Annotated in this window: 118 protein-coding genes, 4 pseudogenes and 1 riboswitch (1 of these 123 running past the window's edge); of the genes and pseudogenes, 42 read left to right on the forward strand and 80 right to left on the reverse strand. The window is 48.8% G+C overall.

Annotation, left to right across the window (positions count from 1 at the left end; genetic code table 11):
* Positions 1-94 precede the first annotated feature (94 nt).
* From cpsB to wza, 14 genes are all read right to left on the reverse strand, one after another.
* Positions 95-1,531: a mannose-1-phosphate guanyltransferase gene (gene cpsB, locus A31E_RS12465; RefSeq protein WP_016248894.1), complete on the reverse strand. Its 1,437-nt coding sequence runs from the start codon at positions 1,529-1,531 to the stop codon at positions 95-97.
* Positions 1,532-1,533: 2 nt separating this feature from the next.
* Positions 1,534-2,757 carry a colanic acid biosynthesis fucosyltransferase WcaI gene (gene wcaI / locus A31E_RS12460; RefSeq protein WP_000699674.1) on the reverse strand — a complete coding sequence of 408 codons (1,224 nt, stop codon included), beginning with the start codon at positions 2,755-2,757 and terminating at the stop codon, positions 1,534-1,536.
* Positions 2,754-3,233, reverse strand: coding sequence for a GDP-mannose mannosyl hydrolase (gene gmm, locus A31E_RS12455; RefSeq protein WP_000479830.1), 480 nt, complete (start codon positions 3,231-3,233; stop codon positions 2,754-2,756). Before gmm ends, wcaI begins: the two co-directional genes overlap by 4 nt.
* Before the next feature lie 2 nt (positions 3,234-3,235).
* Positions 3,236-4,201, reverse strand: coding sequence for a GDP-L-fucose synthase (gene fcl, locus A31E_RS12450; RefSeq protein WP_016248895.1), 966 nt, complete (start codon positions 4,199-4,201; stop codon positions 3,236-3,238).
* Between the two features lie 2 nt (positions 4,202-4,203).
* Complete coding sequence (gene gmd / locus A31E_RS12445; RefSeq protein WP_000048206.1) at positions 4,204-5,325, reverse strand: GDP-mannose 4,6-dehydratase; 1,122 nt, start codon at positions 5,323-5,325, stop codon at positions 4,204-4,206.
* A gap of 26 nt (positions 5,326-5,351) precedes the next feature.
* Positions 5,352-5,900, reverse strand: coding sequence for a colanic acid biosynthesis acetyltransferase WcaF (gene wcaF, locus A31E_RS12440; RefSeq protein ID WP_001516634.1), 549 nt, complete (start codon positions 5,898-5,900; stop codon positions 5,352-5,354).
* Positions 5,901-5,915: 15 nt separating this feature from the next.
* Entirely contained in the window at positions 5,916-6,662 is a 747-nt protein-coding gene (wcaE, locus tag A31E_RS12435) for a colanic acid biosynthesis glycosyltransferase WcaE (RefSeq protein WP_016248896.1), read from the reverse strand.
* Positions 6,663-6,787: 125 nt separating this feature from the next.
* Complete coding sequence (gene wcaD / locus A31E_RS12430) at positions 6,788-8,008, reverse strand: colanic acid polymerase WcaD (protein ID WP_000099000.1); 1,221 nt, start codon at positions 8,006-8,008, stop codon at positions 6,788-6,790.
* Entirely contained in the window at positions 7,983-9,200 is a 1,218-nt protein-coding gene (gene wcaC / locus A31E_RS12425; protein WP_016248897.1) for a colanic acid biosynthesis glycosyltransferase WcaC, read from the reverse strand. The genes wcaD and wcaC overlap by 26 nt, the downstream gene beginning before the upstream one ends.
* Positions 9,197-9,685, reverse strand: a complete 489-nt coding sequence (gene wcaB / locus A31E_RS12420; protein ID WP_000888754.1) for a colanic acid biosynthesis acetyltransferase WcaB — start codon at positions 9,683-9,685, stop codon at positions 9,197-9,199. The genes wcaC and wcaB overlap by 4 nt, the downstream gene beginning before the upstream one ends.
* Positions 9,686-9,687: 2 nt before the next feature.
* On the reverse strand, positions 9,688-10,527 hold the full coding sequence (gene wcaA / locus A31E_RS12415; RefSeq protein ID WP_016248898.1) for a colanic acid biosynthesis glycosyltransferase WcaA: 840 nt from the start codon (positions 10,525-10,527) through the stop codon (positions 9,688-9,690).
* A gap of 106 nt (positions 10,528-10,633) precedes the next feature.
* Positions 10,634-12,796, reverse strand: coding sequence for a tyrosine-protein kinase Wzc (gene wzc / locus A31E_RS12410; protein WP_016248899.1), 2,163 nt, complete (start codon positions 12,794-12,796; stop codon positions 10,634-10,636).
* Positions 12,797-12,798: 2 nt separating this feature from the next.
* Positions 12,799-13,242: a low molecular weight protein-tyrosine-phosphatase Wzb gene (gene wzb, locus A31E_RS12405; RefSeq protein ID WP_016248900.1), complete on the reverse strand. Its 444-nt coding sequence runs from the start codon at positions 13,240-13,242 to the stop codon at positions 12,799-12,801.
* A gap of 5 nt (positions 13,243-13,247) precedes the next feature.
* On the reverse strand, positions 13,248-14,387 hold the full coding sequence (gene wza / locus A31E_RS12400) for a polysaccharide export protein Wza (protein ID WP_016248901.1): 1,140 nt from the start codon (positions 14,385-14,387) through the stop codon (positions 13,248-13,250).
* Between the two features lie 670 nt (positions 14,388-15,057).
* On the opposite strand from wza, the gene A31E_RS12395 reads away from it, so the two are divergent.
* A complete protein-coding gene (locus A31E_RS12395) occupies positions 15,058-16,641 on the forward strand; it encodes a TerC family protein (protein ID WP_000454698.1) in 1,584 nt (527 codons plus the stop codon).
* Positions 16,642-17,100: 459 nt separating this feature from the next.
* Here the strand turns inward: A31E_RS12395 and asmA are convergent, their stop codons facing one another.
* From asmA to udk, 3 genes are all read right to left on the reverse strand, one after another.
* Positions 17,101-18,954, reverse strand: coding sequence for an outer membrane assembly protein AsmA (asmA, locus tag A31E_RS12390; protein WP_016248902.1), 1,854 nt, complete (start codon positions 18,952-18,954; stop codon positions 17,101-17,103).
* Between the two features lie 21 nt (positions 18,955-18,975).
* Complete coding sequence (dcd, locus tag A31E_RS12385; protein ID WP_016248903.1) at positions 18,976-19,557, reverse strand: dCTP deaminase; 582 nt, start codon at positions 19,555-19,557, stop codon at positions 18,976-18,978.
* 91 nt (positions 19,558-19,648) lie between these two features.
* Entirely contained in the window at positions 19,649-20,290 is a 642-nt protein-coding gene (udk, locus tag A31E_RS12380) for a uridine kinase (protein WP_000132077.1), read from the reverse strand.
* Positions 20,291-20,608: 318 nt separating this feature from the next.
* On the opposite strand from udk, the gene A31E_RS12375 reads away from it, so the two are divergent.
* On the forward strand, positions 20,609-23,926 hold the full coding sequence (locus A31E_RS12375) for a diguanylate cyclase (protein ID WP_016248904.1): 3,318 nt from the start codon (positions 20,609-20,611) through the stop codon (positions 23,924-23,926).
* Between the two features lie 70 nt (positions 23,927-23,996).
* On the opposite strand, the gene alkA is transcribed toward A31E_RS12375, so the two are convergent.
* Positions 23,997-24,845 (reverse strand): DNA-3-methyladenine glycosylase 2, encoded by an 849-nt coding sequence (alkA, locus tag A31E_RS12370; protein ID WP_000288421.1) that lies wholly within the window; start codon positions 24,843-24,845, stop codon positions 23,997-23,999.
* Between the two features lie 133 nt (positions 24,846-24,978).
* Here alkA and yegD point away from each other — a divergent pair, with 133 nt between their 5' ends.
* Positions 24,979-26,331, forward strand: a complete 1,353-nt coding sequence (yegD, locus tag A31E_RS12365) for a molecular chaperone (RefSeq protein WP_000469721.1) — start codon at positions 24,979-24,981, stop codon at positions 26,329-26,331.
* 12 nt (positions 26,332-26,343) lie between these two features.
* Here the strand turns inward: yegD and A31E_RS12360 are convergent, their stop codons facing one another.
* The 4 genes from A31E_RS12360 to A31E_RS26080 form a co-directional block, all read right to left on the reverse strand.
* A complete protein-coding gene (locus tag A31E_RS12360) occupies positions 26,344-28,284 on the reverse strand; it encodes a helix-hairpin-helix domain-containing protein (RefSeq protein ID WP_016248905.1) in 1,941 nt (646 codons plus the stop codon).
* Positions 28,281-29,042, reverse strand: a complete 762-nt coding sequence (locus tag A31E_RS12355) for a PP2C family serine/threonine-protein phosphatase (protein ID WP_071990836.1) — start codon at positions 29,040-29,042, stop codon at positions 28,281-28,283. The genes A31E_RS12360 and A31E_RS12355 overlap by 4 nt, the downstream gene beginning before the upstream one ends.
* On the reverse strand, positions 29,039-29,698 hold the full coding sequence (locus A31E_RS12350) for a vWA domain-containing protein (RefSeq protein ID WP_016248907.1): 660 nt from the start codon (positions 29,696-29,698) through the stop codon (positions 29,039-29,041). The genes A31E_RS12355 and A31E_RS12350 overlap by 4 nt, the downstream gene beginning before the upstream one ends.
* Before the next feature lie 217 nt (positions 29,699-29,915).
* On the reverse strand, positions 29,916-29,972 hold the full coding sequence (locus A31E_RS26080) for a type I toxin-antitoxin system Ibs family toxin (protein ID WP_106907789.1): 57 nt from the start codon (positions 29,970-29,972) through the stop codon (positions 29,916-29,918).
* A 229-nt stretch (positions 29,973-30,201) separates the two neighbouring features.
* Here A31E_RS26080 and A31E_RS26445 point away from each other — a divergent pair.
* The 4 genes and pseudogenes from A31E_RS26445 to A31E_RS12340 all read left to right on the forward strand — a co-directional run.
* Positions 30,202-30,303, forward strand: a pseudogene (locus A31E_RS26445) (hypothetical protein); the annotation flags it as partial.
* Between the two features lie 131 nt (positions 30,304-30,434).
* On the forward strand, positions 30,435-30,797 hold the full coding sequence (locus A31E_RS0122705; protein WP_024193597.1) for a GtrA family protein: 363 nt from the start codon (positions 30,435-30,437) through the stop codon (positions 30,795-30,797).
* Positions 30,794-31,720, forward strand: coding sequence for a glycosyltransferase family 2 protein (locus tag A31E_RS12345; protein ID WP_016248908.1), 927 nt, complete (start codon positions 30,794-30,796; stop codon positions 31,718-31,720). The genes A31E_RS0122705 and A31E_RS12345 overlap by 4 nt, the downstream gene beginning before the upstream one ends.
* A complete protein-coding gene (locus A31E_RS12340) occupies positions 31,710-33,182 on the forward strand; it encodes a glucosyltransferase domain-containing protein (protein WP_016248909.1) in 1,473 nt (490 codons plus the stop codon). The genes A31E_RS12345 and A31E_RS12340 overlap by 11 nt, the downstream gene beginning before the upstream one ends.
* 83 nt (positions 33,183-33,265) lie before the next feature.
* Here A31E_RS12340 and A31E_RS12335 read toward each other — a convergent pair whose 3' ends face one another.
* The 42 genes and pseudogenes from A31E_RS12335 to A31E_RS12150 form a co-directional block, all read right to left on the reverse strand.
* The gene (locus A31E_RS12335; RefSeq protein WP_016248910.1) at positions 33,266-34,375 is read right to left on the reverse strand and encodes an acyltransferase family protein; all 1,110 of its coding nucleotides are present in this window, start codon (positions 34,373-34,375) and stop codon (positions 33,266-33,268) included.
* Positions 34,376-34,445: 70 nt separating this feature from the next.
* Positions 34,446-36,242 carry a phage head-binding domain-containing protein gene (locus tag A31E_RS26450; protein ID WP_016248911.1) on the reverse strand — a complete coding sequence of 599 codons (1,797 nt, stop codon included), beginning with the start codon at positions 36,240-36,242 and terminating at the stop codon, positions 34,446-34,448.
* 187 nt (positions 36,243-36,429) lie between these two features.
* On the reverse strand, positions 36,430-38,556 hold the full coding sequence (locus A31E_RS12325; protein WP_016248912.1) for a hypothetical protein: 2,127 nt from the start codon (positions 38,554-38,556) through the stop codon (positions 36,430-36,432).
* Positions 38,556-39,887: a DNA transfer protein gene (locus A31E_RS12320; RefSeq protein ID WP_016248913.1), complete on the reverse strand. Its 1,332-nt coding sequence runs from the start codon at positions 39,885-39,887 to the stop codon at positions 38,556-38,558. The genes A31E_RS12325 and A31E_RS12320 overlap by 1 nt, the downstream gene beginning before the upstream one ends.
* A gap of 10 nt (positions 39,888-39,897) precedes the next feature.
* Positions 39,898-40,590, reverse strand: a complete 693-nt coding sequence (locus A31E_RS12315) for a DNA transfer protein (RefSeq protein ID WP_000964868.1) — start codon at positions 40,588-40,590, stop codon at positions 39,898-39,900.
* Between the two features lie 2 nt (positions 40,591-40,592).
* Positions 40,593-41,048 (reverse strand): DUF2824 family protein, encoded by a 456-nt coding sequence (locus tag A31E_RS12310; protein ID WP_016248914.1) that lies wholly within the window; start codon positions 41,046-41,048, stop codon positions 40,593-40,595.
* The gene (locus A31E_RS12305) at positions 41,048-41,896 is read right to left on the reverse strand and encodes a tail needle knob protein (protein ID WP_016248915.1); all 849 of its coding nucleotides are present in this window, start codon (positions 41,894-41,896) and stop codon (positions 41,048-41,050) included. Before A31E_RS12305 ends, A31E_RS12310 begins: the two co-directional genes overlap by 1 nt.
* On the reverse strand, positions 41,896-43,314 hold the full coding sequence (locus A31E_RS12300) for a packaged DNA stabilization protein gp10 (protein ID WP_016248916.1): 1,419 nt from the start codon (positions 43,312-43,314) through the stop codon (positions 41,896-41,898). Before A31E_RS12300 ends, A31E_RS12305 begins: the two co-directional genes overlap by 1 nt.
* Before the next feature lie 9 nt (positions 43,315-43,323).
* Positions 43,324-43,785, reverse strand: a complete 462-nt coding sequence (locus A31E_RS12295) for a packaged DNA stabilization gp4 family protein (RefSeq protein ID WP_016248917.1) — start codon at positions 43,783-43,785, stop codon at positions 43,324-43,326.
* Positions 43,766-43,954: a hypothetical protein gene (locus tag A31E_RS12290; RefSeq protein ID WP_001389518.1), complete on the reverse strand. Its 189-nt coding sequence runs from the start codon at positions 43,952-43,954 to the stop codon at positions 43,766-43,768. Before A31E_RS12290 ends, A31E_RS12295 begins: the two co-directional genes overlap by 20 nt.
* A gap of 41 nt (positions 43,955-43,995) precedes the next feature.
* On the reverse strand, positions 43,996-45,249 hold the full coding sequence (locus A31E_RS12285; protein WP_016248918.1) for a P22 phage major capsid protein family protein: 1,254 nt from the start codon (positions 45,247-45,249) through the stop codon (positions 43,996-43,998).
* Positions 45,250-45,267: 18 nt separating this feature from the next.
* A complete protein-coding gene (locus tag A31E_RS12280; RefSeq protein WP_016248919.1) occupies positions 45,268-46,161 on the reverse strand; it encodes a phage scaffold protein in 894 nt (297 codons plus the stop codon).
* A gap of 90 nt (positions 46,162-46,251) precedes the next feature.
* Positions 46,252-48,450 (reverse strand): portal protein, encoded by a 2,199-nt coding sequence (locus tag A31E_RS12275; protein WP_016248920.1) that lies wholly within the window; start codon positions 48,448-48,450, stop codon positions 46,252-46,254.
* Between the two features lies 1 nt (position 48,451).
* On the reverse strand, positions 48,452-49,867 hold the full coding sequence (locus A31E_RS12270; RefSeq protein ID WP_000200779.1) for a PBSX family phage terminase large subunit: 1,416 nt from the start codon (positions 49,865-49,867) through the stop codon (positions 48,452-48,454).
* Entirely contained in the window at positions 49,864-50,286 is a 423-nt protein-coding gene (locus A31E_RS12265) for a terminase small subunit-like protein (protein WP_000190002.1), read from the reverse strand. The genes A31E_RS12270 and A31E_RS12265 overlap by 4 nt, the downstream gene beginning before the upstream one ends.
* Positions 50,287-50,309: 23 nt before the next feature.
* Complete coding sequence (locus A31E_RS12260) at positions 50,310-50,489, reverse strand: hypothetical protein (RefSeq protein WP_016248921.1); 180 nt, start codon at positions 50,487-50,489, stop codon at positions 50,310-50,312.
* Between the two features lies 1 nt (position 50,490).
* Positions 50,491-50,733 (reverse strand): DUF2560 family protein, encoded by a 243-nt coding sequence (locus A31E_RS12255; RefSeq protein WP_000807780.1) that lies wholly within the window; start codon positions 50,731-50,733, stop codon positions 50,491-50,493.
* Between the two features lie 103 nt (positions 50,734-50,836).
* Positions 50,837-51,193: a Gp49 family protein gene (locus A31E_RS12250; protein WP_001535929.1), complete on the reverse strand. Its 357-nt coding sequence runs from the start codon at positions 51,191-51,193 to the stop codon at positions 50,837-50,839.
* 178 nt (positions 51,194-51,371) lie between these two features.
* A complete protein-coding gene (locus A31E_RS12245) occupies positions 51,372-51,857 on the reverse strand; it encodes a GIY-YIG nuclease family protein (RefSeq protein WP_001058931.1) in 486 nt (161 codons plus the stop codon).
* Positions 51,858-52,060: 203 nt separating this feature from the next.
* Complete coding sequence (locus tag A31E_RS12240) at positions 52,061-52,213, reverse strand: hypothetical protein (RefSeq protein WP_001139680.1); 153 nt, start codon at positions 52,211-52,213, stop codon at positions 52,061-52,063.
* Complete coding sequence (locus tag A31E_RS12235) at positions 52,201-52,668, reverse strand: lysis protein (protein ID WP_001341210.1); 468 nt, start codon at positions 52,666-52,668, stop codon at positions 52,201-52,203. The genes A31E_RS12240 and A31E_RS12235 overlap by 13 nt, the downstream gene beginning before the upstream one ends.
* Entirely contained in the window at positions 52,665-53,141 is a 477-nt protein-coding gene (locus A31E_RS12230; protein ID WP_000229398.1) for a glycoside hydrolase family 24 protein, read from the reverse strand. The genes A31E_RS12235 and A31E_RS12230 overlap by 4 nt, the downstream gene beginning before the upstream one ends.
* A complete protein-coding gene (locus A31E_RS12225; RefSeq protein ID WP_000783734.1) occupies positions 53,125-53,448 on the reverse strand; it encodes a phage holin, lambda family in 324 nt (107 codons plus the stop codon). The genes A31E_RS12230 and A31E_RS12225 overlap by 17 nt, the downstream gene beginning before the upstream one ends.
* Before the next feature lie 432 nt (positions 53,449-53,880).
* Positions 53,881-54,504, reverse strand: a complete 624-nt coding sequence (locus tag A31E_RS12220) for an antitermination protein (protein WP_016248922.1) — start codon at positions 54,502-54,504, stop codon at positions 53,881-53,883.
* Positions 54,501-54,689: a protein ninH gene (locus tag A31E_RS12215; protein WP_000994515.1), complete on the reverse strand. Its 189-nt coding sequence runs from the start codon at positions 54,687-54,689 to the stop codon at positions 54,501-54,503. The genes A31E_RS12220 and A31E_RS12215 overlap by 4 nt, the downstream gene beginning before the upstream one ends.
* The gene (locus A31E_RS12210) at positions 54,686-55,048 is read right to left on the reverse strand and encodes a RusA family crossover junction endodeoxyribonuclease (RefSeq protein ID WP_016248923.1); all 363 of its coding nucleotides are present in this window, start codon (positions 55,046-55,048) and stop codon (positions 54,686-54,688) included. The genes A31E_RS12215 and A31E_RS12210 overlap by 4 nt, the downstream gene beginning before the upstream one ends.
* Entirely contained in the window at positions 55,049-55,573 is a 525-nt protein-coding gene (locus A31E_RS12205; RefSeq protein WP_001535922.1) for an HNH endonuclease signature motif containing protein, read from the reverse strand.
* Positions 55,570-55,860, reverse strand: a complete 291-nt coding sequence (locus A31E_RS12200) for a DUF1364 domain-containing protein (RefSeq protein ID WP_016248924.1) — start codon at positions 55,858-55,860, stop codon at positions 55,570-55,572. Before A31E_RS12200 ends, A31E_RS12205 begins: the two co-directional genes overlap by 4 nt.
* Positions 55,860-56,583: pseudogene (locus tag A31E_RS23535) on the reverse strand (phage antirepressor KilAC domain-containing protein). The gene A31E_RS12200 and the pseudogene A31E_RS23535 overlap by 1 nt, the downstream one beginning before the upstream one ends.
* Positions 56,576-56,752 carry a protein NinF gene (locus tag A31E_RS12195; RefSeq protein WP_000950943.1) on the reverse strand — a complete coding sequence of 59 codons (177 nt, stop codon included), beginning with the start codon at positions 56,750-56,752 and terminating at the stop codon, positions 56,576-56,578. The pseudogene A31E_RS23535 and the gene A31E_RS12195 overlap by 8 nt, the downstream one beginning before the upstream one ends.
* Complete coding sequence (locus A31E_RS12190) at positions 56,745-57,092, reverse strand: phage protein NinX family protein (RefSeq protein ID WP_016248927.1); 348 nt, start codon at positions 57,090-57,092, stop codon at positions 56,745-56,747. The genes A31E_RS12195 and A31E_RS12190 overlap by 8 nt, the downstream gene beginning before the upstream one ends.
* 2 nt (positions 57,093-57,094) lie before the next feature.
* Entirely contained in the window at positions 57,095-57,271 is a 177-nt protein-coding gene (locus A31E_RS0122725) for a NinE family protein (protein ID WP_001254223.1), read from the reverse strand.
* Positions 57,268-57,794, reverse strand: a pseudogene (locus tag A31E_RS0122730) (phage N-6-adenine-methyltransferase). The gene A31E_RS0122725 and the pseudogene A31E_RS0122730 overlap by 4 nt, the downstream one beginning before the upstream one ends.
* The gene (locus A31E_RS12185) at positions 57,791-58,231 is read right to left on the reverse strand and encodes a recombination protein NinB (RefSeq protein ID WP_016238076.1); all 441 of its coding nucleotides are present in this window, start codon (positions 58,229-58,231) and stop codon (positions 57,791-57,793) included. The pseudogene A31E_RS0122730 and the gene A31E_RS12185 overlap by 4 nt, the downstream one beginning before the upstream one ends.
* Positions 58,212-58,466, reverse strand: a complete 255-nt coding sequence (locus A31E_RS12180; protein WP_015973885.1) for a hypothetical protein — start codon at positions 58,464-58,466, stop codon at positions 58,212-58,214. Before A31E_RS12180 ends, A31E_RS12185 begins: the two co-directional genes overlap by 20 nt.
* Before the next feature lie 4 nt (positions 58,467-58,470).
* Positions 58,471-58,749, reverse strand: a complete 279-nt coding sequence (locus tag A31E_RS12175; protein WP_016248929.1) for a phiTE_015 family protein — start codon at positions 58,747-58,749, stop codon at positions 58,471-58,473.
* A 17-nt stretch (positions 58,750-58,766) separates the two neighbouring features.
* On the reverse strand, positions 58,767-58,973 hold the full coding sequence (locus tag A31E_RS12170; protein WP_000807329.1) for a hypothetical protein: 207 nt from the start codon (positions 58,971-58,973) through the stop codon (positions 58,767-58,769).
* A gap of 72 nt (positions 58,974-59,045) precedes the next feature.
* Positions 59,046-60,422 carry a replicative DNA helicase gene (locus tag A31E_RS12165; protein ID WP_001248388.1) on the reverse strand — a complete coding sequence of 459 codons (1,377 nt, stop codon included), beginning with the start codon at positions 60,420-60,422 and terminating at the stop codon, positions 59,046-59,048.
* Positions 60,419-61,240, reverse strand: a complete 822-nt coding sequence (locus A31E_RS12160) for a replication protein (RefSeq protein WP_001608293.1) — start codon at positions 61,238-61,240, stop codon at positions 60,419-60,421. Before A31E_RS12160 ends, A31E_RS12165 begins: the two co-directional genes overlap by 4 nt.
* The gene (locus A31E_RS26085) at positions 61,227-61,388 is read right to left on the reverse strand and encodes a hypothetical protein (RefSeq protein ID WP_000166961.1); all 162 of its coding nucleotides are present in this window, start codon (positions 61,386-61,388) and stop codon (positions 61,227-61,229) included. The genes A31E_RS12160 and A31E_RS26085 overlap by 14 nt, the downstream gene beginning before the upstream one ends.
* 34 nt (positions 61,389-61,422) lie before the next feature.
* A complete protein-coding gene (locus tag A31E_RS12155; RefSeq protein WP_001177653.1) occupies positions 61,423-61,701 on the reverse strand; it encodes a CII family transcriptional regulator in 279 nt (92 codons plus the stop codon).
* Between the two features lie 108 nt (positions 61,702-61,809).
* On the reverse strand, positions 61,810-62,004 hold the full coding sequence (locus tag A31E_RS12150) for a Cro/CI family transcriptional regulator (RefSeq protein WP_000620665.1): 195 nt from the start codon (positions 62,002-62,004) through the stop codon (positions 61,810-61,812).
* Positions 62,005-62,110: 106 nt separating this feature from the next.
* Here A31E_RS12150 and A31E_RS12145 point away from each other — a divergent pair, with 106 nt between their 5' ends.
* The 28 genes from A31E_RS12145 (at position 62,111) to yegS (ending at position 85,390) form a co-directional block, all read left to right on the forward strand.
* Positions 62,111-62,827, forward strand: a complete 717-nt coding sequence (locus A31E_RS12145) for a LexA family protein (RefSeq protein ID WP_000428318.1) — start codon at positions 62,111-62,113, stop codon at positions 62,825-62,827.
* 17 nt (positions 62,828-62,844) lie between these two features.
* Positions 62,845-63,213 (forward strand): hypothetical protein, encoded by a 369-nt coding sequence (locus A31E_RS12140; protein WP_000233126.1) that lies wholly within the window; start codon positions 62,845-62,847, stop codon positions 63,211-63,213.
* 367 nt (positions 63,214-63,580) lie between these two features.
* Positions 63,581-63,844, forward strand: a complete 264-nt coding sequence (locus A31E_RS24290; RefSeq protein ID WP_016063037.1) for a transcriptional antitermination N peptide — start codon at positions 63,581-63,583, stop codon at positions 63,842-63,844.
* 413 nt (positions 63,845-64,257) lie between these two features.
* Positions 64,258-64,302 carry a hypothetical protein gene (locus A31E_RS26455; protein ID WP_135494149.1) on the forward strand — a complete coding sequence of 15 codons (45 nt, stop codon included), beginning with the start codon at positions 64,258-64,260 and terminating at the stop codon, positions 64,300-64,302.
* A gap of 175 nt (positions 64,303-64,477) precedes the next feature.
* Positions 64,478-64,789, forward strand: a complete 312-nt coding sequence (locus tag A31E_RS12125) for a superinfection exclusion protein (protein WP_000776961.1) — start codon at positions 64,478-64,480, stop codon at positions 64,787-64,789.
* Between the two features lie 75 nt (positions 64,790-64,864).
* Positions 64,865-64,999: a regulatory protein CIII gene (locus tag A31E_RS25785; RefSeq protein WP_016248931.1), complete on the forward strand. Its 135-nt coding sequence runs from the start codon at positions 64,865-64,867 to the stop codon at positions 64,997-64,999.
* Positions 64,984-65,136: a host cell division inhibitory peptide Kil gene (gene kil, locus A31E_RS12115; protein WP_016248932.1), complete on the forward strand. Its 153-nt coding sequence runs from the start codon at positions 64,984-64,986 to the stop codon at positions 65,134-65,136. The genes A31E_RS25785 and kil overlap by 16 nt, the downstream gene beginning before the upstream one ends.
* A gap of 75 nt (positions 65,137-65,211) precedes the next feature.
* Positions 65,212-65,382, forward strand: coding sequence for a hypothetical protein (locus A31E_RS26090; protein WP_016248933.1), 171 nt, complete (start codon positions 65,212-65,214; stop codon positions 65,380-65,382).
* 8 nt (positions 65,383-65,390) lie between these two features.
* Positions 65,391-66,098 carry a Rad52/Rad22 family DNA repair protein gene (locus A31E_RS12110; RefSeq protein ID WP_016248934.1) on the forward strand — a complete coding sequence of 236 codons (708 nt, stop codon included), beginning with the start codon at positions 65,391-65,393 and terminating at the stop codon, positions 66,096-66,098.
* Complete coding sequence (gene ssb, locus A31E_RS12105; protein ID WP_000168274.1) at positions 66,099-66,605, forward strand: single-stranded DNA-binding protein; 507 nt, start codon at positions 66,099-66,101, stop codon at positions 66,603-66,605. It begins immediately after the preceding gene.
* Positions 66,606-66,613: 8 nt separating this feature from the next.
* Positions 66,614-67,162 carry a 3'-5' exonuclease gene (locus A31E_RS12100; RefSeq protein ID WP_016248935.1) on the forward strand — a complete coding sequence of 183 codons (549 nt, stop codon included), beginning with the start codon at positions 66,614-66,616 and terminating at the stop codon, positions 67,160-67,162.
* A 16-nt stretch (positions 67,163-67,178) separates the two neighbouring features.
* Positions 67,179-67,475: a phage anti-RecBCD protein gene (locus A31E_RS12095; RefSeq protein ID WP_001111275.1), complete on the forward strand. Its 297-nt coding sequence runs from the start codon at positions 67,179-67,181 to the stop codon at positions 67,473-67,475.
* 10 nt (positions 67,476-67,485) lie between these two features.
* Positions 67,486-67,650: a DUF2737 family protein gene (locus A31E_RS0122745; RefSeq protein ID WP_001214456.1), complete on the forward strand. Its 165-nt coding sequence runs from the start codon at positions 67,486-67,488 to the stop codon at positions 67,648-67,650.
* On the forward strand, positions 67,647-68,198 hold the full coding sequence (locus tag A31E_RS12090; RefSeq protein WP_016248936.1) for a hypothetical protein: 552 nt from the start codon (positions 67,647-67,649) through the stop codon (positions 68,196-68,198). The genes A31E_RS0122745 and A31E_RS12090 overlap by 4 nt, the downstream gene beginning before the upstream one ends.
* Positions 68,195-68,836, forward strand: a complete 642-nt coding sequence (locus A31E_RS12085) for an ead/Ea22-like family protein (RefSeq protein ID WP_016248937.1) — start codon at positions 68,195-68,197, stop codon at positions 68,834-68,836. Before A31E_RS12090 ends, A31E_RS12085 begins: the two co-directional genes overlap by 4 nt.
* Positions 68,829-69,113 (forward strand): ASCH domain-containing protein, encoded by a 285-nt coding sequence (locus tag A31E_RS12080; RefSeq protein WP_016248938.1) that lies wholly within the window; start codon positions 68,829-68,831, stop codon positions 69,111-69,113. Before A31E_RS12085 ends, A31E_RS12080 begins: the two co-directional genes overlap by 8 nt.
* 72 nt (positions 69,114-69,185) lie before the next feature.
* Positions 69,186-69,353: a hypothetical protein gene (locus A31E_RS12075; protein ID WP_000545728.1), complete on the forward strand. Its 168-nt coding sequence runs from the start codon at positions 69,186-69,188 to the stop codon at positions 69,351-69,353.
* A gap of 39 nt (positions 69,354-69,392) precedes the next feature.
* Complete coding sequence (locus tag A31E_RS0122750) at positions 69,393-69,611, forward strand: excisionase (protein ID WP_001303849.1); 219 nt, start codon at positions 69,393-69,395, stop codon at positions 69,609-69,611.
* Positions 69,589-70,662 (forward strand): tyrosine-type recombinase/integrase, encoded by a 1,074-nt coding sequence (locus A31E_RS12070; protein WP_016248939.1) that lies wholly within the window; start codon positions 69,589-69,591, stop codon positions 70,660-70,662. Before A31E_RS0122750 ends, A31E_RS12070 begins: the two co-directional genes overlap by 23 nt.
* Positions 70,663-71,006: 344 nt before the next feature.
* The gene (mdtA, locus tag A31E_RS12065) at positions 71,007-72,254 is read left to right on the forward strand and encodes a multidrug efflux RND transporter subunit MdtA (RefSeq protein WP_000679018.1); all 1,248 of its coding nucleotides are present in this window, start codon (positions 71,007-71,009) and stop codon (positions 72,252-72,254) included.
* On the forward strand, positions 72,254-75,376 hold the full coding sequence (gene mdtB, locus A31E_RS12060; protein ID WP_001516645.1) for a multidrug efflux RND transporter permease subunit MdtB: 3,123 nt from the start codon (positions 72,254-72,256) through the stop codon (positions 75,374-75,376). Before mdtA ends, mdtB begins: the two co-directional genes overlap by 1 nt.
* A complete protein-coding gene (mdtC, locus tag A31E_RS12055; RefSeq protein ID WP_000667491.1) occupies positions 75,377-78,454 on the forward strand; it encodes a multidrug efflux RND transporter permease subunit MdtC in 3,078 nt (1,025 codons plus the stop codon).
* Complete coding sequence (locus A31E_RS12050) at positions 78,455-79,870, forward strand: MFS transporter (RefSeq protein ID WP_000130868.1); 1,416 nt, start codon at positions 78,455-78,457, stop codon at positions 79,868-79,870.
* A complete protein-coding gene (gene baeS / locus A31E_RS12045) occupies positions 79,867-81,270 on the forward strand; it encodes an envelope stress sensor histidine kinase BaeS (protein ID WP_000675181.1) in 1,404 nt (467 codons plus the stop codon). The genes A31E_RS12050 and baeS overlap by 4 nt, the downstream gene beginning before the upstream one ends.
* Positions 81,267-81,989: an envelope stress response regulator BaeR gene (gene baeR / locus A31E_RS12040; RefSeq protein ID WP_000137876.1), complete on the forward strand. Its 723-nt coding sequence runs from the start codon at positions 81,267-81,269 to the stop codon at positions 81,987-81,989. Before baeS ends, baeR begins: the two co-directional genes overlap by 4 nt.
* 207 nt (positions 81,990-82,196) lie before the next feature.
* Positions 82,197-82,529 carry a YegP family protein gene (locus A31E_RS12035; RefSeq protein ID WP_001516646.1) on the forward strand — a complete coding sequence of 111 codons (333 nt, stop codon included), beginning with the start codon at positions 82,197-82,199 and terminating at the stop codon, positions 82,527-82,529.
* Positions 82,530-82,872: 343 nt separating this feature from the next.
* The gene (gene yegQ / locus A31E_RS12030; protein ID WP_000476033.1) at positions 82,873-84,234 is read left to right on the forward strand and encodes a prephenate-dependent tRNA uridine(34) hydroxylase TrhP; all 1,362 of its coding nucleotides are present in this window, start codon (positions 82,873-82,875) and stop codon (positions 84,232-84,234) included.
* Positions 84,235-84,490: 256 nt separating this feature from the next.
* Complete coding sequence (yegS, locus tag A31E_RS12025; protein WP_000753102.1) at positions 84,491-85,390, forward strand: lipid kinase YegS; 900 nt, start codon at positions 84,491-84,493, stop codon at positions 85,388-85,390.
* Positions 85,391-85,505: 115 nt separating this feature from the next.
* Here yegS and fbaB read toward each other — a convergent pair whose 3' ends face one another.
* A complete protein-coding gene (fbaB, locus tag A31E_RS12020; protein ID WP_000129564.1) occupies positions 85,506-86,558 on the reverse strand; it encodes a class I fructose-bisphosphate aldolase in 1,053 nt (350 codons plus the stop codon).
* A gap of 256 nt (positions 86,559-86,814) precedes the next feature.
* Between fbaB and A31E_RS12015 the strand changes: the two genes are divergently transcribed.
* The 3 genes from A31E_RS12015 to A31E_RS12005 are packed head-to-tail and all read left to right on the forward strand — an operon-like array spanning position 86,815 to position 90,055.
* Positions 86,815-88,092, forward strand: a complete 1,278-nt coding sequence (locus A31E_RS12015) for a nucleoside permease (RefSeq protein WP_001516671.1) — start codon at positions 86,815-86,817, stop codon at positions 88,090-88,092.
* On the forward strand, positions 88,089-89,093 hold the full coding sequence (locus tag A31E_RS12010; protein WP_000846195.1) for an ADP-ribosylglycohydrolase family protein: 1,005 nt from the start codon (positions 88,089-88,091) through the stop codon (positions 89,091-89,093). The genes A31E_RS12015 and A31E_RS12010 overlap by 4 nt, the downstream gene beginning before the upstream one ends.
* Complete coding sequence (locus A31E_RS12005; RefSeq protein WP_000017152.1) at positions 89,090-90,055, forward strand: carbohydrate kinase family protein; 966 nt, start codon at positions 89,090-89,092, stop codon at positions 90,053-90,055. The genes A31E_RS12010 and A31E_RS12005 overlap by 4 nt, the downstream gene beginning before the upstream one ends.
* Here the strand turns inward: A31E_RS12005 and A31E_RS12000 are convergent.
* The 9 genes from A31E_RS12000 to rcnR form a co-directional block, all read right to left on the reverse strand.
* The gene (locus tag A31E_RS12000) at positions 90,029-90,775 is read right to left on the reverse strand and encodes a GntR family transcriptional regulator (protein ID WP_016248940.1); all 747 of its coding nucleotides are present in this window, start codon (positions 90,773-90,775) and stop codon (positions 90,029-90,031) included. The genes A31E_RS12005 and A31E_RS12000 overlap by 27 nt on opposite strands.
* Positions 90,776-90,820: 45 nt before the next feature.
* The gene (locus A31E_RS11995) at positions 90,821-92,164 is read right to left on the reverse strand and encodes an SWIM zinc finger family protein (RefSeq protein WP_016248941.1); all 1,344 of its coding nucleotides are present in this window, start codon (positions 92,162-92,164) and stop codon (positions 90,821-90,823) included.
* Positions 92,165-94,849: a DUF6493 family protein gene (locus A31E_RS11990; RefSeq protein ID WP_016248942.1), complete on the reverse strand. Its 2,685-nt coding sequence runs from the start codon at positions 94,847-94,849 to the stop codon at positions 92,165-92,167.
* Between the two features lie 39 nt (positions 94,850-94,888).
* Positions 94,889-97,546: a DUF6493 family protein gene (locus A31E_RS11985; RefSeq protein ID WP_016248943.1), complete on the reverse strand. Its 2,658-nt coding sequence runs from the start codon at positions 97,544-97,546 to the stop codon at positions 94,889-94,891.
* Positions 97,543-100,116: a DUF6493 family protein gene (locus tag A31E_RS11980; RefSeq protein ID WP_016248944.1), complete on the reverse strand. Its 2,574-nt coding sequence runs from the start codon at positions 100,114-100,116 to the stop codon at positions 97,543-97,545. The genes A31E_RS11985 and A31E_RS11980 overlap by 4 nt, the downstream gene beginning before the upstream one ends.
* Positions 100,117-100,201: 85 nt before the next feature.
* Entirely contained in the window at positions 100,202-101,017 is an 816-nt protein-coding gene (locus tag A31E_RS11975) for a glycoside hydrolase family 25 protein (RefSeq protein ID WP_016248945.1), read from the reverse strand.
* Between the two features lie 65 nt (positions 101,018-101,082).
* Positions 101,083-101,883 (reverse strand): bifunctional hydroxymethylpyrimidine kinase/phosphomethylpyrimidine kinase, encoded by an 801-nt coding sequence (gene thiD, locus A31E_RS11970; RefSeq protein ID WP_016248946.1) that lies wholly within the window; start codon positions 101,881-101,883, stop codon positions 101,083-101,085.
* Positions 101,880-102,668, reverse strand: coding sequence for a hydroxyethylthiazole kinase (gene thiM, locus A31E_RS11965; protein ID WP_001195641.1), 789 nt, complete (start codon positions 102,666-102,668; stop codon positions 101,880-101,882). The genes thiD and thiM overlap by 4 nt, the downstream gene beginning before the upstream one ends.
* Positions 102,669-102,702: 34 nt before the next feature.
* A riboswitch (TPP riboswitch) is annotated at positions 102,703-102,799 on the reverse strand.
* Between the two features lie 91 nt (positions 102,800-102,890).
* On the reverse strand, positions 102,891-103,163 hold the full coding sequence (gene rcnR / locus A31E_RS11960) for a Ni(II)/Co(II)-binding transcriptional repressor RcnR (protein ID WP_000019944.1): 273 nt from the start codon (positions 103,161-103,163) through the stop codon (positions 102,891-102,893).
* A gap of 120 nt (positions 103,164-103,283) precedes the next feature.
* Between rcnR and rcnA the strand changes: the two genes are divergently transcribed.
* Together rcnA and rcnB are read left to right on the forward strand one after the other, a co-directional pair.
* The gene (gene rcnA / locus A31E_RS11955) at positions 103,284-104,111 is read left to right on the forward strand and encodes a nickel/cobalt efflux protein RcnA (RefSeq protein ID WP_016248947.1); all 828 of its coding nucleotides are present in this window, start codon (positions 103,284-103,286) and stop codon (positions 104,109-104,111) included.
* Positions 104,112-104,328: 217 nt separating this feature from the next.
* Positions 104,329-104,667: a Ni(II)/Co(II) efflux transporter accessory subunit RcnB gene (gene rcnB, locus A31E_RS11950; protein ID WP_000153060.1), complete on the forward strand. Its 339-nt coding sequence runs from the start codon at positions 104,329-104,331 to the stop codon at positions 104,665-104,667.
* Between the two features lie 81 nt (positions 104,668-104,748).
* Here the strand turns inward: rcnB and A31E_RS11945 are convergent, their stop codons facing one another.
* The 6 genes from A31E_RS11945 to apbC form a co-directional block, all read right to left on the reverse strand.
* The gene (locus A31E_RS11945; protein ID WP_001516675.1) at positions 104,749-105,783 is read right to left on the reverse strand and encodes a fimbrial protein; all 1,035 of its coding nucleotides are present in this window, start codon (positions 105,781-105,783) and stop codon (positions 104,749-104,751) included.
* A gap of 10 nt (positions 105,784-105,793) precedes the next feature.
* Positions 105,794-108,274 carry a fimbrial biogenesis outer membrane usher protein gene (locus A31E_RS11940; RefSeq protein WP_016248948.1) on the reverse strand — a complete coding sequence of 827 codons (2,481 nt, stop codon included), beginning with the start codon at positions 108,272-108,274 and terminating at the stop codon, positions 105,794-105,796.
* Between the two features lie 15 nt (positions 108,275-108,289).
* Positions 108,290-108,964 (reverse strand): fimbria/pilus periplasmic chaperone, encoded by a 675-nt coding sequence (locus A31E_RS11935; RefSeq protein WP_000677379.1) that lies wholly within the window; start codon positions 108,962-108,964, stop codon positions 108,290-108,292.
* An 85-nt stretch (positions 108,965-109,049) separates the two neighbouring features.
* On the reverse strand, positions 109,050-109,592 hold the full coding sequence (locus A31E_RS11930; protein ID WP_016248949.1) for a fimbrial protein: 543 nt from the start codon (positions 109,590-109,592) through the stop codon (positions 109,050-109,052).
* 293 nt (positions 109,593-109,885) lie between these two features.
* A complete protein-coding gene (locus A31E_RS0122760) occupies positions 109,886-110,167 on the reverse strand; it encodes a DUF2574 family protein (protein WP_032240673.1) in 282 nt (93 codons plus the stop codon).
* 263 nt (positions 110,168-110,430) lie between these two features.
* A complete protein-coding gene (gene apbC, locus A31E_RS11925; protein ID WP_001005460.1) occupies positions 110,431-111,540 on the reverse strand; it encodes an iron-sulfur cluster carrier protein ApbC in 1,110 nt (369 codons plus the stop codon).
* A gap of 132 nt (positions 111,541-111,672) precedes the next feature.
* Here apbC and metG point away from each other — a divergent pair, with 132 nt between their 5' ends.
* Positions 111,673-113,706 carry a methionine--tRNA ligase gene (gene metG / locus A31E_RS11920; protein ID WP_016248950.1) on the forward strand — a complete coding sequence of 678 codons (2,034 nt, stop codon included), beginning with the start codon at positions 111,673-111,675 and terminating at the stop codon, positions 113,704-113,706.
* Positions 113,707-113,846: 140 nt separating this feature from the next.
* A pseudogene (locus A31E_RS0122765) lies at positions 113,847-115,343 on the forward strand (WGR and DUF4132 domain-containing protein) (it continues 2,310 nt past the right edge of the window).

Here is a 115,343-nt window from a genome sequence, read left to right on the forward strand (position 1 = left end):
TTATTTACATCGCGATTCGGCATTCATTGCCTGATGCGACGCTACCGCGCCTTATCAGGCCTACAAAACCCGAACCACAGGTCGGATAAGGCGTTTACACCCGTCCGTAGCGATCCGAAAAACGCACCACATCATCCTCTTCGAGATAAGAGCCGGAGCGCACTTCAATTAAATCGAGCGGAATTTTCCCCGGATTTTCCAGGCAATGCGTCGCCCCCAGCGGAATATAAATGGACTCGTTTTCACCAAGCAGTTTGATATCACCGTCAATGGTGACTTTTGCCGTTCCCGCCACCACCACCCAGTGTTCTGCCCGGTGATGGTGCATCTGTACCGACAACCCCTCGCCCGGTTTCACGGTGATGCGTTTCACCTGGTAGCGGTCGCCTGCGTCGATAGAGTCATATTTGCCCCACGGGCGGTACACTTCGCGATGCACCCGATGCTCATGACGACCATCAGCTTTGATCTGCTCGACCACTTTTTTCACATCCTGCACCGCGTTCCGATCGGCAATCAACACCGCGTCTTTGGTCTGCACCACGACCAGATCTTTCACCCCAACGGTGGTCACCAGGCCAGATTCGGCATACACATAGCTGTTTTCGGTTTTGTGATTAATCACGTCGCCGTGGCAAACATTGCCCTCGGCGGTGTGTGCGCTGATCTCCCATAATGAGGACCAGGAACCGACATCGCTCCAGCCCGCATCCATCGGCACCACAACGGCATCTGCCGTGCGTTCCATGACCGCGTAATCCACCGACTCTTCCGGGCAGGCGAGAAACGCTTCTTCATCCACACGAATAAAATCGAGATCCGGATCGATGGCGCTCATCGCTTTTTCACAGGCGTCGAGAATATCCGGACGATATTTTTTCAGTTCTTCGAGATAGCGTCCGGCGCGGAACAGGAACATGCCGCTGTTCCAGTAATAATCACCGTTTGCCACATAGCCCTGCGCGGTTTCCAGATTCGGTTTTTCGACAAACTGCGCCACTTCAAAGGCCACCGTATCTTGCTCGCCGGGGGAAACGTCGCCGCGACGAATATAGCCATAACCGGTTTCAGGTAGATCCGGCACAATGCCGAAGGTCACCAGCTTGCCCGCTTCGGCATACGGCATAGCATTACGCACGGCGCTGCGAAAAGCGTCCTCATCGGCAATCACATGATCCGCCGCCAGCACCAGCATTAACGGGTCGCTCTCGGGGCTATGGCGTTTTGTCGCCAGTGCCGCCAGCGCAATGGCGGGCGCGGTGTTGCGCCCTACCGGTTCGAGAATAATGTTCTCGGTGAGTTTGTTTAGTTGACGCAATTGCTCCGCGACAATAAAACGATGTTGCTCATTGCAAATCACCACCGGGCTTTCGCACTCCACGCCGTTCAGGCGGCAGATGGTGGTTTGCAGCATGGTGAGATCACCTTTCAGGCATAAAAACTGCTTGGGGTAAAGTACGCGGGAAAGCGGCCATAAGCGGCTACCGGAGCCACCTGCCATCACCACAGGATAGAGTTTCGACTGCGCCATAATTATCCCCGAATATCATTTATAAATTGACGTAACACGTTCTCTTTATCGAGCGTGCGTTCGGCATATTCACGTGCCACCGTGTTGTGTCTGGGCAGCAGGAGCGCCTGGCGGATCCCCGCCACCAGCGCCTCTACCGATTCCGGTTCTACGCAAACTGCAATACCTGGAAAGGTGGCGCAAAGCTGCCCCAGTTCTGTGTGGGCTTCTGCGGTAATCACCGCGTTACCGCCTGCCGCCAGAATATTGGTCAGTTTCGACGGCAATACGGCATCTGCCGCGCCGCGTTTTTGCACTACCAGATGGCAATCGCCCATCTTCAGCAGTGCGGGCAAGGCTTTATACGATTGCAGCGGGAAAAATTGCATGTTGCGCAGCCCACGCTGCTGCGCCATTTTTTCCAGCCGCGCTTTGCCGCCGCCCTGCCCGACAATGGCAAAAATCAACGGTTCATCGCGCAGGCGATCGGCGGCTTCAATAACGTTTTCCAGCCCCTGCTTTTCGCCAATATTGCCGGAGTAAAGAATGATTTTTTTGTTATCCGGCAGACCAAGCTGGTTACGAAGGGCGTCGACATCGGCCTGTGCAACGTGCTGAAAACGAGCGATTTCCGACCAGTTGGGGAAGAAGATGACTTTTTCCGCCGCCACGCCTTTTTCGATGGCTTTATTCATCATCGAGCGTGAAATCGTGGAGACATTATCAACGTTGTGCAGCCCGCTACGTTCGAACGCTGTTGCCAGGCGGGCCACTTTGCCGCCGTTGCCTTTTCCGGCAAGACCCAACCCCAGCATGGCGTCCACTTCGTAATCCTGAATATGCAGCACGGTACGCGCGCCAGAGAGTTTTGCCAGCAGGCGCATTCCCGGCGTGCAAAACAGCGTTGGCACCACGCCGATAATGCGATCCGGCCTCCAGCGGCGTTGCGCCATCAGCGGGAAGAAACTGCTGACGGCAAAACTGCCAAGATGCAAAAGGCGTTTCAGGGTACTGGGCTGTTCTGGCACATACAGCGGGCAGCGCCACACCGTGGCTGCGCCCTCTTCCCGTTTGTACCGCCAGGCGGAATAGTTCTCGCCCACCTGCCACTGCGGATAGTAAGGCGGCGCGGTAATGACCCGCACTTCATGACCTTGTGCTGCCAGCCATTCCACCATCTCGCCAGTGTATTTGCCGATACCGGTTAGCTCTGGCGAGTAGTTAATGCCGTAGACCAGAATTTTCATAAGCCAGGCACTCCGGCACGCTTCTCAGCGAGAAAATAGGCGCGGCTGTTCGCATGAACATCGTCACTGGCCAGCAGCGCGTCCGCCGTCAACCAGCGGTAATCGTCATGCTGTTCGTCCGGCAGCAACAGCTCTTCTTCCGCTACCCTGAAGCGAAAACCGAGCACCACATAGTGGGTGGTGAAATCTGTACCGGAGAAGTTATCGTCATAAAAATGCTGCCAGACGCCGTAAAACTGGCCTGCTTTCATCGGCAGTCGCAGCCCCAGTTCCGCCAGCGTCAGCCGCTCAAATGCGGCTTCCAGCGTTTCATCCTTCTGCACGCGCCCTCCCGGCACAAACCAGTAACCCTGCGCCGGGCGGTTGGTTCTTTTGCCAAGCAGGAACTCGCCGCGGCTGTTCTCGACAATAAAGTCGAGAGAGACAAGCGGGGTCGAGCGCACTACTGTGGCAAAGTCTTCCTGACGTAAAAACATCATTACCCCCGAAAACGCTCTTGATTCTCAAGAAACCACTGGTAGGTGCTGGCAAGCCCCGCCTCCAGTGAGATTTCGTGATACCAGCCAAGTTGATGCAGGCGTGTCACATCCAACAGTTTGCGCGGCGTGCCGTCCGGTTTGCTGGCGTCGAAAACTACCCGACCTTTGTAGCCCACCACTTTAGCGATAGTTTGCGCCAGCTCGCGGATGGTGCAGTCAACGCCGGTGCCGACATTAATGTGCGACAGCATCGGCTGGGTGTTCTCCAACCAGACTTCGTGCGCCAGCTCCATCACATGAATGCTCGCCGCCGCCATATCATCGACATGCAGAAATTCGCGCATCGGTGTGCCGCTGCCCCACACCACCACGTCCGGCGCATTCTGTGCTGTCGCCTCGTGGAAGCGGCGCAGCAATGCAGGGATCACGTGCGAGTGACTCGGGTGGAAGTTGTCATGTGGCCCGTACAGGTTGGTCGGCATGACCGAGCGGTAATCGCGTCCATATTGGCGGTTGTATGATTCGCACAGTTTGATCCCGGCGATTTTGGCAATCGCGTAGGGTTCATTGGTCGGCTCCAGCGTCCCCTGTAACAACTCGCTTTCTGCCATCGGCTGTTTTGCCAGTTTTGGGTAGATGCAGGACGAACCGAGAAAGAGCAGTTTGTTCACGTCGTTCTGATGCGCGGCGTGAATGATGTTGCTCTCAATCATCATGTTCTGGTAGATGAAATCTGCCGGATAAGTATTGTTGGCAACAATGCCGCCCACTTTCGCCGCCGCCAGATACACCTGGTCAATGCGCTCACTGGCAAAGAAATCATCCACCGCGCGGCTGTCCAGCAGGTTCAGTTCGTCGCGGGTACGCAATACCAGTTCCACATCGCCGCGCTGTTCGAGCTGGCGCTTGATGGCGGAACCGACCATCCCGCGATGGCCAGCGATAAAAATACGTTGTTTACTCATGCTTAAGACTCCAGCGCGATCGCCACGTCGTAGCCGTGAGATTTCAGCAGAGAGTGTTTTTTCGCTGCCTCAAGGTCGTTAGCCACCATTTCAGAGACCATCTCTTTGAGAGTGATTTCCGGTTTCCAGCCCAGTTTTTCGTGCGCTTTGGTCGGATCACCGAGCAGCGTTTCAACTTCAGCCGGACGGAAGTAACGTGGGTCAACGGCGATAATTACATCACCCGGTTTTACGCCTGGTGCGTCATGCCCGGTGACGGAAACCACTATGCCCTTCTCTTCAACGCCCGTGCCTTCAAAGCGCAGTTTGATACCCAGTTGTGCCGCCGCCATTTCCACAAACTGGCGCACGGAGTACTGAACGCCGGTAGCGATAACGAAATCTTCTGGCTGTTCCTGTTGCAGCATCATCCACTGCATTTTTACGTAATCTTTGGCATGACCCCAGTCACGCAGGGAATCCATATTGCCGAGGTACAGGCAGGACTCCAGCCCCTGAGCGATGTTGGCGATTGCGCGGGTAATTTTGCGGGTGACGAAGGTTTCGCCACGGCGCGGCGATTCATGATTAAACAGAATGCCGTTGCAGGCGTACATGCCATAGGATTCGCGGTAGTTGACGGTTATCCAGTAGGCGTACAGTTTGGCGACCGCATACGGAGAGCGCGGGTAGAACGGCGTAGTCTCTTTCTGTGGAATTTCCTGCACCAGACCGTACAGTTCAGAGGTGGAAGCCTGATAGAAACGGGTTTTCTTTTCCAGACCGAGGAAGCGGATCGCCTCCAACAGACGCAGCGTGCCCATCGCGTCAACGTCTGCGGTATATTCCGGTGATTCAAAAGAAACCGCAACGTGGCTCATCGCCCCCAGGTTGTACACTTCATCCGGCTGTACTTCACGCAAAATGCGCGTCAGGTTGGAGGTATCACTCAGGTCGCCATAATGCAGATGGAATTTCGGATTGCAGGTGTGTGGATCCTGATAAATATGATCCACGCGCTCGGTATTGAATGACGATGCGCGGCGCTTAATACCATGCACCTCGTAACCTTTCTCCAGCAGCAGTTCTGCCAGGTAAGAACCATCTTGTCCGGTTACGCCGGTGATGAGAGCGACTTTTGACATGTCTTATTCCTCTGTATTTTTTGAATTTATTCAGTTTCAACGCGTTTGCGTATCACCACTGCGGGGTTCCCCCGGCAAACCACATTTGCCGGAAGCGATTTAAAAACACTGCTTCGCGCACCTACGACGGTGCCGTCGGCAATAGTGACGCCGGGCGCGACAAAAACATCCGTCGCCAGCCAGCATTTCTCGCCAATCACAATTGGCAAGGCGTTAATAGTGAAATAGTCACTTGCGTGATCATGACTGCCGGTACACAAATAACTTTTTTGTGAAATTACCGAATGAGCGCCAATGGTAATTTCGCCAAGGGTATATAAATTAACCTCATCACCGATCCACGCGTAATCACCTAAAGTTAATTTCCATGGATAAGTAATTTTTACTGACGGGCGAATAACTACGTTTTTTCCTATTTTTGCGCCAAATAAACGTAACAAAAATGCCCGCCAGCGATACAATACTTGCGGTGACCAGGCAAATAATGTTGCCTGTACCGTCCACCATAATTGCACTTTAATCGCGTTGCCGCCCCGGAACCCTTTCGGCACTGAAAACCCACTTAAATCCTGCATCGTTTTCCCTTATATTCAGCTTTTGTTATATAAGGCTTTCGTCTTTGAGGTAGTACGCTGGCGTAAATGCCAGGATAATTCAGCCCAGAAGCCAGGCACATGTAATATTTGTCGTTGTACTTTTTTGGCGTCTGCACACAATTCCATATTATTGGTGGTGGAAATTCCACCCATGGAAAATTCAGACACCAGGCCATTGAGTTTTTTAAATGCGTAACCGGCCTTATACATTTTGGCCGCCAGCGCGTAATCGGAAGAAACTTTATATTCCAGATCATAACGCCATTTTTTCAGACCAGAAACCGGGAAAAATATCGCCTGATGACTGGCGGGCAGACTGTGATAAATATACCAGCCAGGTTTGGCGCTACGTTTAATTTTATGGCCATCGCCAAAATCCAGCAGCGCATCGCCAGTGACCATCACGTTATCTTGTTGTGTTTTTAACTTACGCACAAAATTCGCGGCATTCGGGTGAAAGATATCGCCCGAGTTGAGAAACAAAGCAAATTTGCCTTGCGCCATCGCAATGCCTTTGTTCATGGCGTCGTAGATGCCGTTATCTGGCTCACTGACAAAGCGTAAGTTATGAACACCATTCAGATTTTCCAGATACTCACGGCTGCCGTCGTTCGAACCGCCATCGACAACAATCCATTCGAAGCTGATATCCTCCGCCTGCGCCAGATGCGTCAGGGAGGCGTATGTTTTAACTATCCCTTCGAGATTACGAAACGCGACGGTGATTATGCTAAGCAACATGTTCTTACCTCGTAATACCCGTCATACTTCAAGCTGCATGTGCGTTGGTTTTCCTCGCTCCCCCCAGTCACGTACTCGTGTACGCTCCTGGGATTCGCTGTGTCACCAACTTCCTGCAACTCGAATTATTTAGGGTGTATATTTAACGCTTTTCGCAAAATAAACGGACAGACGATTAAAAATGCATATTCCGGGCTAAATATTGAACCGGTAAAAAACAGCGACACCGGAGTAAAAAGATATAATTGCACGCGAAAATTGCGGTTATCACCAAAAGCGTTGAGCATCATTTTTATCACTTTCCCCATGTACCACAGCGATAAAAACACCGCGAACCAGGAAAAATAAATAATCAGCAGATATAAACCATTGTCTATGGTTTTTCCGACATCCGCACCGTTAAATATTCCGAATGATGCGACATATTCATAAAGTGAGCCAAATCTGACCACACCGTCAATATGGGTCAAAGAATAACCGACCATCACCAGCGGACCAACAATACGATAATACGATGACGATCCTTCCGTACCTAAATCTCCCAGACGGGTGGAAATATAAGGAAACGCAATGACCACACCAACCAGGAATACAGCCAAAGAAATCAATGCCAGCGGTAATTTTTTCTTAATCGCCTCTTTATTCAGATACTGAAATGCCCACTCCAGCAAATAAAACAGGATAAAGGTCATAACCCCTGAAAACGATCCGGATAATATTATCCCTGCGAGAATCATAGCATCGGTTTTAGGGGTTTTGATACCAAACTGTTTGATACTGAGCCAAATTGAGATTAATGCCAGAGCGAAAAATGCCGGTTCGAAATAAAGTGCCGTGGTACGCTTGCCACCGAATTTAATGAAATTCAGTACATAGCTGTTACTGTAAATCAGGTATTTCGAAATCGACTCCATAATACTGCTGCCGCCAGTAAGGATAATTTGCGCCATCTCCACCGCCGCCAGCGCCACCACCAGCCCAACCACCAAATAAAAGAAGCGTAATATCTTGCGGTGGTTGTGTGGCGAAATGGTTTTAAAGCGAATGCTCCACACCATGCCAATAATGATCACGATATAGACAAACAGCATCGTCGAGGTAACGTATTTGCTGGCATCCAAAGACTGACCAAACAGGTAGTTAAACGCCGTGAGTCCCGCACCAATCCCTAACGCTATCATCAATTTTTTAACGCTGATGCGCTCTAAAAACAGCAACAACAAGACAGGCAAAAAGGTGACGATGGTGATGGGAAAACTTTCGCCAAGCTGGGCGATTTTGACGTTAACCAGCAGGTAAATCAGCGGCAACAGCAGGTAGCTACAGATTCTGATAGAACTTGACATACTCCTCCAGCATCTGTTGTCCACTGTAGGCGGTGCGACTGCGCTGGCTGAACCCGGTAAGTGTGGTGCCAAATATCGCCTGCGCGATTTCTGGTTTACTTAACTGCACCAGTTGCAGCACTTCTTCTTCGCTGACGGTTTTACCGCCAGACTTTTGCAGCACTTCCCACGCCGCGTCGCTGTGAGTGGCAATCACCGGCACACCAATGGATAACGCTTCACACAAAATCAGCGGGTAGTTATCGACGCGAGAGCTAAATACCAGCGCATCCATTTGATTAAGCGCACTCATCAGCTTACGTTTGTCGGTTTCAAAACCGTGATTGACCACGTTGCCTGCGCTAAACGGCGAGAACTTACCGAAGGTATGAAGTTCGATTTTATCGCCCAGCGCCATCATTTCGCGTACCAGTCGCTGGTTAGTTTTGCCGTCATAACGCAGGTCATGCGCCACCACAGCGATTTTCGGCTTGCCCTGGGTTTCGCGCACCGGTGGCAGTTCCGCCAGAATTGCCTCGGTTGCCACGTCAATCCCGTTATTGATAATCCGGCAACGCCCAGGCCCGTACAGACTATTGAAAGCGTCAGCCACATGCTGGCTGGGGGAAATAAACTGACAGCCCAGCGCCAGCATCTCACGGAACAACTGGCGTTTGCCTGTAACTCGCTGGTGCGCGCGATCAACCTTCACCGGCGGATAGTTATTTAGAGTCGGGCATTTCTGACAGCCCGTTTTCCAGCCTTCACAACCGTCGGTAAAGGCGCAGCGTCCGGTGACACTCCAGTGGTCGTGCAGCGTCCAGAGCAGAGTGACATCTGGCTTGTGGTTTTTCACTTTTTCGCAAAATCTCACCACGTTGTTGAGATTCAACCAGTAACTGTGCAGGACATGAAAATGCAGCACCACTGGCCCCTGCGTGCGGGTAATGGTGCGATATAACGCATTAAAATTGCCGAACACGTCGCGGTTAAACAGTGGAAACAGTGCGATATTCGCCATCGCCGTCAGGCGTGGGGTGTGTTTAATCACCTGCGGATAGTTTTGATGGCTGACACTCTCTTTGCCGCCCTTGCCGTAGCCGTAGACAAAATGTGACGCCAGCCCCTGTTGCAGTGCGCGCTGGTGGAGATCTAACGCCACGCCTGCCGCCCCGCCCTCCGCCAGCCGCACATTAAATTGCAAAATATTCATTTAATTACCTTCACTCGCGCTTTTTCTCCCACCACCAGCGCGTTGTCCGGGACAGCATCGAGCACCACGCTGCCCGCGCCGACAGTCACGTTGTGACCAATGGTGATATCGCCAAGAATAATGACATTGGCACCGAGTTCGACGCCGTTGCCAATTTGGGGGCACGCCATGTTGTCGGCTCCTCGATTGCCAATAGTGACGCCGTGGCGAATGGTGAAATCATCCCCCGCCACCACGTTTTTATTGATCACCACCGCGTAGCCGTGATGGATGGTAAAACGACGTCCGATGGTCGCGGCAGCCTGGATTTCATAACCGAAAAAGCATTCAGTGATAATGCGATACAGCACCAGCAGCGGAACCGCCCACAGATTGTTGAGGACGTTCTTTTTGCGCCACACCGAGCAAAAATGGGCAACGCGATAGGCGAGAACCATGCAGCACGGGCGGAGACTCCAGCTATTGGCGCGCAGATCTTCCAGCATCCTTAGCGCCCCCGCAGCCCGTCCGCCAGACGTTTACCATTGCGCACTGACAACAGTGTCAGCAAAGTGCGCCAGGTCATGTGCTTATTGCGGATTTGATAGAGGGTAAACAGTTGATACTTTTTGCTGGCGCGGTCGAATTTGTCTTTGTGCTTGCGGTAAAAATGGAAGTATCCGGAGAATTTTTTCGGTGACGAGGTGATCTGCATTTCGCCGTGATTGATATGCAGGATCTGCGTCGCCTCTTCCACTTTCCACGGTTCGCCATACTCCACCACCATCCGCAGGAAGATGTCGTAATCCTGTGCCGCTTTCAGTTCGGTATCGAACAAGCACTCTTTGAAACGCCACGCCCAGGTAAAAACCTGGTTGCCGATGATGTTGCGCTTGTAGAACAGGCGGCGTGAATACGGCGATTTGGGATACAGCGGCAGGCTTGCCGGTTGGGAATAGACTTCGCCCTGGCAAACGTAGTCGTTAGCGTACAAAAAGGCGTGAGTGACCAGTTGCTGTTTATGGGCGAGGAAGACACTCAGGCGGTTGGGTGTCCACTCGTCATCGTCATCGATCCCGGTGATGTATTCCCCTTGAGCCAGCATAATCGCCTGGTTGCGTACCGCGCAGGCTCCACTGTTAATATCGTTGTGAATGTAGGTGATGCGTGGGTCATTGAGGGCTGTGACGTATTGTTGCAACTGTTCCCAGGACGTAGAGCAATCATCAACGATGAGCATCTCCCAGTTGCTGTAGTCCTGGCGCAGGACCGATTTGATCGCCCGAATCGCCAGTTGTTGGCGGTTCCAGGTCGGCATATAGATTGAGATCAGCGGATTTTCTTTCATAGTTTGTTCTCCCGGCTTATGAGCTGGTTTGCTTGCCGGATGCGGCGTGAACGCCTTATCCGGCCTACGGGGCGGTGCGAATGCAGGTATCGGGAAACCGACCTCGTTATTTTGCATCCGACTTATATTCATATTCGTAGTAGCCATAATCCTGATACGCACTGGCGCGGCGGAAGATGGAGTTCAGAATCACCCCTTTCACCGTAATCCCGTTCTGCTCAAAACGGCTGAGGCTGGTTTCCACTTCTTTCAAGGTGTTGACCGCATAACGCGCCACCATCAAGGTGGTTCCGGCATGACGCCCGACAATTGCCGCATCGGTCACCGCCAGAATCGGCGGCGTATCAATCAACACCAGGTCGTAGTTTTTACTCGCCCAGCTCACCAGTTCGGCAAAGCGTTCGCTCATCAGAAGTTCAGACGGATTCGGCGGCACCTGACCGCGCGGGATCAGGTCAAAATTAGGAATCGAAGTGGGTTTGGCACTGGCCGCAATATCACCCTTGCCAATCAGTAGCTCCGACAGGCCATTGACGTTATTGGTGCCGAGTAACTCGTGGGTATAGCCTTTGCGCATATCGCAGTCGATCAACAACACCCGTTTATTGGTCTGACTGATCACCGCGGCAAGGTTGGCACAGACAAAGGTTTTACCAATTGACGGGCTAACCCCGGTCAGCATCAGCACATTATTTTGCGCCTGCATCATCGCGAAGTGCAGGCTGGTACGCAGACTGCGGACGGCTTCAATCGCCAGATCGGTTGGATTCCCCACCGCCAACAACTGGCTCTGTTTGTAGCGTTTAATACCTTTAATCGTTTTGACACTATCGCGTGCTTTCTGCCATTCCGACAGTGGAATGCTGGCGTAAACGCTGATGCCATGTTCTTCCAGCACCTGCGGGCTTTCAATACCGCGATTAAACAGTGAGCGCAGCAACACGCCAACAATGGAGAGCATCAGGCCGAGGATAATCGCACCAAGAATAATCAACCCTTTCTTCGGTTTCAGTACACCAGGCTGGGTGATTGCCGGGTCAACAATACGTACATCACCGACGGTACTGGCTTCAGTAATTTTCAGCTCCTGCTCTTTATTCAGCAGTTGCATATAGACCTGTTGACCAGATTCCACATCGCGGGTCAGGCGCACAATCTCTTGCTGAGTTTTCGGCATCGCCGTCACCCGGCCGTTAAGTTTGGCTTTTTCGTCTTCCAGTGCCTGACGTTTCTCCAGCAAGGTACGGTAGGCCGGGTGGACTTTGGTATACAGTTTGGAGATTTCCGCCTCTTTAAAGGTCAGTTCGTTAAGCTGTGCGTCGATGTTGACCATCGAATCGAGCACTGCTTTTGCTTCCAGCGGTAAATCGACGGAATCTTTATCCTGACGGAAGGCATTCAGTTTGTTTTCAGCGACATCAAGGCGGCTGCGCACTTCCGGCAACTGCTGTGCGAGGAAGGCGAGGCTTTTCGACGCTTCTGCCGACTTACGTTCAATATTTTGTTCCTGATAGTTACGGGCGATGCTGTTAAGAATGTCGCGGATCTGTTCGCGATCTTCACCGGTATAAGTCAGGCTAAGTACACCAGCGTCTTTGCCGTTCTCCGTTACCGTCAGGCTATTTTGCAGTTGATTAATCATCCCGAGCGTGGAGTATTTCGTAACCGTAAACGCACTGCCCGGACTGGCGTGAATGGCTTCGACCATCAGCGCGACGCCCTCTTTTTTCAGCATCTGACCTGCTTGCCCACGGGCGCTAAAGCCACCATCACTGATCAGGGTGTAGTTTTTGTTGTCCAGAACGTTAAGCGTAAACACCTGATCCGCCATCTCTTTTGGACGGTTAAAGGTGGTCACTTTCACCGTCTCGTTCTGGCGTCCCATCAGACGATCCCAACCCGCACCGAAAATCGGGAACGTGTTTTTGCTCACCGCAATATCAAGGTCGAGATCGTCAACCGTTTTGCCAAGCACCAGACGCGATCGAATCAACTGGATCTCGGCGTCCGATGCTGGCGGTTTGTTGGCTAACGCCGAACCGATGTCCTGCACCAGCGAATTACCGCCACTTTGTTCGATTTGAACCAGTGCATCGGCGCTGTAAATCGGTGTGGCGAAGAAGGTGTAAATCACGGCACAGAGGGCGAATACGGCAGTGATGCCAAGCACCCACCAGCGCGCTTCAATGACGGTGCCGACCAGACGACCAATATCGATTTCATCACTGCCCGTTACCGGAGCGGCATGTTGTTTTACTTTTTCTGTCATTCTTATACCTGCTCTGCGTTCAATGCCTGCGCCCACTGGCGGGCAGACCGTTCAAGTAATGTGTACACCGCTGCAAACGTTTCCCGACTTTTGCGATAGGGGTCGGGGATTTCACATTCGTTATCCCAGTGACCAAACAGCATCACTTTGCCGCGCATCTCCGGCGCCATCTCGCATAAACGGGCGATATGGCGCTTTTCCATGGTCAAAATCAGGTCGTAGTTGCGACACAGGCGGCGGCTGATTTGCCGGGCGCAGTGACCTTCCAGAGACAGTTGATGTTCTGCGGCGACGCTGATGGCGGTAGGATCAGCGCCTTTACCTACCAACGCACCGAGCCCAGCGGACTCCACTTTCAGCTCAGGGTGATAACGTTGCAGTAAGCGCTCCGCCGTCGGGGAGCGGCAAATATTGCCGACGCAGACAACTAAGATGTTGTTAAACATGACGATTACCAGTTATGAATGTCGCTGGCTGTATCCGTCATGTAACGGACACCGCTAATAGTTGGCAGCAACTGATTGATCAGGCGGTTCCAGCGGGAAACCGGGGCGGTGGTGACATACACCACGTCGTAAGGCTGGAGGCGGAATTCCGTCGCCATCACCAGCGAAGTGGCATCGGACATATCCAACTGGTAGATATTGGCAATCTTGCCGCCGCGCCCGCCCTCGCCTTTCAGCGGACGAATGACAAAGATGCCGCTGGCGTTAGAGGTGGTCATATCAATACCTTCGGCATTGCCCAGGGCTTCAGTCAGGGTCATGCCGCTAAAGTCCATTTTCAGGGTGCTCTGTTTCTTCACTTCGCCCATCACGAACACTTTCAGATCGTCATTACGCGGCACGTAAAGAATATCGCCCGGATAAAGCAGTCGGTTCTGGTTGAGATCGCCGTTTTGCATCAGCGCCTGCAAAGAAATACGTTCTTCGCGGCCATTGTGTGTCAGAACGACGTTGCGCCAGTCGGCGGTGTCGGTCAGGCCACCAGCGGCGTTAATGGCATCGAGAATGGTCAGCGGCACGTTGGTAATGGCCTGCTGACCGGATTTATTCACCTGACCGGAGATATAGGCTTTTTGCGAACGGAAGGCGGCGATATTAACGTCCACCTGCGGGTCAGCGATGTATGTCGCTAAGCGGCGGGTAATATCACTGCGAATTTCAGCGAGAGTTTTGCCCACCACGTGAACCTTGCCAATATACGGATAGAACATGGTGCCGTCAGGCTGTACCCAGTTACCGGCATCGCTGGAGCTGCGGTACTGACCGGCAGGCGTGGTGAGTTCAGGGTGATCCCAGACAGTGACGTTAAGAACATCGCCGGGTCCAACACGATACTGGTAATTAGCAACCTCACTTTCCAGCGTCATATTAGGGCGCGCCACGTTGGGGCGTGGGCGTAATTGATCAACCAGACGCGGGGTAAGCGGATAAACATTCACCATTTTGTCGAGATCGAAATCAGCGTCCTGCTGTTTGATGACGTCTTTACCCATCGTAGACATATTGCTGCCCGGAAGTATTGTGCAACCGCTTATCAAGGTTACTGACACCAATAATGGCATCAATTTCATTTTGGATTTCATCATTGTTTATTTATCACTTTGGCAGAGTCATTATCCTGTGCATTATTCGTCGCAATATCACTATGCACATTTACCTTGCAGTTAATTGAATAAAAATTTAACTGGCATCAGTCCTAAAAAAATTGATTTCATCCGCAGGCTATTGACAGAATAATTCAGACTCATCGTTCAGGCATCCAGACACGCTACCGCCCCTGGCTTTTTAGCTACCAATACACTGATTTGGTTCAAATTTTCTAACCCTTTCACCATGCAACAGTCTATGTGAAAGCATTATTCCGGAAATTATTTTCCCCGACTATAAGATAGCATTATGGTAATTAAATATTTGCTCTCCAATAATTCAGGAAGAAGTGTTACAGCTAAAGGAATAGCAGGCAAGGTAACAAATCGGTAATTGACTATTTTTAAGAATTATATGAAGGCTATTTTTTGTATCTTTTAGGAGTTTCTTTATGTTGACAATATTTAATATACCACCTCCATATGCGATATTTCTTAAATATATTTGCGGTAAGAGAGTTATTTTCAACACAAAATAAAGGGGATTGATTACCGGATTCATTGTGAATAAAAATCTGATAAGTCATGCCTGAGCATTGCAATTTGGCGCATCATTATCCATGATCGAATTGTGACATTTGTCATACAACGAATAGGTATTGCACTTACTATGGAATGGATTGCCGATCCGTCTATCTGGGCCGGGTTAATCACGCTGATAGTGATCGAACTGGTCCTCGGTATTGATAACCTGGTCTTTATTGCCATCCTCGCAGAAAAACTACCGCCGAAGCAGCGCGACCGCGCACGAGTTACCGGACTACTGCTGGCAATGTTAATGCGCCTGTTACTGCTGGCGTCAATCTCCTGGCTGGTCACTCTGACCCAACCGCTGTTTAGCTTCCGCTCGTTTACCTTTAGCGCCCGCGACTTAATCATGCTGTTCGGTGGTTTCTTCCTGCTGTTCAAAGCTACGATGGAGCTGAACGAGCGGCTGGAAGGGAAAGACAGCAATAACCCCACACAACGCAAAGGAGCGAAGTTCTGGGGCGTGGTGACGCAGATAGTCGTGCTGGACGCCATCTTCTCTCTCGACTCGGTGATTACCGCCGTTGGGATGGTCGATCATTTACTGGTAATGATGGCCGCCGTCGTTATCGCTATCAGTCTGATGCTGATGGCCAGCAAGCCGTTAACTCAGTTCGTTAATAGCCACCCAACCATCGTTATACTGTGCTTAAGTTTCCTGTTGATGATTGGCTTTAGCCTGGTCGCGGAAGGTTTCGGATTCGCCATTCCGAAGGGGTATTTGTACGCTGCTATTGGTTTCTCAGTGATGATCGAGGCGCTCAACCAGTTAGCCATCTTTAACCGACGCCGTTTTCTTTCCGCCAATCAGACGCTGCGTCAGCGCACAACCGAAGCAGTGATGCGCCTGTTAAGCGGGCAAAAAGAAGATGCAGAACTGGATGCCGAAACCGCGTCAATGCTGGTGGATCATGATAATCAGCAAATCTTTAATCCGCAGGAGCGGCGGATGATCGAGCGGGTACTCAATCTGAACCAGCGTACCGTCAGCAGCATTATGACCTCGCGTCACGATATTGAGCATATTGATCTCAACGCCCCGGAAGAAGAGATCCGCCGGTTACTGGAGCGAAATCAGCACACGCGTCTGGTCGTTACCGACGGTGACGACGCCGAAGATTTGCTCGGTGTTGTTCACGTTATCGACCTGCTGCAACAGTCGCTGCGCGGTGAACCGCTCAACCTGCGGGTGTTAATTCGCCAGCCGCTGGTATTTCCGGAAACCTTGCCATTGTTACCTGCCCTCGAGCAGTTCCGTAACGCTCGCACGCACTTTGCTTTTGTGGTGGATGAGTTTGGCTCAGTGGAAGGGATTGTGACATTAAGTGACGTCACCGAAACCATCGCCGGGAACCTGCCGAACGAAGTGGAAGAGATCGACGCCCGTCATGATATTCAGAAAAACGCCGACGGCTCCTGGACGGCGAATGGCCATATGCCGCTGGAAGATCTGGTGCAATATGTGCCGTTGCCGCTGGACGAGAAGCGTGAATATCACACCATTGCCGGGCTGCTGATGGAATATTTGCAGCGCATTCCACAACCTGGCGAAGAAGTACAGGTAGGGGATTATTTGCTCAAAACGTTGCAGGTGGAGAGCCATCGCGTACAGAAGGTGCAGATTATTCCGCTGCATAAGGAAGATAATTTGGAGTATGAGGTGTGAGGGCATGTAGGCCTGATAAGACGCGTAAAGCGTCGCATCAGGCGTTTCATTCAACCGGGAGAGTATGTGACATTGAAGGCTGTTCCGTTCACTTTATGTTCCTCGCTACTTTGGAACGCTCAAGCCGGTGAACGTGCCAGGGTGGCTCAATCGCCACCACCCTGGCAACCCGGGCTCCCGGCGGTAAATCGCCGCTGGCGCGGTCCCCTCATCTTATTCCTTTCGGCTATCGGGTACGGGCGCGAGGTAACATCCCTGTAAAACGCGCCCTCAGCCCACATCCATGTGGGCTGCCCCGGCCTACAGGAAACGATTCGGCGATTTACAGCCGGACCAACACCCTCGCTGAAATACCTTACTTTTACTGATGATTCATCTTTGCTGAAAGTAATCTACGTGATTGCCTGATGCGACGCTTTACGCGTCTTATCAGGCCTACAAATTATGTCATCTGGAAACTTACATCTTCTCCAGCAACTTCTTCACATCTTTACCATTGCGGGAGTCTTTATTGCGCTCAGCCCAGTCGTTCAGGCGACGTTTGGCTTCGTCCTGTAACTGTTTACGCAGCAACTGATCCACTTGCAGACTGTAATTGAGTTGCTGCCAGTTGCCATAAACCCGCAGCGGAACCGGTGTTTCTTTGAAGAATTCAACCAGCTTGCTTTCTCCGTTCCAGCCGCCAACGACACGAATATCAAACAGGGTGTCACAGGTTTGCTCTGCCAGATTCAACGTACCAGCCCCTGTCAGCGCCAGCACTGGCGATTCACCCTGCATGTCGTTTAACGTCACGACGCCATTATTTAGCGTCAAATCCGTCGTAAAACGGTCAAGCCGTGTCACATTATCGAAGTTTTCAGCAGCCTTCACATCACCGCCGTTACGTTCTACCGCCTGCTGGATCATCTGCTGGAAGTTCATCCCTTCCATGCGCGTGTCGGCCATTTCAACATGCGCCTTCCCTTGCCAATTATGGCGGAAATCTTCCGCATCAATGTCAGCACCGGAGAAATCACCGGCCAGCGACATTTTGCCGGTCAACGAAATCGGATAGTTAAACGCCTTCAGAATAGTGCCAATCTCAACGTTTTCCAGCCGGGGTTGAAAGGATATCCGCGGATTTTTTACCGTCGAGTCCAGCGTGCCCGGCAGCGAAACTTGCCCACCGTTGAGTTTGCCTTGCAGTTGGATAATCTCCAACAAGCCCGACTTGTTGGTCATTTGCGTGGCGACGTCGGTAAAATTCATTCCGCGCCAACGCACGTTATCAGCCTGCAACAATATATCGGCGGCAAAACCTTTTAACCCCTGGTAGGCTGGCTCATCAATACGCGAGGAAATAACGGGACGTGGTAACGTTGGTTGATTCTGCCCCTGCTGCGCAGCACCGATTTCACCGTTAACTGTTTCATTAAGCGGGATTAAGTTATCGAGATTAAGCTGCGGGAATTGCAGTCTTAACAACCATTCCGGCTTCTCTGTCAGCGTGACCTGCGCTTGCCCACTGAGCGTACTGTCGTTAGCGGTCAAATTGATTTGATGAAATGACAGACGTTTATGTGGCTCTTGCCACTGGGCCTGGAAACTCCCCTGCCCCTGAATACCTTGTTTTGGCAAGTCTGCGCCCTGCAACTGCCAGTTAATTTGTTCAATAGCCGCCGTTAAATCTTGCGGATAATCAGAGGCATCCACCGTGCCTTTGAGAGATAACGTGAGATCGCGCTGGTCGCGATTAACCCGCCCGGAGAACTCAAACGAGCCACGATGTTGGGGATCTTGCTCCATTTGCAGACGGATATTGCGAATCGTCACCTGCTCGTCATTTTCATGCTGGAACACCAGCACACTGTCAGCTACCTTCAGGCTGGAGATATCAAACGACCAGCCGCGATCTTCTGACAGCTCCGGCAACGTATTATCGCGCGGCGCAACGGGGGCATCTTCACTCCGCACCGCTTCTGTCTGCGGCGTCAGTTGAATGACTGCGCCTTTCAGCATCACCTGCTTAACGCTCAGTTGATGGCTCAGTAGCGGTAAAAGCGCCACATCAAGGCGCATATTATCGGCTCGTACCAGCGGCTGGCTGGCACCCTGGGCGGTAAGGGACATGCGCCCGGAGAGAATACTAAGTTGCGGCCAGACGTGCCAACGCAGTGGCCCGTCCAACTGCAATTGATAGCCGCTACGCGCAGCAACCTGCTTGACCATATAGTCGCGGAAATCATTCGGATTCACCAGCAACACTAGCGCAGATAACCCGGCCACCAGCACGACCAGGAGTATCATCAGCGTCGTCAGAAATCGTCTCATGGAATCCTCAATGGGCCTGAATTAGTCTTTATCGATTCGACTGGCGACCGCGCCCTGCTGGTTGCGATATTTCGCATCTTCACGGCGGTTGTATGGACGCGCTGCCGGGCCGGAAAGCGGCTCAAAGCTCAGCGCGCCAATTAACATCCCCGGGCGCAGCGCCAACGGCAGTTTACCGGAGTTGTAAAACTCCAGCACAATGCAGCCAGCCCAGCCCGGATCGATACGGTGTGCGGTGACGTGCACCATCAGCCCTAAACGCGCCAGTGAAGAACGCCCGTCCAGCCAGCCCACCAAATCAGCAGGCAAGGTTACCGACTCCAGCGTCACCGCCAGCGCCAGCTCACCTGGATGAAGAAAAAACGCCTCGTTTTCATCGAGCACGATCTCATCGCTCATCACGCGATCAAGGGCCGCGCTCACTTCGTCTTTAGGACCGCTCAGATCGATAAACGCTGCCGTGTGGCCCCGGAAGGTACGAAATTTATTGCCCAGGCGCACATCCACCGTCGCGCCATTAATACGCTCCACCGGCGGACGTGGGTTGATCGACAAACGGCCTTCATCAAGCCAGGCTTCAATATCTCGGTCACACAGACGCATGGCATTTTCTCCTTTCGCGCATCACTCCCTTAACGCCTTTTACGTCAAGGGCATACCAGGTTATCACTGAACGGTACACAATTTACCAGGCTTATTCAAAGAACTGACTTATTTTCGCTTTCAATATATCGATCGCGATGCGGTTTTTACCGCCGCGCGGCACGATAATGTCGGCATATTGTTTGGAAGGTTCAATGAATTGCAGGAACATTGGGCGCACGGTTTTTTGATATTGCGCCATCACCGAATCCATCGAACGCCCGCGCTCGTTAACATCGCGCTTGATGCGGCGCATCAGGCAGATATCCAGCGGGGTATCAACAAAAATGGAGAAGTTGAGTTCGTCACGTAAACGCGCATCCGTCAGCAGCAAAATGCCTTCGAGAATGATGACTTTCTTCGGTTCAACCTTCACCGTTTCTTTCATACGCGTATGTTCAACATAGCTGTAAACCGGCAGGTCAATAGCCGAACCACGTTTCAGCGCTTGTAAATGCTCAAGCAGCAGACTGTGATCCATCGCACTCGGATGGTCGTAGTTGGTCTTAACGCGTTCTTCCATCGACAGATGGCTTTGATCTTTGTAGTAGCAGTCTTCCGGAATAACGCCGATGTGTTCATCACCCACTTGTTCACGTAATTCACGATAAAGGGTACTGGCAATGAGACTCTTGCCGGAAGCCGATGCGCCAGCGATACCGATAATGACGCACTGATGAGACTGATCAGTCATAAATTTAGCGACCTGATTAACCTGGATGTTAGGAAGGGGGTGCCGAAGCACCAAACGCGGCAATTATAGGGATTTCATCCGCCTGATACCAGTCGAATAGCGTTGCCGCACATTTAGAGTTAATTGTTGACGATCCATTCCCTGACGCAAATTTAATTGTTTGCTTTTAACGCAATGTGAAAAATGTTATGTCCGGTTGTGCAAATTGCCGCCAATTACGTCACTTTATGAACAAACCGCATATAAAATGTAAAACTTTTGTACTAGCATAAACACAGATACTAATGCTGGCGACCTGGCCATATGGATAGAGCGGTAATGAGTAAACGATCACAACGTGTTTTAATTACCCTGCCTCATCCACTGCTTCACCTCGTCAGTTTAGGTTTAGTCTCGTTTATCTTTACCCTCTTCTCACTTGAACTTTCGCAGTTTGGTAGCCAGCTTGCGCCGCTGTGGTTTCCGACGTCCATTATGATGGTGGCGTTTTACCGCCATGCCGGGCGGATGTGGCCGGGAATCGCATTGGCCTGCTCGCTGGGAAATGTCGCCGCATCTGTACTGCTTTTTTCTACCAGTTCGCTCAATATGACCTGGACGACCATCAACATTATTGAGGCCGTCGTGGGCGCAATGCTGCTGCGTAAATTATTACCGTGGTATAACCCACTACAAAATCTGGCTGACTGGCTACGTCTGGCATTTGGCAGCGCTATCGTGCCACCTGTATTGGGCGGCGTGCTGGTTGTCTTGCTGGTTCCAGACGACGATCCACTTAAAGCATTTCTGATCTGGGTGCTTTCCGAATCAATCGGCGCACTGGCGCTAGTCCCGCTGGGATTGTTGTTTAAGCCACACTATCTATTGCGCCATCGCGACCCGCGGTTGCTGTTTGAGACGCTGTTAACGTTATCCATCACGCTGGCGTTAAGCTGGCTCTCGATGCGGTATCTGCCGTGGCCTTTTACTTTCATTATTGTGCTGCTGATGTGGAGCGCCGTGCGTTTGCCACGGATGGAAGCCTTTTTGATTTTTCTTGCCACGGTGATGATGGTGTCGCTGATGTTGGCAGCCGATCCGGCTTTACTCGCCACGCCGCGAACCTACCTGATGAGCCATATGCCGTGGCTGCCATTTTTGCTGATCCTGCTGCCCGCCAACATCATGACCATGGTGATGTATGCCTTTCGCGCTGAACGCAAGCATATTTCCGAAAGCGAAACCCGCTTTCGGAATGCGATGGAGTATTCCGCCATCGGCATGGCGTTAGTGGGTATCGAAGGGCAATGGCTGCAATCCAACAAATCGCTATGCCAGTTTCTTGGTTACAGCCAGGAAGAGCTGCGTGCCATTACCTTTCAACAACTTACCTGGCCGGAAGATCTCAATAAAGATCTGCAACACGTTGAGAAGTTGATCAGCGGTGAAATAAACACCTATTCAATGGAAAAACGCTACTACAACCGTAATGGCGACGTTGTCTGGGCGTTGCTTGCCGTCTCACTGGTACGCCACACCGATGGCACACCACTCTATTTTATTGCCCAGATTGAAGACATAAACGATCTCAAACGCACCGAACAGATCAACAAACGTCTGATGGAGCGGATAACGCTGGCTAACGAAGCCGGTGGCATTGGCATCTGGGAGTGGGAGCTGAAGCCTAACATCTTCAGTTGGGATAAGCGGATGTTCGAGCTGTATGAAATTCCGTCACATGTCAAACCGAACTGGCAGGTGTGGTACGACTGTGTGCTGCCAGAAGATCGCGGGCACGCCGAGAAAGTGATTCGCGATTCATTGCAGGCTCGTTTGCCTTTTAAACTGGAATTTCGCATTACCGTAAAAGATGGCATCCGCCATATTCGCGCCCTCGCCAATCGTGTGCTGAATAAAGAGGGCGAAGTCGAGCGCCTGCTCGGCATTAATATTGATATGACCGAAGTGAAACAGCTCAATGAGGCGCTGTTTCAGGAAAAAGAGCGCCTGCACATTACGCTGGATTCCATCGGTGAAGCCGTGGTCTGTATTGATATGGCGATGAAAATCACCTTTATGAATCCGGTTGCCGAGAAGATGAGCGGCTGGACGCAAGAAGAGGCGTTGGGTGTTCCGCTACTCACGGTGTTGCAAATTACATTTGGTGATAATGGTCCCTTAATGGAGAACATTTACAGTGCCGACACGTCGCGTTCCGCTATCGAACAAGATGTCGTTCTCCACTGCCGTAGCGGCGGCAGCTACGACGTCCATTACAGCATTACGCCGCTAAGTACCCTTGATGGCAGCAATATTGGTTCGGTGCTGGTAATTCAGGACGTCACCGAATCACGCAAAATGCTGCGCCAGCTTAGCTACAGCGCCTCCCATGATACCCTGACACATCTCGCCAACCGTGCCAGTTTTGAGAAGCAGTTGCGGATACTTTTGCAGACGGTAAGCAGTACGCATCAACGACATGCTCTGGTGTTTATCGATCTTGATCGCTTTAAAGCCGTAAATGACAGCGCCGGGCACGCGGCAGGTGATGCCCTGCTGCGAGAACTGGCATCGCTGATGTTAAACCTGTTGCGCTCCAGTGACGTGCTGGCGCGGCTCGGCGGTGATGAATTTGGTCTTTTACTACCTGACTGTAATGTTGAAAGTGCCCGCTTTATCGCGACACGCATTATCAGCGCGATTAATGACTACCACTTTATGTGGGAAGGCCGTGTGCATCGGGTTGGAGCCAGCGCAGGAATTACACTGTTCGATAACAGCAATCATCAGGCGGCAGATGTGATGTCGCAGGCCGATATCGCCTGTTATGCTTCAAAAAATGCGGGCCGCGGCCAGGTGACGGTTTACGAACCACAGCAAGTTACCGCACATAGCGCACAGGCAGCGATGTCACTCGATGATCCGTGGATGATGATTAAAGAGAATCATCTGCTGCTGATCGCCCACGGCGTCGCTTCTCCGCGAATTCCGGAAACGCGTAATCTGTGGCTGATTTCGCTTAAGCTCTGGAGTCGTAACGGCGAGGTTATTAACGAACTGACATTTCGCCGTAGCTTCAGTGATCCGATGCTCAATCTCGCCCTTGATCGCCGGGTATTGCATGAATTTTTCCAACAGGCAGCAAACGCAGTTGCCAGTAAAGGCTTAAGCATCGCCCTTCCCCTTTCCGTTACCGGTTTAAGCAACACCACGCTGGTGGATGAACTGCTTGAACAACTGGAAAATAGCCCACTACAACCACGGTTATTACATCTGATTATTCCGGCAGAAACCATTTTCGACCACGCAGAAAATATGCACAAACTGCGGCTGGCGGGCTGCCGGATCGTGCTCAGTCAGGTGGGACGCGACCTGCAAATCTTCAACGCACTGAACGCGAATATGGCAGATTATCTGCTACTCGACGACGAGTTATGCGCCAGCGTACAAGGCAATTTGATGGATGAAATGCTGATTTCGCTCATTCAGGGTCACGCCCGGCGGCTGGGATTGAAAACCATCGCCGGGCCAGTAACGCTGCCGCTGGTAATGGATACGCTTTCTGGCATCGGCGTCGATCTGATTTATGGCGAGGTGATTGCCGATGCCCAACCGCTGGATTTGCTGGTTAATAGCAGTTATTTCGCAATTAACTGAGTATTTTGCCGCCCCCATCGCCTGATGCGTCTACAATTCATCCATTTCGTCGGCCGCCTGGCGACCAGCATCATGCTTCATCTGGTTGCCAGCCTTCCGTATACCAGATATGCAACAGCGCATAAGAACGCCAGGGTTTCCAGCGTTCGGCATAACGGCGGATTTGTGCCGGTGTCATTCCCGGAAATCGCTGTTTAATTAAATAATCATCCGGTAGAAAAACATCTTTCGCTTGCCAGCCGCGCAAGGCGAAATAATTCGCCGTCCAGCGCCCGATTCCAGGAAAGGTTTGCAGCGTTTTCATCGCCTGCTCAACATCACCGGGCATTGTTATCGGTAAGGAGCCATCCAGTACCGCATTTGCCAGATGGATCAACGCCTCTGCACGTTTCAGCGGCATCCCCAACGCTTTTAGCGCCTGCGAGTCGGCTGCTGCCAGCCGTTGAGGCGTGGGAAAGCAGATATAATCCGGGAAATCATCCAGACGTTCGCCATAAAGCTGCACCACTTTGGCGGTCAATTTCGCCGCCATCGCCACGCTCACCAGTTGGCCTAAAATGGCGCGCACGCCCTGTTCAAAAGCATCAACACAGCCAGGTAAACGCAATCCCGGCCGCGCCGCGCCTAACTCACCTAACGCCCCATTAACAATCTGCGGATTACATTGCAGATCAAACAGGCGGCTTATTTTCGCCAGGCACTCGGTCGCCACCGGTTCTAATCCCGAACTTAAGTTCACTTGCAACGTATTATTTTCGACATCAGGAACCACCGTTATCATGCCCCGATGTTCGCCCACTGCCAGACTGCGGGCATAATAATTGTCAGCGACCGTTTCCACACCGCTCACCGCACGAGTGGCAAGAAATCCCAACATCCACGACCAGTCATACGGCGGTTGCCAGTTCAGGGTATACATCGCATCTCCTTTTTTATCCGCTTTCAGCATAAACGTTATTCAGACGCAGCGCTTTGCTTTCATATTCCGGTTGTCGCGGCGACAACATTTCGCTAAAGTCACGCCCCTTCTTCACCGGCATGGGGATTATTTCGTGTTTATTGGTTTTGATTACGGTACAGCAAACTGTTCAGTAGCGGTGATGCGTGACGGTAAACCACAGTTGCTGAAAATGGAAAATGACAGCTCGCTGCTGCCTTCAATGCTTTGTGCACCAACGCGTGAAGCTGTAAGCGAATGGCTGTACCGCCATCATGATGTTCCGGCAAACGACGATGAAACGCAGGCGCTGCTGCGTCGGGCGATTCGTTACAACCGCGAAGAAGATATCGATGTTACGGCGAAAAGCGTGCAGTTCGGTCTTTCCTCACTGGCGCAGTACATTGATGATCCGGAAGAAGTGTGGTTTGTGAAATCACCGAAATCGTTCCTCGGAGCCAGCGGTTTAAAACCGCAGCAGGTGGCGCTGTTTGAAGATCTGGTCTGCGCAATGATGTTACACATTCGCCAACAGGCACAAGCGCAGTTACCTGAAGCGATTACCCAAGCGGTGATTGGCCGTCCGATTAACTTCCAGGGGCTGGGTGGCGATGAAGCTAACGCCCAGGCGCAGGGGATCCTCGAACGTGCGGCGAAGCGTGCCGGGTTCAAGGATGTGGTATTCCAGTACGAACCGGTGGCGGCCGGGCTGGATTACGAAGCGACCTTGCAGGAAGAAAAACGTGTACTGGTGGTGGATATCGGTGGCGGTACGACTGACTGTTCATTGTTGCTTATGGGCCCCCAGTGGCGTTCGCGCCTGGATCGTGAAGCCAGTCTGCTTGGTCACAGTGGCTGCCGTATTGGCGGTAACGATCTGGATATCGCACTGGCGTTTAAACACCTGATGCCACTGCTGGGCATGGGTGGCGATACAGAAAAAGGTATCGCCCTGCCGATTCTGCCGTGGTGGAATGCGGTCGCCATCAACGACGTACCTGCGCAAAGCGATTTCTACAGTAGCGCCAATGGTCGTCTGCTTAATGATTTAGTACGAGATGCCCGCGAACCGGAAAAAGTTGCCCTGTTGCAGAAAGTCTGGCGGCAACGTTTAAGTTATCGCCTGGTACGCTGCGCAGAAGAGAGCAAAATTGCGCTTTCCAGTGAAGTTGAAACTCGCGCGTCGCTGCCATTTATCCGCGACGAACTGGCTACGCTGATTAGCCAGCAAGGGTTGGAGAGCGCCCTCAACCAGCCGTTGGCGCGGATTCTGGAACAGGTGCAACTGGCGCTGGATAACGCCCAGGAAAAACCGGACGTCATCTATCTGACTGGTGGTAGCGCCCGCTCGCCGCTGATTAAAAAGGCACTGGCGGAACAGTTGCCGGGGATTCCGATTGCTGGCGGCGATGACTTTGGCTCCGTCACCGCCGGACTGGCACGCTGGGCGGAAGTGGTATTTCGTTAAATGAAGGATGGCTCAGCAACGGCTTAAATCTGCCTGCACCTGAGCCAGTTTCTCCGCCGCCTGACGTAACGGTTCCAGCAACGGCATAGTCCGTGCAGAAGCATGAAGACGGAAACGCTGCAACTCTGTCGCGCCGACAGTCAACGCCGATTCCAGTCGATGTCGTTTGGCGGCAATTTTCGCCATTACCGCCTGCCTGTCTGCTGGCGTTACCGCTTCATTCGGCCTGAACACAAATCGGCGTTCGCAGCTCGCTTTCCAGTCAATGACAGCCTGGGTCAGATGGTCGCCAAACCCTTTCACTTGCTTAACGCCGCGTCGGGTAACATCCGCCGCCGTTTCAATACCAAAGGAACGTAACGCCGCTTTACGAGCCGTGCCAACGCCTGGAATCGACGCGGTATCAATAAAAAATCCTTCGAGGAATTTGTGCTTCTGGCGTTCCCGTGCTGTGTCATGGAGTGCTGCCAACGCTTGCGTTTCTTCTTCCGGCAGACCGAGAAGCTCGCTCTTCATTTTTTCGAGCATCGTCCGTTTAGCGATAAAACCCTCCAGCCCACCTGCCTGCTGGATCTGGTTAACTAAATGGTCATAGTCCATTTTTGCGCTATTAAACGCCTCACGGCGTCGTTGGACTTCTGCTTTGTACGCTTTGCTTGCCAGACTGCCAATAATCCAGATAGCCGCCAGCACGGGAACCAAAATGATATAGCGCGGTTCCGCCTGAAGACCGCAAAGTAACAGCGATAACGCTGACAACGCGATCTCAATCAGAATGATGTATTTACTCCTTAGTACCCCAACAGGAAGCAGCCTGCCAGTAAGTTGGAAATGTCCCGGTAATGGTAACTGTAATGCTGGCGGTGGCACTGACGCCATTACCATCGCCCAGACTTTCGCCAGCACAAAATTTCCGCCGGTGGTAATGACCTCTTCACCGGGATCAATAAAATAGATAACGCCTTGATTATCGAGCGCACACCACGGGCAGTCAGTTAAATGATCCGGGTAAATATGCATTGCTGAAACGGTACATTTCTTTAACTGTTGGCGTAGAGAATCAAGTGCCGCTACCCATGTTTTTGCCGTCGGACGCGCGGTTGCCACGCCACTTTCGGTGAACGCCTGCTGAAACAGCGCTTCAATATGGGTTGGTAGAATCGATAACGGAATAGATCGTGGCGGCGGTTTTAATCCTCGTTGCTGACTGTCCGACGCGTAGGCATAACGGAAATGGGCAATATCCGTCTCCAGCGCATTACCCGCTTCAGGTATAAGCGGCACACCGGAATAAGGATGACGCCCACCAAATAAGACGTGAAAAATCAGCAACGCAAGGCCAAAATTATCGTGATTCACTGTGCGTTCAAAGCCAACAAATGACGGCAAGCTTTGCAGTTCTGGCGGCGTAAAATGCGACACGCCGACTTCGCATAAATGCAGCGTGCCATTGGCGTTAATCTGAAAGGAATCACTGTCGATCAATACAACTTTGCTATCGCGGCCTACCATAAAGCTATTCTGGTTTACGTCACCCACGACATGCCCGTGCTCGTGAATCGTAGCAAAAGATGAAGCTATATTACGCGCAACATAGAGTAGAAAATCCCACGCACAATGAGGGTAACTCTGGCGACGATGTGCCGGGCTATAGATCATATGAATCGGTTCTTTACCTGAAACCTTTGGCATCATAAAACCGATGGTTTTTCCGCCGCGCCCGGCGTGAAGCGTTGCCTGCGGCCAGGCGACATAATTCAGCAACTGCGCATCAACTGTCGCCGCCATAAAGGCAAGTTTGTCCTGTTTTAAGGCGGGTGGCGGCGTGTGATAAATCTTGGCGACGCTATCGACAAACTCCTCAATATCATAAACCGCACCTTCGCCACCTTTGCCCAGTTCACGGTCTGGCGTAACGCACTCGCCAGTAGCGGTATACAAGGTTGATTTCATGGTAACCAAATAGCCAGCGCCAGCGTTTTATCATCGTTCGTGCGTTCATTTACTGCCTCACTGAACAAAAATTGCTTCAATAAATCTGGCAGTAAATCGTATTGTTCAGGCGTAGCTGATTTGAGTCCATTGAAAAATGGCGCAAAGAAAGGCTCATGGGGCACGTTATCCAGCATATTTAATGCCAGCCGTTGAATGCCATCCGTAAATGTTGCCACTTTTACCGCCCGTTCAGTGCAGGTGTAAGTTTCCAGTCTGGAAACGGCATCTTCATCGGTAACGAAGTGCGTCATATTGGCATATTCACCCACCATCGGCATGAGCGGCAGTTGCAGGCCGTGACCAAAATCCACCACCACGCCACCATCGCCAATCTGCATAATCAAGGTACCGTTAGCCGATGAAATCAATCCCAGAAACGTGCAGGCAAAATCGCGAACCGCTAATTCTTTGGCTTCAGCCTCGGCAAAAAGTCGCTGACGAATATACAGCACAATATCCGTGGCGAGGACGTCATTAAGCCCCAATTCCCCGCCCTGCACTTTCTGCAACATATAAGCCATCGCTTCATTGACAGCAAGCATCGCGCCTTCACCACCCAGCGACACGCTACCTGCGCCATCAGCAAGAAACACCACCAGTAATGGCTGCTGGTCTTTTAGCCAGACAACCTGCATCTGGCAGGCATCCTGGCAAGGCAAGCCTGAGCTGATGTGCGACGTTCCGACGGCAGATGCATAAACCAGGCGCCAGCTCACACTGACGTCCAACCTTTCGGTGCTTCCAGTACAACTTCCGTTCCCGGCGTGGAACGGGAAACCGAACGTAGCGAACTGGATAACCAACTAAACAATTCGCGGAATTGTAATCCTTGCAGTGTCAAAGGCTGGCGGACGCTGATTTGTGCCAGGGTCTTCATATCAGCCCCCTGAACACCAATGGTGAAAAAGGCAAACTTCTTAACGTCTTCCCCCTGAAACACTTTGTGGGCGGCAGTCTGCCACTCATCGGTTGGCGCGCCATCGGTGATCAGGAAAATCCACGGACGATAATAGGAGATACCATTGGCACGATACTCCCGCTTACGTTCCTCAATCATATTCAAGGCTTTGGTAATGGCTGCGCCCATGGGTGTATCGCCCTGAGCAAACAGGATGGGTGGGAAAAAGTTAGCGGCGCTGGTAAATGGTTGTTCCACATACACCGGGCCGAAAGTCACAATACCCAGTTCGACTCTTTTTAATGCCAGCGGATCGGCAAGCAGTTCATCGCGAAAGGTAACCAATCCGGCGTTAAGTTCATTAATGGGTTTGCCGTTCATAGAACCAGAAACATCCAGCAGCAAAATGCAGGGGCAACGTGGTTCCGGATTACTGGCAAAATCGCTGGTGGCAAAGGTGATTTGTTCGCTCATAAGAGATCCTTTCTTAGAGAATTATTAAGGTTCGGTATCATACCGACTGCAATAATGAATTAAGAGCAGGTGAAACAACTTTCAGAATTCAGTCCAACTGCGTAGATAATTTTGCTATTCGCCTCGCAAGAACGAGGTCTTATAGATTGACAGTAAGGGGGGAGTGACATACTTTCAGGAGTGAGGGTTGAGCGGGGTTTCCCCCGCCCTGGTAGTCTTAGTAAGCCGGTAAGCTAATGACTAAGAGCACCACGATGATGATCCATTTCATCATGACCCTTTCCTTCTTTAAGGATGACAAAATAATATTAATCACTTAAAAATCATCGCATTACATGAATTCGTGGTTAAATAATAGACTTCGAAATGCTACAAAACACAACATATCCAGTCACTATGAATCAACCACTTAGATGGTATTAGTGACCTGTAACAGAGCATTAGCGCAAGGTGATTTTTTGTCTTCTTGCGCTAATTTTTTGTCAACACACTGGGTTAGCTGAATTTACAACCATGCTCAGTATCTCGATAAGCGCATAGAAATAATGCAGTGGTGGGCGGACTGGCTTGATGAAAAGGTGGAGTGCTCCACCTTAACTAGCTAAGAACACAAAGCTTAGAAAGCCAGTGCAAATCCTTGTGTGCCAGAGTTTTTCCTCATCAACTACCACAAGTATCGATCGATTGAGACTTGGATGATAGACTTCATGCCTTTCAGAACTCATTGATTACATAAATGTTAAAGCTATTTGCAAAGTACACCTCGATTGGTGTGCTGAACACACTTATACACTGGGTGGTATTTGGTGTATGTATCTATGCAGTGCATACAAATCAAGCTATGGCGAACTTCGCAGGTTTCATAGTAGCTGTGAGCTTTAGCTTCTTCGCGAATGCAAAATTCACATTCAAAGCATCGACTACAACGATGCGTTACTTGTTATACGTGGGATTCATGGGAACCTTGAGTGTTGTCGTCGGGTGGGCTGCTGATAGATGCGCACTTCCCCCGATGGTAACCCTTATCACTTTCTCCGCCATCAGCCTGGTGTGCGGTTTCGTCTATTCAAAGTTAATTGTCTTTAGGGATGCGAAATGAAGATATCTCTGGTCGTTCCTGTCTTCAATGAAGAAGAAGCGATACCAATATTCTATAAAACGGTACGTGAATTCGAAGAGTTGAAGCCATATGAAGTAGAAATTGTTTTTATAAATGATGGTAGCAAAGACTCTACTGAGTCAATCATTAACGCTCTGGCTGTTTCTGATCCGCTAGTTGTTCCGCTGTCATTTACACGCAACTTTGGTAAAGAACCAGCATTGTTTGCAGGGTTAGACCATGCAACTGGCGATGCCGTGATTCCAATTGATGTTGACCTGCAAGACCCGATTGAGGTTATTCCTCATCTTATTGAAAAGTGGCAGGCAGGTGCTGATATGGTGCTTGCTAAACGATCTGACCGCTCAACGGATGGCAGACTGAAGAGGAAAACCGCCGAGTGGTTCTATAAGCTTCACAATAAAATCAGCAATCCGCAGATCGAGGAAAATGTTGGTGATTTCCGTCTGATGTCTCGTGAAGTCGTAGAGAACATTAAGCCCATGCCAGAACGCAACCTTTTCATGAAGGGTGTTTTGAGTTGGGTTGGTGGTCGCACTGATATCGTTGATTATGCCCGCGCAGAACGTGTTGCTGGCAGTACCAAGTTCAACGGATGGAAGTTGTGGAATCTTGCTCTTGAGGGAATTACGAGCTTCTCGACTTTTCCGCTACGTATGTGGACTTACATCGGCCTTCTCGTCGCTGGCTTAGCATTTACATATGGCGCATGGATGATTCTGGACACTCTGGCGTTTGGAAACCCGGTTAGAGGTTATCCATCCCTGCTAGTATCTATACTTTTCCTTGGTGGTATCCAACTCATTGGTATTGGTGTTCTTGGTGAGTACATTGGACGAATTTATATTGAAACAAAGCAAAGACCAAAATATATCCTCAAGGAAAAGCATAATGTTAAATAAAGTTAGCTATCAATCCATCTACCCACTGTGGATTATTGGCATTCTTTATATATTGCCACTATTAATTACAAACATCCCTTATTACGATGATTTGGGAAGGTCCGTTTACGGATATTTTTCTTGGGGCATTGATGGCAGGCCTTTATCTGATTTAGTTTTTAAATTTTTAGATATAGGGTCGCCTGCAACTGATATATCCCCATTCCCTCAAATTATAGCAATAACTATAATGACCACCTTGTGTTATTTCATTCATAGGTATCTTAATCCTGGGCATAGTCTTGGCTGGTTAGTTTTTACACCTACTTTCCTTAGTCCATTCTTCATTCAAAATCTTGCATTCAGATTTGACTCGCTCACTATGTGTTTGTCAGTAGCGATTGTATCCTTACCACTCTTCTTTATGCACAAAGCAAAGGTAACGGTATTCGCGATTTCCGCATTATGTGTGTTTATATCTTTGTCACTGTATCAAGCCTCGCTCAGCGTGTTTATTGCGGTAATATGCTTATATAATCTTTTCTCGGTAAAAAAAGAACACGATCCTTACAAAATATTTATTGAAGGCGCCACAGCCATATTAGGCATGTTTGCCGGGTACTTAATATATTCTAAGCTAATAGTACCTTTCTTTGTAACCAGCGATTACGCCAATGGTTACAACCAGATGATTAATAGCATCGCAGAGTTACAACACAATATATCAGTAACGTTAAATGTATTGAGTTCATTTTTTACTGGTGCAGTAGCAATAATATTCGTAATTATCGGATTATTATCTTCTATTGGATTCATAAGATTATTAACAGACACGTATAAATCAAAATGTTCAAAAGGTAGAAAACTAGTCAGTTTACTGATTATTATTGTAAGTCTGTCAGCAATTTTTCTATGTATCCCCGGTCCAGGATTAGCCCTGAAGTCGATGCCCATAGGTCCGAGAGTTTTTATAGGCTTTGGCTTTTTCGCCTCAACTCTACTTGTCTTAATATCATTCATTTCAAATAGATATCAAAGTAAGCTTAATTTTATTTATTGTCTTCTCGCGTTTTTTTCATTCTCATATATGGCCACGTTCACAAACGCAATGAAATCACAAGACAAATTGGCGGATAGGATCATTTATGGAGTGACGAATGATATTGTGAAAATTGGCTTCAACAATGTCAAGACAATAACTATAGATGGTAAATCACTATATACCCCTATTGCTGATAAGGCTATAGAAAAGTTTCCGCTCATGAAGCAAATCATTCCTGCTTATTTTGATGGTCCCCTGGCATGGGGCATAGTAAAAATGACAGAGATTTACTCAGGAAAAGAACAACCAACACCATCAAAGCAAAATGAAATAATTTCCAAAATATGTGAAATGCAGTTAATTACAGATGCTGGATTATACAAGACTTATTTTAGCAACGGAGATTTGGTTATCTCATTTGCGTTTAGAGAATGTAACTAAGCTAGAGCTAGGGATGCAGATTCTGTTAAATACAAAGTAAAAAAATGAGGCGGAAAACCGCCTCAAAGTTAGTTTATATTATATTAAAGACTTCTTCTTGTGCTTAATTTCAAGTTCATCTTTGCCCATGCATTTCTTATTATTTTATTTGCCGGCATCTCAATTAATTTAAATGATATAATAGAGAAAAATATAGAAATACCCAGACAGCAAACTATATAAAATATAACATCACGTACATCATTTTTGTTTGGTTGCATTATTTCCATTAGCTTAGAAATTATGATCCAGTGGAACATGTAAAATGAGAAGGATGCCTCTCCTAATAGAATTAGATATCTGTTAGATAAAAATTTAGAAATCACCCCGCCATCAAATGCAAACGCTATTACTATCATAGCCATACATGGGATATAAAGAAGATCATATTTTATATTCATGTACGAAACATAATTTGTTGCTACATATACGGTAAACGCCAAAAAAAACAGAGAGCCAATCTCCATGGCACTACATATCGCAGGTTTTATATTTACTTTTTTAGCAAGAAACACTCTACTGATTAATACACCAATAATAAAATCGCCAATCCTGAAAAATGGATTTATATAAAACAGCCAGTGTGATGAAATATTAACTGGTGGGTTCAATAAAAAAAATAAATTAACAATAACAATTACCAAAAGAGTACTTGTTAGATATCGTGACTTAAACTTTACAAGAAGACAAAAAGATAAATAAAAAAACATCTCACACGAGATACTCCATGATACGGGGTTAAAAGAAAAATAGTAATCTGAGATAGGGATAAATGATTGAACCAATAGCGCATTATATATTAATGACTCTTTATTTATAGCCTCAAAGTTTTTTGTATAGCCAAATATAAAAAGGACACATATCAATGATATAATATGAACAGGAAATAATCTCGCGAGTCTGTAAACTATGAAGTCCTTGTTGCTAAATTTACCTTCTTCCATATGCTTACTAAAGCTGTAATTAATAATAAATCCGGAAAGAATATAGAAGAAAGTAACCCCTATATAACCATTAAAAAAGTATTTTGCCGCAACATTGAACTGCGAGATCGAAGACTGAGACAAAATGCCTAGATGGCTAACAAATACACCAAGAGCCGCAAGCATTCGAAGTGATGTAAGGCTATGAATAATTTTGTTTTTCTGAGTCATAACACTGCCAATATCATTAATGATCTTGGCAGGTTAGTTTCATCTATGAGCTATGTCAATACTTGTAAATTCAAAACTCCTGAACATCTGCGTTACCAGAGATGTTCCAGATTGATTTCGGAGACCCATTTACCCCTATCATCCTTACCTTCAACTTAGAACCGCTTGCTCTTGGTACGGTTAAATTTGCAGCAGATGGATTTATAGCCCAATCTCCACCATTTAATATGACACTCATTTCAACTACGCCACCATTATCAATATCTATTATAGGTGTTTGCATTACCGGGCTTTGTTGATCAATTGGCAGAAAGCCATTGACAATAATAGATGGTCTGAATGATGGGTTTCCCTGAACGCTAACACGCAGTTGCCCACCCTTAACAAATTCTGTTGCACAAGTATTCATGACAATGCAATAAGGATTTACAAAATCAAATGCATAGCAAATTGATTCCCCATCCATTGGCGTGCAGTTTTCAGCTGTACAATTGGTCATGGTAGTATATTGCATTCCGGACATTCTAAATGACAACTGGTAACCGTTAACCTGAACAAGGCGCATATCCATAGAGGTGCCTATTACTCTTATTTGACCATCCCTAAAATCTTCAAATAAAACTCCAGCATATCCTTTCCCGGGATATTGTGGGAAACCTACCATTTCCATTACGCCAGAGAACGGTACATAAGAGAAGCAGCCGATATAAGCACATTCAAAAATTGACTGTCTGATAACTGGTGCTGCTGATTTTCCTAAAAACAATCCGTAATAATTTCTATAAGAATCTACGTTTTCTTGTGTTAAACCAAGCCTTCTAAACATGCAGTTTTCAACTCTACCGTTAACACAAAATGAACTCATTGAGTTATCCGTTAGATCCCATTGCTTTGGTATAAAAGCACATAATGCATCCACCTGAAGAATTACCTCTCCATTTTTTGTGAGATCTATTTTGTCATTTGTTGTTTTATAAAAAACTGTCGCTTCAGCCTTTCCATGGCCTCTAATTCCCATATTGTCATAAATTGGGATTGTTTTTGATGTATTTATGTTTCCAGCAGGAGCCTCTAGAATGCATTTGTTTGAGCGAGCAAAGTTAGTTGCAAGAGTTATGGCTGTCGCATTATCTGTTACTCCGTCAGGTTTCACCCCCCAAAATTGCATGTCGTAAGTGGTAAAATTAAATCGTCTCCATACCATCGTTCCAGTTTCTGGCTTGATTACAATTCCACCATCATCAGCCCACGCCTGAATGTTATCAACAGACTCGAAAAAGCCGCCACCAAGGTGGTTTTCAGCATGTGTAGTGCTAGCTGCTGAGGCTACGTATACAATCTGCCCTGCCTCCTCTGGAACACAGGAGCGAAGCTCTGAAAGATTGAGAAAGCGGCCAATAGCGTTAAACCCTGTTTTAGCAGTTAATGAATCATGTGTAGCTTTCAAGATCTCCAGCTCAATCTTTACGGTTGTGCCTCCATAACCAACCAGAGATGCGCCATCAGGGCCAGAAAGCTCAGCCCTTAACTGGTCTGGAGAATATTTCAGTAGATCAGGATAATAGAATTGTTGTGCACCATATGCATCATACACAGCCATGGAGTGATTCTGTACAGTTGCGAACTTGGCGATCTGCCCGTTATATACCGGATATCCAGCAGCGTTGATAACTATTGGCTGCGCCACCTGAACATGAGAGCCATCTTCTCGTTCCAGATATACAGGGATCTGGTTTTCAGGATTTACCGGGTCAGTGTCAACCTGACCGATATAAATTTTGCCATTAGCTACGGCTTTAAAAGAACGCGCCATAGTGAAGAGTTGCGAAGGCATACTCACTACAACATTGGCTGTAATGTCTGTCATCTAATTTGCTCCAGATGCAAGGAATCGCCGCAGCATGGCTACGGTGAATTTTTGGCATAAAAAAACCCAGCCGAAGCTGGGTCGTTGCGTTGGTTATCTGTCAGTAGTTATGTACTGAAGGAGGTAATTCTTATTCTTAAGTCTTATCAGGATTTGGAAACACAGTTATATGCAACAGTAGATAAAACTATTCATATTCATTCATACCGCTTAACGAGGCGACAATACCAGCTCTCGACAAGCGATTGAATTCATCGCTACCAATAGCATCGCGTATTGCTTTTACGGCAGCTTTATTTGCCATAAATCTGCGTTCCGCCGCCACTAATGCCTCTTTGCTTCCGCCTGCTCTTACTGCTTTAGTGGCTTCCTGAACTGCTTTCTCTATCGCATACCGACCACTACGTGTGGTGGCAATTTTAGATACAGCGCCTTTTAACCCGGCGCCAACTAAAGCACCTGCGGCAGCGCCTGCAATGCCCCCTCCTGCTCCACCAACAATGGCACCTGATGTTGAGTTGGCAATTGCATTTAACACTGTTGATGTGACGTTGGATAAACCGGCATCCAGATCGCGTAGTACATTGGCAGTTCTCCCTGTTCTTTCAATATACTGCTGAGGTTTCACTGCTGCTCTTGCAAGAGTGCCATATGCATCAGCAATTCTTCCGAGATCTGAGGAATATCTGCTAATGGCTTTTACATTTTGTGGGGTAAGTATCCCTGCGATATGGTTAATTCCTGCTGCATCAGCTTTGCCACCACGTACACCATGCGAGATAGCATCTTGCAACATTGATGATATAGCAGGAACACGCTCTGATTCTGGCAGCGCGCGGATCATAGAATGGAACCCAGCAGGACCATTAAGACCTTTAGCTGACGATGATTGAAGGGATTTTACTCCATTCGTAATCAGTGCATCTGTTGCCAAATCACGCCCGAAAACAGACTCTGCACTCTCTTGTGCTGATAACCTCGCTTTAGACAGATCATTAGCTTTCTGCCAGTCATCAAGAAATCCGCCGTTTTCCGCCATTGTGCGCATATCATCAGTAATTGCCCGGCGTATTTCCCCTGCTCTCCTTGCCGCATTTGCCTCTCCGCTACGCTTATATTTTTGCTCCGCATCAGCAAATTTCGCTCTCCATGCTTTCATGCCATCAAATGTTACTCCACCTTGATTGTTTGCCTGAACAAACTGTTTCATTTCAGGAGTAAGCGGTATGCCAGCAGATCGCTCTGCCTGAATAACGGCATTACCATTTAGCATTCTTGCTTTTTGATTTGGCATTGTTGACCGCACGTCATCCCATGCCGCGCGCTCGGCATCCTTCATCTGATCAAGATTTTGAAGAATCCTTTGTTTTATAGCCGCACTTTTTTCTGATGCCGTTCCAGATGCGGCCCCAAATTCATCAAGGTTTCGACTTAACTTTGATGATATTTCGTTAAATGCTGCCTGATGGGCGTCCTGAACAATTCCTGGTGTTGATGCCAATGCGCCTTCAGCTTGTGCAATTCCACGACTTCCAGATCGCATTCCTGGTGTTAATGCGTTTATATCAATTCCAGCAGACTCAGCCGCTTTTGCTACATCTTCGGACACATTAGCGGCCTGACTGGCAATTGACTGACGCCCAGCACCTGACTTTGCCATCCTGGAAACATCATTAGCAGAATTCAGTGCTGCACCACCAAGAGCCTGTGAAACCCTTGGCGCAATAACGCGCCCGACACCTGAAAGAACGCCTTGAGCACCAATATTGATACCACCGTTAATGGCAGCATTTTGTGCAAAGTCGCCCTCCTGATTTGCAGCATCAGCAAGAGAACCTGCAATCATGTTTCCTGCGGAACCGATATCTCCAGCGAGCTTTGCTGGCGCTCCAGCAGCTTTTGCCGCTGTGCCAATTGGCAGGAGATACCCACCAATTGTTTCACCGACTTGCGCGTAAGGGTCTGTAGGTCGATCGACAGGGCGATAAACATCATCCAAAACCTTGGGGCCACCAAGCCCCTGGCTGATTGCATTAATCAGACTTGCGCCACCCTGCAATACGTCAAATGGTATGTTTACCAGACCACGACCAGCCTGTTCTGCAATTTGCCCTGCACTTTGACCACCTGTGAGCCAATCACCAGCTTGTTGCATCAATGATGGTTCTTCACGTGCTGGTTCATTATTGGCCTGATTAACTGTTTGTTGCTGAACAGCCTGACCAGCAAAATACTCATCAATGGCGGTGCCAATATCTTCCGTGCTCGTACCATCAGGGAAGGTAAATGTCTTTCCGTTTGCAGTTACTTTCATCATTCCACCGTAAATTGAATGCCTGATTTTGAGGTATATGATCCGGATTGACTCTGCTGCTGTTGGGTATTTGTCGGTTGTTGGTTATTGCTCTGTTGTTGCGCAGGCTGCTGAATATCTTCATACAGCTTGGCTTTTCTGGATTGCAATTGCTTAGTTAGTCCGCTGGGGAGAGAATCTCCATAAGTTGAAAGATAATCATCCATTTGCTGGTTAAACTTTTCGCCTTCAGTATTTGCCATCAGTTTTGAGGTGTTGATTAAGTCCTGGACTTGCTCATTATTCAGCATCTTGCCGTTAGATAATTGGCTAACATAGTTACCAAGTGTGCCGAATATTCCATCAGTGCGTTTTACCTGCACTTGCTCACCTTCGCGTACCACAGATTGCGGATCCAGCGATTTCATATAGTTGAAAATCATTCCCAACTGCGCGGCTGGAGTGTTGCGCTTCCCAAGGGCTTGTAGGTTGTCAGAAGCACTGCGCATTGCAGAATAATTCTTTGAGAACCCATTAATATCACTATTCAGATCTCGAACAAGTTTTGGGTCAATCTTTCCGCTTTCCTGTTGTTTCATCCCTAATTCCTGCAACTTCAGGGCTACGTTATCATTATGCATTTGTGCCCGCTGAGCCCTGTCTAGTTGAGCGTTTTGGATATTTGCCCATCCTCTCGCGTTCTCCATGTCAGCCTGACGGATGCTTTCATCCAATCGCCCTTTCTCAAGTTGGCGACCAACCATCTTATCCTGATAATCCAGCATTTTATCCGGACCAACAGCCCCTAGCGTCATAGTAGTCAGCATGTGTGATAGCTGCTCTGGATTCTGGATACCTGTCTGAATCATCCAGTCAGCATTCGCACCCACGCGATTTAACCTGTCCTTGTTGTCAGTAATGAATTTACTGTAGGCTTCCGGTCCCTGAGAAAGAGCGACGTTAGCCCTCATGGCTAAATCGCCCATATCGTTGCGTTGCTGCTCATTAAGACCGGAAAACGCCTGTTGTGCCTGTGCAACAAACGCTGGATTTTCCTGGGCAAACTTAAATAGTCCCGATGGATCACCAGAAGCCCATGCATCAGCGTGAACCTTATTGAACGCACTAATAGCTTTCTGTTGCTGTTCCTGCTTATAAATATCAGCAACTCCAGCCAGACCACGTAACGCGGTCAGACCAACGTTATTTGCGCCTGATCGAGCCAGTTCATTGTTTTCGCGGATCAGACCAAGCGTTGCGTTAATGTCGCTTGCCTTTGGCGCATTCTCATTTTGCGCACCGATGCCAGCAAGAAACCCACCAGAATTAATACCCTGTTGCCACGTAGCCATTGATTAACCCTTAAAACAGTGAACCAAGCAGACCAAGACCAGCACCAATACCAGCACCCCACGGAGTTGATAGCTCGAGAGCACTGGCTATGCCACCACCCAAAAGCGCACCGGATGCAGCACCACTAACCCCCTGCTGCAATGCTGACGGTCGGTTGGCGTTTGCCGCAGCCAGCGCCGCGCTTTGCTGTGAAATCTGACTCATGTTGTTGGCATATGTTTGCCCGGCGTTTGCCTGCCCCTGAAGAGCGCCAAGACCGATATTTGCCAGGTTGTTGTAATTGTTCATTTGTCCAGATAGCCATTGCTGACCAAGCGTTGGTGCGATTGTTGCTAACTGATTACTGGTTGCGGTGGAACCCAATCCACCTGTTGCTTCCGCTGCCGCCAGACTCTGATAGCGAGCCTGACCTGCAAGGTCTTTATACTGCTGAGAGTTGTAATACTGGTTAAGTGCCTGACCTTGCCCCTCCAGAGACGATAAGTTTTCGAGGCTGCCGACATACTTATCAGCCAGAGGAGTAAACGGCTTCAGGTTATTCATGATGGTGTTGAACTGCTGATTTTGCAGGTCTGCGGCATACTTCTGAGCTTCTGCTGCATACTTTGCGCTTTTATCAGAGCTACCACCTTTCCCGCCTTTTTCAGGGCAATAAGGTTCCTCGCCGCGCAGTTTTCTGCCCAGTTTAAATGCATATAACATGGCTATCTCCCGTGATTCAGGAAGTCGATTAGTTCTTCGCGTGTGGCGCTGTAAAACGTCACGTCATCCACGCCTTTGAAGTATTTCTTGATAGTTCCTACACGCTTAAGGCCAATCATTGCGCAGTACATCTGCCCGTGGCGGAATTTGCGTGCAGCGAACGATGTGACGCACTGAACGGTGGTGTTAGTCAGAATGTATCGCCAGAACGCCAGCCCGATTTCCTTGCTGAAGCCGCGAATCTCTGGCAGGTACATGGCGTGGCAATCGAATGTCAGCGGCTGAATCTCCTGATAGTAAACAATGCCGCCGAACTGCCCGTGCACGTTCACCTCAAAGTAACGGCAATCATGTTTGTAGTCGTATCCATCACCGTTGTTGCTCCCGGCAATAATGTCAGGGTGATTTCCGACTGCTTCGATCAGGTCGATGTTTCGCGTTGGTTTGAACTGAATCATCACTGCTCCGCAATGATTTTGATGGTTGTGGCAGTAAACGCCGCCCCATTTGACTGAATGGTTAACGTACTGCCATTTGTGGCAAGAAAGCCGTCTTTATCCACGCTGAAGAACGTAGCTAACAGGATGTTGTCGGTTGTTGTCGCCGCATTACGACTGCTGACCAACGTGTCAGGAACAGAGCCGGAAAAGGTTAGCTGCATTGACCTGTTGGCGGTTCCGCTGGGCCACGTGCCGACAATCGACAACTTGAAGAGCAGGGTTTTGTTCTCGTTGAACACAACCATCTTGTTGTTAACGGTGTCGAAGAATGGTGCCAACGAGCCTGATGACGGCGTGAGCGTTTTCAGCAGGCTAACAAGGTTGGTCGGCGCTGTCGGAATGGTTACAGATACGCCAGAGTAAACAACCTCTGATTTCTTGCGAGTAGTGGCATACTCAAGAGCATCGATGCGCGTCTCATGGTCTGAAAGCGTGTTTTGAATGGCGACAACTTCATCCGTCAGATAATCAATATCGTTTTCTGCTGTCGTTAATCGCGAATCAAGGCCGACTATCGCCGCTTCTGCGTTAGTGATCCTTGTTTCGTGGTCCTGAATATTAGCTTCAACTGATGCCAGTCGAATTTCGTGATCGACAAGAATCACATCCTGCTCATCGTTCCTGACTTGTGCGTCATAAGCGCCCTGCCCTGCTTCGTTGGCCTTGTTCGCCACGTTACCAACATCAGTACCCTGTGCGATAACGTACAGCAGATATGACTGCGAGAAGATATTGCGTGGAAGGACTGATGTGTCGAGCCGCGTAGCCTGGATGATTACCGGCTCATTTAGATTCGAATCAGCCATTACTCGATCCTTATCTGGCAGCCTGACAGAGTGACAGGTGACTTCGTGATAACGCGCAATTTGAAGCCGACATTTTTCCTGATGCGCCCGACTCGCTTCCACAAAACGCGTTTGTCGTAAACGAACGGTTCATTCTGTTCAATCATCTGCTCACGTCCGTAATTTATGCCGTCAGTGGTTGCAGAGAGGAACAGGCGGTCGGCGTACTGCGCAACGCCAGTTGACGATTCAACCTCAAGATCGAACACTCTGGCGTTATCCGCTTTGAACAACGGAGTAAACAGCAGGTGTTCCTGCTGAAGCCCATACTGACTGCTGATATCGAACTGCAATTTCCCGGTAACCGATTCCAGCTTATCGCCGCACGTTATCTGATTTCCTTCGTAAATGAAGTCAATAGCGCGGTACACATCGTCATATAAGCCTGTTTTCAGCACACACCATTGCGGACCATTGGCGCTTGAAGATGCGTCGTACACGAGTACGTGGCGCGGAAGATGGATAATCAGCAACTCATGCGCATCAAATCGCAGAGACTCCATCACGCCATCAGCCAGTTCATCAGCAGTGTAGGAGCGTAGTATTTTCTCAATGCTCGCGCTGGCGATTGGTGATACCTGACCAGAGCCGATGATATACACAGACGGCGCACCTGTTGCCGGATTGCTGATGAACGCATACGAATCAGCAAACGGCGTTTTGCAGTAAGTCCCGGCAATGCCTTTTTGCACCATCAGCGATGGCTGTGCGACATACAAAGCGGCACCAACGGTGGTTGCCCCAGTCAGGGAGAAATATTCAATCGTCGATGAACCAAAACAGACGATGAAATCTCGCCATGTGCCGATACCTATGATGCCGTCCGGCTGCGATTCTGCGCGATATTGAGCACTGTAACGGTCAGGATGCGATTCGTCCTCAAGGTCAGTGATAAACCATGAATCAGTGCCGTCTTTTGACCACGCATAACGCCCACGTAAGCGCGTAATGTCGCGAACCGAACCTAACTCATACTGCGTGAATCCGCTGTCTGTAGGCCAGTTTGAGACGGTTTTAACCGTGCCATCATAGCGATACTCGACCAGTTGACCATTAAAGCCTACAGCCTGAGATGTACGACCATGCGCCATTGATACACGACCACTTCCGGCAACATCACCGACTTCACTTTCGCCCTTATACAGCTTGCCACCACATACGCGATAAACAGCATTCTGCGCCATGTTGTACTCGACGCCCCGCGATACGCCGTTCACGTCGGAACGTTTGGCAATGCCCGGGAATGAGCGAAGATATCCGCTGCTGTTGAGGATTTCTTTGGGTGTAGCCAGCATATTCACTGGCAGATAGTCGATATAGTCGGCGCTTCGAAAGTCTTTGCCGACACCTTTCATAAGCGGAAGTTGCTGAATCGGCATTTATTCACCTCACGTACTCGGATTATCTTTCTCGATGTAAAACCGATTCCACGTAAACGCGCTTTTGTTACCACTACCGCGAGGCATGTCATTTCGCCGCTCAAGTGGTGGTATTTTGGTTAAAGCGATACAGATTGTCTGATATGCACTGTCAGCAGCGGTAAGGAGAGCATCCGACGGCTGAATGACGTTATCCATGCACATCTGCACAGCGAGCTTCAAAGCGACGCCATCATTTGCCCATGCAGGGATACCTGAATCATCGTCAGGTAACGGCATGATGCCGTTTTCTGTATCAGCAAACTGATATCCAAGCTCGATACCTTTCGCCTGCCATGCTGCCATCATGTCTTCGAGATCATTAATGGCATCTTCAATTGCCTGAGGGTCAGCATCTGTCAACGTGGCATTGGAATACAGCCCGGCTTTTCGCAAAGCCTTTAGAACGAGATCACCCTTCGTTTTCGCCATCTTCTTCCGCCTTAGCCACTTTTTGCTTCGTTGCGGTTTCTTCAGGAGTTTTTACCCAACCTTTTTTCAGGTGAGATTTAACTTCTTCGTCATCAACAATGATGTAATCGACAGCAAACTGACCACAGGTGATCATGTTGCCCGGCTTATAGAGCATTGTTCGTGCCATTGTCTTCTCCCAATAAAAATGGGGCCGAAGCCCCACCTAAATTACTGCCCGGCAATAACGATGCCCGTATATTCAGGAACCAGTACAGAGCAACCGTACAGAGTGGTGAAACGCGCAGTGGTTACGCCTTTGATGTGGTCGAAGGCGTAAGACATGATCAGCGTAGCGCCCTGCTCGGTGGTTGCTGTCATTACCTGTGGACCCTGACCAGTCGGGAACGCTAGTTTGCCGTACATCAGCTCAACAGAACCATCAGCCCAGAACAGGTTGGCCGGTGCGGCATTTTTGTTGAGAATGGTGATTGCTGCACCATTTGCCGCGTTAGCATCAACGTTTGCATATGGACGGCTGGCGACATCTGCGTTGTCAGGCGGCAGAATTTTCGGGGAGATAGTCACTGTCGTTCCGCTTACTGCCAGAACGCGGAATACCTGCGGCTGCCCGGTGGTGTCTTTGGTGATCTGGTGTACAGAATTCACGCCAGCAATGGTGAACGCATCACCAACCTGCAACCCAGATGCAGATACCGTAATAGTCCCCTGTCGGTTATCCACTGGCATATCGTTGGCATCTTTCGCTTCAACCTTGTGCGCAGGTTCAGCCGCCAGCGTCAGGGAAGTTGCTGTACCCTTCGGAACACGACCAGAAATATCGGTCTTGTAGCTATCGAAGGACGCAACCGGAGGGATCTGCGCTTTTTCGTATGCTGTCAGGGTTGCGCCCTGAGCGTAGGCACGGTGACCAAGCTCGCCAGCAAGGTCTTTGTAGTTGAAGGGGTTCCAGAAAGAGCGACGGTTGATACCCTGTGGTACACCAATCGCCGTCATGGTGGCATCAATACCTGCCGCACAGTTCCACAAATCACGGCCCTGTGAACCAGTGGTTGAGTCAGCCATTGTGATCACGTTAGTAGCACGCTGCGTGACCATGGAAATCAGGTCAGAGTCAATCTGTGCAGCAAGGCGCATACCTGCGGCGCGACCAGCTTCAGTTTTATGTTCCGGGTCACGCATTTCACGCGCATCCAGAGTGTACAGAATGTTTTTCGGCTCCTTGAACACAGAAGGAACAAGGCGCTGAACCAGTGCTGTTGGCGTTTTGCCGCTGAGATCTAGGCCTTCCTCAATGTTCATGTGGTAATGCTGCGGACGATACAGAACATCACCTGCTCGCTGCATTGCTGTATCACCGGGACGGAATTTTTTAGCGTTACGGGAAACTACGCAGGCGGCCTCAAAGCCTTCAACGTAGTTTTCGAACATGATTTCAAGGTCTTTTGCTAATTGGTTAGCCATGCTTAATGCTCCGATAGGTTATTTTTTTGCCTTTTTAGCGGCGAAATACGGCGTCCAGTCACCAGTTTCCAGCGCCTTGGCTTTCAATTTGTCGAGGTTGTTGATTACTGCGCCGTTGCTCCCCTTAACTGTCGGGGTTGTGGCTGCCGTGGTTTTTGCTTTTGGCATGATTCTGGCCTTAGATTCGATACGTTCCAGCAGACGACCAATTGCTACGGGGTTGGTAGCTTCTGCCAGTTGCTTGCGCAGTTCAGCGTTGCGACCAAGCGCCAGAACAACGATTTCCGGCTTCTCTGACTCAAACAGGATCGCGTTTTGTGTCTCGATGGGGATTTCCTCGAGTACGGCCTGTTCTGCTTCCTGATAGCCAGGAACCTTGAGAGCCTTAACACGTTGCTGATATTTGGATAATCGCTCTTGATAAGCAGCCTGAAGCTCCTGCTCCTTCTGCTTGCGAGCCATCTCCTGTTGCTGGTACTTTCCGTTATCCTCTGCCCACTTAGCCATGCGTTGCTGATAGATTTCTTCATCGAAACCGATGTCCTCATCATCCAGTTTTGGCATTCGCGGTGGTTGAGTGATTACCGGCTGCTGCTCGACGGGTTTCTGAGACTGACGCATCAGCTCTTTCAGCTCGCGGTCTTTCTCTTTAATCGTCTTGCGCAGGTGTTTTACCAGTCCATGCTCTGCGCTATCTTCGCTGGTTGGCGAATCCAGCTTTTCATCACCAAAGTAGAATTCCTGTTCTGATTCGTCGTCATCAGTTTCAGTAGCTTCCTCTGCATCATTGCCGGAGGACTCACTGCCATCTTCTGTTTCGACTTCTTCAGCCAGTTCGACATCATCAGGAATCTTCTCTGATGTATCGGTTTCGATTTCAACTTCTGGTGTGTTTTCTGCCATCTGGTCCATTTGTTCCCCCTGTTTACTCGATGTTCAGCCCATCGGAAGGCAATAGGGTGCCAGGCCTCATAAAGACAGCCATTGCACGTTATGGGTTAATTACTGCTGTGGTTGTTGCTGAGTTAATTTTTGCAGGATGCTGCTGATGTCCATGCGCTGCGCATGGCCCTGTGCCTGACTTTTCAGGACAAGCTCTGCATCAGCACGGGCATTATCTCCTTGCTGTTGCTGGAACTGTCCGAGCAGTTTCAGCGCCTCACGGATATCAGATTTTTGCTGGCTATCGGCAGATGCGAGGATTTTCACAACATTTGCCGCAGCAACCTGAGCATCCGTCTGTGCCTGGAATGCTTTAACCTGAATGGCTGCCTGTTCGTTCTGCGCTTTCTGCAATTCAGCCTGACCAGCAAGAAGCTGACCTTGCGCAGCAACCATAGCCGGATCTGGCTGACTGGCCTGTTGTTGTTTCGCCTGCTCAACCATCTGCTGCTCTTCTGGCGTTCTCGGCTTGATAACTCCAGACAGAAGCAACTGATTGCGGTTGTATTCTTTAAGGTCGTCCATCCCTTCGCCATCCATATTGTCGAGAATCATCGACGATACAAGGTCGTGCTTCGGCGTTCCTGGTGGGATAAGTGCCAGCATGGAAAGTAACGACTTAACCGTTGCATCACGGCGAGTAGCGAACGACTGACCGACATCGACAGTCACTTCATAGTTACCCTGCGAAAGGTCGTTAAGCGCGATAACCTGCCCTGTCTGACGGTCAACCACTTCACCAGTCATCAGCGCCACGTCATCGCTGCCGTCCTCATTAACGATGCGCATTGGCGTATCGCTGCCATAGACTTCACGCGCCATAGAAAGCCACACAACGCCAGCGCGACGCATGGATTTAGCCATGTTGTCCATGTAGATATAGGACTGCGTATCCATCCGGTTAAAGATGCTATCAACGGTATCGGTGGCGACGTTGCTCGGCATGTTCTCAAGCTGCGACGCACCTGTAATTTGCTGAATAGCCGTTCCGGTGTACTGCAATAGCCCGGCAAGAGCTGGCGGCATTTGTGTCGGAGGTGTATAACTGCTGACCTGAGCCTGCGCAGTAATATCTCCGTTTTTGTTTTTCAGACTGACCATCGGCAGGAACGCCGGGCGCTTTTTGTTGCGCTCCGCCCAATGAGTGGCAAGAGGACCAGGAATCATGTCAACATCAACTACAGGAATGCCATCACCGCCAGCCTGAGTAGCGTTATCTGCAATCATGGAAACCATCAGGTTCTCAAGACGCTGCGCATCCATCGCTTTTGCTGCGTGGCCTTCGATTCGCTCCTGATTATCAACAAATGAGCGACGCCCATATACCGGGATGAGAGGAATATGTTCGCCCGGAATACGCTTCGGTTCTTCCAGCCATTCAGCGCCAGACAGAAGACCGCAATAAACGCGGCGCTTCTTCACCGTTCGCTCGCCAATCAGTTCGAATGCACCATCGGTCAGCTCGTCGACAATATCTTTGATTTGCTCTTCATCATAGATTGCCGTTTCTCCGCTGACAGGGTTACGCCATGCTGTGAGCTTCACCTTCTCTATGCGGACTTCGTAGTAACGTCCAACATAGATGGCATCTGGCGTTGACCAGTCATATTGAGTGCCAGTGTCATCACGAGAAAGGCTTGCCGCGATGGAATCAGGGTATTCAGCCTCGAACGCTTTAGGCGTCATGGAGAACATTTCCATAGCCCACATAGCATCAGAGCGGTCATATTGCTTGCTGTCCTGATCGAAGAAGACGCATGTCGCTGGGTCGTAAACAGGAAGAAGGCTGATGCGTCGCTGCTCGTTACTCGGATCCATTTCATCTTCGTAATCAGCACACATGCGGAAACAACCGAATCCGCCCGTTACAGCATCATCAAATGCGTTATCACACGCTTCGCCACCGGATGTTTCCTGATAATCAGCGCGGAATTTGCCGTTCATCTTTTCGGCTAACGCTTCCGATGCCTTGTCATCCTTCGGCCTGAATTTAACGCTGATGCGATTCTGCCGATACTCGCCAATGATGCGATCACATTCACGGGCAATCTTATTTAGTTCAAAGCGCGGATAATGCTCAAACCTGCCTTCATCAAATGAGTAACCAGCGTTTGTGCTGCCTTCCCACTGTGCGCCGGATACCCGGACGAAACGTTGAGCCTCAATAATCTGCTCACGCATATCCTGCGTTGCTGACCAGGCATTATCAAAGTTGCACAGCACCTTGCGATGCCAGTCAGTCATCTTTTTTTCTGCCATATCAACCTACACCACAAGGAATTGAGTAACTGGAATAGTCGGGTTGCGCAGCCGACTCCGGGCAATGCATACACATCATCAGCGCATCAGCCAGGTTAGGAGATGGAATACCGAGCTTCTGCTTCATTTCGACCTTAGTCATAAGCTCCAGCTTCCCGTTGTTATTGAATTTGCGCTGAATCTGCGTCAGTTCTGCAAACAGCTTCTCCAGCATCTTCTCGCCTATCGCTTCTTTGTCGAAACTCAGCATGTCGTCGGGGTCTGCATACTCACCGTGGACAACCGCCCGATATGTCAGATACAGCCTGTCAGCCAGCGCGTAATAGAATTGCGCTCGCTTATTACGGAACACATCGCCAATAGTGCGAACGTTGTCGCCCTGCACGACTTCATCAGCCCATGCTCCGGCCTGATATGGTGCATCTTCATCGAATGGCGATTCGCTGCCCTTGAACATCGTGGCGGTGATTTTCTTGCCGGAGAACGCTTCCGTTGTCTGTCTGCGTAGCCCGGCACCAACACCATCACCATCCCACAGGTAATGGTCAGCGCCGTCTTCAATCGCCAGCGAAGTAGCCCAGTCAGCACCCTCGTTGATGTCCATCAGCAGACCTTCGGCAATGCGCTTAACTACCGAACCGTGACGCGATGCATAACCTTTAGCATCTGGTCCTGTATCTGACGGGTCATGCGCAGAGACAACAGCGCCTTTCGCTTTCCATCCGAGTTTCTTGTGCGCATCGGTAGCAGCTTCAAGCCATTCACGTTTGATGATTGCCATATCACTTGCGCTCACTGGCTCACCAAGCCAGATGTGACGATACAGTGTCGGGTTTCTGCGTTTACACTCTTCCATCTCCAGACGGAGAACTTCAGGAAAGTGCGGGTTGTCGGTGTAGTTCACCGTCAGCAGGCAAATATCATCGGGAGGATTTACAACGAATCGCTGATAGGTATCGTCGAGTATGTTCTTCGGGTTAAAGCTCACCCATATTTCAGAGAACGGCTTGCGGATGGTTGGTATCAGGATATCCCATGATTCCTTCGTTACCGCTTCCGCTTCCTCCACCCAGCAGATATCAATGCCTTCGAGCGATTTAATCTTCGTCGGGTTGTTTTTGATGCCGTAGAACATGAACTCAGCATTCGTTCCGAGATGACGAATCATGGAACGCTGAATTTCAAACTCAGCCGTATACCCTTCACGCTCTATGGTGTCTTCAAGCAGCCGGATTACCGAATCGCTGATACTGTTTTGCAGTTCACGAGCGCAGAGAATACGCACTGGCTGCCGACGCGCCGCTTCAACAAGCAGCCTCGCAATTGCCCATGACTTACCGCTACCTCGACCGCCTTTGGCGACTTTGTAGCGATGCGCCTCAATGAACGGTTCAAAGATAGGATTAATCGAGGTCATTTTCCGAATAGAGTGCTCATCGGTGATGTTTCAATCTGGATTGCGCCGCCGTCTTTGCCGACAAGCTCGTTAGTTACCTTGTCGCCATACTTACGGGGATTCATTCGGGCCAGCGCCCATTTGCGGGTATCAACGCGAAGTCTTGCCTTTGCCACCTCAGCAGCATCTGGAATCGCAGTGTCAGCAATTTCGAATATCTCTTCGAAAATAGAATCAGCTCGTGCCTCAGTTGCCTTCGCGTACTTGTCGCGAAAATCCTCATGCTTTGCCAACCAGCGGAAAACAGTGGACTTATCCGGCATGCCAGGACGCTTACATACTTTCAGCAAACTTTCGCCAGAAGAAAGCAACGAGCAGATATCGTCAGCCACCTCCGGCATATAATCAGAGGGGCGACCAGCTTTTGGTTCAGTCGCCATATTTATCTCACTTAATTGTCATTTCAGGTTGAGGACTCTTTCGCGCCTTCAATCAGTGACTGCTTCAGCAATTCGAGTGTGCCAATCGCCTCGCATAAACTGATTTCACCATCGTAATCATGGATGACGCTTTCCAGCCGCTTGTATAGCTCTTGAGTAATTGGGAATTTCTTCTCCTTACCCAAATTGATTACGCGGCTCACATCATGCTCCGGTAGTGAACAGGTCTAACGCTTCCTTCGATTTACGCACCGCTTCGATAGTGCGAGATGTGAAGTCTGGATTTGCACCGCCATCGTTGTAGTGCAACTTGAACAATTCCAGTTTCAGTTGGTCAGCACCAATGAATGCAAAAGCTTCCTCTGCCGCTGAATTGTTCTTAGATAGCAGTCGGTAAATTTCTAACTTGAATTTCTGTTCTTCAGTCATGGGAATAATCTCTGCCATTGTTGGCTCCGTTTATCCGTTAAAAGGGATATCAGTTAAGTTATCCCGTGTAGGGTATAAGCCATTATCAAAGCCACTCTGTAGGGAATGGCTTTTGTAATAACTACTGTTCGCTTAGCTTCTGCTTCAGCAAGTAACCTTCAAGCATCCAGATTTTGTTTACAGCATTCTGCCGGGCAATCTTCCGACCAATTTCTGCATCAAAGTTTTCCGGGCTTGCACAGGCGCTCTCTCCGGTGACGGTGAAGCCATTCTTCAGCACCAGTACGCAGAAAGTAAGGAGGTCTGTAGATTTATGCGCTGTCCACGCATCGCCAACGCCCATATTGGCGGCACGAATACCGTCATAAGCAGTAAAGAAATGCTCTTCAAGAATGATGCTTTCGATATATTGGGGCGTAACGCGCGGTGCCGTTTTGCCTTTCTCAACGATTTCTTTTTCGATTTGCTGGTCGTTCATAATTATGACCCTGTAGAGTGGTTGCTTGATTAGGATGTCTTTCCATCAGTCCGCCACCACAAAGAATCTTTTTTGCCATAAGGCTGGAGGTTCATCTTTCAGTGGCTGCCAGTGTTATTCCCCCACTTACTGGCTTGGGTTGTTTCGCTGTACTGCCGTTAATTGGTGAGTCCGGGGATTATTTCAGTTCGTTACCAGGCATTTCTTTTAGCTCTTTCAAATGACAACGATTGAGACTAAACCACTCCCCGTGCGACCTATAGTTGTAATATTTTTGGTGCAATTTGGTTTCAAGCTCTCTATCGGCCGGAATCTTTGCAATTAGATTTAGCTTCCCACCACTCATGCGAGATATCTCTGAAATTCGTTTATTAACCCTGCGACTAAACCCTATTTTTGTTAGCCCACTATCTTCAGCATGCAGAACGTACACATATGATTTTTGCGAAGCACTGGGTGCGACTTTGTTGTAATTAATCATGTCAAACATGAAGCCTTGCTTTAGCAAAGTTTCAAAAAAGATAGAATTAACACACCCATTCCTTCTCAGCTCTGCACTTAGCTTGTCAATTTCCTCTATGATGTCGCCAGATCCCTTTCCACTTATAAGAAAATCTTGGTACATGCGACCAATTCTTGAGGTAATTTCAACAAAGTTATTCATAGCGTTTACCTTTTAGAAAGATGAGCCTGTTCGCACAGAAAAGCCGTCCCCGAGATGGTCGCCACCATATACGGCAATTCTCAGGCTCAGCTTTCTGAAAGACTCGGGGTTTATATGCGCTGCGATGCGCGTTTACTGAGGACACAAAAAAGCCCCGCGAATGCGAGGCTAAATCCTGGTGTTTGTGATGACTGGCTCTTATCTCAACGCAGCCCCTTACCGCGCGCCAGATGCTCAATATCAAGCATCAGCAATGAGATGTTTAATCTGGATTCACTCCAGAAGTGATCACCACCCTGTCTACAGAGCCAGATGTGAAGGATGATGAGTAAAATTATCGCTATCATCGAAGGCATTGCGTCCTGATGTATTCCTGAAGCGTTCTCAGTGCTGTTTGGTCGCGGATAATTCCGTCCCGGATACCGAGAACGTTTCGTCCAGCAACTGGAGAGAGTTCGACGGTGGCATCATTGCCCATGCCGGAGGCGCTGGAGGTTTCGGCTGAGGATGGCACAGGGCATTTTCCTTTGACGAACACCCGACCACCATTATCAAGCTTGCGCCGAAGAGCATCATTTTCAGCTTTCGCATCAGCTAACTCCTTCGTGTATTTAGCATCGAGTGCATCAGCAGAACGCTGGCGCTGCTGCATGTCAGTAATGGTGGCGGTCGCCTGCTTCAGCTCACTGACTTTTTTATCTCGCTGTTCTTTGTAGGCGATGGCGTTATCACGGTAATGATTAACAGCCCATGACAGGCAGACGATGATGCAGATAACCAGAGCGGAGATAATCGCGGTTACTCTGCTCATACCTCAATCTCTCTGACCGTTCCGCCTGCTTCTTTGAATTTTACAATCAGGCTGTCAGCCTTATGCTCGAACTGACCATAACCAGCGCCCGGCAGTGAAGCCCAGATATTGCTGCAACGGTCGATAGCCTGACGAATATCACCGCGATCAATCATCGGTAAAGCGCCACGCTCTTTAATCTGCTGTAGTGCAACAGCGTCCTGGCTTTTCGGAGAGAAGTCTTTCAGCCCAAGCTGCTTACGGTATGCATCCCACCAACGGGAAAGAAGCTGGTAACGTCCTGCTGCTGTTGATTTGAGTTTTGGGTTTAGCGTGACAAGTTTGCGAGGGTGATCGGAGTAATCGGTAAATAGCTCTCCGCCTACAATGACGTCATAACCATGATTTCTGGTTTTCTGACGTCCGTTATCAGTTCCCTCTGACCACGCCAGCATATCGAGGAACGCCTTACGTTGATTATTGATTTCCACCATCTTCTACTCCGGCTTTTTTAGCAGCGAAGCGTTTGATAAGCGAACCAATCGAGTCAGTACCGATGTAGCCGATGAACACGCTCGTTATATAAGCGAGATTGCTACTTAGTCCGGCGAAGTCGAGAAGGTCACGAATGAACCAGGCGATAATGGCGCACATCGTTGCGTCGATTACTGTTTTTGTAAACGCACCGCCATTATATCTGCCGCGAAGGTACGCCATTGCAAACGCAAGGATTGCCCCGATGCCTTGTTCCTTTGCCGCGAGAATGGCGGCTAACAGGTCATGTTTTTCTGGCATCTTCATGTCTTACCCCCAATAAGGGGATTTGCTCTATTTAATTAGGAATAAGGTCGATTACTGATAGAACAAATCCAGGCTACTGTGTTTAGTAATCAGATTTGTTCGTGACCGATATGCACGGGCAAAACGGCAGGAGGTTGTTAGCGCAACCTCTTGCCACCCGCTTTCACGAAGCCAGCCATTGCGCTGGTTTTCTTTTATGCAAAGCACACCGCACCGTAGCCACAGCGGATAAGGTGATTATTTTTGTCTGTCTGGTATTTGGCTTGATGTGCTTTCAGAAAGGTCGTGATTAAAACGCAAAAAGCCCGAGCTATTAACTCAGGGCTTTATTTAAAGAGTGCATTTATCCATCGTTAGGTCAAATTTACCCAACTTTATTCAAAAAGTCAATATTATGCCGTTAATATGTTGCCATCCGTGGCAATCATGCTGCTAACGTGTGACCGCATTCAAGATATTGTCTGCGATTGACTCTTCTTTGTGGCATTGCACCACCAGAGCGTCATACAGTGGCTTAACAGTGCGTGACCAGGTGGGTTGAGTAAGGTTTGGGATTAGCATCGTTACAGCGCGATATGCAGCGCTTGCTGGCATTCTTGAATAGCCGACGCCTTTGCATCTTCCGCACTCTTTCTCGACAACTCTCCCCCACTGCTCTGTTTTTGCTATATCAACCGCACGACCTGTACCGTGGCAATCTCTGCATCTTGCGCCCGGCGTCGCGGCACTACGGCAATAATCCGCATAAGCGAATGTTGCGAGCACTTGCAGCACCTTTGCCTTAGTATTTCCTTCGAGCTTTGCCACACCACGGTATTTCCCCGATACCTTGTGTGCAAATTGCATCAGATAGTTGATAGCCTTTTGTTTGTCGTTCTGGCTGAGTTCGTGCTTACCACAGAATGCAGCCATTCCGAATCCGGCTTGTGATTGCGCCATCCCCATAGCAGCCATCACATCAGTACCGGAAAGAGAGTCAGAAGCCGTGGCCCGTGCTGAGTCGCTCATCATTGGGCTTTTTGGCGAATGAAATTTAGCTACGCTTTCGAGTCTCATGGTCTTCCCCTCTTGCCCTGTTTGACCATCAGGACGCCGTTAACTATTACGTGACGCTCACCTTTGCTGTCTCTGTTGTACTTGAGCACTGTTCCTCTTGCGCAGGAAAGCATCCTCGCCACTTCGGTCTGATTGCCTCGTGTCTGGATAAGAAGCTCCGGTATCGTTTGAATTGTGGCGTTCATACGTTCTCCAGTTCGGTGATTTTTATTCCAAGCCTTCCGCCTGGTACTTTCACGCCACGAATTACGCGAATGTCATCGAATTGCTCGTCGTCTTCCGCAAATCCGGCGTGGATAAGGGAGTCGAGTAAACCTTTCAGGATATTGTCGAGGTCGCGGCGGCGGGAGTCTGGAACGTCTGCGATGACTTTGATGCGGAGTCGTGATTTGGTGAAAATGTCTAACTTAAGTTGGCGGATGATTTGCTGAACGTCTTTTCGGTATTTCTGGCCTTTATCGCTGATGTAGTATTGGCTTCCCCGTCTTCGCCAGTAGGTGTTCAGCGACGGTGGGTACGGAAGTGTGAATCTGTATTCTGCCATTTATCCTCTCCCATGATTATGGTGATACCCCAATCGTGATTCCGCCAATTTTCTGGCATTAACGGCTAGAGATATGTCATCGTATAATCCAAGAAATATCTTTTTATTATCACTGTTTATATATGCGCCCCACTTTTTATTCTTCTTATAGTAGGCAACCCCCATTACTCCAGAGCGATTATTAATAGGCTTTTTTCTGTTCCTTGAGTTCTGTTTATCATCTACAACGCGCAAATTGCATATTCTGTTATCGCTTTTAACTCCATTTATGTGGTCAATTTCCCCATCAGGTTCACTTCCATAAAAGGATATCCATGCGATTCTATGAGCTCGACAAACTTTTTTATTTACAGATATACGAACGTATCCTTTTTCATCTATAGAACCAGCAATCTTACCGGCATATGTTGAATTCCAGCACTCTCTTACACTTTCTCTTCTCTTGTATATAAACAAACCTGTTTCGCTATTATATTCATACAATTCATTGATTTCTTTTTGTGTTGGATATCTTTTACCGTTCATGACTTAATCTTCCCCTCCTTCAGCAGTATCGCCTGCGTCCTGATCACGCCTTCGAGGTGGTAAAGTCTGGCGTCTTTGTTGTCGAGAATCCGGGTGCGTCGGTCGATCTCCGCGTGGCAGTCACTACAAGCCCATGCGCCGATCAGGTCGTCAGGCTTCATTCCCGTTCCGCAAATTCCAGTCATCCGGTAATGTGCCAGAACTGTAGTTTCAGGGTTGCCATTGCATACGCCGTAAATACGTACCTGACATTCTCTTCCGCGCGCTTCTTTGCGTAGGTTAGCCATTAAGCAGCCTCCCCTGTTACTTTCAGCATTCCGTTATCGAGCAGCTTTCTGGTCAGCCACTGTTGACCACGCCCGGTGATTTTTGTGGTGAACGATATCTGTATTCCGTGATTTGTGTTGACCGCTGTTTCTTTCACTGTGAAATAACCGCGATCCATATATTCCTGCATTGGCACATTTCGCCGGAAACCTGAAGCAATAAGGATTTTGTGATCACGCATCCACGCAAACAGTTTGTTCGGACCAATACCGACAACCTTTGCAAAGTTTCCAATCAAAATTCCGCTGGCCTCGCCAACGCGATCGGCAAACTCAACTTTAGGTGCGGCAATTGCGAGCTGGTTTTCCAGTTGCATTTTCTGCTCAGCAAGATCAGCAGCAAGGCGCAACGCTTCTGGTAGCGTTTTGGGGATATTAACCGCAGCTTCTTCAAGCTCTCGCCAACGGTCAACAAGACGAGCGGTGAATTCCGGCGACAACTGAGCGACGACAATAATGCTGTCTCGCTTACCTTGTTCGCCCTCAAAAACGTAAGCCTCTACGCCACGAAGTAATCCTAAGTTATTGATTTTTTTCGAAAACCACCATTGGGGGATTTCGGATCACACCTCGAGCCGCCAGTCGTTCAATAGATTGTTTCACCTTGTCATGACGACTTCCCACCAACTCAGCGATTTCAATGCTTGTCATTTTGATGGCATTGCCATTCATTAACTCACTCATCGTCTTCTTCCTCGTACATTGAGCTATTCGGATCGCTCATCAGTTCTGCACAGCAGTGCTCACACACGTGAACTTCCAGCACATGCAGCTTCTGACCGCAGTTAGCGCACGTTAAAGCCCGCTCGACGCTTTCTTTCTGGTATTGAATGGATTGGGATGGGCTAAGCATTATTGGCGTCCTGCATCATGAGAAATACAATCATGGCGGCGCGGAGTGGGTTGTTGTCTATGGTAATAAATTCACAAAATCTATCCGCCTCCCACCAATATTCATTCTTCATTCCAGGATTATTTCTTTCGTATGCACATATGCTGATCTGATGTTTTGCAATTACAGGCCATGCATCTGCTGGGTTATTGCAGTAGTCGTACCATCGATAATTACCATTTACTTCATTGCCAACAGACCGTCCATCTGCGTTGTGCGGATAACCTAATGGTTTTGCCCCAACTATCGCTTTAAATACTCGCTTGTTAATTTCAAAATCACTTAACTGTGAATAATCCATTGTCATTTCCTCGCACGATATCTTAGCCACCGGATATCCCACAGGTGAGCTGTGTAATTGAAGGTTTTTACGTCAGATTCTTTTGGGATTGGCTTGCGTTTATTTCTGGAGCGTTTCGTTGGAAGGTATTTGCAGTTTTCGCAGATGATGTCGGTGAAACTTCGTCGCTGTCGCCTCATGCCGCCCTCCTGACGCCCTGCCCGATCGCCATCAATGCCGCTTTGGATACGGTAGTAAACATCCGTCGAGGACTGATGAACGGTCGCCAAATCAGCAGCATGGAGCCTTTGCTGTTTCCCTTCTTCTCCAGCCCTGTCGATGGTTCGATAAAATTAATCCGTCCATCAGTGATAATGCGAACTTCGTCGACACTCTCCAGAGCCTTGCTGAACCATCCGACTGACATATCCTCTGGCACAAGCATAACTACCGTCTGTCGCTGTTGTATGCACTGCTCAGCGGCTTTTTCCACCCACGGCCTGATATTGCTGTACGGTGGGTTATTCCAGATTGCCCGTGGCTTATCCACTCAGAATTTAGCGCGTCGTCGGCCTCAGTTAGCCAGTGAGCACACAGAGCATTTTTGTCGCTCGCTGCCGAATCCAGCCAGAATCCAAACTCAATATCCAGTGCATCAAAAAGCCAAAGCGGCGTTTGCCAGCAGTCCTTGTCGTGTGCTGGCGTATTTGATTTGATAGTCATGCTGCCCGATCTCCCCATCGCGCTTTCCATTCGAGAGCCAGTCGAGCTTCGTCTGACCACTTAACGCCACGCTCTGTACCGAATGCCTGTATAAGCTCTAATAGCTCCGCAAATTCGCTTACACGCATCCTGCTTGTTGACTGGCCTATTACCACAAAGCCATTCCCGGCAAGGTTAGGAACAACGTCCTGCTGCTTTAATGCTGCGGTAAACACACACTTCCAGCTTTCTGCATCCAGCCAGCGACCATGCCATTCAACCTGACGAGAGACGTCACCAAGGCAAGCCCAAAGCTTTCGATTCTGGTCTAAGCTGCGGTTGCGTTCCTGAATGGTTACTACGATTGGTTTGGTTGGGTCTGGAAGGATTTGCTGGATGGCTTGAATGGCGTTCTGCTGATGGATGGGGCTTCTTAGTTCAAACGTTAGTTTCCTCATGGCTCACCTTCTGCACGCATGGATTAATTAACGCCAAAATAGCTTCTGGTTTCTCAATAACATCGAACCGCTCACCACTTGCCATTCTTACAATCGTAAATCCGGCATCAAATAGGGTTTCGATGTTGTCAGAGTTAACGTACAAGGGCTCATATGCACTTCTGGTGCTTTCTATCGCGCTTGTGCTTGGTGGCTGATAGATGCTGCATCGCATGGTTAATTTGATAAATGACATATACTCACTCCTTCACTTTGATTCCAGCAGCGCGGATGGATTCATCGATATCGTCACGGTCGTACACAGCAATAGCATCACTGACAAACCATACAGGCAACTCAATTTCAATAGCTGCTCGCGATGCCTGCCATAAAGTCCACCACTCATTTAAGGAGTGACGAATATCCATGCTTGAAAATGCAAAGTACCTATCACCATTTCTTGCCTCGGTTATCATCTCGAATGGTAATCTCAATTTTTTGGCAACGTATTCCTCAAACTGCTTTCTTGATTCGTCCATCGATACTTACCCTCAGTTCAACTCACAAAACGCCACGCCATTTTTGCTACAGCGACAGGCATAACACCGATAATCACCCAGACAAATGCAGCGCCAAACAACGTATACCATGGGTCTTTACCGTCATTCACAAGACGAATGTAGCTATGCAGAACAATAAAAAACGTCAGAAGAATCCATCCAACGCCAACGCATTTGAGTGCGACGAGCATAAACTCAGCCACGATTTACTCTCCCCCAAATAAAAAGGCCTGCGATTACCAGCAGGCCTTTTATTAGCTCAGTGATGTAGATGGTCATACGTCAGCCCCTTGTGCATATCGTCTGCCACGTGCAGCGGGTGCATTTGATGCTGTGCAAATCTGCCTGGCTTCATCCTGGTCGCATGCAACAAAGTGTCCGTTGCAGAACCGCTGGTAAACCGTACCAAGTGAGCCAAAACGGTTTTTCGTCACGATGATTTCAGCAAATGGCGCGGCGCTACTGTTCTCGTCATATACCGCTTCCCGATAGAGCATGATGATTGAGTCTGCGTCCTGCTCAATGCTTCCTGAATCACGCAAATCTGCGTTTGTCGGGCGTTTGTTTGGTCGCTTCTCAACATCGCGCGAAAGCTGACTCAGGGAGATAACAGGCGTTTTCAAGTCTTTCGCCATCGCCTTCAGGCTTCCTGAGATGTGAGCAATTGCGAGGTCGTTGCGGTCTGCTTTCGGCTTCTCAATCAGGCCAAGATAATCCGCCATGATGAGTGAGAGGTTTGGATTTTCCTGTTTGTGCCGTTCTGCGATTGAGCGTATTTCTTCGACCGATAACCGCGAGGCATCGACTACCCATACATCCAAATCTGCAAGCTGACTCATGCCGTTAGCAACACGTGCCCAGCCCTCGTCATCCATTGATGCAGGATTTCGCAGTACGCTAACCGACATCCTCCCGGCGTTGGCAATGCTTCGCTCTGCAATCTGCAATGCGCTCATTTCCATTGAGAAAATCAATACTCCGCGCCGGACGTCAGAACCAGGAATAACGCGGCTTGCAACGCCTTCGGCAATCTTCAGCGCCAGTTCGGTTTTCCCCATACCAGGACGAGCAGCGATTATCACCAGGTCTTCCGCGTTCATCCCTCCGGTGATGGCATCAAGTTCTTCGATTCCGGTCTTCAGGGTATCTGACTCTTCTCCGTTCCTCAGACGCCTGTCAAGCGTGTCAGTGTAGTCAGTAATGATTTCCCCTAACCGTACAGGTTTAACCTCGTCACGGGGCTTTCTGATGGCTGAAAGACGCTTTACAAGTTCATCCATCGCCTGACTCGATGCGTCGATGGTTCCGCTCTGAATTGGTTCACGCATTTCATCCATGATTTCCAGCACCAGACGGCGGTGATAGTTATCCGCGACCATTCCGGCATATCCCTTCAGGTTTGCGGCACTCGGGCAGTTTTTGCTGGTCATCAGGATTGACGTGAAATGCTCCTCTCCGCACGCCTCGGCAACCATCAGCGCATCGATTAGGTTTCTGTTTCTCGCCTGCTTGCGGATAACCTCGAAGGCTTTCCGGTAGAGCGGAATTGAAAACGCTTCCGGCTCCAGCGTTGCCAGAACGTCGCTGGCGGTTGGTGTTAATCCACCAATCAGCAGGCCACCGATAACGCTCGCTTCGATATCCTGTCTCATGCAATCCCCCTGTCTGCAAACTTCCCTTCCCGTACTCCAGTTAACGAATCTTCCCTCAGCAGGTAATCAAAATCAGCTGTCCAGCCCGTGTCGTTGTCTCCGAAGTAAAACGGCTTGGCCTGATGCACAAACGCCCTGACATACGCTCTGAAACCGTCCACGTTTGGCGTTTTCAGTTGCGGGATGATTTTCTTCAGGCGGCGTTTGCGTTTCTCGTTGACCGCAACAGCGTGTGGCAGTCTGTCACCGACTTCGGTGTTGTAGGCGTTCAGGAAGGATTCGTAGTCGATTCGTTCTGCCTTGCGACGTTCAGGTTTAACCTGCCCATCGCCACCCCCGTTAGGGGGTAAGGGGGTATTTGTATTTATTGTCTTTTGTATATTGTCTTTTGTGTTTAGCTGACTTGGCTTATACCCATTAGCCGACTTGGCTAATGTTTTATTAGCTGTTTTAGCTAATGTTAAGCTGTCCTGGCTAATCCACTGAGAAACCACCTTGTTCACTCCGATTTTCACGCCATCAGCAATGAGGAATTTACGCTCGATAAGCTGGCGCTTGGCAGCGCAAACATGAGTGTGATGAATACCTGTCATGGCTGCTATCTGCGTGTTTGTGAGTCGATCCATCGGCTTATTGAATCCGTATGTCTTGCGCATGATAGCGAGCATCACCTTCAACTGCCGGACGGTTAAATCAGCCATCAGCAGACTGTCGGTAATCTCGTTAGCAACGCGCATGAAACCATCTTCGGTATCTGCCACGCGATGCTCCACGACCTCAAGTTGAGGCCTGTAATCAGCTAACTTAACGACGCCCATGTTTCACTCCTGCTTTGGCTAGTCTGTAAACACCAACAAGGCGCTCTGCGAACGCCCTGTTATTTGCTGCGGCTACCACTAATCCCTCAGGTGAATCAGGGTGTCGAATCTCTTCTTTTTCCTGGTATTTCTTACGACGTTTTGTCATAATTACTCCTGTGGATTGATCCAGTCTTTCTACATCAGGCCTCGAAGAATTCGCCGTTCTTCGGGGCTTTTTCTTTTGTCAGCATTCTGGCTACTTTCTTAGCCAGTTCCGCCAACTCCTCGTCTTCAACACCCCATTCAAGAACAGCAAGAAGCATTCCCATTTTGGGGATGAAGCTGTCTTTCCATCGCGAAATTTGCGATTCATTAATCCCTAACGCGTCGGCAACCTTTCGCTGACCACGTACAGCAATTCGATTCAGGATGTTGCTTGTAATTGCATTCGCTTTCTTGCGAGTACTTGTAAGTTGCATATGTAAGTATTTCCTTAACTAATAAGAAGTTATGCGCATCAACTTATGCGCGTTGTATTCCCGCATTTCGGCGGGAATGAGGACCATGACTGTTAAAGAGCGGTGTTACTATTTGTTTTTCTTGTTGCTTGGGAAAGGACGAACTTCCTCTCCAATCACACTGCCATCAGGCTTTACCGTAACCATGATGTTACGGCCTGCCAGAATGGCCTTGCTGATAGCGCACTGGATTACACCAAAGTCACTGGCTGCTTTAGCCTGTCCATGGATTTTGGCGTAATCGGCAAGTGTCATTCGAATCATATGCACTCTCCGTTATTAACCATGAACAAAGAATACTACAGGTATTCAAAACAATCAATACTCAGGGTATTTTTAATTTAAGTACCTTAGCTATTAGAATTAAGCTATGGAAAATAAAAAATCACTGACGACAGAACAGCTCGAAGACGCTAAGCGGCTTAAGGCTTTGTATGAGTCAAAAAAGAAAGAATTGGGAATAACCCAATACTCAATCGCTGATGAACTGGGTATCACCCAAGGAGCGGTAGGGCATTATCTTAATGGCAGAAACGCGCTAAACGTTGAGGTCGCATCTGGTTTTGCACGTTTGTTGCAAGTCTCAATTGCTGATTTTAGCCAGTCAATTGCTGCCAAGGTTGCAGAACAGGCAGAAAGCCTTAAGAGCGATGCCAACGTAAGGTATGCAGGGGAATACAGAGCAGGAAAGAGGTATCCGGTGTTAAGCAGTATCCAGGCTGGCTCGTGGTGTGAAGCATGCGAACCATACACCATTAAAGACATAGATGTTTGGCTTGAGTCTGACGCGCATATTCAAGGTAATGCGTTCTGGCTTAAAGTGGAAGGTGATTCAATGACGGCACCGGTTGGGTTAAGCATCCCAGAGGGAACATTCGTTCTTTTCGATACCGGAAGGGAGGCGATCAACGGCAGCTTGGTCATAGCAAAACTTTCTGACTCTAACGAAGCAACATTCAAGAAGCTGATAATCGACGGCGGAAATAAATACCTCAAGGGACTTAATCCTGCATGGCCTCTCGTGCCAATCAATGGAAACTGCAAGATTATAGGCGTTGCAATTGAGACAAAACTAAGGCTGGTTTGATCACGCAAGGGGAGCTTATGGTTGGAACCGCTATAGCAAGCTTTTTTGGGATGTTGGCAATCTCGACAATTTACGGCTTAGCGCATGCTTTTATTGCGAAATCTCTATCAGAAAAAATAAGCCAGGCTTGGGCGCATAGATCAGCTCGTTTCATGATTCTGGTGATCATAGCAATACAAGGGATATCTGCATTTATCCTCTATGGATCAAGCTTATACCTATTGTATCAAGGCGCGACATTTACGCCTTACACCAGTGATTACGGAACTCTATACGATGGTAGTGAAGACATCACTGTGGCTTGGATCGTCTTTGGTTTATCTATGGCCGTGTCTGTTGTAGCAGACATCATTAAGGTAATTCTCGTCTTAACCTTCGCTGACTAACCTATAATCCCGGCAGCAATAGCTATCGGGATCCACTTCACATATCCCGCATAAAAAGCACTGAACAAGCAGACACCGAAAAAATAAATATCCTTTGTATTCATTTGCTTATCATTATTTCACCAAAAATAAATACCTTGGGTATTTACACAATAAAATACCTACAGTATTCTTTAGCCATCAGCAGGACGCTGGAAGCCAAACGGAACAGATTGGCAGGCTCTTTAACATTGATGGGATTGTCCCGCCGAAATGCGGGAACCAAAGAGTAGTTGGCTTTGGGGTGACGTGAAGTGCAGCTGCACGACGGCAACCGGAAGATAAGCACCCGGCGCGTCACCGCCAAAGTCAATCATCGGAGGTCAACATGACAGTAGTCATTACATATCTGGCTGACGATAACGCCAGAAATCGCCGCAGAGCACGCAGACAGGCTCAACGTGAGCAGGCAATGCAGGACGCTTCTCTTTCGCGCCGGGTAGCAAATAGCACATGCAGTACACGCGTAACAAAAGCCATTTCGCTTGCCGGAACGCTTCAGAAGGAAGTTGAAGGTGGTACTGTCTGCCTGCCAGAAGTTGCGCTTTTCGCAGCTGGTCATCGTACAAGTAAGCAGGTTACAGCGAGGTAAGTGATGAATCAGACATACATACCATCATGCTTGAGAAATCTGCCAAAGCAGAAAGCAAAGCCCCGAAAGCAAGCCATAAAGGACGCTAAGGCAGAGGTTATTGATCAAGCAATACAATTGCTCAGGGATGAGTTAAGAAGTGGCAAGCTCGAAGGAATGATGATGCCCTATCAGCGCGGATATCTATCGGCGATTAGTAAGTTGGAAGTATTGAAGAGTGAATTATGAACTATCTGGAATTTCCGGATGGTTCATTGTTTTGGCAGCAAACCACTTATTTGAGGTGAGATATGGAAGAAGAATTTGAAGAGTTCGAAGAGCATCCTCAGGATGTGATGGAACAATACCAGGACTATCCGTATGACTACGACTATTGATAAGAATCAATGGAGTGGACAATACGAACGACGGCAATGATTGCCAGAGAACTTGGTAAACAGAACAACAAAGCTGCCTGATAGTGGCCTTTATTTTTGGCATAAATAACAGAATAAACACTGCACTGTGTATTCATTCCAACGAGTGAATACACGGAGCAATGTCGCTCGTAACTAAACAGGAGCCGACTTGTTCTGATTATTGGAAATCTTCTTTGCCCTCCAATGTGAGGGCAATTTTTTTGACGGAGGATATATGAAATTACGTGTCTGGCATATCCCGCAAGTACCTATGAAGCCGTTCATTGTAGAAGTGGCAAGTGTTGAAGAGGGTGTTCGCCTGATGGACGCACTGGCTGATTATGACGCCTTTCAGTATGACAACAACATCAAGCCTGATTACTGCAATGCTAACGGCCTTGAGATGTGGGATGAGAGCCTTACCGATGAAGATTTATCAGAGATGGGGCTTACTGATCGCTGGGTGGATTGGTACAGCGAATGCCAATGTTACGACGACCCACGTAAATATCTCGAAAGCCTGAAAGAAGAAACATCAGCCGCCTAAGCGCGGCTTTACCGCATACCAATAACGCTTCACTCGAGGCGTTTTCGTTATGCAATCAAATATAAGGAGTTACCCATGATGCACTTTCAGCTCGCGGGTAGCGGCGTCATGTCCGCTTTCTACCCGCACGAATCTGAATTATCACGCCGAGTTAAACAATTAATCAGAGCAGTAAAGAAACAACTGGAGGCGTTATGCGCAATGAAATAGCCATCAATCACCAGATGCTTCGTGCAGCACAGAACAAAGCAGTAATAGCCAGATTTATTGGTGATTCAAAAATGTGGATTGAAGCAAATAAAGCGATGAAATCAGCTATCAACCTTCCGTGGTATCGCAGGAAATGAGTTTTACAGATAACTGGTCAGACGAAGAATTCATTCGTCAGATGAAAGAATTAATCGGTAACGAAGGAGATATTCATGTCACTTGCAACCACAGTGAAGGAGAGCAAGTTACAGAGACGCATGTACACGCAGCAGGCGTTAATGTATCGCCAGAAGGGAGATCGTGAAGGTGTTCGCGTATTTTTAAATGCGGCAAAGACCGAAGTATTAAATCAGCGTTATTTACTTGGGCCGTGTCCATTCTGAGGTGAATTATGGATTTGAATAAATTCGATGAGCCATTCAGCCCTGAAGATATCGAATGGCGAATACAGCAAAGCGGTAAAACACGCGATGGCAAAGTGTGGGCTATGGTGCTGGCTTATGTCACGAACCGGGCAATCATGAAACGCCTGGACGATGTTTGCGGCAAAGCAGGATGGCGTAATGAATACCGCGATATTCCCAACAACGGCGGCGTTGAATGCGGCATATCAATAAAGATTGATTCCGAATGGGTAACCAAATGGGATGCAGCTGAAAACACGCAGGTAGAAGCCGTCAAAGGTGGTCGTTCCGGTGCAATGAAGCGCGCTGCCGTTCAGTGGGGAATCGGTCGGTATCTGTATAACCTTGAGGAAGGTTTCGCACAAACATCTCTCGATAAAAAGCAGGGGTGGCACAGGGCAAAACTGAAGGATGGAACAGGATTTTACTGGCTCCCTCCATCGCTGCCGGGATGGGCAATGCCAGCATCTGGCAATCAACCATCACCAGAAAATACCAACCAGAAATCTCCATCGGTTGACTGCGAACAAATCCTGAAAGACTTCAGCGATTATGCAGCGACAGAAACTGACAAGAAAAAACTCATCGAGCGTTATCAGCGTGACTGGCAATTAATGTCTGGCAACGAGGAGGCGCAGGCTAAATGCGTTCAGGTAATGAACATCAGAGTTAACGAACTAAAACAGGCGGCATAAATGGCAAGCAGAGGCGTAAATAAGGTGATTATCCTTGGTCGGGTAGGACAAGACCCGGAAGTTCGATACTCACCATCAGGAACAGCGTTCGCTAACCTGACAATAGCCACGTCAGAACAATGGCGAGATAAAAATACTGGCGAGCAAAAGGAATTGACTGAATGGCATCGTGTTGCTGTATCCGGGAAACTGGCTGAGGTCGTGGGGCAGTATGTGAAAAAAGGTGATCAGATTTATTTCGAGGGAATGCTGAGAACCAGAAAGTGGAAAGACCAGTCAGGGCAAGACCGTTACACAACCGAGGTTCATGTCGGAATTAATGGCGTGATGCAAATGCTTGGCGGCATTGGCGACAGCAAACAACAAGCAGCCAGCAGGCAATCACAGAAGCCACAGCAGCAATCATCACCAGCACAACACAACGAACCTCCGATGGATTTTGACGACGATATCCCCTTTGCACCAGTAACTCTCCCCTTCCCTCGTCACGCTATTCACGCAATTTAAGGACTTACATGAATCACTTGATGGTTGACCTTGAAACAATGGGCAACGGGCCATACGCGCCAGTTATTTCTATTGGGGCGGTATTCTTTGACCCGAATACCGGAGAAACAGGAGAAGAGTTCTCGGTAAATATCTCGCTTGAGTCATCAATGCGATATCGGGCGCGTCCTGACGCTTCAACGATTTTATGGTGGATGGAACAGAGTGAAGAAGCCAGAAAATCGCTAACCAGCAACACTCAAGAGCTTTCAACGGCTCTTTCATGGTTATCTGAATTCATCATAAAGAACGCCAACCACAAACTCGTTCAGGTTTGGGGGAATGGAGCATCATTTGACTGCGTTATTCTCCGCAACAGTTATTCGCTGACAGGGCAGCCAGTTCCGTGGCAGTGGTGGAATGACCGCGACGTAAGAACAATCGTCGAACTTGGGAAGGTAATAGGATTCGACCCTAAGCGAGATATGCCATTCAAAGGAACTCGCCACAACGCGCTTGATGATGCCATTCACCAAGCCAAATACGTTTCAGCGATCTGGAAAAAGTTAGCTAAATAATCAACAGGAGAAAACCATGCCAGCGCCTCTGTATGGTGCGGACGACGCGCGCCGCTGTTCCGGCAATTCCGTATCGGAGGTGCTGGATAAATTCAGAAAAAACTACGACCTGATAATGTCGCTACCGCAGGAAACGAAAGAGGAAAAGGAATTTCGCCACTGTATATGGCTTGCAGAGAAAGAAGAACGAGAGCGAATTTACCAGACATCAATCCGACCATTCCGCAAAGCCACATATACCCACTTCCCTGAATATATCGACCCGCGCCTGCGTAATTACCGCTCACGCTATGGCGCTATCAGTAATGACTGAGGAATTTACCATGAGAGGACTTGCATACAATCCCGGCATTCTTCCGGCAGAAATGATTATTCGCCAACGCGTAAAACCAATGCCATCGAGAGAGGAATTGCTTAAGAGAAATTCTTTTCCATCAGTGAATCAAAACAAATATCTGAATGCGATGTGGCGGAGTGGGAAGAAATGAAACTAATGTCACTAATTGAGATGGATGGATTTCTGAAAGGTAAATGCATACCACGAGATTTAAAGGTTAACGAAACAAACGCTGAATATCTGGTGCGTAAATTTGCTGAAGCGGAGGCCAAGATTTCGGCTCTGTCCGAAGACCAGCAGAGAGCGATTGAGTCAATTAAGCAGGCTGATGCAGTTGTTAAGTTGGCACACGAGAAGTTTTCGGCGCTTGCGGCGGAGAATGAGCTGGCTCGTAAGGCAGTTCAGGCATTCTGCGATGTTGTTGGCGACAACACCGAGGTTATCGCTGAGGTGGTTGGGCGAGATGGCGTTCTGGTTATTTTGGAGGCCATGAAGGCAACAGGAAATATGCCAGCCACCGATGCTTTTCTGGCTGAAGTACGGGCGCAGGGCGTGGAGATGCTGGCAAAAAATCATCAGAGTATCGTCAATGCACTTAAGGGAGATTCTTTATTTTCTGATGGTGAATGCCGACATGCAGCTATTGTTTCCGCAGCTGTATATTTCGCCGCAGAGCTTCGCAAAGGAGGCAACCAGTGAGCGAAATTAACTATCAGGCACTGCGTGAAAAGGCAGAGAAAGCAACGTGTGGTGTGTGGTCGCTCGAATATGGAGAGGAGAGATTTGATGCTGGTGATGCGCTAATTCATCGTGAAGTTGTTGGATATATTCCCATTTGCAGAATTGAAGGAGCGCATCCTGAAAGCGGTTTCGATGAAGATTTCCAAATGGAACAGCAGGCCAATGCTGAATTCATCGCAGCAGCCAGTCCAGCTACCGTGCTGGCACTACTGGATGAACGGGAAAGAAACCAGCAATACATCAAACGCCGCGACCAGGAGAACGAGGATATTGCGCTTACGGTTGGGAGGCTGCGCGTTGAGCTGGAAGCAGCAAAAAAGCGCATAGCAGAACTGAAAGCCGAACCTGTAAGCCAAACTTACAAGTTGAACCAGCTATCGGGCAACTCTCCGGTAACTCCGGATGGTTGGATAAGCTGTAGTGAGCGGACGCCGAACGACGCGCAGTGGTGCGTAGTGAACACAAAATACGGGTATTACGTGCAATGCTGGTCTGAAGGTCAAGGGTGGCTTGGTGATGATATCAGCATCCCTGAATGCGATGTAATCAATTGGATGCCGCTACCGGAACCTCCGCAGGAGGTTAACCGTGGCTAACCTGCAACTAGCCGTTAAAGGTGAATACTTCGATGCCATAATTCGTGGAGAGAAAACGGAAGAGTATCGCCTGTGTAATGACTACTGGAATAAGCGAATTATGTTCCGCGAGTATGACCGACTGATTATCACAAAGGGATATCCGAAGCGCGACGATTCCAGCCGAAGAATTGATGTTCCGTATGACGGATATGAAGTGAAGACAATCACACATCCACACTTTGGCGATAAACCGGTAAAGGTGTTCGCGATAAAGGTGAATATCGGCAATGAATAACAATCCTCGAACTCGCGGGGATTTCTTTTATCTGAACTCGCTACGGCGAGTTTTGTTTTATGGAGATGATAAATGCACTTCCGAGTCACAGGTGAATGGAATGGAGAGCCATTCAACAGAGTTATCGAAGCGGAGAACATCAACGACTGCTATGACCACTGGATGATATGGGCGCAGATAGCACATGCAGACATAACCAATATTCGAATTGAAGAACTGAAAGAACACCAAGCCGCCTGATGGCGGTTTTTTCTTGCGTGTAATTGCGGAGACTTTGCGATGTACTTGACACTTCAGGAGTGGAACGCACGCCAGCGACGCCCAAGAAGCCTTGAAACAGTTCGTCGATGGGTGCGCGAATGCAGGATATTCCCTCCTCCGGTTAAGGATGGAAGAGAGTATCTGTTCCACGAGTCAGCGGTAAAGGTTGACTTAAATCGACCAGTAACAGGTAGCCTTTTGAAGAGGATCAGAAATGGGAAGAAGGCGAAGTCATGAGCGCCGGGATTTACCCCCTAACCTTTATATAAGAAACAATGGATATTACTGCTACAGGGACCCAAGGACGGGTAAAGAGTTCGGATTAGGCCGAGACAGACGCATAGCAATCACTGAAGCTATACAGGCCAATATTGAGTTGCTATCCGGGAACAGGCGTGAGTCACTGATAGACAGAATTAAAGGCGCTGACGCAATCACTCTTCATGCGTGGCTTGACCGATATGAAACAATCCTCAGCGAGAGGGGTATCAGGCCGAAAACTCTACTCGACTACGCCAGCAAAATCAGGGCAATCCGAAGAAAATTGCCGGACAAACCGCTCGCTGACATATCAACGAAAGAGGTGGCAGCAATGCTAAACACCTACGTAGCAGAAGGTAAAGCGGCTTCCGCAAAATTAATCAGGTCAACCCTTGTTGACGTTTTTCGTGAGGCAATAGCCGAGGGGCATGTAGCAACGAATCCGGTAACAGCAACCCGCACAGCAAAGTCAGAAGTAAGGCGCTCAAGGCTGACAGCTAATGAGTATGTCGAGATTTACCATGCAGCCGAACCTCTCCCAATCTGGCTAAGACTGGCGATGGATTTGGCTGTCGTTACAGGGCAGAGAGTCGGCGATTTGTGCAGAATGAAATGGTCAGACATAAACGACAACTATCTTCACATTGAACAGGGTAAAACAGGGGCTAAGCTCGCCATTCCGCTGACGCTAAGGATTGACGCGCTCAATATCTCATTGGCTGATACACTACAGAAATGCAGGAAGGCCAGCGGCAGTGAAACAATAATTGCATCAACGCATCACGAACCACTTTCCCCGAAAACAGTATCGAAGTATTTTACAAAGGCGAGAAATGCATCTGGGCTCTCATTTGATGGAGACCCGCCAACATTCCATGAACTGCGTAGCCTGTCGGCGAGGCTATACCGGAACCAGATTGGCGATAAGTTTGCTCAACGTCTTCTCGGGCATAAATCAGATTCAATGGCAGCGCGGTATAGGGACAGCCGTGGACGGGAATGGGACAAAATTGAAATCGACAAATGATTTTATTTTGACTAATAATGACCTGTTCATGTTAATTTATTGATAGTTAAAGAAATTTTAAATATGCAACTTACCTTCTTTAAGGCCCCTTCTTCGGGAGGGGCTTTCCCGTTTCAGCATCCCGCTGAAATCGTCGGCTTACCTCCTTATCGCCATGCACGTAGTCTATCGCTAACCTGCAGATAAAATAGTTTCACATGTTATTACTGGATGCGCGCTCGCAAAGTGCACAACCATTCAGACGATTCGCGAAACTGTTTCATAATTCCTCCATTTTTCTCCCTGATTAGCTGGCTACACTAGTATCATTCCGCGAAACGTTTCAGGAAGAGAAACTCTTAACGATGAAAGGCAGTTATAAATCCCGTTGGGTAATCGTAATCGTGGTGGTTATCGCCGCCATCGCCGCATTCTGGTTCTGGCAAGGCCGCAATGAATCCCAGAGCGCAGCGCCAGGTGCGACGAAGCAAGCGCAGCAGCCGCCAGCCGGTGGCCGTCGTGGTATGCGCTCCGGACCGCTGGCTCCCGTGCAGGCAGCAACTGCCGTTGAACAGGCAGTTCCGCGTTATCTCACCGGGCTTGGCACCATTACCGCTGCAAACACCGTCACAGTGCGCAGTCGCGTTGACGGCCAGTTGATGGCGTTGCATTTTCAGGAAGGTCAGCAGGTAAAAGCGGGGGATTTACTGGCTGAGATTGATCCCAGCCAGTTCAAAGTTGCACTGGCCCAGGCACAAGGACAACTGGCAAAAGATAAAGCCACACTTGCCAATGCCCGCCGTGATTTGGCGCGTTATCAACAACTGGCAAAAACCAACCTCGTTTCCCGTCAGGAACTGGATGCCCAACAGGCACTGGTCAGTGAAACCGAAGGCACCATTAAGGCGGATGAAGCCAGCGTTGCCAGCGCACAACTGCAACTCGACTGGAGTCGCATCACCGCACCAGTCGATGGTCGGGTTGGCCTGAAACAGGTTGATGTCGGTAACCAAATCTCCAGCGGCGATACCACTGGCATTGTGGTGATCACCCAGACACATCCTATCGATCTGGTATTTACTCTACCGGAAAGCGATATCGCCACCGTTGTGCAGGCACAAAAATCCGGAAAACCGCTGGTTGTTGAAGCCTGGGATCGCACCAACTCGAAGAAATTAAGTGAAGGTACGCTGTTAAGTCTCGATAACCAAATCGACGCCACCACTGGCACCATCAAAGTAAAAGCACGCTTTAATAATCAGGATGATGCGCTGTTCCCCAACCAGTTTGTTAACGCCCGCATGTTAGTGGACACTGAACAAAACGCCGTGGTGATCCCAACCGCTGCACTGCAAATGGGTAACGAAGGTCACTTTGTCTGGGTGCTGAATAGCGAAAACAAAGTCAGCAAGCATCTGGTGACACCGGGCATTCAGGACAGCCAGAAAGTGGTGATCCGCGCAGGTATTTCCGCAGGCGATCGGGTAGTGACGGACGGCATTGACCGCCTGACCGAAGGGGCGAAAGTGGAAGTGGTTGAAGCGCAAGGCACAAGCACACCAGAAGAGAAAGCCACCAGCCGCGAATATGCGAAAAAAGGAGCGCGCTCCTGATGCAGGTGTTACCTCCGAGCAGCACAGGCGGCCCGTCGCGCCTGTTTATTATGCGTCCTGTCGCCACCACGCTGCTGATGGTAGCGATCTTACTCGCCGGGATTATTGGCTACCGCACCCTGCCCGTTTCGGCGTTGCCGGAAGTGGATTATCCGACGATTCAGGTGGTTACGCTTTACCCCGGTGCCAGCCCGGATGTGATGACCTCTGCCGTTACCGCGCCACTTGAACGCCAGTTCGGGCAAATGTCCGGACTGAAACAGATGTCGTCGCAAAGTTCCGGCGGCGCGTCGGTCATCACTTTACAGTTCCAGCTAACATTACCGCTGGACGTTGCCGAGCAGGAGGTGCAGGCCGCAATTAACGCCGCCACTAACCTGTTACCAGGCGATCTGCCTAACCCACCGGTTTACAGCAAAGTGAATCCGGCAGATCCGCCGATCATGACGCTTGCCGTTACCTCAACCGCCATGCCGATGACGCAGGTGGAAGATATGGTAGAAACCCGCGTGGCGCAGAAAATCTCGCAGATTTCCGGCGTCGGGCTGGTAACGCTTTCCGGCGGTCAGCGTCCGGCCGTTCGCGTCAAACTTAACGCTCAGGCGATTGCCGCCCTCGGCCTGACCAGCGAAACTGTACGCACAGCTATTACCGGCGCGAACGTTAACTCAGCTAAAGGTAGCCTCGACGGCCCCTCCCGCGCAGTCACGCTTTCCGCAAACGATCAAATGCAGTCTGCGGAAGAGTACCGTCAGTTAATTATCGCGTACCAGAACGGCGCGCCGATTCGTCTTGGCGATGTCGCTACCGTAGAACAAGGGGCGGAAAACACCTGGCTTGGTGCGTGGGCGAATAAAGAACAAGCCATCGTCATGAATGTTCAGCGCCAGCCTGGCGCTAACATTATCTCCACCGCTGACAGCATTCGTCAGATGCTGCCGCAGCTCACTGAGAGTCTGCCGAAATCGGTAAAAGTGACGGTGCTTTCTGACCGCACCACCAATATCCGCGCATCGGTCGACGATACCCAGTTTGAGCTGATGATGGCTATCGCGCTGGTGGTGATGATTATCTACCTGTTTCTACGAAATATTCCGGCAACCATCATTCCTGGCGTCGCGGTGCCGCTGTCGTTAATCGGCACCTTCGCGGTCATGGTATTTCTCGATTTCTCGATCAATAACCTGACCCTGATGGCGTTAACCATCGCCACCGGGTTTGTGGTCGATGATGCCATCGTGGTGATCGAAAACATTTCGCGCTATATCGAAAAAGGTGAAAAGCCGCTGGCAGCGGCGCTCAAGGGTGCAGGCGAAATCGGCTTTACCATTATCTCGCTGACCTTCTCGCTGATTGCAGTGCTGATCCCATTGCTGTTTATGGGCGATATCGTCGGGCGACTGTTCCGCGAATTTGCCATTACTCTGGCAGTAGCGATTTTGATCTCAGCCGTCGTGTCGCTGACCCTGACGCCGATGATGTGCGCGCGGATGCTTAGCCAGGAGTCGCTGCGTAAACAGAACCGCTTCTCCCGCGCCTCGGAAAAAATGTTCGAGCGGATAATCGCCGCCTATGGTCGCGGACTTACGAAAGTGCTGAATCATCCGTGGCTGACCTTAAGCGTGGCGCTCAGTACGCTGCTGCTTAGCGTGCTGCTGTGGGTATTTATTCCAAAAGGCTTCTTCCCGGTGCAGGATAACGGCATTATTCAGGGCACCTTGCAGGCACCGCAATCCAGCTCCTTTGCCAATATGGCCCAGCGGCAACGCCAGGTCGCGGAGGTGATTTTGCAGGACCCGGCAGTGCAAAGCCTGACCTCATTTGTGGGCGTTGATGGCACTAACCCGTCGCTGAACAGTGCGCGTTTGCAGATCAATCTGAAACCGCTGGATGAGCGTGATGATCGGGTACAAAAAGTTATCGCCCGTTTGCAAACGGCGGTAGATAAAGTGCCGGGCGTCGATCTCTTCCTGCAGCCAACGCAGGATCTGACCATCGATACTCAGGTCAGCCGCACGCAGTACCAGTTTACATTGCAGGCCACGTCTCTGGATGCGCTCAGTACCTGGGTGCCGCAGCTAATGGAAAAACTCCAGCAACTGCCGCAGCTTTCTGATGTCTCCAGCGACTGGCAGGACAAAGGACTGGTGGCGTATGTTAACGTTGATCGCGACAGCGCCAGCCGTCTGGGGATCAGCATGGCGGATGTTGATAACGCCCTGTACAACGCCTTTGGTCAGCGGCTAATTTCGACGATTTATACTCAGGCCAACCAGTATCGCGTGGTGCTGGAGCACAACACTGAAAACACACCAGGACTGGCGGCGCTGGATACCATTCGCCTGACCAGCAGCGACGGCGGCGTAGTGCCACTCAGCTCGATAGCTAAAATTGAGCAGCGTTTTGCGCCGCTCTCCATCAACCATCTGGATCAGTTCCCGGTAACGACCATCTCCTTTAACGTGCCGGATAACTATTCACTGGGCGATGCGGTGCAGGCGATTATGGATACCGAGAAGACGCTAAATCTGCCAGTGGATATCACCACGCAATTCCAGGGTAGTACCCTCGCCTTCCAGTCGGCATTGGGTAGCACTGTCTGGCTGATTGTCGCGGCAGTGGTGGCGATGTATATCGTGCTCGGTATTCTGTACGAAAGCTTTATTCACCCGATCACTATTCTCTCGACGTTGCCAACGGCAGGTGTCGGCGCATTGCTGGCGTTGCTGATTGCCGGTAGTGAGCTGGATGTGATCGCCATTATCGGCATTATTTTGCTGATCGGTATTGTGAAGAAAAACGCCATCATGATGATCGACTTCGCGCTGGCCGCTGAGCGCGAGCAAGGCATGTCGCCGCGAGATGCCATCTACCAGGCCTGCCTGCTGCGTTTTCGTCCGATCCTGATGACCACGCTGGCAGCGCTGCTCGGTGCATTGCCGCTGATGTTGAGTACCGGAGTCGGCGCGGAACTGCGTCGTCCGTTAGGTATCGGCATGGTCGGCGGTCTGGTTGTCAGTCAGGTGCTGACGCTGTTCACCACGCCGGTGATTTATCTGCTGTTCGACCGCCTGGCATTGTGGACCAAAAGCCGCTTTGCCCGCCATGAAGAGGAGGCGTAAGTGAAGTTTTTTGCCCTCTTCATTTACCGCCCGGTGGCGACGATTTTACTGTCGGTTGCCATTACCCTTTGCGGCATACTGGGCTTCCGTATGCTGCCGGTCGCCCCGCTGCCGCAGGTCGATTTTCCGGTAATTATGGTCAGCGCCTCGCTGCCCGGTGCGTCGCCAGAAACGATGGCGTCTTCCGTTGCCACACCGCTGGAACGCTCGCTTGGGCGCATTGCCGGGGTCAGTGAAATGACCTCCAGCAGTTCGCTCGGCAGCACGCGTATCATTTTGCAGTTTGATTTTGACCGGGATATCAACGGCGCGGCGCGCGATGTACAGGCGGCGATCAACGCCGCCCAAAGTCTGCTGCCCAGTGGGATGCCAAGCCGTCCGACTTATCGCAAAGCGAACCCGTCGGATGCACCAATTATGATCCTGACGCTGACGTCCGATACTTATTCGCAGGGGGAACTGTACGATTTTGCCTCGACGCAACTGGCTCCGACAATTGCACAAATCGACGGCGTCGGCGATGTCGATGTCGGCGGCAGCTCGCTGCCTGCGGTGCGCGTCGGGCTGAATCCACAGGCGCTGTTTAATCAGGGCGTGTCGCTGGACGATGTGCGCACCGCCATCAGCAATGCCAACGTGCGTAAACCGCAGGGGGCGCTGGAAGATGACACTCACCGCTGGCAGATCCAGACCAACGATGAGCTGAAAACTGCCGCCGAATACCAGCCGTTGATTATTCATTACAACAACGGCGGCGCGGTTCGTCTGGGTGATGTGGCAACGGTAACCGACTCAGTACAGGATGTGCGCAACGCCGGGATGACCAACGCCAAACCGGCTATTTTGTTGATGATCCGCAAACTGCCGGAAGCCAATATCATCCAGACGGTAGACAGCATCCGGGCGAAATTACCGGAGTTACAGGAGACAATCCCGGCGGCGATTGATCTGCAAATAGCTCAGGATCGCTCCCCCACCATTCGCGCCTCGCTGGAAGAAGTCGAGCAGACGCTGATTATTTCGGTGGCGCTGGTGATTTTAGTGGTCTTTTTGTTCCTGCGTTCAGGTCGGGCGACGATCATTCCTGCGGTTGCAGTGCCGGTTTCGCTGATTGGCACCTTTGCAGCGATGTATCTTTGCGGTTTCAGTCTCAATAACCTGTCGCTGATGGCACTCACCATCGCTACTGGCTTTGTAGTCGATGACGCCATCGTGGTGCTGGAAAACATTGCCCGTCATCTGGAAGCGGGAATGAAACCGCTACAGGCCGCACTGCAAGGCACCCGCGAAGTCGGTTTTACAGTTCTGTCGATGAGCCTGTCACTGGTAGCTGTGTTCCTGCCGCTGTTGTTGATGGGCGGCTTGCCGGGGCGCTTGTTACGCGAGTTTGCCGTGACGCTTTCGGTGGCGATAGGTATTTCACTGCTGGTTTCCCTGACGCTGACGCCGATGATGTGCGGCTGGATGCTGAAAGCCAGCAAGCCGCGTGAGCAAACACGGTTACGCGGTTTTGGCCGGATGCTGGTTGCACTGCAACAAGGCTACGGCAAGTCGCTGAAATGGGTTCTCAATCACACCCGTCTGGTAGGCGTAGTGCTGCTTGGCACCATTGCGCTGAATATCTGGCTGTATATCTCGATCCCGAAAACTTTCTTCCCGGAGCAGGACACCGGCGTACTGATGGGCGGGATACAGGCCGATCAGAGCATTTCGTTTCAGGCGATGCGCGGTAAGTTGCAGGACTTCATGAAAATTATCCGTGATGACCCGGCGGTGGATAATGTCACTGGCTTTACCGGTGGCTCGCGAGTTAACAGCGGAATGATGTTTATCACGCTGAAACCGCGCGATGAACGCAGCGAAACCGCCCAGCAAATTATCGACCGTCTGCGCGTGAAGCTGGCGAAAGAGCCAGGGGCGAATCTGTTCCTGATGGCGGTACAGGATATTCGCGTTGGCGGACGTCAGTCGAACGCCAGCTACCAGTACACGTTATTGTCTGACGATCTGGCAGCACTGCGCGAATGGGAGCCGAAAATCCGCAAAAAACTGGCGACGTTGCCGGAACTGGCGGACGTTAACTCTGACCAGCAAGACAACGGCGCGGAGATGAACCTGGTTTACGACCGCGACACGATGGCGCGATTGGGAATCGACGTGCAGGCCGCTAACAGCCTGCTGAATAACGCCTTCGGTCAGCGGCAAATCTCGACCATTTACCAGCCAATGAACCAGTATAAAGTGGTGATGGAAGTTGATCCGCGCTATACCCAGGACATCAGCGCGCTGGAAAAAATGTTCGTCATTAATAACGAAGGCAAAGCGATCCCGCTGTCATATTTCGCTAAATGGCAACCGGCGAATGCGCCGCTGTCAGTGAATCATCAGGGACTGTCCGCAGCCTCAACCATCTCGTTCAACCTGCCGACCGGGAAATCACTCTCGGACGCCAGTGCGGCAATCGACCGCGCAATGACGCAGCTTGGCGTACCTTCCACGGTGCGCGGCAGTTTTGCCGGAACGGCGCAAGTGTTCCAGGAGACGATGAATTCGCAGGTGATCCTGATTATCGCGGCCATCGCCACGGTGTATATCGTGCTGGGGATGTTGTACGAGAGTTACGTGCATCCGCTGACCATTCTCTCCACCCTGCCCTCGGCGGGCGTTGGAGCGCTACTGGCGCTGGAGCTGTTTAATGCTCCGTTCAGCCTGGTCGCCCTGATAGGGATTATGCTATTAATCGGCATCGTGAAGAAAAACGCCATCATGATGGTCGATTTTGCGCTTGAAGCCCAACGCCACGCTAATCTGACGCCGCAGGAGGCCATTTTCCAGGCCTGCCTGCTGCGTTTTCGCCCGATAATGATGACGACCCTGGCGGCGCTGTTTGGCGCGCTGCCGCTGGTATTGTCGGGCGGCGATGGCTCGGAACTGCGGCAACCATTGGGGATCACCATTGTCGGCGGCCTGGTGATGAGTCAGCTCCTGACGCTGTATACCACGCCGGTGGTGTATCTCTTTTTCGACCGTCTGCGACTGCGTTTTTCGCGAAAATCTAAAGAAACGGTAACCGAGTAAATGACAGATCTTCCCGACAGCACCCGCTGGCAATTGTGGATTGTGGCTTTCGGCTTCTTTATGCAGTCGCTGGACACCACCATCGTTAACACTGCCCTTCCCTCAATGGCGCAAAGCCTGGGGGAAAGCCCGCTGCATATGCACATGGTCATTGTCTCTTATGTGCTGACCGTGGCGGTGATGCTGCCTGCCAGCGGCTGGCTGGCGGACAAAGTCGGCGTGCGCAATATTTTCTTTACCGCTATTGTCCTGTTTACCCTTGGTTCACTGTTTTGCGCGCTTTCCGGCACCCTTAATGAACTGTTGCTGGCGCGCGCATTGCAGGGCGTGGGCGGTGCGATGATGGTGCCGGTTGGCAGGTTGACGGTGATGAAAATTGTTCCGCGCGAGCAATATATGGCGGCGATGACCTTTGTGACGCTGCCTGGCCAGGTTGGCCCACTGCTTGGCCCGGCGCTGGGCGGCCTGCTGGTGGAGTACGCGTCATGGCACTGGATCTTTTTGATCAACATTCCGGTTGGAATTATCGGCGCGATCGCCACACTAATGTTAATGCCGAACTACACCATGCAGACGCGGCGCTTTGATCTCTCCGGCTTTCTGTTGCTGGCGGTTGGCATGGCGGTATTAACGCTGGCGCTGGATGGCAGTAAAGGTACGGGCTTATCGCCGCTGGCGATTGCTGGCCTGGTTGCTGTTGGCGTGGTGGCGCTTATGCTTTATCTCATACATGCCAGAAATAACGCCCGCGCCCTGTTCAGCCTGAAACTGTTCCGCACCCGTACCTTTTCGTTGGGCCTGGCGGGGAGCTTCGCCGGACGTATCGGCAGCGGTATGTTGCCCTTTATGACGCCGGTTTTCTTGCAGATTGGTCTCGGCTTCTCACCCTTTCATGCCGGATTGATGATGATCCCAATGGTGCTCGGCAGCATGGGGATGAAGCGGATAGTCGTGCAGGTAGTGAACCGCTTTGGTTATCGTCGGGTACTGGTGGCAACTACGCTGGGTCTGTCGCTGGTCACACTGCTGTTTATGGCCACCGCGCTGCTTGGCTGGTACTACGTTTTACCATTCGTTCTGTTTTTACAAGGGATGGTCAACTCAACGCGTTTTTCCTCCATGAACACGCTGACACTGAAAGATCTGCCGGACAAACTGGCAAGCAGTGGCAACAGCCTGCTGTCGATGATTATGCAATTGTCGATGAGTATCGGCGTGACCATCGCCGGGCTGTTGCTTGGGCTTTTTGGTTCGCAGCATGTCAGCGTCGACAGCGGTGCCACACAAACCGTCTTTATGTACACCTGGCTAAGCATGGCGTTTCTTATCGCCCTTCCGGCGTTCATCTTTGCCAGAGTTCCGAACGATACACATCAAAATGTGGCTATTTCGCGGCGCAAAAGGAGCACTGAATGAAGTTCTGGCGGCCCGGCATTACCGGCAAACTGTTTCTGGCGATCTTCGCCACCTGCATCGTCTTGCTGATCACGATGCACTGGGCGGTGCGTATCAGTTTTGAGCGCGGCTTTATCGATTACATTAAGCATGGCAATGAGCAACGGCTGCAAATGCTTGGCGACGCACTTGGCGAGCAGTACGCCCAGCATGGCAACTGGCGCTTCCTGCGTAACAACGATCGTTTTGTGTTTCAGATCCTGCGTTCACTTGAACATGATAGCAACGACGATAAGCCCGGCCCCGGTATGCCGCCGCACGGCTGGCGCACCCAGTTCTGGGTGGTCGATCAAAATAACAAAGTGCTGGTTGGCCCTCGCTCACCTATTCCACCGGACGGCACACGGCGGCCTATTCTGGTCAATGGTCTGGAAGTCGGCGCGGTGATCGCCTCCCCTGTCGAGCGGCTGACCCGCAATACCGATATCAATTTTGATAAGCAACAACGGCAAACCAGTTGGCTGATTGTGGCTTTATCTACTTTACTGGCAGCGCTGGCGACGTTCCCACTGGCACGCGGCTTGCTGGCACCGGTAAAACGGTTAGTTGACGGCACGCACAAACTGGCAGCAGGTGATTTCACCACTCGCGTGACGCCCACCAGCGAAGACGAACTGGGCAAACTGGCACAGGACTTCAACCAGCTCGCCAGTACGCTGGAGAAAAACCAGCAGATGCGCCGCGATTTTATGGCCGACATTTCTCACGAACTGCGCACGCCTTTAGCGGTACTGCGCGGCGAACTGGAAGCCATCCAGGATGGTGTACGTAAATTCACGCCAGAGACAGTGGCTTCTTTACAGGCGGAGGTCGGAACGTTGACTAAACTGGTCGACGATCTCCATCAGTTGTCGATGTCTGATGAAGGCGCTCTCGCCTACCAGAAAGCAACGGTGGATCTCGTTCCACTACTTGAAGTCGCGGGCGGCGCATTTCGCGAACGTTTCGCCAGTCGTGGGTTGACTCTGCAATTCTCCTTGCCGGACAGCATTACCGTATTTGGCGATCGCGATCGTTTAATGCAGTTGTTTAATAACTTACTGGAAAACAGCCTGCGCTACACCGACAGTGGCGGTGGCCTGCATATTTCCGCCGAACAGCACGACAAAATGGTGCATCTGACCTTTGCCGACAGCGCACCGGGAGTCAGCGACGATCAGTTACAAAAATTGTTTGAGCGTTTTTATCGCACGGAAGGTTCCCGCAACCGTGCCAGCGGCGGCTCCGGGCTGGGGTTGGCAATTTGCCTGAACATTGTTGAAGCACATAATGGTCGCATTGTTGCCGCCCATTCGCCTTTTGGCGGGGTTAGCATTACAGTAGAGTTACCGCTGGAACGGGATTTACAGAGAGAAGTATGACCGAGTTACCTATCGACGAAAACACGCCGCGTATTTTGATCGTGGAAGATGAACCCAAACTGGGGCAGTTGCTCATTGATTATCTGCGTGCCGCAAGCTATGCGCCGACGTTGATTAGCCACGGCGATCAGGTACTGCCGTATGTGCGCCAGACGCCACCGGATCTGATCCTGTTAGATCTGATGCTACCAGGCACCGATGGTCTGACACTGTGTCGGGAGATTCGTCGTTTTTCTGATATTCCCATTGTTATGGTGACAGCGAAAATCGAAGAGATCGACCGCCTGCTGGGGCTGGAAATCGGTGCTGATGATTACATCTGTAAACCGTATAGCCCGCGGGAAGTGGTAGCGCGCGTCAAAACTATATTGCGTCGTTGCAAACCGCAGCGTGAGTTGCAACAGCAAGATGCAGAAAGCCCGTTAATTATCGACGAAGGTCGTTTTCAGGCTTCGTGGCGCGGCAAAATGCTTGATCTGACCCCTGCGGAATTTCGCCTGCTGAAAACACTCTCCCATGAACCGGGAAAAGTGTTCTCCCGCGAGCAGTTACTCAATCATCTTTATGACGACTACCGTGTAGTGACCGACCGTACCATCGATAGCCACATTAAAAACCTGCGCCGCAAGCTGGAAGCACTGGACGAAGAGCAGTCATTTATCCGCGCCGTTTACGGTGTCGGTTATCGCTGGGAAGCCGACGCCTGCCGCATTGTTTAACGTATCTTTGCCCTCGCGAGGGCTGAATTCCTTGTTTATTAATCCGTCATGCCCCTCTCTGAAAGGAGCTGTCTCTTGATCAGGAGATCTGATCAAGAGACAGCTCCTTTAGGGGGGTATTCCCCTGATTGGCAACCTTATGAATATCACCCATACTTAAATCGTTACATACTGTTTTCAATACGCAATTTCAATCAAGGAGTCATTATGGCTGGTTGGTTTGAACTCAATAAGAGCAGTGATAATCAGTTCCGGTTTGTGTTAAAAGCGGGTAACGGTGAGACTATTCTCACCAGCGAACTGTATACCTCAAAAGCCGCTGCGGAAAAGGGCATTGCCTCTGTGCAAAGCAACAGCCCGCAGGATGAACGCTATGAGAAAAAAACAGCGAGCAACGGCAAATTTTATTTCAATCTGAAAGCCGCTAATCATCAGATAATCGGCTCCAGTCAAATGTACGCCACCGCTCAATCACGCGAAATCGGAATTGCCTCAGTAAAAAACAATGGCGTAAGCCAGACTGTGAAAGATAAGACTTAATTGTTATGCCGGGCGCGGATAACGCGCCCGGCTTTATTTCTAATAAACACTTACTTATTGATGCTAAGGATCAAGCCGCGCCATTAAAATAATGGGAGGATAAGTTTCATATCAGGTGAAAGAATTTTTGTTCTTCTTTTTGAACGCCACGTTATTTATTTCCTGCAAGTGCCGAAGAAATTATCGTTATTCGTATCCTTACCAAAACCAGGAGACGACCAGACATTTGCACTGGAGCCAACCCCACCGATTGCGCTACAATGCCCGCCCTTAAAGTGGGGACACTCCCCTAACCGCTTCATCAGGTGAAGCGGATCTGACCTGTCATCAGAACGAGAGAATTATGTTTAAACCGGAACTCCTTTCCCCGGCGGGAACGCTGAAAAATATGCGTTACGCTTTCGCTTATGGCGCAGATGCTGTTTATGCGGGGCAACCGCGTTACTCCCTGCGTGTGCGCAACAACGAATTTAACCACGAAAATCTCCAGCTCGGCATCAATGAAGCCCACGCGCTGGGGAAAAAGTTTTATGTCGTGGTCAACATTGCGCCACACAATGCCAAGCTAAAAACCTTTATCCGTGATCTGAAACCGGTGGTGGAAATGGGGCCGGACGCACTGATTATGTCCGATCCGGGGCTGATTATGCTGGTGCGTGAACACTTCCCTGAAATGCCGATCCACCTTTCCGTGCAGGCCAACGCCGTAAACTGGGCGACGGTGAAATTCTGGCAGCAAATGGGGTTGACCCGCGTGATCCTCTCCCGCGAGCTGTCGCTGGAAGAGATTGAAGAGATCCGCAATCAGGTTCCGGATATGGAGCTTGAAATCTTCGTTCACGGCGCGCTGTGCATGGCCTACTCCGGCCGCTGCCTGCTCTCTGGCTACATCAACAAACGCGATCCAAACCAGGGCACCTGCACCAACGCCTGCCGTTGGGAGTACAACGTGCAGGAAGGGAAAGAAGATGACGTTGGCAACATCGTACACAAATACGAGCCGATTCCGGTGCAAAACGTCGAGCCGACGCTGGGTATCGGTGCGCCAACCGACAAAGTGTTTATGATCGAAGAAGCCCAGCGCCCGGGCGAGTATATGACCGCGTTTGAAGATGAGCACGGCACTTACATCATGAACTCGAAAGATCTGCGCGCCATCGCCCACGTTGAACGCCTGACCAAAATGGGCGTGCATTCGCTGAAAATCGAAGGCCGCACTAAATCTTTCTACTATTGTGCACGTACCGCGCAGGTTTATCGTAAAGCTATCGATGACGCCGCTGCGGGCAAACCGTTCGACACCAGCCTGCTGGAAACACTGGAAGGCCTGGCGCATCGTGGTTACACCGAAGGTTTCCTGCGTCGTCATACTCACGACGATTACCAGAACTACGAATACGGTTATTCCGTTTCTGACCGCCAGCAGTTTGTTGGAGAGTTTACCGGTGAGCGTAAAGGCTCTCTGGCAGCCGTAGCGGTGAAAAATAAATTCTCCGTTGGCGACAGCCTGGAACTGATGACGCCACAGGGCAATATCAACTTTACCCTTGAGCACATGGAAAACGCCAAAGGTGAAGCGATGCCGGTCGCGCCTGGCGATGGCTATACCGTGTGGCTCCCGGTTCCGCAGGATCTCGAGCTGAATTACGCACTGCTGATGCGTAATTTCTCCGGGGAAACCACGCGTAACCCGCACGGTAAGTGATTCATTTCGATTATTTTTCCCGGATAGAAAATTCTTAGAAACCGATCACATACGGCTGCATTTATTAAGGTTATTATCTGTTTCGCTGAAAAACATAACCCATAAAATGCTAGCTGTACCAGGAACCACCTCCTTAGCCTGTGTAATCTCCCTTACACGGGCTTATTTTTTTGTACCACGCTTTCATCCTGTTCTGACTCCGCCTTTTCTTTTCTGCTCTACACTATCTACAGACCAATCATAAAGGCAGACGACCATGGCAGATTTTCCCGCCAGCTTACTGATTCTTAACGGCAAAAGTGCTGGCAATGAGATATTGCGCGAAGCGATTATGCTGTTGCGTGAGGAAGGAATGACGATCCATGTACGAACCACCTGGGAGAAAGATGATGCCGCGCGTTATGTTGCTGAAGCCCGTCAGCTTGGCGTTGCAACGGTAATTGCCGGAGGTGGAGATGGCACTATTAATGAAGTCTCCACGGCATTGATTCAGTGCGAAGGTGATGACATTCCTGCTTTGGGAATATTGCCGCTAGGTACAGCGAACGATTTTGCCACCAGTGTGGGTATTCCTGAAGCGCTGGATAAGGCACTTAAACTGGCAATTGCCGGTAACGCCATTGCGATTGATATGGCGCAGGTCAACAAACAAACCTGTTTTATCAACATGGCGACGGGCGGATTTGGTACGCGCATTACCACCGAAACACCGGAGAAATTAAAAGCCGCGCTGGGTGGCGTCTCTTACATCATTCACGGCTTAATGCGCATGGATACGTTGCAACCGGACCGCTGCGAAATCCGTGGTGAAAATTTTCACTGGCAAGGCGATGCGCTGGTTATTGGTATTGGCAACGGGCGTCAGGCCGGTGGCGGTCAGCAACTGTGCCCGAATGCGCTGATTAACGATGGGTTATTGCAACTGCGTATTTTCACCGGTGACGAAATTCTTCCCGCTCTCTTCTCAACCTTAAAACCTGATGAAGAAAACCCGAATATTGTTGAAGGCGCTTCGGCGTGGTTCGAGATACAAGCGCCTCATGAAATCACCTTTAACCTTGATGGCGAACCATTAAGTGGCCAACGTTTTCATATAGAAATACTTCCGGCGGCGTTGCGTTGTCGATTACCGCCGGACTGCCCGTTATTGCGCTAGTCAAAAATTTATTCTCTCCTGAACAGGGGTACATCAATTTTTGCCGGATGCGGTGCGAACGCCTTATCCGGCCTACGGGAGGTGTGTTGTTCGCAGGCCAGATAAATGAAGCACATCAGGCAATCGTAATTTTGCTATCGAGATAAACGTCCTGCACGGCGTTAATCAGTTTCACGCCGTCGGCCATCGATTTCTTGAACGCTTTACGCCCGAGAATCAGCCCCATTCCGCCCGCTCGTTTGTTGATAACCGCAGTACGCACCGCATCGCTAAGGTCGGTTTCACCGCCCGCGGCACCGCCGGAGTTAATCAGCCCTGCGCGGCCCATATAACAGTTAGCTAACTGATAACGCACCAGGTCAATCGGGTTTTCGCTGGTTAACTTGCTGTAAACGCGATCGTCAGTATAACCGTAATTAATCGCTTTATAGCCGCCGTTATTCTCCGCCATTTTTTGTTTGACAATATCCGCGCCAATGGTCGCCGCCAGATGGTTCGCCTGACCGGTCAGGTCAGCGGAAACATGGTAATCGATGCCCTCTTTCTTAAAGGCGGAGTTGCGCAAATAAGCCCACAGCACGGTCACCATGCCCAGCTCATGTGCACGTTCAAAGGCCGCAGAAATTTCTTCAATCTGCCGACGTGACTCTTGCGAGCCAAAATAGATGGTCGCGCCAACTGCCACTGCTCCCATGTTGAACGCCTGCTCTACACTGGCATACAGCGTTTGATCGTAGGTGTTTGGGTAACTTAGCGTCTCGTTGTGGTTGAGTTTGACGAGGAATGGAATGCGGTGAGCGTAACGCCGCGATACCGATGCCAGCACGCCATAAGTTGACGCCACACAGTTACAGCCCGCTTCTATCGCCAGTTCAACAATGTTTTTCGGGTCGAAATAGAGCGGGTTAGCAGCAAATGAAGCCCCCGCGGAGTGCTCGACCCCCTGGTCAACCGGCAGAATAGAAAGATACCCGGTTCCGGCCAGACGCCCGGTGTTATACAGCGTCTGCATATTACGCAGCACCGCTGGCGGACGATTATTGTCAATCATCACGCGGTCTACGTAGTCATGTCCGGGGAGATAAAGCTGGTCAGAAGGAATAGTCATACAACGATGCTGTAAAAGGTTGTCGGCATCTTTGCCAAGCAACTGCGCAATATCTGTCATTACTATGCTCCCGTAAATTCCGATTGGATATCGGCTATGGATTGTCCTGGCCCACCTTTTGCGGGCAATTATAATCCTGGTCGTTATGAGCTATTTTTTCCATCTTTCGGCTGTTTTTTCAGCGTTTCCTGTTGGCACGACTCATCAGAAAAAGTGTTACCGCGGTCAAGATTTCACCATAAAGGTATTTAAAAGGTGTCATCAAATGGTATTGTCAGCGCGTACCTTACATTACCTGTCATGAAGGAATCAAAAGATGAAAACAACAGCAAAGCTGTCGTTCATGATGTTTGTTGAATGGTTTATCTGGGGCGCGTGGTTTGTACCATTGTGGCTGTGGTTAAGTAAAAGCGGGTTTAGTGCCGGAGAAATTAGCTGGTCGTATGCCTGTACCGCCATCGCGGCGATCCTGTCCCCTATTCTGGTTGGCTCCATCACTGACCGCTTTTTCTCGGCGCAGAAAGTGCTGGCTGTGTTGATGTTCGCTGGTGCAGTGCTGATGTATTTCGCTGCGCAACAGACCACTTTTGCCGGATTCTTCCCGTTACTGCTGGCCTACTCGCTAACCTATATGCCGACCATTGCACTGACTAATAGCATCGCCTTTGCCAACGTGCCGGATGTGGAACGTGATTTCCCACGCATTCGTGTGATGGGTACTATCGGCTGGATTGCCTCTGGTCTGGCATGTGGATTCTTGCCGCAAATGCTGGGTTATGCCGATATCTCACCGACTAATATTCCGCTGCTGATTACCGCCGGAAGTTCTGCTCTACTCGGTGTGTTTGCATGTTTCCTGCCCGACACACCACCAAAAAGCACTGGCAAAATGGATATTAAAGTCATGCTTGGCCTGGATGCACTGATCCTGCTGCGCGATAAAAACTTCCTCGTCTTTTTCTTCTGTTCATTCCTGTTTGCTATGCCGCTGGCGTTCTATTACATCTTTGCCAACGGTTATCTGACCGAAGTCGGTATGAAAAACGCGACCGGCTGGATGACGCTCGGCCAGTTCTCTGAAATCTTCTTTATGCTGGCATTGCCGTTTTTCACCAAACGATTTGGTATCAAAAAGGTATTATTACTTGGTCTGGTCACCGCTGCGATTCGTTATGGCTTCTTTATTTACGGCAGCGCGGATGAATATTTCACCTACGCACTATTGTTCCTCGGCATTTTGCTGCACGGCGTAAGTTACGATTTTTACTACGTTACCGCATACATCTATGTCGACAAAAAAGCCCCCGTGCACATGCGTACTGCCGCGCAGGGGTTGATTACGCTCTGCTGCCAGGGTTTCGGTAGTTTGCTCGGCTATCGTCTTGGCGGCGTAATGATGGAAATGATGTTCGCTTATCAGGAACCAGTCAACGGGCTGACCTTCAACTGGGCCGGGATATGGACTTTCGGTGCGGTGATGATTGCCATTATCGCCGTGCTGTTCATGATTTTTTTCCGCGAATCCGACAACGAAATTACGGCTATTAGGGTCGATGATCGCGATATTGCGTTGACACAAGGGGAAGCAAAATGAAAACAGAACGTATTCTCGGTGCTCTTTACGGGCAGGCGTTAGGGGATGCGATGGGGATGCCCTCCGAGCTTTGGCCGCGCAGCCGCGTCAAAGCGCATTTTGGCTGGATTGACCGTTTTCTGCCCGGCCCAAAGGAGAATAACGCGGCCTGCTATTTTAACCGCGCCGAATTTACCGACGACACCTCGATGGCGCTGTGCCTGGCGGATGCGTTGCTGGAACGCGAAGGCGAGATCGACCCGGATCTGATTGGGCGTAAAATCCTCGACTGGGCACTGCGTTTCGACGCCTTCAACAAAAACGTGCTTGGCCCGACCTCAAAAATTGCGCTTAACGCCATTCGCGACGGTAAACCCGTCGCTGAACTGGAAAACAACGGCGTGACTAACGGTGCGGCGATGCGCGTCTCACCATTGGGGTGTTTACTCCCGGCGCGTGATGTTGATTCCTTTATTGATGATGTGGCGCTGGCGTCCAGCCCGACCCATAAATCCGATCTGGCGATTGCGGGGGCGGTGGTTATTGCATGGGCGATTTCTCGTGCCATTGACGGCGAAAGCTGGTCAGCGATTGTTGATTCTCTACCCTCGATTGCGCGACATGCTCAACAAAAACGCATCACTACCTTCAGCGCCTCACTGGCGGCACGTCTGGAGATTGCACTAAAAATCGTTCGTCACGCCGACGGCACCGAATCTGCCAGCGAACAGCTATATCAAGTGATTGGCGCAGGCACTAGCACTATTGAGTCCGTTCCGTGCGCCATTGCGCTGGTTGAACTGGCACAAACCGATCCGAACCGCTGCGCTATTCTGTGCGCCAATCTTGGTGGTGACACTGACACCATCGGCGCTATGGCGACGGCGATTTGTGGCGCATTGCATGGCGTAAATGCTATCGATCCGGCATTAAAGGCTGAGCTGGATGCGGTTAATCAGCTTGATTTCAACCGCTATGCCACGGCGCTGGCGAAGTATCGCCAACAACGGGAGGCGGTATGAGCGGCACCAGGTTACACACGCTGCTGTCGCAATTAACTACGCGTCAACCGGTGATGGTTGTCGGTGCGGCTGTCATTGATGTGATCGCTGACGCTTACGCCCTGCCCTGGCGCGGGTGCGATATCGAACTGAAACAGCAGAGCGTAAATGTTGGCGGCTGTGCGCTGAACATTGCCGTGACGTTAAAACGCCTCGGTATAGAAGCGGATAACGCCCTGCCGCTCGGTCAGGGGGTGTGGTCGGAGATTATTCGTAACCGGATGGCAAAAGAGGGATTGCTCAGCCTGCTCGATAACGCCGAAGGCGATAACGGCTGGTGTCTGGCGCTGGTTGAACCTGATGGTGAACGTACCTTTATGTCGTTCAGCGGTGTGGAAAATCAGTGGAATAGCCAGTGGTTGACGCGATTAACCGTTGCACCAAATAGCCTGCTCTATTTTTCCGGTTATCAACTGGCCTCGCCCTGTGGCGAATTGTTAGTGGAATGGCTGGAAGGACTGCAAGACGTGACGCCGTTTATTGATTTCGGCCCGCGGATTGACGATATCCCGGATGCATTGCTTGCGCGCATCATGGCCTGTCGGCCACTGGTGTCGCTCAATCGCCAGGAAGCTGAGATTGCCGCCGAACGTTTTGCTTTATCCGCAAATATCACAATGCTTGGCACGCAATGGCAGGAGAAATTTGCCGCGCCGCTGATCGTTCGTCTCGATAAAGAAGGCGCGTGGTATTTCAGCAACAACGCTTCTGATTGCGTTCCGGCATTTCCAACGCAAGTCGTGGACACTATTGGCGCAGGTGATAGCCATGCTGGTGGCGTGCTTGCCGGACTGGCCTCCGGTCTCCCACTGGCAGACGCCGTATTGCTGGGCAATGCGGTAGCGTCGTGGGTTGTCGGACATCGCGGCGGTGATTGCGCGCCAACGCGCGAAGAACTACTCCTCACACACAAAAACGTATAGATCGCTGCGACAGTGGCTGATGCTGTACTCAATAGGCCGTTGCTGTTGGTCAAGCGCCACTTGCTTGATCACCAGCACCGGTATTTTGCTATCTAACTGAATATGTGACTGAAACTCGGCATCCGGCATTCGGGCGCTAACGCGGGAACGGGTGCGCAGGGGAAAGATACGCTGACTGCGGAAATAGTCATAGAGAGAAATACCGATGGCATCAACATCATAAATTAAATGCACTGGAACCCACGACTCTTCTATCGATACCGCTTCTTCATCCACATAGCGAATACGCTTAAGCAAGAAGACATCGCTGCCCGCGGCAATCGCCAGTTGCTGCGCAACTTCTTCGGGACACTTTACCACTCGCTTATTAACCCACAACGTATCGGGTTTTTTCCCACGCAACACCACCTGCTGAGAAAAACCTCGCGCTTCTTTCAACGAGTATTCGAAGATGTTGTTGATCTGCGTTCCGTAGCCACGCGAACGCGTCACCACTCCCTCTTCTTCCAGCACCTGCATCGCCTTGCGCACCGTAATGCGCGAAACGCCGGTTAACTGACTTAAATCACGCTCGCCGGGCAAAATATTTCCATGCTCCAGCACCCCACTGCGCACGGCATTTTTTACCGTTTCGGCAAACTTAATATAAAGCGGCGTGTTGTCCGCCGCTAAAATACGTTCGTTCAGTTGAGCGATAAGCTGGGTATGCGCTTGTTCCATTTGTCTTTTTCCTGCCGGGGAGTCTGGTAGGAGTATATCACGCACCTATTGCCTTAGCAGTTTCTTCACCGCCAGCACATGTTTGCACGGCCCTCTTTCGCCCTGATATTTACTGAACCATTCACAGGTACAGCGTTCACCATTTGCATCGAGAATGACGGTATGTCGTACCCCACTTCCTTCAACTCGCGCCTCTGTTCTGGCTGGCTGCTGGCTAATAATTTCAACTTTGTTCTCTTGCAGTAATTTATCTGCCCCTTTCAGACGGGGATTCAGAGTCATTATGCGGGAGAGTTTGAACGGCAACTGGCGATAAAAATATGCATTATCGGTAAGGTCATAACCCAGTAATCCCATTGCCGCCAGTTGCGCGGCCAGGGTGTCGGTTTTTCCCAGCCACTGACTGCCACCAGAAGCAAAAAATGCCGGGCTAATGGTCTGGTTGGCCTGTGCATGCTCATCAAAAATAGTCAGCCAACTCTCATCAATCCCCTCATTTAGCGCATCCAGCGTCGCCCCTTCGCCAGAAAATCCACGCCAGCAATCACGAGATAAAGAAAGCGTAAAACGCAGATCGCCAAACCAGAGTTGCCAGGTGGTGGATTGCATATCTGGTTGCGCGAAGACCTGCAAACAATCAGCAAAAGGTAACAAGGGTTCCAGTAAGCGCAGACGATGCAGCCCGCCAATACAAATCGCATTGACTGATTTTACGGGCGAAAACTGTGGTGTCGTACCACGCACCTGTAAATAGTAATCGGTTTTCACCTGCCCTTTGGGTAATGAGCGAAACAGTTGCTGCGCCTGGACTTTTGTGAACTGGTGACCTTTTGCTGATTGCGCAAGATAGACCTGCACACTACTCAAGCCTTTGATCCATTTCACCGGAAGTGGCACTTTGCGTTCAATAACCTTGTGATTTTCCAGATGTAACCCCACCGATTTCTGACCGACGGATAATGTAACATCTCCACTATTGCTTCCCCCCGCTAATGCCGAAAGCATGGGCTGGTTAAAATCGACATTGGTCGTGCCGCTTTGTAAAAACTCACCGTTTAAGCCATCGGGCAAAATATCAAGCCGCGCATAAACTCCGGCACAATGAGAAAAGCCTTCAAAACGCACCCGTTCATATCCTGCGCTGACAATAGGATCTTTCAGTAGCGCCAGTTGCGCAGGCGAAAGGTTAAAACTCGACTTCACCACATTGGAAAGTGCAATTAAACAGCGCGCCATCATAAAAGGTTGCCTGACCTGGCCGATAAAAAAACAGGGCGCGTCAGACGCCTTTTGAATCTCGCTGTATTTCGCCAGGCGTAATTCATCTTTACCGTTCGTTTTGTGCAAAGCGGATGGGATGTTGTAACTATAAGTGAGTATCTCTTCCATTTATGACTTCCTTGTAAGTTCGTGTTGCAGCTCGTTGAGCTTTTTATAGTTGGTGATTTTTACCGTACTCAAATGGCTATCCATTGCACTTACCATCTCAAGTAATGCCTGATTGTGGCGGAAACTGATATTGATAAGCGACTGCATGGCGAGATCGGTGAAGCGTTTGAGTGGTGCCCAGCTCTCTTTTTCAAGCTGCCCCAGAATGTCGCCGATATGGGCAGAATTGATACCTTGTGGGTAACGTAGCTTCTCAATCCATAACTCTCCGGCAAGTGCACGGACAGTTTTGTCAGAGTGAAGCATACAAAGCGCGGTAAGCAAATGCCCTACTGGAGAAAGTGGCAATGGTAGATCATACAGGGCCTGAAGGATCTCCAGATTCGATTTCGTTGATGAAATGTTTGGATCATGAAAATTCATTTCAATATAACGCATGAGTGTGACATCACCCTGCCAGGGGAAAGCATACAGCGTTCGCCGCTTATACTCTCCGCCAAAGTAACTGTATTTATCGCAAGGCATGAAACTGTCAGCATAGAACAAAGTCATCTCCAGATTTTGAACAGCCGTTGTGACGTCAAAGTTGAATGTTCGAACAGGGAGGTGAGCTTTGTTTTCCTTGATGAACCAGGGGAACATATTGCTTAATAACGCCATCGGTAACGCATGTTTTTCCAGCAATGCATACCCGACATCAAAAGAGGTTGTATCAGCGTTCACCGCACTGCGGGTAATAATGGCCGCCAGTTTCCATTCATCATGCGCAACGTGTGCTAATGCGTCTTGCTCACCAGATAACAAATATCGCACTAATGCAGCATATCCGGGGTTAAGTTGTGAAATGTCAGGCTGATTGCCAATAAATACACACCGTTGAATCGCAAGTTGCATATCCTGACTACAAGGCTCCACACCCGCATTCTGGTATTGCAAAAGGCGCTGAACAAACACCGCCGGGTCAATAAAGCAAGGTAGATGCGTGGGTGTTGAAAGCAAAGGCAGATTTGCCTGATTTGTTAATAACAACAGAATATTTTTGAAAAACGCAATCCATGAGCGGTTTCGTTTTTTGTTCTCTGTATCATAGGAATGAAACCCCCAGTCTATCTTTTTCCATTTGTCAGTTGTATTTTTTAAACTCTTAAAATCTTCATACAATATTTTAATTTTTGCTGTCTGTAGTGGAAAACGTGAGATAAGTTCTGCCGCATATTCCATAAAGAAAAAGCTCAGCATTCCTTCAAAAAAAGAAATATGTTCAGATGCCTCAAGCGCCTGCATAAACGCCGGTTCCAGTTGGTTCACATTCTCTTCATTAATTTCAGGAGCAAAACGTAATAATGCGGCTGGTAACAGGTCAAAGTGATACGACTCGACGTTATGAAATGCCTGGCCTGCCAGGAAGACAAAATCATCCCAGGTTTCAATTTCTGCGATACGGTTATCTTCACGAATCAGTGGAAATACGGGAGAAAGTTCAGCAGATTTATCGGACGTAAGCGGCGTAACATCAAGAAAGTCGGTTAATAAATCACGAGCGCCTGTAAGCAGATTATCGCCATAACGACTTAATAACGAACTTATTTCTGGTTCTAAAGGACTGGCATATTTTGCAATTAACTTCGCTGCTTTATTTTGTAGCCCGACATCTTTGCTGAGGAATACCGTGGTGAGGTGTTGGCAGATTTCAAATTTTTTATCAGGGTGCAGTTTCGCCAGTTTATCAGCAATCGTCAATGCGCTATCGACAATACCTTTAGTGGTGAAAGAAAATAACTGTGGAAGGCAGGAGATAAACTCATCATGGTGAAATTGCGGATGTTCGGATATTTTTTTGATTGCCTGCAATGCCGTAGTGATAGGTTTACTGTGCGGGCAATAATATGTTGAAAATAGCGCTTCCTGAAGTTGCAAACATTCGTCCGCTGTCGGTTGCAGTGAAGAAAATAACGTTGCGTACCAGCATGTTTGTTCACGATTAAAATTACGATTAACCGCGAGCAAACTTTCTTTTAATACTTTTATTCTGTTGATGCGTTTTTCCGTGATATATTTTTTGAAGAAATATATCCATTTTCGTTCCCCGGCATCCTCAGGTTTACTTTCCTTTGGATACCACTGATCTGACCATGAAACACTGCACGGATAATTAAACACCATCCAGATATGATCGTCTAAAGAAAAACGATGGTTTTCAAGAGTTGATGCTGAAGTAATTTTATTAACAATAACCTGCGGTGTAATATTACCAACATATTTTTCGGCAATCCAGTCGCAGAGAGTGGCATAATCTATTGAAAAATCTCCACCTTTAATATCACCATTAATATAATCAGTAAGCCATTCTGGGCAGTGCCATTTGAGTGTTTGTTTAACTGCCTCATTAGAACTCAACAAGTTACGTTCAATATTTTTACAGTCTTTTCGTGCATAGCAACTGATGATCGCCACGCTAAGCATCTCTAACTGATTTTTTGTACCATCTTGCTGGTAAGTTCTTCCACGAAAACCACCGATGCTTACTTCATGCCATTGATACTCGCCTAATCGTTTCACGTCTTTCTTTATAAGCGGCACTAAATTTTTCCGCTGCTTATCATCCAGCGACTTCAGAAATGCTAATAATTGTTCTGAATTCCCTGATTCAATGATTTTGCTGTAATGCTCTTGAGTCGTATCCATTATTCTCCTCTCTGAATATCTTTTTTTATACGTACTAAATTAGCTTTTACAATGCAGCACCAAACCTTCAAGTTCCTGCCGTAGTTCAGTCAGCTTTTTGTAATTGGTGATTTTTACCGTGCTCAAATGGCTATCCATTGCACATACCATCTCAAGTAATGCCTGATTGTGCCGGAAACTGATATTGATAAGCGACTGCATGGCGAGATCGGTAAAGCGTTTGAGTGGTGCCCAGCTCTCTTTTTCCAACCGTCCAAGGATGTCGCCGATATGGGTAGAATTCACACCTTGTGGATAACGCAGCTTTTCAATCCATAGTTCGCCAGCAAGAGCACGCACCGTTTTGTCGGCGTGAAGCATGCAAAAAGCGGTAAGTAGATGACCCATGGGTAAAAGTGGCAAAGGCAGTTCAAGCATGGCCTGAAGCAGGTTAATGATCTCTCTGGCTTCTTTAGAAGCATTTTTAAAATTAATTGCTATGAAGCGCGCCAGCATTGCCTCACTATGCCAGGGGAAAGAGAATAATATTCGCTTTCGATCTGCACTATGCCCTTCAGGAAACCGCATAAAACTATATTCATAAAATAATGTTGAATTTTCATCGTGCCAATAACGGGGAATATCAAAATGGAGTTGCTTATAAACAATTTCTTTATTGGTATATTGATTCTGGTTAACTTTTGTTAATAATTTCCAATCATACTTATTTTTCAATATTTCTACCGGAGTGTCTCGCTTCGCCAATAACAAATTCCCTCTGGTATAAGAATCAACATCGGGTAAAAAAACCTGACGTGTTAAAATTGCAGTAAGCACTAGATCATCATCATTTACGGCGTCCAGAGAAGAAACATTACCAGAGCGCAAGTAGTTCATCAGTTCTGAATATTGGCGGTTAAAATCATTGGGCAACAGGCTTTCTGTGCCTGGAACACATCGCTGTATCGCGAGTTGAAAATCGAATCCGCAAGGTGATTCTCCAGCCTGCTGGTATCGATATAGACGGTCAATTAAAATACGTGGTTCAATAAAACAGGGAAGATGAGTTGGTGTCGAAAGCAACGGTAGGCCGCTTGATTTTTTAAGTAATGTAAGTGTGTTTAATAAAATATTAATCCATGGCTGAAATACTGCTTTCGTTGATTTCTGCCACTCATTAAATCCCCAATTTAGCTTTTGATACTTATCTTGATGATTAATTAGCTCATGATATTTTTGACATTGCCTGTCAATATTTTCATTGTGATATTTTGTTTGGATAAAATCTGCAAACTCCATAAAGAAACTTGCCAGTATTTTATCGAAACTTCCTTGAGTACCTGACCAGGTATGAAGTGTTTTCAAAGCATTGGCAAAAGCGGGTATCAATTGTTCAATATTGTCTTTATTAATTTGTTCTGAAAAACATAACAGTGCCGCAGGGAGTTGGTCAAAAGAAAAGGAGTCAAGATTATGAAACGCCCTACCAACCAGGAAAATAAAATCATCCCAGGTTTCAATTTCGGGGATACGATTATCATCACGAATCAGCGGCATAACCGGGTACAATTGTACCGCTTCATCAACAACCATGGGTTTGGTATCAAGAAAGTCAGTTAATAATTCCCGAGCGCCAATAAGTATGTTATCGGCGTAACTCATTAATAGTGAGCTTAGTTCAGGTTCAGTAGGGCTACCGTATTTGGCAATTAATTTTGCTGCTTTATTTTGCAAACTGGCATCTTTATTTATAAAGACTCCCGTCAGATGTTGACAGATTTCCGCCCTTTTCTCGGGATTCTGCTTCGCAAGTTTATCGGTAATGGTTAAGGTGCTATCAACAACGCCTTTGGTCGTTGACGATAACAGTAATGGTAATTGGGTAAGAAACTCATCACGATGAAAATCGTCGTTATCAAGGATCTTTTTGATAGCCTGTAGGGACGTCGTAACAGGTTTACTATGCGGACAACAAAATGTTGCTATGAGTTCATCCTGAAGTTGCAAGCATTCATCACCAGTCGGCTCCAGTGCGCTGAATAATGTGGCATAAAAATTCGTTTGATCTTTATTAAAACCACGATTAACGGCCAGAAGGCTTTCATTAAGAAGGCGGAAGCGATCTAAGCGTTGGTTTTTTGTGTATGTTTTTATAGACTCCAGCCATCGGGTAGAAAGATAGTTCGGATAGTGAAATACTAACCAGATATGCTCTTCAAAATAAAAGGGATACTTTTCCAGTGACTCATGTGGAGGAACTAATGTTTGTGCTATTGTTTCATCCTCCAGAGTCTGACGTTCCAGATACCCCTGACTTAACCATTCGGCTAACTCTTCATAAAATATAAAACCGTAGCCACGTTTATGAGATTCCTGTATATACAAGTTTATAAATTTAGCAAACCATGGTGGACAATACCATTGAAGCACTCTGTTAATAGTATTATTTTGGCGAACTAATTGTGGCGAAAGTTTTTTTATATCATTCCACGTAAAACAACTTAGTATAGCGACACCTAACATATCTAATTGAACAGCAGTAGCCTTATACCGCCCACTTTGTCGGTCAAACTGTTCGTATAACCGTTTTACATCCCTTTTAATCAACGGCACCAACGTATTGCGCAGTTTTTCATCCTGCGTTTTCAAGAAAGCAATAAACTGCTCTGAATTTCCCGACTCAATAATATTAGTGTATTGTTCTTTAATATCGGTCACTCTTCACATCCTTGTAGAGTAAATTCATTAAGATAAGTTATTAATTTTTTATAATTAATGGGGAGTTCTTTGTCACCAGCCAGTGTGATGCAATTCTCAACAATTTTCTTTTGGAATTTTCGTACTGCTGGATCGCTGTTGTGGTTATCAAGATATTCTATAAATCTATTAACCGGAGCATACTTATTCATCAATAAATAAGCAATACATTCAGACAGATAGTGACTGTCTATAAAGTTATGCTGGATAGCCAATTGTATATATTCAGCGGCCAAATTGCGGCTAATTTTTTTCTCAAAAAGTAAACAAACTGCAATGTAGATCCAACCTGCGTGATGAACGTGAAGTTGTTTTTCAAGTAAATATTGCAAAGGGTATAAACATTCTTCAACCCCATCGACTTCGTTTCCCGTTGCTGTATCTGGAACAAAAAAACTTAACCAGCAATCTGGATAATTTGGCACCAGGGATAAATAATACAAAAAGTCCTTCCAGTGACAACACTCATCACGACGGAGACTAATATAGTAATAATGAGCAGGATAAGAGTGAAGACTATCTCTCTTCCCGTAATGAATCACACTGTTATTTAATACCAGTCTGTACCAGGTTTTATATTTATTCTTATCAATTAATATGCGATATGTACAGGTAAATGGTTGGAGGATGCCAGGCCAACTCACCAGCTCTTTGGCGATAGATTCATATTGTGGAAACACCCCGTTTGTAGTTCGGGTACGTGTAATCTGCGTCCAGAGTGGTAAAAACGCATCATTTGTTGCCGATATTTCATCAGTGATCCCCAACAAATATTGCACCGCCTGGGCATATTTCCCTGTTAACATTAATGCCTGTTGCTTCACTTCTGCTATTATCTCGCCAGGCAAAATACGATTACAGGCGACAATTAAATCATCAAGATCAACCGGATAATTCTCGCGTTCGTGGGCCAATAATCGCTCCACCAATATTTGCGGCGAAACATAGAACGGCGTGTGACTTGGTGTTGCCAGTAACGTTAAGTGGCAGTTATCACGCAGTCGCGCCAGCACCAGTTGGTTTTGGTTCTGTAAATGCGGTAAACGCCGTTCATGCCACTCTGGCGTTGATGCGTATTCATCATTAAACCACTGCTGAAAAAAATCCCGCAGGCTATAGAGTATTGATGATCCGAGATACTTTTTATGCAATTTTTTATAATAGGGTTGCAATTGTTTTTTATAATCACCAGGAAGTTTATCTTGCAAAGCAATAATCCCGGCATAAAAAATCTCAATATCCAGTTCTTCTTTATTTTCCAACATTTTTCCTGTTTGAAACAACACCCCATCCCAGCTATCAGGAATAATGACCATCTCATGTTGTAGCATGGGAATTACATAACCTTCGCCCAACGGTGAATCACATTGCAACAGTGCCAGAACACTGTGCTTTAAGCTCCCCAACCATGGCTCAGCTAACGCGGCCACATCCTGTGCTGATTGGTATTTCATCATTAATTCAACTGTGCGTAGTTGTAATTTTTCGGTGCGCTGAATTAAGGTGCCAGATACGTTTTTCGCCAGTGTTGTACGATATTGGGGATGGCGTTCTGCCAACACCTCGGCAATATCAAGTGCTAAGAATAATATTTTATCGCACTTTTCACGTCCGCTAATAACCGGAAAATACTGCATAAATGATGAATGGTCAAACTCAGGATGACAGCAAAATGTTTGTATTATCTGAATAACAAAATTTACTACCGTATTATTACTGGCATTCAGTCCTAAAAATAATAATTGCTGGTTAGCAATCCATTCATCCTCTTGCGGGTTAAACATCTTTATTAGACGAATATGCCAGTTAAGGCGATCTTTTTTAAAGTTATTTGTTAATGAAGTTAATAATTCCTTGATTAATTGACGAGGCAGAAGATTTTCCGCAATCAGTTGCATAAACACATCATCCCAGTACTCGGTAACAACACCACACTGATGTGAGTTGTCGGCCTTATGGAAGTGGCTTTGCAAAAGCACTGGGACGTCATATTGCGGGAATGGTAAAATGACCTTTTCTATTACCTGTAAATTCTCCCGCATCCAAACAATTTCATTCTGAGCATTACGAGTATAAATCTCAATGTGAAATAATGCGTTGGCAAATGCTGATTCGTCAAAAATAACCCAACCATGTTTATAGCAGCTCCATAGAAGGCGGATATCTGGGTATGTATGCGGCGTGCGCAAACAATCCTTAAGCACACTATCCAGATAATCAGGAGGGCAATGGGTAAAAAAAGTAATTAGTGCATCGTGTATAGTATGATAACGACTTCTGCTAACTTCATGAAGCAATGTATGTTTCACTGGCCAGCTAACTGGAAACATTTTTTGTTCTGCATAACTGCGAGCACAAACAATTTTTGTCAAAGAGATTACATCGTCTACACATTCACCCAAACAAAGTGATTTATAATCAAGCGTCAACAATTCCTTTAAGGTAGTAATTCGCTCAACTTCGGTTAATGACAATGCCCAGTCTACAATGGCTGAATAATTTTTTTGTTGAATGAGTTCTACAGGTATCATCAGATAGTCTCTTCCATGAAGTTTTATCAATGATACCAGGTTGTTTACCTGTTTTATCAGCCCCCGAAATTCTGATTTTTATAATTTACTTCGTAAGTGTGTCTCCCACAAATGCCTGCAGCTCCTCCACCGTGCCATTAAACACATTAAAATCCACCGGACCATTTACGCCATCCACCTGTCCACGGTCGGAATGCTGCCAGAAATGCCAGGCCAGGCCGTCATTGTCCGGGCGTCGCTGATAATAATGGGCCACCCACCACGGGTATTCATTGAAATATCCCGCCAGATTCGTGTGATAAAACGTCGCCCCCGCATAAATAATCGGCTTTTTGCCCGTGCTCTTTTCAACCATTTTTAGCCACTGACTTACCCGCTTGCGTAATTCTTTTGCCGATAATTTCCCACGTTCTTCTACGTCCAGCACCGCTGGCAGATCGCCTTGTGAGAAATCCACCGTTTGCAGAAATAATCGCGCCTGAACGGAAGCTGAGACCGACGGAGAAAAATAGTGATATGCCCCGCGCAATAAGCCATTTTTGTGGCTTTGACGCCAGTTACGCGAGAAATACGGGTCTACCAGCTTTTCGCCTTCCGTAGCCTTAATAAAAGCAAACTGTAAGCGGATACCGTTGTCGCGCATTTTTGCGACACGTTGCCAGTCGATCCGCGCCTGCCAGCGTGAAACATCAATACCATGAATGGTGTAATTGGCAGGGATTCGAATAGCAAAAGATTTGACCGGGCGATAACCATAAAAGTGGATGTAGTCTTTAATCTGAATTGCTGTCGACCAGAAAAAATTCACCGTCTGACGAGGATAAATCGCCACGATGGAAATTAGCCCCAGAGCGCAGAACAAGGCGGTGAATTTTTTTCGACTGGCTATTTTTAGCTGCATTGGTTTCATCCCTGAATTTCAGCGCGAACACGCTGAAAAATGCCAAAGCAGCTATAGTATGATGCTCACCACCAGGCGTGAAAGTGGTGAACCGGACCATTCCCGTGGCCAACTTCCAGCGTGTCGGCCTGGGCTAACGCCGCTGATAGCCAGCTTTTTGCTTCCTGTACGGTGTCAGCCCAATTCGTGTGACGCGGACGCAGCGCTGCCAGCGCCGCAGATAATGTACAACCAGTGCCATGCGTGTTTTTGGTCATAATACGCGGTGCGGTAAACCGTTGTTCGCCGTCGCGGGTAAACAACCAGTCCGGGCTTTGCTCATCATCCAGATGACCACCTTTCATCAACACGGCACCACAGCCCATCGCCAATAATTCACGCCCCTGCTCCAGCATTTCCTGTTCATTACGCGCGTGTGGAGAATCGAGTAAAGCAGCAGCCTCCGGCAAATTTGGGGTGATTAATGAAACCTGCGGCAATAATTGACTGCGTAGCGTGGCAACCGCCGAAGGTGAAAGCAGCGGATCACCGCTTTTAGCCAGCATAACGGTATCCAGCACCACGTTTTGGATCTGGTAACGTTGCAGCCGTTCTGCCACCGCTTCAACAATATCCGTCTCTGCCAGCATGCCGATTTTGGTGGTATCGATTCGCACATCGCTGAACACTGAGTCGAGTTGTGCGGCAACAAAGTCAGGCTCAATGCGATACACCGACTGTACACCGCGGGTATTTTGCGCCACCAGTGCGGTGATTACCGAACAACCATAAGCGCCAAGTGCCGAGAAGGTTTTAAGATCGGCCTGAATCCCCGCACCACCACTCGGATCAGTACCGGCAATCGTCAGAGCGTTAACCCGTTTCATGCCTGCACCTCCTGCGTCAGTTGCCAGAGCGCATCAAGGAAATGGGGGATAAAACTGCCTGGCCCTTCGCTTCTAGCGACCGCACGTTCTCCGGCTTGTTTCATCCAGTGGCAGGCAGATGCAACATTTTCCAGCGTATCGCCCGGTAATGCACAACTGGCAGCGACAACTGCCGATAATGCACAACCAGTTCCTACCACTTTGGTCATTAACGGATCGCCGCCGTGAATGCCAACGATGCGACGACCATCGGTAACATAATCTACCTCGCCCGTGACCACGACGACAGCCCCGGTTTCATTCGCCAGTGTTTGTGCTGCGGGTAACGCGTTGGCTGCGGCGTCGGTGGAATCCACACCGCGACCACCATTGGCGATACCAGCTAATGCCATAATTTCAGAGGCATTACCGCGTATCGCCGCTGGCTTTAACGATAAAAGTTCGTGGCAAAAATGACGGCGATATTCGAGTGCGCCAACCGCGACCGGATCAAGCGTCCAGGGGGTTTGGGAGCGTGTTGCCTGTTCTACGGCAGCACGCATCGCTTGTGCTCGTAGCTGCGTCAGTGTGCCTACGTTAATCAACAAGGCACTGGCGATGGCCGCAAACTGACTGGCCTCTTCGGTTTCGATAACCATCGCTGGCGATGCACCGAGCGCCAGTAAGGTATTGGCAGTAAAGGTTTGCACCACATCATTGGTCATGCAATGCACAAGGGGAGAGTGTTGGTGAAAGAGGTGTAACATGCGCGCAGATTGCGCGGAACTCAGCAGGTCGACTTGCATAGTTTGCTCCTGCCATAACGTGAAGAAGCAATGACCTGATGGTCTGTGACTTCCCTACGCTGGCATTATCCAGATCAGGTGATACGGGTATTTCTCAGCCTTCACGCAGAAGGGCACCCCGAGTCGTTTGGTTGCGATGATGGATCGCAGATAAGGATGGTAAGGCCCCGCGCACACGTTGTAAACGAGGAAAAACGGCGATATTACAATAACGTTGTGAAATTATTTTATATAAGAATCCAGCACCTTCAGAACGACATCCAGATCTTCTTCACGCTTTAATTCATCGCCCTGATGAACAATGTGTTCCGTCAGATGGCCTTTAATCACTTCTCGCATCAAGCCGTTTACCGCACCACGAATGGCGGCAATCTGTTGTAGTACGGCAGCACATTCGTGCGGCTCGTCGAGCATTTTCTTGAGCGCAACAACCTGTCCCTGAATCTTACTGGCGCGCGCTTTCAGTTTCTGTTTGTCACGGATGGTATGAGACATGGCAACACCTGGTTAACAAGATAATGAAAAATCATAGCACTATTAATCTACTGGGGGGTAGTATCATGTACTGGGGGGGAGTAGAATCAGGGCGTCGATTTAATACTAAGAATTATTATCATGACCGAATTTACCACTCTTCTTCAGCAAGGAAACGCCTGGTTTTTCATCCCCAGCGCCATCTTACTTGGTGCGCTTCATGGGCTGGAGCCAGGGCACTCAAAAACGATGATGGCAGCGTTTATCATCGCCATTAAAGGCACCATTAAACAGGCGGTGATGCTTGGACTGGCGGCAACTATTTCACATACGGCGGTGGTCTGGTTGATTGCCTTTGGCGGGATGGTGATCAGCAAACGCTTTACTGCGCAGTCAGCGGAGCCGTGGCTTCAGTTGATTTCCGCGGTGATCATTCTTGGCACCGCATTCTGGATGTTCTGGCGTACCTGGCGCGGTGAAAGAAACTGGCTTGAGAATATGCACGAGCATCACCATCATGACCATGAACATCATCACGACCATGATCACGAACATCATCACCATCACGAGCATGGTCAGAGCGACGAGTATCAGGATGCTCATGCGCTGGCTCATGCCAGTGACATTAACCGACGCTTTGATGGTAGAGAGGTCACCAACTGGCAAATTTTGCTGTTTGGCTTAACCGGCGGGCTTATCCCCTGCCCTGCGGCAATAACAGTGTTGTTGATTTGCATTCAGTTGAAAGCCCTCACATTGGGTGCAACTCTGGTCGTCAGTTTCAGCATCGGCCTGGCATTAACGCTGGTCACCGTAGGCGTTGGCGCAGCAATCAGTGTTCAGCAGGTTGCAAAACGCTGGAGCGGATTTAACACCCTCGCTAAACGTGCCCCCTATTTTTCCAGTCTGTTAATTGGTTTAGTCGGATTGTATATGGGAGTGCATGGCTTTATGGGTATTATGAGATAAAACAATCACCTGGGCTTCGTTATCCCTTTAGCCCAGGATGATTCTTAAATCAGCTTATTCCGCTCACTTCTCGCTCAATGAGGATGCTTTTGCTGCATCCTTTCATTTACACTTTTTACGAAATCATGGGATCACTAACAAAATATCTCTTGTCGGTTATATTGTATGGCAGGAAAGATATGCGACTGATTTTACTGATCCCCAAAGTGGAGAGTATATGACCATAAAAAATAAGATGTTGCTGGGTGCGCTTTTGCTGGTAACCAGCGCAGCATGGGCCGCACCAGCCACCGCGGGTTCGACCAATGCCTCGGGAATTTCGAAGTATGAGTTAAGCAGTTTCATTGCTGACTTCAAGCATTTCAAACCAGGTGACACCGTACCAGAAATGTACCGTACCGATGAGTACAACATTAAGCAGTGGCAGTTGCGTAACTTGCCCGCACCTGACGCTGGAACCCACTGGACCTATATGGGCGGTGCATATGTGCTGATCAATGATACCGACGGAAAAATCATTAAAGCCTACGACGGTGAGATTTTTTATCATCGCTAAAAAAAGCCCCCTCGGAGAGAGGGGGAAATGCAGACACCTTATTATTTTTTATTATTAGCCACTTGCTCGTCTTGTTTGTTATTAGTCGTATTTCACGTTGATCAGTGCAGTTGCCTCAAGTGCACCCGATTTAACTTTATTTTTATCGTATACATAGTAACTGGCCAGGACAGGTATATTAATAATATTACTATTTAAAGGAGCTCCGGGTTTATCTGTTTTCCATAATGATGTCGCCGCGCCCTGATCGCCGCTAGCAGAAATTTTGATGGCTGCTTCAGTCCCTTTTGGTGGTTCTTTTAGATCCAAAACAAATCCTACACCATTATCTATGTTGCCACGCAAAATTGTATTGCTTCCTGTAACTAAGTCACTGCTGGAAAGATATACGACCATATTCCGCGATGCTTGTTTTGTGCCGCCGAAAAGATTATCACACTTCAACGTAATTATTCCTTCCTTACTGTTCGCCGTAATCTTTCCCTGACTTCTGAGTTGGGACAAGGCAATATCATCTACTTTTATTATTGTGTTTTCAGGCTTACAGGTCGTATTTTTAGGATAATAGGAAATACTTAACCCAAGCGTAAATGTATCCCCCGCCAGTTTACTGGTGAGATAACTTACACACCAGTTAATCTTCAATGTCTTACAAATGCCCAACCAAAAGTCAATGGATGAAGATGACTCACCGCCAATATTTGCAATCACAGTATCTGAAATAAACCAGGTAGGTTTTCTTTCTCCAGTAAAATCAGGTGTACCTTTGGATATTTTAACCACATAGGGTAATACTGCCTGCGCATTGCTGGATTTCCCAATCGTGTCACTGGTTTTACCTAAAGACTCTATTTTAACCTTTAACTTTTCGCCATTACCAAAAGGTCCAACTTCAACCCAATCACTTTGGATATTTTTATAGACTATTTTATCCGTGCTCGTATCACAAGATATCCCCGTAAACACGACACTTTTACTAAAGGAAACCTCATTCGCTAAAATCTCCCCCACATTAATACTATCAGTAATATTTAATGATGCAGTGGTACGACATCCAGCCCAGGTAAAATTAGCCCATAAAATAAAAATTAGTAACATTCCATTTCTGAAAATCATATTCCACCTCTCACCGACAGATATAATTTTTACTTTCATCAATCTCTTTACCGAAGGTGATTGTGCATGAAAGCCCTTGTTGCTTATCAATTGCCACATTAACCGCTGGTGGTATTTCATTGGTGCGAATAAAAAGCTGACTTCCCTGGCCGACAACGCCAATATTATGACCGTGGATATCATTGACTTCGTAGCCAAATGTTAACGGTTGCCCATCCACTCTTAATGCTTTTATAAACCAGGGTTTGCGTTGATCGGTGTCGAAATTGACCAGAACGACCGCGCCGCGATAAGGGGCGGCAATTTTACGGTTACCGCGTAATTCTGTTTCACTGTCACTTTGTGATACATCCAGCATCAGGTGATTTTCCCGATGAGGAGTTATTCCGTCGTATATCACGACACCATTACGGTTCGTGGTGCGATATTTTTGCCCATTCACATAAGCATCTTTAATTCCCGGCGCATGCATCACGGCAAAAGTTTCAGAAAGACGATTCGCCAGATTAACGCCACCCGACCAGGCGACAATGCCCCCTGAAACACTGGCTACAGCCTGCCGATAATTACTCGACTGACTATAACTGCCATTCACTGTCGCCACAGGCGCGTTCCAGGTTAAATTCGCCCCTGCTGTCGTTTCATTTCCCTGATGTTGATGACTCAGGTTGACACCATAATTGAACTGATCTCGACTCCCTACTGTTCCTGATAATCCCGTATTATTTGAGGCAAAACCCTGATCATCAAACGTCGTTGAGTTAGATATATATATTTGCCGACGAGGCGTCGTAACGTCATCTCCCCAGTCAAAGGGTATCGATATAAAAATATTAAAGCGTTTCTCTTCATGATGATTCTCGTCATATGCCTGACTTGCCGCGAGGGTATAGCTTATCCGTTGCAAATTATTGGAATAACTCAACTGATAATCTTTACTGCTGCCGCTACGCCCCCAGTAATCCCGCCATAAAGTACTTAATGACACAGATCCCCAGCCTTCTGGCATTGACTGACTCATATTGGCGGAAAAGCTATTTTTGCGACCAAAATCATTCTGGTAATAATCGGCAATGTCATAGACATCGTTTTTATCACGACGATAATTATCTTTATTATTTGCCCACACATAATCGTTAAACGTCCGGTAATCACGCGACGAATAACGCCAGGCCGCCAGACCAAAACGTGTCGATGTTTGGTTCAAAAATTTGTTATAAGCAATTTGATAACTTTGCCCGTCAAACACATCACCATTGTCTTGCTTACTGTGCGATTTAGTTGCGTCGACTGAAATTGCGCCAATGCGCGTGTTCCAACCTGTTCCCAGGGTAAACGCGTAGTAATTATTAGCAATCATCGTGCCGCCATACAGCGTCAATAAGTTATTAAAACCATACTGATAACCTGCCTGGACAAAATCACTTTGCTTGCTCGCACCTTCAATATGACTACGGCCCGCTGCAAAATCATATTTCGACACGCCGGGTTGCAGCATATTAGGTACTGCCGCATAAGGCACCAGATATGTAGTAACTGAACCATCGGCTTCCTTAACACTCACATCAAGATCCGCACCTCCGCCCGCTAACTGCAAATCACTAATCGAAAACGGGCCTGGTGGAACCTCTTTCTGATAAACGACAAAACCGTTCTGTTCAATAGTTACCAGCGCGTTACTCTGGGCAATCCCCTGTACCCGCGGGGTAAAATTTTGCTTCGAGTTTGGCAACATCTGAATATCACGAAATAACCGAACTCCGCTGAAGCGAACGGAATCAAATATATCGGCTGACGTGTACATATCACCAATACGCAGCGTGCCGAGAATTTGAGAAAATCCACGTTCCAGATACAGTGTATTGCTTTTCCACTCCCCTGTATTGTTATCTGTTTTGCTAAAACTGGCATCAGAATGCAGTTGCCACCCCAGAAAATTTAACCCGCTGTTAAAACGTACATAGGTACTTTTGCTATTTCCCGACGCTTTATAGTCGCTGTAATACTGACTCACATAATAAGAGGTGTAAACCGCATTAATTCCCCGTTCCCAGTTTTCCGGTGGAACATAGCCACTTTCCAGCTCTTCCACCCAGGCTTGCGGAACACTGAAATCGAGACGAAAAACGCCGATATCCCAGGCATAACTCCCCCCCTGAACAAGTTGCTCTAATGTTAAACATTGCTTGTCGCTGGCAAAGTTATCGGTATTAATACCTAACCGTTTGATAATATCCCTCGATAAACACGTTTCTTGCGGATTATCTTTAACGCTAATTTCATATTTACCGCGCCATTGTTTATTAACATAAATATCGATTTCATATTGGCCAGGCAAAGGTTGATTATCATCCAGACGAATATGAGCAACCTGTTGGTCTTTCATTCCCCCCATCATAAAATGGGTATCAAAGGTTTCTTCAGCCGCATAAGCTTCAATGCCGAGCAATAACGCAACGATTGCTGATGCAAGTGGGGTCATTCTCAACATAGGCAGCTCCTGCAATTAAATTTTGTCACTAATATAGTTGCCATGATCATCAATAATGGTCAGATGCCAGCTATTTGCATTATTATTTTTTACGTTAACACTCTGACTTTCTAATGGTGCAATCATGATAGTTTCATAATTAACTTTGACATTATTGGCTTTTACATCAGAAATCGTTACCCAATTCGCTGAGTCATTTTTTATCACCAAATGATTACCACTGCGATTCACCAGCAATTTTTTAAATATTGCTTTGTTTACCGGTGGGATACCCGCCGGTCGATAAAACAATTTAATTCTGTTTTGCATCGCAAACTTCAGTGCATTCTTGCCTTCTTGTTCTGGACTATTTGGTGGAATATCCAGAATATTCAGATAAAAAATACTCTCTTTATTAGTGGGCAGTTTATTCGGCATGATTTTAATTTTTACTTGCTGCCCGGAATTTGCCCCTATTTTTGCCACTGGTGGCGTTAACATAAAAGGAACCTGGATTTTTTCTGGTGGGAGTGAAGTATCACCATCATCAATCCACGCCTGAAGCAGCGAAGAGCGATCACCCTGATTCATCAACTGTACCATCACTTCTTTTTTTTCTGCCGGGTAAATAATACGTGTCCCGTAGATAACAACTCCGGCATGTGCAGGAAAAACCATCGAAGAGATGAGCAAGGGTAATAATCCTTTCATCTTAATTCCTCTTTAAATTAAAAGGCCGCCATGGGGATAGCGGCCATGTCTATTACCTGGAGAAACTTGCAAATTTATTTAATTATTAATCCTGGGCTACACGCATAACTAAAGAAGATACTACATCACCTGATTGCACTGAGTTTTCTGTCAGTTTCAGATATTTCGCTTTAAACGGGATCGCATATTGACCATCCGCTGTTTTATAATTTTCAATATTAAAAGGTGCAGAAACATCCAGGACATCGCTGTTATCACCTAAATAGAGATAGTAGCCCACGGTATCGTTACTACTGGCTATAGCTTTATCGTTGCCGGTTATTTTATCGTTGGTAATCAACGAAAGTTTTACACCAGCAACCTCTTTCGGACAGCTAATTTTTAACATGCTACTGGTTACACCGACCGCATCATCATAGGTAGAATATTTAGATTTACCATCAAAGACAGTAGTTGGTACAGTCGGCATATTAATACTTACTGAATCACCACCTGCTTCGAATTTACATGGGGACTCTGCAATATTCCCTTTAATGGTTAAAGTCCCGGTATCAACATCAGCAGCAAATACCTCAGCACTCATGAAAAAAGAAGAAAAGACAGCGGCAGCAATAATTGAACGTTTCATAACATGTTCCTTAATAGAATTTATTTTTGGTTGTTAAGAGTCTGTATCTCCTGGTAACAAATTTCTCACGCCTAAAAAGTTACCGCAATGTAAACATATTGTTTTATTGATTTAAAGCAAATTAACTATTGCAATATAAACACAACAAATAGCTAATGATATTAAATATTTATCAAATCTATTAATTAATACGAATTACTGTAGCTGTCATTTTTAATATCAATAAAAAAGCTGAAATCATTCACATGAATGATTTCAGCTTTCTAAACTCTTTAACCCCGATATTGCCAGATTTAATCGTAGCGATTTAAAACGATTTGCCGTTTGTTCCCATTACCCGCAGCAACCAGCTCTGTCGTGACGCCTTTTACCGGTGAAGAAATCCGATACCGGGAATCAACGCTTTGCAATACCTGACCGCAATGCTGTCGGGGCTGGCTATTAACAATATCCATACTGCATGTCGGGGGGCTGATCCTGCCATTGATAGTTAATGTGGCGGTATCTGATGAAAACGCGGGAGACGCCAATCCATAGGCGAGAAAAATAATTCCTGACAGCCAATACTTATTCATTGAACGTTATCCCTGTAGTAAAGGTTATGCCTGGATAGATTGAGTGCATAACAAACTATAGCTGTACATCCACTACACAGCCACGAAGGATGGTAAATGGGCATTGCCTGCACGATCAATCTACTTTGTTCAGTTTCGGACGAAGATCCGCAGAATATTCGCAGCATTAAAAAAGCTGTTCATTATAGCTGCAAAAATAAATACACCGCATCAATGTAACATTGCTGCGGTGTATGAAGTGTACCCAGAAAGGTTAATACGCGTTAGACTGCGCGGAAGGAGATCTCGCCAGGAATAACTTCTCCCTGCCAGTAGAGCTGGGCAGCAACGCGGTCAGCCAGTTGACGATAGATAGCGGTAAATTCGCTCTCCGGACGGCTGATAACGGTCGGTGTGCCTTTGTCGAGGTCTTCACGCAGGCTAATGTGCAACGGCATCTGACCCAGCAACTGCGTGTGATATTTCTCAGCCAGTTTCTCTGCACCACCGGTGCCAAAAATCGGCTCGTGATGACCACAATTACTGCAGATATGCACGCTCATGTTCTCGACAATGCCCAGTACCGGCACTTCGACTTTCTCGAACATCACAATGCCTTTTTTCGCATCAATCAATGCGATGTCTTGCGGCGTAGTGACCACTACAGCACCGGTCACTGGAATATTCTGCGCCAGTGTCAATTGAATATCACCGGTGCCTGGCGGCATATCAAGCACCAGATAGTCCAGATCGGGCCATAAGGTTTCTTGCAACATTTGCATCAGCGCCTTGCTGGCCATCGGGCCGCGCCACACCATCGCATTGTCGTCAGTGACCAGATAACCAATCGAGTTGGTTGCCAGACCATGAGACATAATCGGCGCCATGTGAGTGCCGTCCGGCGAGGTCGGACGCTGATTTTCTGCCCCCAGCATGGTTGGGATCGACGGGCCATAAATGTCGGCATCCAGAATGCCGACTTTCGCTCCTTCCGCCGCCAGCGCCAGCGCCAGGTTTACCGCCGTGGAGGATTTACCCACGCCGCCTTTGCCGGAACTGACCGCGATAATGTTCTTCACGCCGTTAATTCCCGGCTGATTTTTAACGCGTTTCAGCGTGGCAATGCTATGCGACAGTTTCCAGTCGATAGCTTTTGCCCCGGTGATACGCAGCAATTCGGCGCTACATTGCTCTTTTAACTCTTCGAACGCGCTATGCCAGACGAACGGCATAACCAGTTCCACATGCAGCGTGTCGTCCATCCAGGCGACATGATGCAATGCTTTCAGCGTGGTGAGGTTATGCTTCAGGGTTGGGTGCTGAAAATTAGCCAGTGTCCCGGCGACCATTGCGCGCAAGGCTTCTGGTGATTTGGCCTGGGATTGTTCGTTCATCCCGACTCCTTATTTATATAGATAAACCATCAGCTAAATAGTTTACCTGAAGAAAATAGATAAGTACTTACTTAACATTTTCCCATTTGGTACTATCTAACCCCTTTTCACTACTAAGAAGTAATGCCTACTATGACTCAAGTCGCGAAGAAAATTCTGGTGACGTGCGCACTGCCGTACGCTAACGGCTCAATCCACCTCGGCCATATGCTGGAGCACATCCAGGCTGATGTCTGGGTCCGTTACCAGCGAATGCGCGGCCACGAAGTCAACTTCATCTGTGCCGACGATGCGCACGGTACGCCGATCATGCTGAAAGCTCAGCAACTCGGTATCTCCCCGGAGCAGATGATTGGCGAAATGAGTCAGGAGCATCAGACTGATTTCGCAGGCTTTAATATCAGCTATGACAACTATCACTCAACGCACAGCGAAGAGAACCGCCAGTTGTCGGAGCTTATTTACACTCGCCTGAAAGAGAACGGTTTTATTAAAAACCGCACCATCTCTCAGTTGTACGACCCGGAAAAAGGCATGTTCCTGCCGGATCGTTTTGTGAAAGGCACCTGCCCGAAATGTAAAGCGCCAGATCAATACGGCGATAACTGCGAAGTCTGCGGCGCGACCTACAGCCCGACTGAACTGATCGAGCCGAAATCGGTGGTTTCTGGCGCTACGCCGGTAATGCGTGATTCTGAACACTTCTTCTTTGATCTGCCCTCTTTCAGCGAAATGTTGCAGGCATGGACCCGCAGCGGTGCGTTGCAGGAGCAGGTGGCCAACAAAATGCAGGAGTGGTTTGAATCTGGCCTGCAACAGTGGGATATCTCCCGCGACGCACCTTACTTCGGTTTTGAAATTCCGAACGCGCCGGGTAAATACTTCTATGTCTGGCTGGATGCGCCGATTGGCTACATGGGTTCCTTCAAGAATCTGTGCGACAAGCGCGGCGATACCACCAGCTTCGATGAATACTGGAAGAAAGATTCCACCGCCGAGCTGTACCACTTCATCGGTAAAGATATCGTTTACTTCCACAGCCTGTTCTGGCCTGCCATGCTGGAAGGCAGCAACTTCCGCAAGCCGACCAACCTGTTTGTTCACGGCTATGTGACGGTGAACGGCGCGAAGATGTCCAAGTCTCGCGGCACCTTTATTAAAGCCAGCACCTGGCTGAATCATTTTGACGCTGACAGCCTGCGTTACTACTACACTGCGAAACTCTCTTCGCGCATTGATGATATCGATCTCAACCTGGAGGATTTCGTTCAGCGCGTGAATGCCGATATCGTTAACAAAGTGGTTAACCTGGCCTCCCGTAACGCGGGCTTCATTAACAAGCGTTTTGACGGTGTGCTGGCAAGCGAGCTGGCTGACCCTGAGCTGTACAAAACCTTTACCGATGCCGCTGAAGTGATTGGCGAAGCGTGGGAAAGCCGCGAATTTGGTAAAGCAGTGCGCGAAATCATGGCGCTGGCTGACCTGGCTAACCGCTATGTCGATGAACAGGCTCCGTGGGTGGTGGCGAAGCAGGAAGGTCGCGATGCCGATCTGCAAGCGATTTGCTCTATGGGTATTAACCTGTTCCGTGTGCTGATGACGTATCTGAAGCCGGTTCTGCCAAAACTGACCGAGCGTGCAGAAGCATTCCTGAATACGGAACTGACCTGGGATAGTATCCAGCAACCGCTGCTGGCGCATAAAGTGAATCCGTTCAAAGCACTGTATAACCGCATCGACATGAAGCAGGTTGAAGCACTGGTGGAAGCATCCAAAGAAGAAGTGAAAGCCACCGCCGCGCCAGTTACTGGCCCGCTGGCAGACGATCCGATTCAGGAAACCATCACCTTTGATGACTTCGCCAAAGTTGACCTGCGCGTGGCGCTGATCGAAAACGCAGAGTTTGTTGAAGGTTCTGACAAGCTGCTGCGCCTGACGCTGGATCTCGGCGGTGAAAAACGCAATGTCTTCTCCGGCATTCGTTCTGCTTATCCAGACCCACAAGCGTTGATTGGTCGTCACACCATTATGGTGGCTAACCTGGCGCCGCGTAAGATGCGCTTCGGTATCTCCGAAGGCATGGTGATGGCTGCCGGTCCTGGCGGGAAAGATATCTTCCTGTTAAGCCCGGATGCCGGTGCTAAACCGGGTCATCAGGTGAAATAATTCCCCTTCAAGGCGCTGCATCGACAGCGCCTTTTCTTTATAAATTCCTAAAGTTGTTTTCTTGCGATTTCGTCTCTCTCTAACCTGCATAAATACTGTTAGCATCTGTATTCGACTGGATAAAAATACAGGGATGCAGAATGAGACAGTTTATCTATCAGGACGAAAAATCACATAAATTCTGGATGGTGGAGCCGCATGGCAACGAGCTGCATATCAGTTGGGGCAAAGTTGGCACCAACGGACAAAGCCAGGTAAAAAACTTTGCGGACGCTGCAGCAGCGGAAAAAGCGGAGCTGAAGCTGATTGCGGAGAAAACGAAAAAAGGCTATGTGGAAGACGCTTCGGCAAATGTGAATCTCCCGCCAGCCACCAAAGCCAGAGTCACTCGTGAAGTTGAAACTCCTCCTGTAAATAAGAATAAATGCCCCTGGCTTGCTGATGATGCGACGATTCCGGTAACTGACGATATTAATCGATTTGCTTTTCCTCATCGCCGCAGGCCGAGAGAAATCGGTTACCTGTATAAAGATGGTGAAATATGGAAGCGCATCGCAGATAACACCAGGGCATATGACCCCGACAACAATTACCGCTCTTATCCTGAAAACTGGCAGCTAGCGTTTGCCGAGTTACAAAGGCGAATTCTGGATAATCAACAAACAGGGAGTGTGCAATCTGATGCTGCATTGCTCTGGAGTTTCTGGAACTCTTACTCTGCAGATGAACTGGTCGATGACTTAGTCATTCGCTGTGGACTGGAAACTACCGTTGAAATCGCTCTTTGTGCTCTTCAACTAAAATATAAACCAGTAAAAACTGACGTCACGACCATAATTCCTCCTGATCTCGAAGCAGAATCGCTACCGAGTTGGCATCAGCGTCTATGCCATTATCTTTCACTCGCTTCAGAAGATGAGTGGCAACGCTGTGTAGATAAAGTACTTACCGCCATTCCCTCTCTCTCCCCAGCACGGCAACCTTTTGCGGCGTTACTGATCCCTGAACGCCCGGATATTGCCAATGCCATGGCGCTACATTATGCAGATCAAAACGTTCCGGCGATGACCTGGTTAAGTATGATAGCAAGCGATGACGTTGCCCTGGCTACGCTGGAAAAATATGTTTTCCCTCCACTGTATAATGATTTCCGCAATTATCTGGCTACGTTACTGGCAAATAATGGAGTGCACGGTGTAAGCCGAATTCTTCTCAAGCTACCTGTCGAGTATCCCGTAAAATACACAGACCTTTTCACTCACATACATGCCAACGCTGAAAATCTTGTCAAATGGTTATGGAGAACGAATCACCCGGATGCGATTCAAATTCTGATCCTTGGTGTAATTGGCAAGAAAAAGCACCTGGAATACTTAAGCAAAGCCTGCCAAAAACATCCCGCTGCGGCTATTGCCGCTTATGCAACTTTACTGGCAATACATGAAGATGCACAGTGGCGTAACGCACTTGTCAAACTGATTACCGCCACGCCAGAGTTGGTATGTGACGTTATTCCCTGGGTTAATGCTAAAGCGGCAGGCATATTATCTGAATGTCGTCCGCAACCTGTGACTGATGAATGTGAATATGCCACTGCGGATATGTTGCCGGAGCTGTTTACCGCTCCACCGTGGGTA

It is taken from the genome of Escherichia sp. KTE159, assembly GCF_000408805.1.
Classification (GTDB): domain Bacteria; phylum Pseudomonadota; class Gammaproteobacteria; order Enterobacterales; family Enterobacteriaceae; genus Escherichia; species Escherichia marmotae.

Coding starts and splice junctions, on each gene's coding strand:
- cpsB (WP_016248894.1), bottom strand. CDS start 1,531: ATGGCGCAGTCGAAACTCTATCCTGTGGTGATGGCAGGTGGCTCCGGT.
- wcaI (WP_000699674.1), bottom strand. CDS start 2,757: ATGAAAATTCTGGTCTACGGCATTAACTACTCGCCAGAGCTAACCGGT.
- gmm (WP_000479830.1), bottom strand. CDS start 3,233: ATGTTTTTACGTCAGGAAGACTTTGCCACAGTAGTGCGCTCGACCCCG.
- fcl (WP_016248895.1), bottom strand. CDS start 4,201: ATGAGTAAACAACGTATTTTTATCGCTGGCCATCGCGGGATGGTCGGT.
- gmd (WP_000048206.1), bottom strand. CDS start 5,325: ATGTCAAAAGTCGCTCTCATCACCGGCGTAACCGGACAAGATGGTTCT.
- wcaF (WP_001516634.1), bottom strand. CDS start 5,900: ATGCAGGATTTAAGTGGGTTTTCAGTGCCGAAAGGGTTCCGGGGCGGC.
- wcaE (WP_016248896.1), bottom strand. CDS start 6,662: ATGTTGCTTAGCATAATCACCGTCGCGTTTCGTAATCTCGAAGGGATA.
- wcaD (WP_000099000.1), bottom strand. CDS start 8,008: ATGTCAAGTTCTATCAGAATCTGTAGCTACCTGCTGTTGCCGCTGATT.
- wcaC (WP_016248897.1), bottom strand. CDS start 9,200: ATGAATATTTTGCAATTTAATGTGCGGCTGGCGGAGGGCGGGGCGGCA.
- wcaB (WP_000888754.1), bottom strand. CDS start 9,685: ATGCTGGAAGATCTGCGCGCCAATAGCTGGAGTCTCCGCCCGTGCTGC.
- wcaA (WP_016248898.1), bottom strand. CDS start 10,527: ATGAAAGAAAATCCGCTGATCTCAATCTATATGCCGACCTGGAACCGC.
- wzc (WP_016248899.1), bottom strand. CDS start 12,796: ATGACAGAAAAAGTAAAACAACATGCCGCTCCGGTAACGGGCAGTGAT.
- wzb (WP_016248900.1), bottom strand. CDS start 13,242: ATGTTTAACAACATCTTAGTTGTCTGCGTCGGCAATATTTGCCGCTCC.
- wza (WP_016248901.1), bottom strand. CDS start 14,387: ATGATGAAATCCAAAATGAAATTGATGCCATTATTGGTGTCAGTAACC.
- A31E_RS12395 (WP_000454698.1), top strand. CDS start 15,058: ATGGAATGGATTGCCGATCCGTCTATCTGGGCCGGGTTAATCACGCTG.
- asmA (WP_016248902.1), bottom strand. CDS start 18,954: ATGAGACGATTTCTGACGACGCTGATGATACTCCTGGTCGTGCTGGTG.
- dcd (WP_016248903.1), bottom strand. CDS start 19,557: ATGCGTCTGTGTGACCGAGATATTGAAGCCTGGCTTGATGAAGGCCGT.
- udk (WP_000132077.1), bottom strand. CDS start 20,290: ATGACTGATCAGTCTCATCAGTGCGTCATTATCGGTATCGCTGGCGCA.
- A31E_RS12375 (WP_016248904.1), top strand. CDS start 20,609: ATGAGTAAACGATCACAACGTGTTTTAATTACCCTGCCTCATCCACTG.
- alkA (WP_000288421.1), bottom strand. CDS start 24,845: ATGTATACCCTGAACTGGCAACCGCCGTATGACTGGTCGTGGATGTTG.
- A31E_RS12360 (WP_016248905.1), bottom strand. CDS start 28,284: ATGAAATCAACCTTGTATACCGCTACTGGCGAGTGCGTTACGCCAGAC.
- A31E_RS12350 (WP_016248907.1), bottom strand. CDS start 29,698: ATGAGCGAACAAATCACCTTTGCCACCAGCGATTTTGCCAGTAATCCG.
- A31E_RS0122705 (WP_024193597.1), top strand. CDS start 30,435: ATGTTAAAGCTATTTGCAAAGTACACCTCGATTGGTGTGCTGAACACA.
- A31E_RS12345 (WP_016248908.1), top strand. CDS start 30,794: ATGAAGATATCTCTGGTCGTTCCTGTCTTCAATGAAGAAGAAGCGATA.
- A31E_RS12340 (WP_016248909.1), top strand. CDS start 31,710: ATGTTAAATAAAGTTAGCTATCAATCCATCTACCCACTGTGGATTATT.
- A31E_RS12335 (WP_016248910.1), bottom strand. CDS start 34,375: ATGACTCAGAAAAACAAAATTATTCATAGCCTTACATCACTTCGAATG.
- A31E_RS26450 (WP_016248911.1), bottom strand. CDS start 36,242: ATGACAGACATTACAGCCAATGTTGTAGTGAGTATGCCTTCGCAACTC.
- A31E_RS12325 (WP_016248912.1), bottom strand. CDS start 38,556: ATGAAAGTAACTGCAAACGGAAAGACATTTACCTTCCCTGATGGTACG.
- A31E_RS12320 (WP_016248913.1), bottom strand. CDS start 39,887: ATGGCTACGTGGCAACAGGGTATTAATTCTGGTGGGTTTCTTGCTGGC.
- A31E_RS12315 (WP_000964868.1), bottom strand. CDS start 40,590: ATGTTATATGCATTTAAACTGGGCAGAAAACTGCGCGGCGAGGAACCT.
- A31E_RS12310 (WP_016248914.1), bottom strand. CDS start 41,048: ATGATTCAGTTCAAACCAACGCGAAACATCGACCTGATCGAAGCAGTC.
- A31E_RS12305 (WP_016248915.1), bottom strand. CDS start 41,896: ATGGCTGATTCGAATCTAAATGAGCCGGTAATCATCCAGGCTACGCGG.
- A31E_RS12300 (WP_016248916.1), bottom strand. CDS start 43,314: ATGCCGATTCAGCAACTTCCGCTTATGAAAGGTGTCGGCAAAGACTTT.
- A31E_RS12295 (WP_016248917.1), bottom strand. CDS start 43,785: ATGGCGAAAACGAAGGGTGATCTCGTTCTAAAGGCTTTGCGAAAAGCC.
- A31E_RS12290 (WP_001389518.1), bottom strand. CDS start 43,954: ATGGCACGAACAATGCTCTATAAGCCGGGCAACATGATCACCTGTGGT.
- A31E_RS12285 (WP_016248918.1), bottom strand. CDS start 45,249: ATGGCTAACCAATTAGCAAAAGACCTTGAAATCATGTTCGAAAACTAC.
- A31E_RS12280 (WP_016248919.1), bottom strand. CDS start 46,161: ATGGACCAGATGGCAGAAAACACACCAGAAGTTGAAATCGAAACCGAT.
- A31E_RS12275 (WP_016248920.1), bottom strand. CDS start 48,450: ATGGCAGAAAAAAAGATGACTGACTGGCATCGCAAGGTGCTGTGCAAC.
- A31E_RS12270 (WP_000200779.1), bottom strand. CDS start 49,867: ATGACCTCGATTAATCCTATCTTTGAACCGTTCATTGAGGCGCATCGC.
- A31E_RS12265 (WP_000190002.1), bottom strand. CDS start 50,286: ATGGCGACTGAACCAAAAGCTGGTCGCCCCTCTGATTATATGCCGGAG.
- A31E_RS12255 (WP_000807780.1), bottom strand. CDS start 50,733: ATGGCAGAGATTATTCCCATGACTGAAGAACAGAAATTCAAGTTAGAA.
- A31E_RS12250 (WP_001535929.1), bottom strand. CDS start 51,193: ATGAACGACCAGCAAATCGAAAAAGAAATCGTTGAGAAAGGCAAAACG.
- A31E_RS12245 (WP_001058931.1), bottom strand. CDS start 51,857: ATGAATAACTTTGTTGAAATTACCTCAAGAATTGGTCGCATGTACCAA.
- A31E_RS12240 (WP_001139680.1), bottom strand. CDS start 52,213: ATGCCTTCGATGATAGCGATAATTTTACTCATCATCCTTCACATCTGG.
- A31E_RS12235 (WP_001341210.1), bottom strand. CDS start 52,668: ATGAGCAGAGTAACCGCGATTATCTCCGCTCTGGTTATCTGCATCATC.
- A31E_RS12230 (WP_000229398.1), bottom strand. CDS start 53,141: ATGGTGGAAATCAATAATCAACGTAAGGCGTTCCTCGATATGCTGGCG.
- A31E_RS12225 (WP_000783734.1), bottom strand. CDS start 53,448: ATGAAGATGCCAGAAAAACATGACCTGTTAGCCGCCATTCTCGCGGCA.
- A31E_RS12220 (WP_016248922.1), bottom strand. CDS start 54,504: ATGAGACTCGAAAGCGTAGCTAAATTTCATTCGCCAAAAAGCCCAATG.
- A31E_RS12215 (WP_000994515.1), bottom strand. CDS start 54,689: ATGAACGCCACAATTCAAACGATACCGGAGCTTCTTATCCAGACACGA.
- A31E_RS12210 (WP_016248923.1), bottom strand. CDS start 55,048: ATGGCAGAATACAGATTCACACTTCCGTACCCACCGTCGCTGAACACC.
- A31E_RS12205 (WP_001535922.1), bottom strand. CDS start 55,573: ATGAACGGTAAAAGATATCCAACACAAAAAGAAATCAATGAATTGTAT.
- A31E_RS12200 (WP_016248924.1), bottom strand. CDS start 55,860: ATGGCTAACCTACGCAAAGAAGCGCGCGGAAGAGAATGTCAGGTACGT.
- A31E_RS12195 (WP_000950943.1), bottom strand. CDS start 56,752: ATGCTTAGCCCATCCCAATCCATTCAATACCAGAAAGAAAGCGTCGAG.
- A31E_RS12190 (WP_016248927.1), bottom strand. CDS start 57,092: ATGGATTATTCACAGTTAAGTGATTTTGAAATTAACAAGCGAGTATTT.
- A31E_RS0122725 (WP_001254223.1), bottom strand. CDS start 57,271: ATGAGGCGACAGCGACGAAGTTTCACCGACATCATCTGCGAAAACTGC.
- A31E_RS12185 (WP_016238076.1), bottom strand. CDS start 58,231: ATGAGGAAACTAACGTTTGAACTAAGAAGCCCCATCCATCAGCAGAAC.
- A31E_RS12180 (WP_015973885.1), bottom strand. CDS start 58,466: ATGTCATTTATCAAATTAACCATGCGATGCAGCATCTATCAGCCACCA.
- A31E_RS12175 (WP_016248929.1), bottom strand. CDS start 58,749: ATGGACGAATCAAGAAAGCAGTTTGAGGAATACGTTGCCAAAAAATTG.
- A31E_RS12165 (WP_001248388.1), bottom strand. CDS start 60,422: ATGAGACAGGATATCGAAGCGAGCGTTATCGGTGGCCTGCTGATTGGT.
- A31E_RS12160 (WP_001608293.1), bottom strand. CDS start 61,240: ATGGGCGTCGTTAAGTTAGCTGATTACAGGCCTCAACTTGAGGTCGTG.
- A31E_RS26085 (WP_000166961.1), bottom strand. CDS start 61,388: ATGACAAAACGTCGTAAGAAATACCAGGAAAAAGAAGAGATTCGACAC.
- A31E_RS12155 (WP_001177653.1), bottom strand. CDS start 61,701: ATGCAACTTACAAGTACTCGCAAGAAAGCGAATGCAATTACAAGCAAC.
- A31E_RS12150 (WP_000620665.1), bottom strand. CDS start 62,004: ATGATTCGAATGACACTTGCCGATTACGCCAAAATCCATGGACAGGCT.
- A31E_RS12145 (WP_000428318.1), top strand. CDS start 62,111: ATGGAAAATAAAAAATCACTGACGACAGAACAGCTCGAAGACGCTAAG.
- A31E_RS12140 (WP_000233126.1), top strand. CDS start 62,845: ATGGTTGGAACCGCTATAGCAAGCTTTTTTGGGATGTTGGCAATCTCG.
- A31E_RS24290 (WP_016063037.1), top strand. CDS start 63,581: ATGACAGTAGTCATTACATATCTGGCTGACGATAACGCCAGAAATCGC.
- A31E_RS12125 (WP_000776961.1), top strand. CDS start 64,478: ATGAAATTACGTGTCTGGCATATCCCGCAAGTACCTATGAAGCCGTTC.
- A31E_RS25785 (WP_016248931.1), top strand. CDS start 64,865: ATGATGCACTTTCAGCTCGCGGGTAGCGGCGTCATGTCCGCTTTCTAC.
- kil (WP_016248932.1), top strand. CDS start 64,984: ATGCGCAATGAAATAGCCATCAATCACCAGATGCTTCGTGCAGCACAG.
- A31E_RS26090 (WP_016248933.1), top strand. CDS start 65,212: ATGTCACTTGCAACCACAGTGAAGGAGAGCAAGTTACAGAGACGCATG.
- A31E_RS12110 (WP_016248934.1), top strand. CDS start 65,391: ATGGATTTGAATAAATTCGATGAGCCATTCAGCCCTGAAGATATCGAA.
- ssb (WP_000168274.1), top strand. CDS start 66,099: ATGGCAAGCAGAGGCGTAAATAAGGTGATTATCCTTGGTCGGGTAGGA.
- A31E_RS12100 (WP_016248935.1), top strand. CDS start 66,614: ATGAATCACTTGATGGTTGACCTTGAAACAATGGGCAACGGGCCATAC.
- A31E_RS12095 (WP_001111275.1), top strand. CDS start 67,179: ATGCCAGCGCCTCTGTATGGTGCGGACGACGCGCGCCGCTGTTCCGGC.
- A31E_RS0122745 (WP_001214456.1), top strand. CDS start 67,486: ATGAGAGGACTTGCATACAATCCCGGCATTCTTCCGGCAGAAATGATT.
- A31E_RS12090 (WP_016248936.1), top strand. CDS start 67,647: ATGAAACTAATGTCACTAATTGAGATGGATGGATTTCTGAAAGGTAAA.
- A31E_RS12075 (WP_000545728.1), top strand. CDS start 69,186: ATGCACTTCCGAGTCACAGGTGAATGGAATGGAGAGCCATTCAACAGA.
- A31E_RS0122750 (WP_001303849.1), top strand. CDS start 69,393: ATGTACTTGACACTTCAGGAGTGGAACGCACGCCAGCGACGCCCAAGA.
- A31E_RS12070 (WP_016248939.1), top strand. CDS start 69,589: ATGGGAAGAAGGCGAAGTCATGAGCGCCGGGATTTACCCCCTAACCTT.
- mdtA (WP_000679018.1), top strand. CDS start 71,007: ATGAAAGGCAGTTATAAATCCCGTTGGGTAATCGTAATCGTGGTGGTT.
- mdtB (WP_001516645.1), top strand. CDS start 72,254: ATGCAGGTGTTACCTCCGAGCAGCACAGGCGGCCCGTCGCGCCTGTTT.
- A31E_RS12050 (WP_000130868.1), top strand. CDS start 78,455: ATGACAGATCTTCCCGACAGCACCCGCTGGCAATTGTGGATTGTGGCT.
- baeS (WP_000675181.1), top strand. CDS start 79,867: ATGAAGTTCTGGCGGCCCGGCATTACCGGCAAACTGTTTCTGGCGATC.
- baeR (WP_000137876.1), top strand. CDS start 81,267: ATGACCGAGTTACCTATCGACGAAAACACGCCGCGTATTTTGATCGTG.
- A31E_RS12035 (WP_001516646.1), top strand. CDS start 82,197: ATGGCTGGTTGGTTTGAACTCAATAAGAGCAGTGATAATCAGTTCCGG.
- yegQ (WP_000476033.1), top strand. CDS start 82,873: ATGTTTAAACCGGAACTCCTTTCCCCGGCGGGAACGCTGAAAAATATG.
- yegS (WP_000753102.1), top strand. CDS start 84,491: ATGGCAGATTTTCCCGCCAGCTTACTGATTCTTAACGGCAAAAGTGCT.
- fbaB (WP_000129564.1), bottom strand. CDS start 86,558: ATGACAGATATTGCGCAGTTGCTTGGCAAAGATGCCGACAACCTTTTA.
- A31E_RS12015 (WP_001516671.1), top strand. CDS start 86,815: ATGAAAACAACAGCAAAGCTGTCGTTCATGATGTTTGTTGAATGGTTT.
- A31E_RS12010 (WP_000846195.1), top strand. CDS start 88,089: ATGAAAACAGAACGTATTCTCGGTGCTCTTTACGGGCAGGCGTTAGGG.
- A31E_RS12005 (WP_000017152.1), top strand. CDS start 89,090: ATGAGCGGCACCAGGTTACACACGCTGCTGTCGCAATTAACTACGCGT.
- A31E_RS12000 (WP_016248940.1), bottom strand. CDS start 90,775: ATGGAACAAGCGCATACCCAGCTTATCGCTCAACTGAACGAACGTATT.
- A31E_RS11995 (WP_016248941.1), bottom strand. CDS start 92,164: ATGGAAGAGATACTCACTTATAGTTACAACATCCCATCCGCTTTGCAC.
- A31E_RS11990 (WP_016248942.1), bottom strand. CDS start 94,849: ATGGATACGACTCAAGAGCATTACAGCAAAATCATTGAATCAGGGAAT.
- A31E_RS11980 (WP_016248944.1), bottom strand. CDS start 100,116: ATGATACCTGTAGAACTCATTCAACAAAAAAATTATTCAGCCATTGTA.
- A31E_RS11975 (WP_016248945.1), bottom strand. CDS start 101,017: ATGCAGCTAAAAATAGCCAGTCGAAAAAAATTCACCGCCTTGTTCTGC.
- thiD (WP_016248946.1), bottom strand. CDS start 101,883: ATGAAACGGGTTAACGCTCTGACGATTGCCGGTACTGATCCGAGTGGT.
- thiM (WP_001195641.1), bottom strand. CDS start 102,668: ATGCAAGTCGACCTGCTGAGTTCCGCGCAATCTGCGCGCATGTTACAC.
- rcnR (WP_000019944.1), bottom strand. CDS start 103,163: ATGTCTCATACCATCCGTGACAAACAGAAACTGAAAGCGCGCGCCAGT.
- rcnA (WP_016248947.1), top strand. CDS start 103,284: ATGACCGAATTTACCACTCTTCTTCAGCAAGGAAACGCCTGGTTTTTC.
- rcnB (WP_000153060.1), top strand. CDS start 104,329: ATGACCATAAAAAATAAGATGTTGCTGGGTGCGCTTTTGCTGGTAACC.
- A31E_RS11945 (WP_001516675.1), bottom strand. CDS start 105,783: ATGATTTTCAGAAATGGAATGTTACTAATTTTTATTTTATGGGCTAAT.
- A31E_RS11940 (WP_016248948.1), bottom strand. CDS start 108,274: ATGTTGAGAATGACCCCACTTGCATCAGCAATCGTTGCGTTATTGCTC.
- A31E_RS11935 (WP_000677379.1), bottom strand. CDS start 108,964: ATGAAAGGATTATTACCCTTGCTCATCTCTTCGATGGTTTTTCCTGCA.
- A31E_RS11930 (WP_016248949.1), bottom strand. CDS start 109,592: ATGAAACGTTCAATTATTGCTGCCGCTGTCTTTTCTTCTTTTTTCATG.
- A31E_RS0122760 (WP_032240673.1), bottom strand. CDS start 110,167: ATGAATAAGTATTGGCTGTCAGGAATTATTTTTCTCGCCTATGGATTG.
- apbC (WP_001005460.1), bottom strand. CDS start 111,540: ATGAACGAACAATCCCAGGCCAAATCACCAGAAGCCTTGCGCGCAATG.
- metG (WP_016248950.1), top strand. CDS start 111,673: ATGACTCAAGTCGCGAAGAAAATTCTGGTGACGTGCGCACTGCCGTAC.